Here is a 115343-nt window from a genome sequence, read left to right as displayed (position 1 = left end):
GTGCCGTGGGCCGTCTATCCGCTGATCGTCGGCGGTCTCGCCCTCATGGTGCTGTTCCCGAGGATCACCAAGGTCGTACCCGCTCCCCTGGTCTCCATCGTGGTCCTCACCGCTGTCACCGTCGCCGCCGCGATCGCGGTGCCCACGGTCGGCGACAAGGGCGAGCTGCCGTCCTCGCTGCCGACCCCCGGCCTGCCCGACGTGCCGATCACACTCGACACGCTGACCACGATCGCCCCGTACGCACTCGCCATGGCCCTGGTGGGTCTGATGGAGTCGCTGATGACCGCGAAACTCGTCGACGACATCACCGACACCCCTTCCAACAAGACCCGCGAGTCCATCGGCCAGGGCATCGCCAACATCGTCACCGGGTTCTTCGGCGGCATGGGCGGCTGCGCCATGATCGGCCAGACGATGATCAACGTGCGGGTGTCCGGCGCGCGTACGCGGCTTTCCACCTTCCTCGCGGGCGTGTTCCTGATGGTGCTGTGCGTCGTCTTCGGGCCGGTCGTCTCTGACATCCCGATGGCCGCTCTGGTCGCGGTGATGGTGATGGTGTCGTTCGCGACGTTCGACTGGCACTCCATCGCCCCCGAGACGCTTCGGCGGATGCCGGCCGGGGAGATCGCCGTCATGGTGCTCACGGTCGTGGTCGTCGTCGCCACGCACAACCTGGCGATCGGCGTGGTGGCCGGCACCGTGACCGCGATGGTGATCTTCACCAGGCGCGTGGCCCGTCTCGCGGACATCACCGCCGTCGTCGACCCCGACGGCACTCAGGTCGTCTACCGCGTCACCGGCGAACTCTTCTTCGCCTCCTGCGACGACCTGGTCGGCCGCTTCCAGTACGCCACCGACCCGGACCAGGTCGTCATCGACCTCGCCGACACCCACATCTGGGACGCGTCGTCCGTGGCCGCGCTCGACGCCATCGAGACGAAGTACGCCCAGCGCGGCAAGACCGTGGAGATCGTCGGCCTCAACCGGCCGAGCGCCCGCATCCACGAGACCCTGAGTGGCGAACTGACCGGCGGCAACTGAGAGTTGGGGGCGTCGGTTCGGGGACGCCGGGATCCGGGGTGCCTGGTTCGGGGACGCCGGGTTCGGACGGCCCCCAGCCCTCGTCGCCCGCGTGGCCGCCTGTGCGCCCGTTACCGTCTCCTCAGCCCCGCCTCGATCGAGGGGGGCGCCGGCCGGCGCTTGGTGCTCATTCAAACGCGGGGACCGAGTGGGACCAAGACGCGATTCGCCATGTGGTTGATCAAGAATCGTGATGAATGGAGGCGGGGACCTGTGGAGTTGCGGCAGGCGCACTACGGTCCGGCCTCGGCGAGCGGGCGCCTGTCCGTGGAGTCGCACGGCGCCCCGGCCGCCCGGCGCCTGCGACGGGTAAGCGAGGGCGCGTGGGCCGCCGCGTTCATCCGTGGCGCGGACCGCAGCCCCGACCTGGTGCATCTGCCCCTGCGGAGCGACTAACTCCTCGCGGCGCCGGGACCGGCCGGCCGGGCTGGGCGAGGTTCTACGCGGCGCAGGTCGGCGTCGACCCCGGCGACCGGGTCGCCTTCCGCCCCTTCATCGCTCCCGCGCCGTTCGTCCGGACTACCTCGCCGCCCCGTCCGGGGCCTGCGTCGCGCCGCCTCAGCGCCCTTCTGGACGCCTGCCGACGCTCCGTCGCAGCGGACGCCTCTTGCCTCAACACCCCCGATACGGCTACTTGTTGGGGTCCCGGAAGCGGCCGAACGCCTTGGTGAGCGCGGTCAGCGGAGAGGCGTCCGCCTTCAACGGCCGTGGCACCGGCGCCCGCAGGAGCCCGTCGCCGCCGCTCGTCTCGGCCAGCGCGGCCTGCGCCGCCTCCGCCGCTTCCCGGTACAGGTCGCGCGACGTCGTCATCGCGTCCAGCGCTTCGGCGTACTTGGTGACCATGGCCTGCGCGTGCACCAGTTCCTCGTCCGGCGTCAGCAGGTGCCAGCCCTGGCGCAGGCGCGTCAGGGCCCGCTCGGCGTCGGCCGGCATCGGACGGGGCAGAACGGAGAACTCCTTGATGCGGTCGAGGAGTTCGGTGGGCCGGGAGCCGTCGAGGAAGACCGTGCGCACGGTGTAGCGCTCCGCGTCGTACTCGGGCCCCTGCCCCGCCGACGGCAGGACGACGGCGCCGCCGCGCGGCATCCGCACGCTCAGCTCCCGCTTCATCGCGAAGTCGGCGATCTGCGCCTGCTCCGGCGTGCCCCGGTGCTCGATCACACGATGGCGCAGGCTCGGCGGCAGGAACGTCGAGATGGGCTGCTGCCCCTTCACGTCCGGGGTCATCGCCTCGTGCACCACGACATGGATGTACCAGCTCTGACGGGTGCAGTCCCGCAGCAGGTGGCGCAGCTCGTCGTCGTCCTTGGGCAGATGGTTGGTCGTCCGCAGACGCAGGTCCGCCACCGTGTCGTGGTCCCAGGCGACGCGGTCGCTGTCCGGCCAGAACATGGTGGCGGGCGAGAGCCAGTTCATGTCCCACGCGCACTCGGCCTCGGCGGCGAGCACCCAGGTGACACCTTCACCCTCCTTGCGCCGGGACTCGGGGTCGTACGTGGTGAGCTGCGCGCGCACCGGCACGTCACCGGCCGCCCGCCAGCGCGCCTCGAAGACGCGCCGAGCCAGCGGGCCGGGGTCGGCGGACTCGTCCCTGGGGTGCAGGACGGTGGAGCGGGCCGCCTCGGCGGGGTCGAGATCCAGGAACGCGTCCAGCACCCCGGCCGCCTGGAGGGCGATCAGGTTGCGGCGCACGTCGAGCTCGGGCTCGGGCCCGAAGTGGCGCCCGCGCCCCAGCCACGCGGTGTCGGGGACGGTGGTTGCGGAGCTGCTGTTTTTGGCCATGGATTCGTTCTCTGGGTGATCGGGGCCCGACCAGTATGGTCGCTCGGCCCCGTGTTGCAACGCGGTACCCCGCACACGGCCACGTCACGCCTGCCCTTGCTCCCCCGAAGTCCGAAATGACCCCCGCGTCCCGCCCGGCCCGGCGTCCGGCCGGGGCAGGGACGCCGAGGTCACGGGGCCAAAGAGGTCAAGGTCACAGCCGATGCCTCTGCTGCTCCTTTGTGGAACTGCCCTAGCATCCGAGCATGACGGTCCTGCCTGACGACGGGCTCTCTCTGGCCGCCGAGTTCCCTGACGCGACCCTTGAGCAGTGGCACAGCCTCGTGGCTGGTGTCCTGCGCAAGTCGGGCAAGGAAGCCTCCGGCGAGGCAGCGGAGGACGCCCTGTCCACCGCGCTGGAGGACGGGTTGCGCACCCGTCCCCTGTACACCGCGCACACCACCGCGCCCGACGCTGTCTCCCCCGGCCTCTCCGGTCTCCCCGGGTCTCCCGGCTTTCCCGGGTTCGCTCCCTTCGTACGAGGGAGCAGGCCCGAGGGCAACACGGCGAGCGGCTGGGACGTACGCCAGCAGCACACGGTCGGCGACGGCCCCACCGTGCTCGCGGATCTGGAGAACGGCGTCACCTCGCTGTGGCTGGTGCTCGGCGAGGGCGGCTTCCCCGTGTCCTCGCTCGGCCGGGTCCTCGACGGCGTCCATCTCGACCTGGCGCCCGTCGTGCTCGACGCGGGCCGCGATGTCGAGGCCGCCGCAGGGGAGTTGCTGCGACTGTACGAGGAGCGGGGCCTCGCCAAGGACGCGGCGCGCGGCAACCTCGGCGCCGACCCACTGGGCCACCAGGCGCGTACGGGCGAGGAGTTGGACTTCGCGCCCACCGCGTCGCTCGCCCTGCGCTGCGCCGAGCGGTACCCGGGCCTGCGGGCGCTGACCGTGGACGCGCTGCCCCACCACGAGGCCGGCGGTTCGGCCGCGCAGGAACTGGGCGCCTCCCTTTCGGCCGGCGTCGCCTATCTGCGCGAGCTGACCGACGCCGGACTGAGCGTCCAACAGGCGTGCGGGCAGCTGGAGTTCCGGTACGCCGCGAGCGCCGACCAGTTCCTGACGATCGCCAAGCTGAGGGCGGCGCGCCGGCTGTGGGCGCGGGTCGCCGAGGTCTGCGGGGCGCCGGGGGCGGGGGCGCAGCGGCAGCACGCCGTGACCTCTCCCGTGATGATGACGCGCCGCGACCCGTGGGTGAACATGCTGCGCACCACGCTCGCCACCCTCGCGGCCGGAGTGGGCGGCGCCGACGCCGTCACGGTGCTGCCCTTCGACCACGCGCTCGGCCTTCCGGACGCCTTCGCCCGGCGCATCGCCCGCAACACCTCGACGATCCTGATCGAGGAGTCGCATCTGTCCCGGGTGATCGACCCGGCGGGCGGCTCCTGGTACGTGGAGCGCCTGACCGATGAACTCGCCCACGCGGGCTGGGAGTTCTTCCGCCGCCTCGAAGGGCTCGGCGGCCTCGGGGCGGCACTGCGCTCGGGCGAGCTCGGCGCGGACCTGGCCGCCACCTGGCGCGAGCGCGGCACGCGCCTGGCCGAGCGCCGCGAACCGATCACCGGGGTCAGCGAGTTCCCGCACCTGGACGAGCGCCCGGTGGAGCGCGAGCCTCAGCCCGCGCGCCCGTCCGGCGGACTGCCCCGGGTGCGGCGCGACGAGGCGTACGAGGCGCTGCGCGCCCGCTCGGACGCCCACCTCGCGGCGACCGGGTCCCGGCCCCGGATCTTCCTGGCCACGCTCGGCCCCGCCGCCGCCCACACCGGGCGCGCCACGTTCGCGGCCAACCTGTTCCAGGCGGGCGGCATCGAGGCCGTCACCGAGGGCACCTTCGAGGACAGCGGCGCCACGGAGGCCTGTCTGTGCTCCAGCGACGCGGTGTACGAGGAGCAGGCCGAGGACGCCGCCCGCTCGCTCGCCGACGCCGGCGCGCGCCACGTCTTCCTCGCCGGGCGCCCCGGGCAGCTGACCGGTGTGGACTCCTACGTCTTCGCTGGCTGCGACGCCGTCGCCGTACTCACCGCCACCCTCGACCGCATGGGAGTGTCCTGATGGGAATCCCCGACTTCTCCGGAATCGAGCTGGGGAGCCCGTCGGCCGACGGTGGCGCCGAAGCGTGGCACGACGCCGCCCGGGCGGCGGCCGGCGGCGCCGCGCCGCTGTGGGAGACCCCGGAGGGCATCGCGGTCAAGTCGCTGTACACCGGCCATGACCTGGAAGGCCTCGACTTCCTCGACACCTACCCGGGCATCGCCCCGTATCTGCGCGGCCCGTACCCGACGATGTACGTCAACCAGCCCTGGACGATCCGTCAGTACGCGGGTTTCTCCACGGCCGAGGAGTCCAACGCCTTCTACCGCCGCAACCTCGCGGCCGGCCAGAAGGGCCTGTCGGTCGCGTTCGACCTGCCCACCCACCGCGGGTACGACAGCGACCACCCCCGGGTGACCGGTGACGTCGGCATGGCGGGCGTGGCGATCGACTCCATCTATGACATGCGCCAGCTCTTCGACGGCATTCCGCTGGACAGGATGACCGTGTCGATGACGATGAACGGCGCCGTACTGCCGGTGCTCGCGCTGTACATCGTGGCGGCGGAGGAGCAGGGTGTGCCGGCCGAGAAGCTGGCGGGGACCATCCAGAACGACATCCTCAAGGAGTTCATGGTCCGCAACACCTACATCTATCCGCCGAAGCCGTCGATGCGGATCATCTCCGACATCTTCGCCTACACCTCGCAGCGGATGCCGCGCTACAACTCGATCTCCATCTCGGGTTACCACATCCAAGAGGCCGGTGCCACAGCCGACCTGGAGCTCGCGTACACCCTCGCCGACGGCGTGGAGTACATTCGCGCCGGGCGCGAGGCCGGCCTGGACGTGGACGCGTTCGCGCCCCGGCTCTCCTTCTTCTGGGCGATCGGCATGAACTTCTTCATGGAGATCGCCAAGCTGCGCGCGGCCAGGCTCCTGTGGGCGAAACTGGTCAAGCAGTTCGACCCGCAGAACACCAAGTCGCTTTCCCTGCGCACCCATTCACAGACCTCGGGCTGGTCGCTGACCGCGCAGGACGTGTTCAACAACGTGACGCGTACGTGTGTGGAGGCGATGGCGGCGACGCAGGGCCACACCCAGTCGCTGCACACCAACGCCCTCGACGAAGCGCTCGCGCTGCCCACCGACTTCTCGGCGCGCATCGCCCGCAACACCCAGCTGCTGCTCCAGCAGGAGTCGGGCACGACGCGGGTCATCGATCCCTGGGGCGGCAGTGCCTACGTCGAGAAGCTGACCCACGACCTCGCGCGCCGTGCCTGGCAGCACATCCAGGAGGTCGAGCGGGCCGGCGGCATGGCCAAGGCCATCGACGCCGGGATCCCCAAGCTGCGTATCGAGGAGGCGGCGGCGCGCACCCAGGCCCGTATCGACTCCGGTCGTCAGCCGGTCATCGGCGTCAACAAGTACCGCGTGGAGAGCGACGAGCAGATCGACGTGCGGGCCGTCGACAACTCCTCCGTGCGCGCCCAGCAGATCGACAAGCTGCGCCGCCTGCGCGCCGAACGCGACGGGCGGGCCTGCCAGGACGCGCTGGACGCGCTGACCCGCGCGGCCGGCGGCGAGGGCAACCTCCTGGAGCTGGCCGTGAACGCGGCCCGCGCCAAGGCGACCGTCGGTGAGATCTCCGACGCACTGGAGAAGGTGTACGGCCGGCACGCGAGCCAGATCCGTACGATTTCCGGTGTGTACCGCAACGAAGCAGGACAGTCCCCCTCCGTGGAGCGCACCCGCGTTCTGGTGTCCGCGTTCGAGGAGGCCGAGGGGCGCCGCCCGCGCATCCTGGTCGCCAAGATGGGCCAGGACGGTCACGACCGGGGTCAGAAGGTGATCGCCACCGCCTTCGCCGACCTCGGATTCGACGTGGACGTCGGCCCGCTGTTCCAGACGCCCGCCGAGGTCGCCCGCCAGGCCGTCGAGGCGGACGTGCACATCGTCGGTGTCTCCTCGCTGGCCGCCGGGCACCTCACCCTCGTACCGGCCCTGCGCGAGCAGCTTGCCGAGGAGGGCCGCGAGGACATCATGATCGTGGTGGGCGGTGTGATCCCGCCGCAGGACGTGCCGACGCTGCTGGACATGGGCGCCGCCGCCGTGTTCCCGCCCGGGACGGTGATCCCCGACGCGGCGCACGACCTGGTGCGTCGCCTGGCCGCCGACCTCGGGCACGAGCTGTGATCGATGTCGACGCCTATGTGAAAGGGGTCCTCGACGGGAAGCGCGCGATCGTCGCGCGCGCCATCACGCTCGTCGAGTCCACCCACCCCCGTCACCGGGCGCCGGCCCAGGAGTTGCTGACCACGCTCCTGCCGCACAGCGGCAAGGCGCGTCGGATCGGTGTGAGCGGCGTGCCCGGTGTCGGCAAGTCGACGTTCATCGACGCGTTCGGCACCCGGCTGACCTCGGCCGGTCACCGGGTGGCGGTGCTCGCGGTGGACCCCTCCTCCAGCCGTACGGGGGGTTCGATCCTGGGTGACAAGACCCGGATGGAGCGCCTGGCCGTCGACCCGGCGGCGTTCGTACGCCCCTCCCCCACCGCCGGCACGCTCGGCGGGGTCGCCAAGGCGACGCGCGAGTCGATCGTGGTGATGGAGGCGGCGGGTTACGACGTCGTCCTGGTGGAGACGGTCGGCGTCGGCCAGTCGGAGACGGCGGTCGCCAACATGGTCGACTCCTTCCTGCTTCTGACGCTTGCCCGCACCGGTGATCAGCTCCAGGGCATCAAGAAGGGCGTCCTCGAACTCGCCGACGTGATCGCCGTCAACAAGGCGGACGGGCCGCACGAGCAGGACGCGCGGTCCGCCGCGCGGGAGCTGGCGGGCGCGCTGCGTCTGATGCACGGCAAGGACGCGTTCTGGACGCCGCCCGTCCTGAGTTGCAGCGCCCGGGAGTCGAAAGGACTCGACGCGGTCTGGGAACGCCTTGAACACCACCGGGGCCTGCTCGAATCCACCGGCCGGCTCGCCGCGAAGCGGCGCGACCAGCAGGTCGACTGGACGTGGACGATGGTGCGCGAAGAACTCCTCGCCCGGCTGCGCTCCGACCCCGGTGTCCGCGCCCTGACGCCGACGCTCGAACAGCGGGTCAGGGAGGGGGAGTTGACGGCCACGCTCGCCGCAGAGCAGATCCTGGAGACGTTCGGCGGGACCGGGAGCTGAGGGCCGGGAGCCACCGGGTCCGGTCCCGCTCGCCGCTCGCGCGGGCCGGGGCGACAATGGGAGGCGGAGCGCGTCCGCGGACCCTAGACCGGGAGGCACCCGTGGCACACACTGACACCGCCGACGTGCTGATCGTGGGCGCGGGGCCGGTCGGTCTGAGCGCGGCCGCCGAACTCGCCCGGCACGGGGTGCGTGGCCGCGTCATCGACCGGCTGCCGGCCCGGCTGCCCTACGCCAAGGCCGTGGGCATCCAGCCACGCACCCTGGAGCTGTGGGACCGGATGGGCCTGGTCCGCGACATCCTGGAGACAGCGGTTCCGTTGCGGGGGCAGCTGGCGTACGTCAATGGTGTCGCGCAGCCGCGCCTCGACCTCGTCCTGCCGCCCGAAGTGCCGTACGGGTTCGCCGCGTTGCCCCAGTACGAGACCGAACGCCTCCTTGAGGAGTATCTGGCGGGCCTTGGCGTAGCCGTCGAACGGGGCACCGAACTCACGTCCTTCTGTCAGGACCCGGACGGAGTGACTGCGTGCCTGACCACCGCATCCGGGGACGAGGAGGAGGTCAGGGTGGGACACCTCGTCGGCTGCGACGGCGCGCACAGCACCGTCCGCAAGGGGCTCGGGCTCTCTTTCGAGGGGGCGGCCCTCCCCCAGGAGTACATGCTGGCCGACGTCGAGGTGGACTGGGAGATGCCGCCCGGCTTCAGTGTCCGCTCCACGCACCGCGCCGAGGGCGGCTCCATCGACGACGCGTTGGTGTGCGTGCCGTTGCCCGGCGCGAACCGCTACCGCCTGTCGATGCTGGCTCCTCCCGGCCGCACCACCGGGCCGGCCGGCCGCCCCCGGCCGGACCAGGACCCGCCGGGGGCGGCTCGGGGCGCGGCCGGGACGGACGACGCCGGCCAAGTGGCGCACGGGCTGGGCGGAAGCAGGGTCCCTGCGCTGTCCGACATCCAGGCCGTGGTCGACCGCCTCGTGCCGACCGGGGCGGCTCTTTCCGCCCTGCGATGGTCCTCGGTCTTCCGCATCAGCCACCGGATCGTCGACCGCTATGGCGAGGGGCGGGTCTTCGTGGCGGGGGACGCGGCGCACATCCATCCGCCCACCGGCGCCCAGGGCATGAACACCGGCATCCAGGACGCCTGCAACCTGGCCTGGAAGCTCGCGCTGGTCGTCCACCGCGCGGCGGCCCCGGCCCTGCTCGCGACCTACGACGCCGAGCGCCGCCCGGTCGGCGAGGAGGTCGTGGGGCGGACCACCGTCCGGCACTCCTCGGACGGCTCACAACTGGGCACGGGCGACGATCCGCACACCCTGATCCTGCGCGAGGCCCAGCTGCTCGTCGGCTACCGCCAGGGGCCGCTGGCCACGCGTCCCTACGGACCGGCCGACGCGCCCCAGCCCGGCGACCGCGCCCCGGACTGCGCCGGGCTCACCGCGCCGCCCCTGGCCGCCTACGAGATGCGCTTGCTCGACGTCCTGCGCGGGTGCCCGGGCCACGTGGTGCTGCTCTACTTGAGCGACCCGGACGACGCGGCCGCCGCGGCCGCGGCGGCCGGAGCGGTCGCGGCCTCGGGTCTCCTGCCGGCCGCCCCGGCATCCCCCGCGGCGCGGCCGACGCGGACCGTCGCCATCGTCACCCGGGAGGCGGACCCGTCCGTGTCCGGCGCCGTTTCGGCCCTGTCCGAGCTCTCCCGCCTGCCGGTCCCCGGCTACCTGGACACCGCCGGTGAGTTCGCACGGCTGTACCGTCCCGGGGGGCCGACCGGATTCGTCATCCGTCCGGACGGTCAGCTGGGCGCCCGGTTCCCGCTGTCCGGGGCCGGGGCAGCATTGCGCGACTACCTCACGGCCCTTTCGATGGCCGCCTGAGCGCGCGGCCGTCCCTCACGGGTGGCTGAGCACGTTGATCACGCGGCCGTTCGGGTCGCGCACGAAGAAGCGGCGCACGCCCCACTCCTCGTCCGTCAGGGGGTGGACGATCTCGGCGCCGCGCTCCACCATCGCCCGGTGGACCGCGTCCACGTCCTCGACCTCGATGCTCACATCGGGCGCGACCGGAGCCGTGAGGTCCTTGCTCATCAGGCTCAGCTGCACGGCGGGGTTGTCCCGGGAGGCGAGCGTGACGATCCAGCCGTGATTCATGACCTCCTCGAAGCCGAGCGCACCGTAGAAGTCCGAGCTCTCGGCCAGAGCCTCACCCTCGGACTGGAAGTTGGGGACGATCCGGCGGACGTACATGGGCCACTCCCTGCGCCGGGGGAACATGCGGACGCCCCACGCTATCCGGCGCGCCCCCTGGGCCCAGCGTGAAATTGCGGACGACATTGGTGACGTTGTTCCCATGTTCATACGTTCGGGTTGCAGGGGGGCGCCGATTCGAGGACCGGCTCGCGCATGCCCCCGGTCTCGCCGCCGCTCAACTCACTCCGCCCTGAACGGTCATGCCCGCTCCTGACCGCTCCGGTCGCTCCTTGTCCGGCGATGACAACTGTGTGGCGCCGCAGCGCGGTGGGACAGAGCGGGCAGCGGAATTCCCGTCCGCTTTCAGGGATTTCCCGGGGTTTGCGGGGCGCGCACCGTGCTGATTGTGTTCGGGCCCCGGACATGAGTAAGGGCTCCGAAAGGCTGTCGGGGACAGCCCGCCCGAATCGAAGCCCTGACGCGTCCGGTCCCCACGCATCCATCTCCAGGAGGACACCGTGCTCGAACGCGTCTACCGGAAGCTCGCCATACTGCTTCCGGAGCGGCCCGGCCTCAGCATTCCGCTGCATGTGATCGCCCAGAGTGCCGTGGTCGCCATCCTCGCCGTCACCGCCCGGTGGGCCTCGGTGCTCGTGACCGCGACCGTGGCGGGCGTGGTGTGGAGAGGGCTGCCGCCCGAGGCCCTGATGATGGCCGCGCCGATGGCGTGGGCGGACCGGACGATGGTCACCTACCTGCGCGTCACCCGCCTTTAAGGCGGCCGCAGTTGGCGCGGTTTCACCCCCACGGTTTTCGGTCATTGTGCGCGGACCGTCCGCCCGCTTTCCGGCGGACGCGGTGTGCGCCCCCGCCGCGAGGAGTCCCGGTGCCATCGGGCCACTTACCCCACCCTGCCCCGCGCCGCGCCCTCCCGCGCCGCGCTCCCGGCACGACCGCTTTCCGTCCGGCCCGCAGGAGTGCGACGCCCCTGGCGGCGAGCGCCCCCGAGATCGTCTTCGAGGCGTTCCGCACGCGTTACGGCGAGGTCTATGTCCGCTACGCACGGGTGCGCCTGGACAGCGTGGAGGCGGCGGAGCTCACCGTCCGGTCCGCCCTGGAGAGCGTCGCCTCCCAATGGCATCTCGTCCTGCGGGAGGCGTCACCCGCCGCCGCGTGCTGGTCGCTGGTCACCGCACGCATAGCCGCCCGATCCCAAAGACCGTACCTGCTGGGGCTGTTGCGACCGCGCGAGGCCGACATGTTCGTGCTGCGCTACCGTCTCGGCCTGCCCGTGGCCGAGGCGGCGGCGGTCATGGGGATGGGCGTAGCGGAGTTCACCGTCCGCCTCGGCGGCGCGATCCGCCTCCTCGCCTCTCCGACCGGGATCCTCATACCGGATGAGTGAGGCGCTGGGAAGCGCGCGTCAGGGACTGACCGCTGCCGGCCGGTCGGCCACCGGCCGCGTCCGCGTCGTGACGTACGGCGTCCGGAATACTTCCCCGCGCGGCCCGTCACCCCTGAGCGGACTGGTCGGCGTCCGGCGCCGCTCCTAGCATCTCTCCCGTCAACCAGCGGTCTTCGCAACCCCGTTGGCCGTGGCCGCGCCTGCATTGGGAGAGCATCATTTCCATCGACGTCAGCACGCCCAGCGTGGCGCGCATGTACGACTTCCTCATCAACGGGACCGACAACTACGCCTCGGACCGGGCCGCATGCCGGACCCTGTTGGAACTGGCGCCGAGCACCCGGGAACTCGCCCTGATCAACCGGGCGTTCCTGGCCCGCTCGGTGCGCTACCTCGCCCAGGAGTGCGGCATCCGTCGCTTCCTCGACCACGGCTCGGGCCTGCCGACCCGGCCCAACGTCCATCAGGTCGCCCAGGAGTCCCAGCCCGGCGCCCAGGTCGTCTACCTCGACAACGACCCCTTGGTGCATGCCCATGGCCGGCTCATGCTCGCCGAGGACATGAAGACCACCGCCGCGATCGAAGCCGACATGCGAGACGTGGAGGGCAACTTCGCGCGCCCCGAGGTGCGCCGGCTGCTGGATGACGGCGAACCGGTCGCGGCCCTGTTCGTGTCGGTCCTTCACTGCGTACCCGACGGCGACGATCCCTGGCAGCTCGTGAAGGACGTGGCCGACCGCCTGCCCGACGGCAGCTTTCTGGTCATCTCCCAGCTCACCAGCGACGACGCCCAACTGCGCGAAAGTATCACGGAGTTCATGCGCGAGACGACCGGTGGCACCTGGGGGCGCGTGCGTTCTTCGGCGGAGGTCAGGCGCTACTTCGACGGTCTCGTCCTGCACAAGGCCGACGGACCCGTCGAGGTCTCCACCTGGTATCCGGACACCGACATCGCACCGCGTCAGGCCACGCAGGAGTGGATCGAGTACGGCGGCGTCGGCAAGGTGGTCCGGGGCGCGAAACTCTAGTCCTCGTCCGCGAACGCGGTGATGAGCCGGTCCAGCAGGGCCAGCGTCTCCTCCTTGCCGAGACTGTGCTGGATCAGCTCCAGCATGGACGCGGCATGCAGATCGACATCGGCGGTGTCGCTCAGCCAGGCCCCGCCACTGTTCATGCCTTCCCGGTACACCATGTCCGCCTCGCCGGGCGCGGCGAACTTGAAGACGGTCATCGAGGTGGTCAGCGGGCACGCCTTCTCCCACGCCCGGTCCGTGAAGATCCGGATGTGCACGCGGTCGCGGTTCTCGGCGAGGTTGAACAAGTGCCGCAGCTGGCCGCGCATCACCTTGCGGCCGCCCACCCACGTACGCAGCGCCGCCTCGGCGATCACCGCCGAGTAGTCCGGCGCGTCGGGCGCCTCCAACACCTGCTGGCGCCTGCGGCGCACCTCCCAGCGGCGCTTGATCGCCGGGTTGTCGGGCTTGCCCATGTAGGGGACCTGCATGATGGCGTGCGCGTAGTCGGAGGTCTGCAACAGGCCGGGCACCAGCGAGCCGGAGTACGTACGGATCTCCTTGGCGGCGCTCTCGACGGTCATGAGCTCGTCCAGGGACGTGTCCACCACGTCGCTGTAGTCGGTCCACCACCGGCGCTTGTTCGCGTCGTCGAAGAGGCGGGTCAGCGTCCGCAGCGACTCCTCGTCGCCTCGGCCGTAGAACTCCGCGAGCCGCACCACCGTCCGCAGATCGGGCCGCGCGGCCCGGTTGCCCGTCTCGTACCGGCTGAGCATCGACGTGGAGCTGATCACCCCTGCGGCCACCACGTCCTTGCCGCGCTGGTTGGCCGCGATCCGCATCGCCCGCAGCTTCAGACCCAGTACGCGCGCGGGCGGCGCCGCGCCGAAGTCCTGGCTGTCCGGTTCCTCGTCCGGGACCGGAGAAAGAACGCGTGCGGCCACCCTGATTCCTCCCACGCACGGCGACCGTCGCCGGTGCGTGCCCATCCTGAGGAACCGGGGTGGCCATCACAACCCTCAGCCAGGTCTTTCAGCCAACCATCTGGTCGAACTCGCCCTTGCGCGCGCCGTCGAGGAAGGCCGCCAGCTCGGAGGAGGTGAAGATCAACGCCGGCCCCGCAGGGAAGCGGGAGTTGCGCAGCGCCACCTCGCCCTCGGGTAACCGCGCAATTTCGACGCAATCGTTGTAGGCGTCGCTCGCGGTCGCCTTCATCCACACCGCGTTCTCGATCGCGTCCGCCCGTACACCGTTGTCGTAGTCCGCCATCAGCTGTCACCTTCCGTCGCTTGAACTGCGCGGAGCCCGGATCGGCGCCGCGCCCGGAAAAGCCCCCCGGAGCCGGCGGCGAAAGCGAGCCTTGGCCGCTGAAATTTCACGGCCTCCAGGAGTGCCGCCGATGGTAGCGAGCCCGCGCCGGACCACGCTGTCCCTCGAAAGTGGGCAATTCCCGTCCCTCGCAAAGGTTTCAGCGTCCCTCGACGCCGCGGTGCGCGTTCAGTGGACGCAGAGGCAGAACGGGTGGCCCGCCGGGTCGGCGTAGACCCGCCAGTTGGCCTCGGGGCGGGACTGATCCGTCCGTTCCAGCAGGGTCGCGCCGAGGGCAAGCGCCCGCTTCTCCTCGACGTCGAGGTCGTCCACGTCGAAGTCGAGGTGCATCTGCTGCGGTCGCTGCTGACCGGGCCACGCGGGCGCCCGGTATCCGTCGACGCGCTGGCAGGCGAGCGGCGTGCCCTCGAACCCGCGCACCTCGACCCAGCCGGGGTCCGTGGGGTCCTCGACCACGTGGCCGCCCAGCAACTCCGCGTAGAACTCCGCCAGCCGTACCGGATCGGCGCAGTCCAACGCGACGGCCTGGAGCTTGCGAATCATGTCCGACACCCTTCACTCATGGCCCGCTTCCGCGCGGCCCCGTACGGGAGGGGTCGTACCCGTCACCGCCGGGGGAATGCGCGCGCCCCCCAGACGGCGGGCGACGGCAGGCAGGGCGACTCACCCGGTGGGCAGGCCGACCTGGTCGCGTTCGAGTGCGGAGCGCAGGTGCGCGACGGCCCGCGCGGCGGCCTGACCGTCGGGGCCGTCCAGCGCGCCGGCGGTCAGCTCGGCCAGCGTCCGGTCGAAGGTGGCCTGCGCCGCCTCGACCAGTCGCAGGCCGTCGTCCGTCAGGTCCAGGAGGGAGGAGCGGCGGTCCGACGGGTGCGGGCGCCGCACGACCCACCCCTGTTTCGCCAGGCGGTCGGCGCCCTTGCTCGTGGCGCCGATCCCGATGGCGAACTCGGCGGCGAGTTCCGCCACCCGCGACCCGGGGTGGGCGCGCAGGAAGCTGAGGAACTCGTACTGCGAGGTGACGATCCCGTGCCGGTCCCGCAGGCGGTCGTTGAGCGCGTTGTAGAGGCGCGTCTCGCAGCGGACGAGGTCGGCGAAGAAACCCGGGAGGTCGACCCGGCCGTCACGTGACTTGGTTGCCATGGCATATATCTTAGCTTACATTCCTAGGCAGATACTTCCTCGGCATGCGAATGGCATGCGAGTGGCATGTGGATACTCCGGAGGCGATCATGAGCAGACAACAACGCGCGCGAATCGACGAGTTGGTCCGACACCCCGGGGGCGAGCAGCCCCGTTCGATCGAGGACCTTCGCGCCTCCTTCAGGGCGCTGATGGCCCGGATGACCGTCCCGGACGGGATCCGCACCCGGCCCACGAGGCTCGGCGAGCGGCCCGCGCTGCTCGTCGAGCCGGACCGCGCGGCGCGGCCCGGAACGATCCTCTACTTCCACGGCGGCTCCTTCGTGGCCGGCTCCCCCCAAACGGCGATGTCGCTGACAGGGAACCTGGTGGTCAGAACCGGGGTCAGGGCACTCTCACTCGACTACCGGCTCGCCCCCGAGCACCCCTTCCCGGCCGCGATCGAGGACGGGGTGAGCGCCTACCGCGCGCTCCTGGACAGCGGCGAGGACCCTTCGGCGATCGCGTTCGCCGGGGACTCCGCGGGCGGCGGACTGACCATCACCACCTGCCTCGCCGCGCGTGACGCGGGCCTGCCCCTGCCCGCCGCGATCGCGGCGTTCTCGGCCGGGCTCGACATGACTCGTACGGGGGCGAGCATGGACACCAAGGCGGATCTCGACCCGTTCCTCACCCGCGCGGGTCTCGACCGCACCGGGTCCCTGTACCTCGCGGGGCAGGACCCCCGCCAGCCGTTGCTCAGCCCCGCCGTCCTCGGCGACCTGACCGGGCTCCCCGCGATGCTCCTGCAAGCGGGCACCCATGAAATGCTCCTGGACGACTCCACCCGCATGGCCACCCGCGCACGGGACGCGGGTGTGGACGTCATCCTGGACATCACCGCCGACGTACCCCATGTGTTCCAGGCGTTCACCGGCGCCCTGGAGGAGGCCGACGAGGCACTGGACCGCGCCGCGCTCTTCCTCGGCCAGCGCCTACGCGTGGCAGGGGACGGTTCACGGGGCGTGGCGCTACCGTCGTCGCCATGACCGACAACGCACTGCGCTCCGTCACCATCGAACGTGCCGGACCCGGCCGGTTCACCGCGACCAATGCCCGTGGGGGCACACTGACCTTCGCCACCGGCACCGGCTCGGGCCCGGACACCGACTTCACGCCGGTCGAGCTCTTCCTCGCGGCGATCGGCGGCTGCACGGCGGCCGACGTGGAGGTCGCCACGAGCCGCCATACGGATCCCACGGTGTTCACCATCGCGGTGACCGCGACCAAGATCGAGGACGAGAGCGGCAACCGGCTGTCGGACCTCGCGGTCGCCTTCACCGCCGCGTTCCCGGACGGAGCCCTGGGAGACCGCGCCCGGGCGATCCTGCCCCGGGCCGTGAAGACCTCGCACGACCGGCTCTGCACGGTCAGCCGCACCATCGAGGCGGGCACACCGGTCAGCGTGGCCGTGACCGACCCCGCGCGGGAGACCTGACGCGGACTTTTCGAAGTCATGGGCAGAGCACGGAAGTTGGGGCCAGGTCGCCGGTCAGTTGTGGGGCCTCGGCTCGCCCAGGCGGCGGCCGGCGCGGTCGCCGAGGGTGGTGACCCAGCGCGGCAGCCTCGACTGCGCGGCCGCTTCGGCTCCCCGCACGTCACGGCGCGGCCGCTCCCCCGGGCCGGGCAGCGCGCGGTCCGAGAGCGACAGGAGCCGGGCCATGGAGGCGGGCGCCAGACCCTGAAGGCGTACGCCGATCTTGGCGGCCGGGGTGAGGACGAGTTCGGGCCGGCCGCGCTCGGCGGCGCGCACCACGGCCCTGGCCGCGCGCCCGGCGTCCATCGACAACAGCGGCATGGTGGCGGCCGCGCCGAACCAGCCGTACTCCGCGCCCGGGCGGCCGTGGAAGCGGGCGGCGGTGTGCGAGCCGGTCCGCATCAGACCCGGGAACACCGTGGTCACGCTGACGCCCGAGCCCGTGAGCTCGGCCCGCAGCCCCTGGGAGAAGCCGGCGGCGGCGAACTTGGCGGTGACGTACGGCAGCAGGTGCGGCGCCGGGATGCGGCCGCCGACCGAGGAGATGGTCACCAGCGTGCCCTGCGCGCTCGCGCGCAGATCGGGCAGGGCCGCCAGGGTGAGCCGCAGAGGGGAGAAGAGCATCGTCTCCATCGCCTCGCGGAAGTCCGCCTCCTCGAAGGTCTCCATCGGACCCACCTGGATGATGCCGGCGCTGTTCACCAGGATGTCCAGCGGACCGAACCGTTCGTGGACGGCGTCGAGCAGCTGTTGAGGCGCGTCCTCGTCGGTGATGTCGCAGGCAACCGAGGCCACATCGGCGCCCACGGCCCGCAGCTTGCGTTCCGCCAGGGCCAGGCCCTCGGCTCCCCGGGCGCAGAGCATCACGCGGCAGCCGCGCGCGGCCAGCTCACGGGCGATGAGGAGCCCGAGGCCGCGCGAGGAACCGGTGACGAGTGCGGTGCGGCCTTCGAAACGATCACGTCGAGGGTTCATGGTGCTGCTCCCGGGGGTGTGGGCGTGGGGTACCGCCGCCCTCCCGGTTCCCGCCCTGGGCGTTCCTACACGAGGCGTCGCGGATCATTCGGGTCGGCGTCGCCGGCGTTCTCCTGTACGGGGCGAGGCGGCACGGGGGCCGTGGTGGCCGCGCGGGTGCGCCGCGACGCGGCGGTGGAGACGAGCCCGAGGACCGCGCCCACCGCCAGCAGGGCCAGGCCGCGCAGCCACACCGCGCCGTCCACCTGGGTGGCCAGCAGGACGCAGGACAGCGCGCCGAGCACCGGTATGACCGCCGGGGCGCGGAAGTGGTCCGGATTGCCGCTGTCGGCACGCCGTCGCAGCACCAGGACGGCCGTGTTGACCGTGAAGAACACGACGAGCAGGAGCAGGACCAGGGTCGCCGCCAGCGTCTCGATGTCGCCGGTGAGCGCGAGCAGCAGGGACAGCGCCGTGGTGGTGGCGATGGCGGCCCAGGGCGTGCGGCGCCGGGGCAGCACACGGGTCAGGAACGCCGGCAGCAAGCGCTCGCGCGCCATGCCGAACGCGAGGCGTGAGCACATGATGCCGGTGAGCAGCGCGCCGTTCGCGACCGCGACCAGGGCGATCGCCGAGAACAGCCACTCGGGCACCGCGCCCGCCGCGCGGACGACTTCCAGGAGGGGGCCGTCGGAGCGGGCCAGGACGCCGGTGGGCACGGCGGCGGAGGCGGCCGCGCCCACCGCCGCGTAGACGAGCCCGGCCGTGCCGAGGGCGCCGAACAGGGCTCGCGGGTAGGCGCGGCGGGGATTGCGCGTCTCCTCCGCCACGTTGACGGACGTCTCGAACCCCACGAAGGAGTAGTAGGCCAGCACCGCGCCGCTGAGCGCGGCGGCCACCGGACCGTGCTCGGGGGTACCGAGCCGCAGCAGCCGGCCCGGGTCGCCGTCGCCGCGTACGACGAGCCAGACACCGAGTCCGATGATCAGGAGCAGCCCACTCGTCTCGATGACCGTGGCCACCACGTTGGCGCGGGTGGACTCGCTGATGCCCCGCGCGTTGAGCAGGGCGAGGGCCGCGAGGAAGAGGACCGCGACCAGGGCTACGGGCAGGTGCACGAAGGCGGTGAGGTAGGTGCCGCCGAACCCCCGCGCGAGGGCCGCGACGGAGACGATGCCGGCCGCCAGCATGCAGAACCCGGTGAAGAACCCCACGAACGGCCCATAGGCGAGGGTCGCGTAGTACGAGGCTCCGCCGGCCCGGGCGTATTTCGTGGCGAGCTCGGCGTACGAGGCCGCGGTCAGCAGCGCCAGGCCGAGGGCCACGGCGAGCGGCACCCACACGGCGCCGCCGGACTTGGCCGCCACCTGCCCGATGAGGACGTAGACACCGGCGCCCAGGACGTCGCCCAGGATGAAGAAGTACAGCAGGGGTGTGCCGAGGGCTCGCTTGAGCGTGCCGGGGGCGTCGGGCGCGGCTGGCACCGTCTGGGTTCTCTGCGTGCTCATGGGGGACTCGGCTTCCTTCGTGCGGTGTCCGGTGACGGTAGGCGGCAGGGGACGCGCGCCTGCGGACGCGGCCCATCCGCCACGGACCGGGCGCGTCGCCCTCCCCGTGTGACCGCGATGGCCGCGCGCCAAACCGGGGCACACCACGCCAACGTCCCCCGAGCGTGTGGCTGCACTTGCGCCAGTTGTCGCCCAGGGCGCGTGCAGATGAGGTCGCGGCTGGACAACCAGTGGTGTGGATGGCTTCCGGGGACGTAGGGCAAGCCGCCCTCCTGCCGGCCATCCGCACAACCCGTCTTTGCGGTCACGACAACCATCGGTTGGGCGTCCCTACGATGGCCCGATGGACACGGAGGCATTGCGATCGTTCGTCCGGGCGGCCGAGCTCGGGCAGTTCCGGCACGCGGCGGACGAGCTGGGCGTGACGCAGCAGGCGGTCTCCAAGCGCATCGCCGCCCTGGAGCGTTCGCTCGACGTACGCCTCTTCTCGCGGACCACGCGCGGCGTCGAGCTGACGCTGGACGGCCAGGCGTTCCTGCCCCATGCCCGGAGCATCGTGGCGAGTGTCGAGCGCGCCGTCAACGCGGTCAGGCCGGGCTCGCGGGCGCTCCGGATCGACGTACTCGGCCTGCGCAGCGCCCAGGCCGTGACGCTGCACGACTACTGGCGGTCCCACCCCGGAGTCGATCTCGATGTGGTGACCCTCAGGGTCGACGACCCGCGCGTGGCGGTCGCCGCCGTCGAGTCGGGCGACGTCGACGCCTCGTTCCGTACCGTCACCGACCCGGCGACGCTGCCGCCCGGCGTGCGGATGGTCCCCGCCTTCGACGCCCCCTTGGAACTCCTGGTCGGCCCGGCCCACCCGCTCGCCTCGGCGCGCGCAGTGACACCACGACACCTGCGTGGGCACCGGATCTGGGTGCCCGGCATCGCACCGGGCAGCGAGTGGTCGGAGTTCTACGACGAGCTCGCCACCGCCTTCGACCTGCGCATCGACGCGGCCGGCCCGCACTTCGGAGACGAAGTGCTCCTGGACACCCTCGCGGACTCCGGCGACGTGGCCACCCTGATCGGCGCGCGCGACCGCTACATCTGGCCGACCCACTACGACCTGCGCCGGATCCCCGTCGTCAATCCCACCCTCGCCTACCCGCTCTCACTCCTCCTCCCCAGCACGAATCCCCACCCCGGGCTCCGGGGCGTCATCACGCACCTCAGGAGCCTGCCGGCCCTCCCCGATCCGGTCTGGCTACCGTCCTGGGCCGCCGCGCGCCACCACGAAGGTGGCGTCGGCCGGGGCGACGGCTCCCAGAGGCCGCATCGAGGACTCTGAAGGACTCCAACGCGCGGCGCCCCGCGCCCAGTTGCCCCTCCACCGAAAGGTTCACCGCATGTCGAGCGACCGGCTCATGCGCATCCACAGCGACGAGTTCAAGGCCATGGCCGACCGGGTGCTCCGGGTGACCGAGCTGACCTCCCGCCTCAATGTCCTGCCCTTCGAGGACGAAGCGGGCAAGGCGGAGCTCTTCGCGCGGATCCTCGGTAAGCCGCTGCCGCCCCGGGTGACGATCTATCCCCCCTTCTTCACCGACCACGGTCTGCGCCTGGACATCGCCGAGCGGGTGTTCATCAACCAGAACTGCACGTTCCTGGACTACGCCGGGATCCGGCTCGGCGAGCGCGTGATGATCGGGCCGAAGGTCACGTTCATCACCAGCGGTCATCCCGTCGACCCCGAGGAGCGCCGCCACTACCTCACCGGCGCGCCCATCGACGTGGCGGAGAACGTGTGGATCGGCGCCGGTGCCACGATCCTGCCGGGCGTCAGCATCGGCCGCGACGCCGTGATCGCCGCCGGCGCGGTGGTGGCCGATGACGTCCCCGCGGCCAGTCTGGTCAGCGGCCCCAAGGCCGACGTGCGCCGCCGGTGGTGAGGGCCCGGCCCCCGGTAGCCTGCGACCATGATCACTGACCCCAAGTCGCGCCCCGGTACGGCCGGTTACGCCGAAGCGGCCGATCTGCTCGCCGCCCAGTACGAGAGCGTGTCGTTCGACGAGGTTCACCGCGAGGTGCTGCACCTGCTCCCCGGCCGTCCCGGCGCGGTCCTGGACATCGGGGCGGGCAGCGGCCGGGACGCCGCGGCGCTCGCCGCTCTGGGGCACCGCGCCGTCGCCGTCGAACCGACGGCCGAGCTCCGCTCCCTGGGGCAGCGCATCCATGCCGGCCAAGCCATCGAGTGGGTGGACGACGCCCTGCCGGAGCTAGGGGTGTTGCGCGGCCGGCGCGAGCGCTTCGAGGTCGTACTCCTCACCGCCGTCTGGATGCATCTGGACGAGCGGGAACGCGGGCAGGCGATGAGAAGCGTGGCTGAACTCAGCGCGCCCGAAAGCCAGTTGTTCCTGACCCTGCGCCACGGCCCGGTCCCGGCGGGGCGGCGGATGTTCGACGTGTCGCCGGACGAGACCGTGCGGCTCGCCCGCCGCCACGGCCTGACCCCCGTGCACCTCGGCGAACGGGAAGATCTCCATGGCCGGTCAGGAGTCCGGTGGAGTCATCTGGTGCTGCGCAAGGACGCGGACTCCACCTCCCTGTAGCGGACCCGGCTTCCATCCGGGCGGCCACTCAACTGCCGCTCGTCCTCGTAGAGTTCGAGACGCGCGGCACAGGTCAATGGCGCCACGATTTCGGCCATCGCATGAGAGACTTCGCCGCACGGTTATGTCATGCACCGGACAGGAGCAGGACCAGGCGCGCACTCTCGCGGTGCGCTCGACGATGGGGGACCACGCCATGGACAGAACCGTCTCCAAGAGCTTGGGACGGGTGGGCCTCGCACTGTGCGCCGCCCTCGCGTCGACGGTGCTCTGCGCTCCGGCCGACGCGGCGGCGCCGGCGGGCCCTGGCGGCGCGCCGGGACCCGTCGCGCGCACGGCAACCCAACGGGCCTGCCCCATCGTCTACTTCGACCTGGGTGAGACCCTGGTGCACACCGGGGACGACGGCAGCACCGGCTATGTGCCCGGCGCCGCCGCCTATCTGCGCGCCCTGCGCCGCCACCACGTCAAGGTGGGACTGATCACCAACGTGCCGCCCTCCTGGGGCGCCACCGACGCCGAGCGCGCCGCCCGCCTCAAGAAGGAGGTCGACGCCACGTGGCGGGATTCCACGCCGTTCGCGTGGCAGGACTTCGGCGACCGGATCCTGACCCCGCGCACCGAGGCGGAGCGCAAACCCGCACCCGTCCTGTGGCAGCGCGCCATGGCCGCGTCCGGGCGCTGCTCCCTGGTCTACCAGGCCGAGACGGCCGAAGAGGTCGACGTGGCGGGGTCGCTCGGCTATGTCCCGTACCAGATCGGGCGCCCCCACCGGCCCGCGTTCCTGCCCGTCGGTCTTGTCGAACTCATCGGCCGCCTGCCTCGCTGAGGGGCGTCCGCGCGTCCCGCGCCGTGCCGTCCGCCGCCGCCATGCCCGCGTCGGGGTGGTTCTGCCGCACCACCCCGGCGCGCAGCAGCAGTTGGACGCCGCCCAGGAGCACCGCCGTGGCCAGCGCGCTGTGCAGCAGCAGGGCGTCAAGACGGCCCGCCGAGATGTACACCCCGACCGCGATCGCCGCCAGGGCGCACACCGCGCGGTCCACGATGCTCTCGACCGAAAGCAGCGTGGCGCGCGGGGCGTTCGCGGGCACCGCGTCGTTGACGAGCTTGCGCTGGACCGGATACACGAACCCGGTCGCCAAAGCAAACAGGCAGAGCAGCGCGACCACCGTCCAGGGGCCGCCGACCGCCATCGCCGCCAGGGTGCCCGCGAGCGCGAGGCTGAGGACCGACACCCAGGCGACCGGAGACAGGCGGCGACTCAGCCACTGGGGGCGGGCCGAGCCCACCGCCTCCGCCACCGTCATCGCCGCCAGCACCCCGCCGCTCGACGCCTCCCCGATGCCGTGGTCGAGCAGGATCGGCTGGAAGAGGTTGACCTGACAGATCCGGGACAGCGTGAAGACGGCCACGCCCTGCACCATCACCAGGGCGAGCCACCGCGAGGAGGCCACGCACCGCAACGCTTCGCCCGCGTCCCGCAGGAAGGCCCCGCCTGCGCGCCCGGCCCCGGCCCTCCCCGCCGCACCGGCGCCGTCCGCCTTGGCGAGCCGGGGCAGCGCGACGGCGCAGGCCAACGAGCCCGCGGCGCTTGCGGCACTGAGCACGTACGGCGCCGTGTGGGCGAGCGCCATGAGAGGACCGACCAGCGGCCAGCACACGACCTTCGCCGCGAGCCCGAGGGCTCGTGCGGTGCCCTCGGCCCTCAGGTAGTGCTCGTCGCACTTCTCGGCGCGCAGCCCGTCGTACAGATAGGCGCTCGCCGCCCCCGAGGTCAGGGACCGGCCCAAGGCGATGGCGAGGAAGTGCAGGAGGAAGCCGGTGTAGGAGGCGTTGATGACCGGAGCCAGGTTGGCCGCCGTCATCACCACAGCGCCGGCCCGCAGACAGTTGCGGGCGCCGATCCGGTCGGCGATGAGTCCGGTCGGGATCTCGAACAGGCAGAAGGCGACGTAGTAGATGCTCTGGATGCCGAAGATCTGTCCGTCGGAGAGCCCGGCCTGCTTCTGGTAGGCGTAGAACACCGGCATCCACCACAGCAGGTTGAACAGCAGCTGGAAACCGTAGTTGAGCCGGATGATCCGGTGCGCGACGGGCGTGAGGCAGCCCGCGCCCGCGCTCAGGCGCCGCGCTCGCCAAGGACGCGCCCTCACAGCGCGTAGGGGCGGATCTGGACGAGCCGGAAGTCGCCGTCCTCGGTCATCAGCCACTCGATGTCCAGCGGCTTGTCCACATCGGCCGCGCTGAAGTGGGACTGCAACAGCCGCCCGGTCAAGGACAGGTCCGCCAGCCGGCCCCGGGTCCCCGCGGGCAGTCCGTCGCCCCAGGAGCCGAGCGCGACGGTGCGGCCGCCGCCCTCCACCACGTTGTACAGGTACTGCTGGGGCAGGACCGAGCCCTCGACGACCTGTTCCGGTGAGCCGGGGGAACAGTTGAGGTAGACGTTGCGGAAGTCCGCGCGGCGCGTCGGGTCGCAGGTGACGAGGACGCCGCCGAGGGAAGCGGGAACGTACTTCTGGATGATCACGCCCATGTAGGTGTCGTCGAGGGAGATCCCGACCTGGTGGCGCAACCGCACGCTGCGGGGAGACACCAGGGAGGCCCACACCTGCCGTACGGCGTCCAGGAGTTGACCGGTGCCGTGGACGGTGGTGACGGAGTCGTAGACGCCGGCCGCGGAGAAGCCGGGAAGGTCCTCGGCGTTGGAGGAGGAGCGCACCACCAGGCGCCCGTGCTCGGCCGGCGGCGCCGTGAAGGCCTGGCCGATCTGCCGGGTGACGGACTCGGGCACGGGCGTGTGCCGGATCAGCTGCTGAAGTCGCAGACAGAGCGAGTCAAGGACGTCGGTGGCGTCGAGTTCGAGGGCCATCTTCAGCTTGCCGATGCCCTGCTGGATGGCGGGCGAGGAGGCGAGGAAGTGCTGCTGGAGCGCGAAGGGGAGCGCGATCCCTTCGGGGGCGCCGACGGTGGCGGCCACGAAGTCGGCTGCCCGGGCGCGCAGTTCGTCGGCCGAGGGAGCGGTGAGGCCGAGCCGGGCGGCGAGGTGTCCGTAGAGGTCCCCGCGCGGCGGCCGGGGCCGTCCGTAGAACGCGGTCAGGTCGGCGCTGCGGCTGTCGAGCACGTGGTGCAGCTCGCCGAGGTTGGCCGCCTTGGTGCCGTAGCGGTCGCGGTCGGCCGCGCGCAGCCGGTGCAGGGACAGGACGGGGGCGTCTTCGAGCAGGGGCGGCTCCAGGCGGATGCGCTGCTGGTGCCACGCCGGCGCCCGCAGCTCCGGCTCCCGCTCAAGGCGCTCCAGCACGATCTCTTCCTCGTGCACCCGGTAGCGCACCCACGCGCCGGCCAGGCCGTCCCGCGCGACGATCTCCTCCAGATCCAGCACGATCGCGTTGGGTATCCCCCAGCCCGACGCCAGGACGTTGGTGTGCGAGAGCGGGGTGATGGGCGCGGTGTTGAGGAATCCGGCCACGCGCGGCACGTCGTCGGGCAGGCAGGGCATGGCGACGATGTCGGCCCAGCCGAGTCCGGCCTCCGCTGCGGCGTACTCCTCGTGCGTGCGGAAGTACCGCAGCCGTCCGGTGGCTTCGCCCGGGTTGAGCGGGGTGCGGACCCGGGAGCCGAAGAGCTCGTGGCTGAGGATGCGCGGCACGAGCTGTTCGCTGATCGCGGCCAGCTCCTCCTCCTGCCCGTGGTTGGCCGGCTTCAGCAGCACCGGCAAACGCCCGTCGACCCGTACGCGGACGAACTCGTAGAAGAAGGTGAGGAGTTCGCCGTTCATGGTGTCGGCCTCGGTCGTCTCGAGGACGAGGAAGGTCCGCTCGCGGCCCTCGGTGTCCTCGTCGGTGTGCAAGGACAGCACACCGAGCAGGAAGCGGCGTTCTGGATCCATGTAGACGGAGGCGTTGAACGCGTCGAGATCCGCGTCGAGTTCGGCGAGTTCCATGCCGAGGACGCGGGTGGCTATGTAGTTGACGTGGAAGGGGTGGGCCGCGGTGTCGAGCAGGTGCCAGGTGTTCTCGGCGCGGTCGACGACGACTTTGAGGTAGGGGTGGCCCGCGAGGACCCCGGAAAGGGTGCGAAAGAGCGGCAGGGAAAGGTTCTCGCCGACGACCGTGCGGTCGGTGACCGGGTCTGCGGCGCCGGCGAACAGCTGGGCGGTCACGCGGAGACCTCCTCGGACGTGGCGGCGGGCAGGATGCGGGGCAGGGCGTCCACCACCGTCTCGAAGTCGCGCAGCACCGTACGGGCGTCGGTGGCCGAGAGCAGGCACAGGGCCGCCATGGTGTTGGCGCCCGCCGCCGGGTCGTAGACCGGTATGAGGCCGCCGTCGGGCAGCGAGCTCTCCGTGACCACCGACAGGTCGCTGCCCGGGCTGAGGACCACGTCCTTGGTGACGGCCGAGAAGTCCCAGATCTTGCGCTCCCGCCAGGCCTCGCCCGCGCCGTCGACCGCGAGGACGACGAGGGAGCCGGCCGCGCCGCGCGCCTGGGCCGGGGTGAGGGCCCGCTCGGGCCACGCGACCGGCCGGCCCGTGAGGTGGTCGACGAGCATGCCGACGAGGTCGAGCCCGAAGACCTCCTCGATCTGCGGCACCGTCATCGCGCCGCCGAACCGGGCGGCCGTCTCGATGAGCCACATGCCGCCGTCCGAGCCGAGCTTGATCTCGGTGTGCGTCCCGCAGTCCCGCAGCCCGAGGGCGTCGACGGCCTCGCGCGCGAGCGCCACCACCCGGTCCTGGGCGTCCTGGGACAGCAAGGCGGGGGTGATGCCGGCGCGCTCGGTGAACGGCTCGACCGTCGGCATCCGGCCGCTGACGCAGACCGGGTGGAAGGTGCCGCCCGCCACCACGCCCTCGACGCTGACGTAGTCGCCCCAGCCGGGCTCGTCGAACCAGTGCGACGCGGTGCCCGTCACGATCTCCTCGACCACGAAGTGGCCCTGCGCCCCCGCCACATGGAGTTCGGCGTACCCCAACTCCGCCGATTCGGCCATCACTTCACGGGAGCGGCGCCAGGCGGCGGACAGTTGGTGCGGGGCGCGGATGATCTGGTGCGCCGTGGAGCCCGCGCTCCAGGCCGCCTTGAGGAGCAGCGGGAAGGACAGGGCGCGGGCCGCCTCGTGCAGGTCGGCCTCGGTGTCAACGGCACGGAACGCGGGCTGCGACAGGCCGTGCTCCTGCCAGGTGCTGCGCATCAGACGCTTGTCGCGGGCCAGCGAGGCGGCTTTCCCGGCGCCCGCGAGTCCCAGCACTTCGCACGCCTCGGCCACGGCGACGACGGCGTACTCGGAGAAGGTGAGCACCGCGTCCGCGCCCACGGCCTCGGCCCGCGAGACGATCAGGGACACCAGGTCCAGATGCCGCGCGTCGCCCGGCGTCACGACCGAGGCGCACAGGTCCCGGGCGGCGCCCGCGACCGAGGGAGGAAGAGCGCTGAGCGCCAGCAGGTGCACCTCTGCCCTCGCGGCCGTCCGGGACAGGACGTGACCGAGCGGCGGACCACCCTTGGCATGCACTAACAGCACCTTGCTCACTGAAGTTCGTCTCCATTCGTCTCGTGTGTCATGCGTCCGCGCCGGACGCGCCTCGCGCGCCGTGGCCGCGGCGCCGTACGCGTCCCGCGTGTCGTCGTACCGATCGGTGATGCGCGTCGGGCGCGGGGCATCTCCCGGTGTACGTGTCGGGGCGTAACCACCCGCACACTCAAGGAGACCACGCGGCAGGCGTCCTTATCCTCACCCGGGACGCAGGCCGTTCAGGCAAATGCCTGAGTCGCAGGCCGTGTTGGGGTCCATGGACGCTCCCGCGCGTGCTCACGCGCGGCCCGCACATGGGCCGAGAAACGAGCATGCGCGGGACCGGGACGGGATACCCATCGCGAGGTGACTGTGTGTCAGCCGAGCACATACGGGCTGTATACGGACGGAGAGACCGCTGTGGACGATTCCAGTCTCAAGGCACTGCTTGAGCACCTGCCGGTGTTCTGGTGGGAGGTCGACGAGCCGTGGCAGGTCGGAGAGCAGGGGGGCGGCGCGTTCGCCGACGCGGACACGGCGCGGCGCTTCCTGGAGCGGATGCGTCAAGAACTCACGGCCCCGGGAGGTCCGGCGCGTGCGGGCAGCCGACGGGCCCACTTCGACGGCCGCACCTTCGACGTGAGCTGGCCCCTGGACGAGAGCCGGGTCCCGGGCCGCACGCGCGGCCTGGCCGTGGAGGTCGACGCGCGGCCCGATGTGCCGCGGCAGTACGCCGCGTTCGCGGGCCTGGTCAACCTCGCCCCGGCCGCCGCGTTCATCCGGGACAGCGAGGGCCGCTATGTGTGGGCCAACCACGCCTACGCGCACCTGTACGGCACCGTCCCGCAGGCACTGGTCGGCAAGCGCATCGAGGACTTCGACGCTCCAGCCGAGGCCGCCCAGTTCCGCGCCCTCGACCAGGACATCCTCACGCGGGGCACGCCGGTGCGCCACACCCTGGACTACCGGCGGCCCGACGGCAGCGCGGGCCAGGCGGTGGGCCACCGCTTCCCCGTACGGGAGAACGCGCGGACGTGCGTCGCAGGGATCTACGTGGACATCACCGATCATCTGCGTGCGATGGTCCAGCGCCAGGAGGCCGAGGACGACCTGCGGGCGCTGCGTGACCACAGCGGCCTGCCCTGCGCGCTGCTGTCGGCGAACGGACGGGTGGTCAGGGCGAGCGCCGCGGCGGCCGAGCTGTTCGACCTCAGCCTGCCCGACCTGGTGGGCCGCCGCGCGCACACCCTGCTGGCGCCCGAGCCCGGTCTCGACCGGCTGCACCGCAGGTGGAACGGGCTCATAGCGCGCCGCACCAGACGGGTGGAGACCTCGGCGGTGCTGGTGGACGCCCAGGGCCGGCAGCGCCGCGCACAGCTCCATCTGACGACGGTCGGCCAGTCCCTGGGGCGGGCCCGGCACGTCTGGGCCGTCGTCACCCACCAGAGCCTGGCGCACGAGGCGCACCCGTCCCTGACCGCCGCGCAGATCCGCATCCTGTCCCTGCTGGCGGCGGGCAGCAGCAACGGCGACATCGCCACGTCCCTGAACCTGTCCCGGCAGACGGTCGACTACCACCTCAGCCGTCTGCGCGATTTACTGGACGCCTCGACCCGGCCCGCTCTGGTGGCCAGGGCCTATGTCCTCGGCATCCTGGCCCCGCGCGCCTGGCCCCCGCGCTCCGCCACCGCGGCCCACCCGCTCAGCGCCGTCTGAGGCCGCCCGGACCCGCCCGGCCGCCCTCGCGTGCCTCGGGCGGGTCCGTTACAGCCCCGCGTGTACGCGGTCGGGCGTGAGCGGCAGTTCCCGCACGCGGACGCCGGTGGCGTGGTGGACGGCGTTGCCGATGGCGGCGGCCGTCCCGACGATGCCGATCTCCCCGATGCCCTTGCTTCCCATGGGGTTGAGGTGGTCGTCCCGCTCGTCGATCCAGTGGGCCTCGATGTCGGGCACGTCGGCGTGCGCGGGCACGTGGTAGCCGGCGAGGTCGTTGCCGATGAAGGCGCCGGAGGCGGGGTCCACCGTGCCGCGTTCGGTGAGCGCCATCCCGAGCCCCATCACCATGCCGCCGATGAACTGGGACCTGGCGGTCCGTGCGTTGAGGATGCGGCCGGCCGCGTACACGCCGAGCAGCCTGCGCACCCGTACCTCACCGGTGTCGGTGTCGACCTCCACGTCGGCGAAGTGGGCGCCGAAGGCGTGCCGCGCGTAGGCGGACTCCTCATCGGCCGTGCCCTTGGTGTCGGCGGTCGCCGTCAGACCCTCGGGGGGCAACGGGCCCGTGTGCTCCTGGAGTTGACGCACCAGCAGGCGGCAGGCCTCGTGCACCGCCCAGCCCCAGGAGGCGGTGCCGGAGGACCCGCCGGCGAGCGGCGCCTTCGGCAGGCCGGTGGTGCCGATCTCCGTACGGACCGACTCCACACCGACCCCGAGCGCCTGCGCCGCGACCTGGGTGAGGACGGTACGGGCGCCGGTCCCGATGTCGGTGGCGTTCACCCGCACCACGTGCAGCCCGTCGGGGTGGACGGTGACGGTGGCGCGGCAGGGCGAGACGAGCACGGGGTAGGTGGCGGCGGCCACGCCCGTACCGCTGAGCCGGCGGCCCGCGCGCCGCGCCCCGGGCCGGGGGTCGCGGCCGGCCCAGCCGAAGCGCTCGGCGCCCTCACGCAGGCACTCCACGAGGTGGCGGCTGCTGAACGGCCGTTGGCTGTCGGGCTCTTGGGCGGGCTCGTTGCGCACCCGCAGCTCGATGGGGTCCATGCCGAGCGCGTCGGCCAGTTCGTCGACGGCGGACTCGAGGGCGTACATCCCGGACGCCTCGCCGGGCGCGCGCATCCAGGACGGGGTGGGTACGTCCAGGGCGGCGACGCGGTGGCTGGTGAGACTGCTCGGGCTGCCGTACATCACGCGCGCGGGCACGGCCGCCTGCTCGACGAACTCCTTGACGCGGGAGGTGTGGGTGGTGACTTCGTGGATTACCGAGAGCAGCGTGCCGTCCGGCCGCGAGCCGAGGCGCAGCCGGTGGTCGGTCGGCGCGCGATGGCCGACGAGTTCCGGCAGGAGCCGCCTGGCCAGGGCGAGTTTGACGGGCCGGCCGGTGTGCAGGGACGCCATCGCCGCGAGCACGATGTGCGGCCGGGGCGTCCCCTTGGAGCCGAACCCGCCGCCGACGTGCTCGCACACGACCGTCACCCGTTCCTCGGGGAGCTCGAACAGCTCCGCGAGCACGGCGCGCACCGTGTCCCCGCCCTGGCTCGTGTCGTACGCCGTGAGGCGGCCGTCGTGCCAGTGCGCGGTCGCCCCGTGCGGCTCCATCGGATGGTTGTGCAGGGGCGGGATCCGGTAGCGGACGTCGACGGTCACCGGGGCCTCGGCGAACGCGTCCAGTGGATCGCCCCGGCGGCGCTCCGCCGGATGGCCGCCGTTGGCCTCGTCGGGGCGGTAGGCGTCCGCCAGGTTCTCGGCCAGGACCGACGCGTGCGGCTCCGGCTCGTAGGTGACCCGCACGCTCTGGGCCGCGGCGCGGGCCTCTTCGAGGGTGTCGGCGACCGCGAGGGCGATGGGCCATCCGTGGTGTGGGACCCGGAAGTCCTGGAGGATCGCGAGGGTCGGATCGTCGCTCTCGGCGAGCCGGGGCGCGGTGTCGGGGGTGAGGACCGCGAGCACTCCGGGCAGGGCGAGCGCGGCCGCCGTCTCGAGAGCGGCGACCCGGCCGCGCGCCACGGTGGCCGTGACCGGCCACGCGTAGGCACATCCGGGGGGCGCGTACTCGGTGGCGTACAGGGCCTCCCCCGTCACCTTCGCACGGCCCTCGCGGCGTTCGATGGGCGCGCCGAGCGCGTTCGCTTGCGAAGCCATGGCGGATCTCCTCGACGGTGGTTGGGGGCGCGGTGGCTGGGGGGCGGGGCCTCGACGGCGGCGGTCAGGCCGTGGGGGTCAGCGAGCCGAGCACCTGCGTGGCCAGGTCGCGGGCGAGTGGCACCTTGTAGGCGTTGTCCCGCAGCGGCCGGGCCGCTTCGAGTTCGGTCTCGACCGCCCGCGCGAAGACGTCGGGACCGGGGCGGGCGCCGAGCAGGGCGGCCTCGGCGCGCCGGGCGCGCCAGGGCCGGTGGGCGAGCCCGCCGAAGGCGAGGGCGGCGTGCCGGATCTCGCCGTCCTCCACGTGCAGCACTGCGGCCACCGACGCGAGCGCGAAGGCGTACGAGGCCCGCTCGCGCGCCTTGCGGTAGCGCGAGAGCGCGCCGCTCGGCAGGGGCGGCAGCACCACGGCGGTGATCAGTTCACCCGGGCGGATCACGGTGTCCAGTTCGGGCCGCTCGCCGGGCAGGCGGTGGAACTCGGTCACCGGCACGCTCCGGTGGCCTCCGGGACCGGTCAGCTCCACGACGGCGTCGAGGGCCGCGAGCGCCACGGACAGGTCGGACGGGTTCGTCGCCACGCAATGCGGCGAGTGCCCGAGGACGGCGTGGTCGTGGTGGACGCCGTCGATCGCCGCGCAACCGCTCCCCGGCACGCGCTTGTTGCATGGTTTCGACAGGTCCTGGAAGTAGGCGCAGCGGGTGCGCTGGAGGAGGTTGCCGCCGGTGGTCGCCATGTTGCGCAGCTGACCCGAGGCGCCGCTGAGAACGGCCTGCGACAGCAGGGGATGGCGCTCGCGGATCAGGGGGTGCGCGGCGAGGTCGCTGTTGCGTACGGTCGCGCCGACCACCACCGTGCCGTCGGGCCGCTCCTCGACGGTGTCGAGCGGGAGGCGGGTGACGTCGATCAGCACCTCGGGGCGCTCAACGCCCAGCTTCATGAGGTCGACGAGGTTGGTGCCGCCGCCCAGATAGCGGGCCTCGGCACGACCGCCGTGGGCGGCCGCGGCCTCTTGCACGCTGCGGGCACGCAGATAGGACACCGGCTTCACGTGATCACGTCCCGTACCGCGTCCACGATGTGCGGGTACGCCCCGCAGCGGCACAGGTTGCCGCTCAGGCGTTCCCGGATCTCCTCGTCGCTCAGCACCACCGGCCGCCGCGGCGGCTGGGCCGCGCCGGTGACGGCCGATGGCTGGCCGGCCCGCGCCTCGGAGAGCATGCCGACGGCCGAGCACAGCTGGCCCGGGGTGCAGTAGCCGCACTGGAAGGCGTCGCGTTCCAGGAAAGCGCGCTGGAGGGGATGGAGATCGCCGTCGGCGCCTTCGGTGTCCGCAAGGCCCTCCACGGTCACGACATCGCAGCCGTCCAGCGCGACGGCGAGCAGCAGACAGCTGTTGGCGCGCCGGCCGTCCACGAGCACCGTGCACGCCCCGCACTGGCCGTGGTCGCAGCCCTTCTTGGAGCCCGTCAGGGCTAGGCGTTCACGCAACAGGTCCAGCAGGGTGGTGCGGTGGTCGACCTCGACGGCGTGGTCCGCGCCGTTCACGCGCAGGGTCACCTGTGATCCGGTGGCGCCGGGTGGAGCGTCATCGGGGCGCGGCCAGGGCGCGTAGCGCACCGCCGTCCCAGGGCCGCTGCGGGGCCCCTCGCTGCTTTCCATCGTTTCTCTGTCCCTCGCTCGGGACGGCCGGCCGCCGCCCGCGTCACCAGCGTCGTACAGCTCGTCGCCTGCGGCATCCCGACAGCCGCCGGACCGGAACGGGAGGGGCCCGCCGAGGCCGCCCCCGCCCCCGGGCCCGCTTACCGCGCCGGCATCGTGCCGGGCCTCGCGGACCTCAGCTGTTCTCGGCCCGGAACATCCAGGCGTGCTTCTCCAGGTCGGCGGTGAGCGCGATGAGCAGGTCCTGGCTCACCGGGTCCGGCTCGTCGGTGGCCGCGATGCGCTCACGCATCCGCTCCACCACCCGGCCGAGCGCCACGACCAGGACCTCCACCGCCTCGGAGTCCTTGATCCATCCTTCGGGCACCGTGCCGATCACGCTGGATCCCGCCACGGTCGCCGCGCGCCCGTCCGGATTGACGCCGAGAGCCGAGGCCCGCTCGGCCACCGTGTCCGAGTACTGGCGCGCCGTGGTGACCACGTCGTCCAGTTGGAGGTGTACGGAGCGAAAGCGCGGGCCGACCACGTTCCAGTGCACCTGCTTGGCCGCGAGCGACAGGTCGACCAGATCGACCAGCGCGCCCTGGAGGGCCGGGCCGACCACCTTCAGCTGGGCGTCGGACAACGAGCTCTTCACCACAGTCACCGCTTCACTCCATCTCGCGTCGCTTCGGCGCGCGGACCGACGTTCGGTCCGATATGTCGCCTTCCACTGTCCGCCTTCCTCGGAAAGGCGATTCCAAACACAGGCGCGTCCAGGCCCGCCTCGCCCGCAACCTGGGGGTCGTAAGCGGATGTAAACAATCCGTAAAGGCGCCGACCTGCGGCAAGCCGGTGAGCGCGGCGACGCGGACGGCCATTGCGCGTCCTTCGATACCTACATTTTCGGCCATTCGCCAACACCAACAGATGAACACCAGCCGACGCCGGATGTGCCCCCTTACCAGCAGAATTCAGTTTTTATAAATTGATCAAGACGTCTCCTTTTGATCGAATCTGCTTGCTATGTTTACAGCCCTGGGAGAGACGCGATCGCCGCACTGGGGGGCAGGATGGAAGCTCAGCCGATGTTTCAACTCGTCGACAGAGAAGCCGAGTTGACCGCACTCAACACGCTACTCGCCGAGGCGGCGACGGGGCGGGGCGGCATCGCGCTGGTCAGCGGGCCCACGGGCAGTGGGAAGACGCGACTGCTGCAAACATTCTGTAAACAAGCGGAGAACTCCGGGGCTGTTATGTTGACCGCGGTGGCGTCCCGCGCCGAATGCGAGCTCCCCCTGGGAGTGATGGACCAGCTCTTCAGAAGCGAGACCCTTCCCGCCGAGTTCCGGGACCAAGTCAACGAACTGCTGGCGGAAGAGTTCCCCACCAGCCACGCCAAGGGCGCCGACCCAGCGCCGATGAATCAGCCGAGCATCGCGGTGGCCCACGGGCTGCGGTCGCTGCTCCTGGAGCTCGGTGAGCGCGGGCCCGTCGTGGTGAGCATCGACGACCTCCAGTACGCCGACGAGCCCTCCCTGCAAATGCTGTTGTTCCTGCAACGCCGGATGAAGGCGTCACGAACACTGCTGCTGCTCGCCGAACTGTCCACGATCCGCTCCCCCCATCCGGTCTTCCACGCCGAGCTGTTCCGCCAGCCCAACTGCCGCAAGGTACGGCTGGAAATGCTGTCCCCCTCCGGCGCGCACGCCATGATCGCGGCCAGACTCGGACCGGCCAAGGCGCTGGAACTCACCGAGGCCTACCAGGAGGCCTCGGGCGGCAGCCCGCTGTTCCTGTCCGCGCTCCTCGACGACTACGAGGCGGTCCACCGCCTCCAGGCCGCGAGCCACGAGAGCGAGCCCGCCGTCCCGCAGGAGGCGTTCCGCAACGCGCTGACGGGCTGCCTCTACCTCGCCGATCCGGCGGACCTCAAGGTGGCCCGGGCGGTGGCGGCGATGGGCAAGGGCATGTCGCCGGTCTCGATCGGCCACATGCTCGGCCTGAACACCGCCACCGTGGAGCACGCCATCGCCTCGCTGACGGCGACCGGCGTACTGAACGCGGGGCACTTCCGCCATCCCGCCGCGCGGACGGTCATCCTGGAGCAGGTGGCGCCCGAGGACCGGCACGAACTGCATCTGCGCGTCGCCTCCGCGCTCCACAACGAGGGCGTCCCGCCCGTCCTGGTGGCCGAACAGCTCGTCGCCGCGAGCCGGGCACCCGAAGAGTGGATGATCAACGTCCTGCGGGACGCCGCCCACGCCGAACTCGCCGCCGGCCGAACGGGGATGGCCGGCGAATACCTCAAGCTCGCCCTCACCGACTGCACCGACAGCCGTCAGCTCGCCGCCCTCACGGCGGACCGGATGCGCCTCGACTGGCAGAAGTCACCCCTGAAGGCCATGCGTCACGCCGTCCGATTAAAGATCGCGCTGCGCGAGGGCCACTTGAGCGGCCAGGACACCGGCGTGCTGATGCGCAGTCTGCTGTGGCACGGCCGCTACGACGAAGCACGCGAGACGCTGGCCCTGTGGGAGGCGATGGACGCCACGTCCGACCGGCCGCCCTCGGAGGAACTGGCCGCCTTCACCAACTGGATGACGTACTCCCATCCCTCGTTACTTACCCGCCTCTCGCCTTCGTCCATCGAGGCCGACGGTCCTGGCAGGGGTTCCGGGTCCGCCGGAGCGTGGGCGGGGGCCGAGGCGAGGACGGGCCAGGACGTGGTGCGTCCCATCGGGCCGCAGGCGGTGGCCGTTCTCTCCGACCTGCTCGACCAGGGCGCGAGCGACGAGGCCGTGACCAGCGCCGAGGGCGTCCTGCACAGCGTCGGCCTCGGGGTCGCGACGCTGGAGTCGCTGCACGCCGCACTGCTGACCCTGATCTGCGCCGACCGCCCCGACAAAGCCGCCTCCTGGTGCGAGGAACTGCTGAAGGAGGCCACGGAGCAGGGCGCCCCGACCTGGCAGGCGGTGTTCGCCGCCGTCCGGGCGGAGGCGGCCTTCCGCCAGGGTGACATGGCCGCCGCCGTGCAGTACGGCGAGGAAGCCCTCACCCGGATACCCATGGCGGCCTGGGGGGTCGCCATCGGCGGTCCGCTGGCCAATCTGATTCTCGCCACGACCGTGCTCGGACAGCACGAGAAGGCGGTGAAGTACATCAGGCTCCCGGTGCCTGACACCCTCTTCGACGCCCGGTACGGACTGCACTATCTCAACGCGCGCGGCCACTTCCATCTCTCCACCGACCGCCCGGCGGCGGCCCTCGCGGACTTCGAGAGCTGCGGGCGCCTGATGAGCGCCTGGGGACTCGACCTGCCGTCCCTCATCTCCTGGCGTGGCGGAGCGGCGGAGGCCGCACTGGCCCTGGGTGAAAGGCAGCGGGCCCGCTCGCTCATGGAGGAGCAGCTGACCCGCCCGGGCACGCACCAGCCACGTACCCGCGGCGCCTCCCTGCGTCTGCTGGCCGCCGCCGCCGACCTCAAGGACCGCGCGGCGCTCCTCCAGGACGCCGTACGCCTCCTCAAGCCGGACACCGGGCGCTTCGAGCTCGCCCGCGCGCTGGCCGATCTCAGCGACACCTACTGGCAGTTGGGCGACCCCGCCAGGGCACGCGGCACTGCGGACCAGGCGGCCGAAATGCTCCAGGCGTGCCGGACCCGTGCGCGCCCGCAGTCCGAACAGCCCTCCCAGCTCGCGCGGCCGACGGGCCTGCCGTGGCCGCAGCCACCGACCGGGCCGTCACCGTCGGCCACCCCGCGTGAGCCGGCCAAGCCGGCGGAAGGCGACGAGCGGAAGCCGGCCGGCGCCGATGTGCTGACCGAGGCGGAGCGGCGCGTCGCCGAGCTGGCCGCGATGGGCGCCACCAACCGCGCGATCGGGCGCAAGCTCTACATCACGATCAGCACCGTCGAGCAGCACCTCACCCGGGTCTACCGCAAACTCGGCATCAGCCGGCGAAGCGCGCTGGCCGCGCGGCTCAACGTGGAGCCGCCTCAGGGCGCCGCGGAGGCCGAGTCCGCCTGAGCGGGCCCCGGGCTCGCACGCCGGACGGCCCCGCGCGGTCACGGCTGGTAGATCCATTCCAGATAGCGCTCGATCTCGTCCGCCGCGCGCCGTGTGCCCCCCGCACGGCGCGCCCGGCGCTGGAACTCTCTGACCCGGCGACCGGTCTCCCGGTCCTCCACGAGCGCGGCCGCCGCGTCCACCAGCGCCCGGGGTTCGGCGGCCCCGGGCGTCAGCCGCACGCCGAGCCCGAGCTCCACCATCCGGTCGGCCACGGCCCGTTCGCGCTCGCCCGTGGGGACCGCGACAAGTGGCGTATTGAAATAGAGGGATTCCATGACGCTGTTCAGATCGGCGTGACAGATGAAGGCCGAAGCACACCGCAACACGACCGAACGCGGGGCATGTTCATGGACTTCCACATTCGACAACGGGGCGGCTGCCTCGCGTACGGTATCCGCGTGACCGCCCGCCGACATCACCACATGCAGGGGCTTCCCCGCAAAAGCATCCACACAACGACGCAGGAACTCCGGCCCTGATTCCAGGAGTAGTTCGGGGTCGAGAGCGAAGAACACCACGGGCAGTCCGCTTTCGGGGGGAAGCCAGCGCTCATCCATCCGGCGTTCCGGTATGCAGGGGCCGACGAATGCCACGCGCCCGTCGAAGGAGTATCCGTCGGTCTGGAACTCCTTGGGAAGCAGGGCTATCGAAAGGGGCTCGGGCCGCGTACAGAAATCGTCCGGCGACAGACCCGCGTTCGCCGCGGTGGCGACGAAGGAGAACAGTCTCTCGCGCACTCCCGCGGGCAGGCCGCTGACACAATCGCCGGCGGGGGCAGGGGAGTCGGAGCCGGGGGCGCCGTCGGCCGCGGGGAAGTCGCCGGGGAACGACGGGAAGACCTCGGCGGCCGGACGCTTCCAGCGGCAGGTCAGCAGGCGCGCGGTGATCCGGGCGGAATCCTCGTACAGGACCAGGTCGGGCACGTCGTCGGCGAAGGCGGCATGGATCGACTCGGCGCAGTCGAGGGTGTCTTCGACCAGCACGGGATCCTGCGGCCCGGCACAGCGGCCGGGGCCGCCCGAGGGCACAGCGGCGGCACACGAGGCGTGTACCAGGACATCGACGCCGCAGGTGACATCGCGCCCGGCGAACTCCTGAGTGGTGACGTAGGTGACCCGGTGATCCCGGCGGTTCAGCTCCTGCGCTATCGGCAGCATCGAACGGGTCCCCGCGTCGGCCGGACCACTGAGAAAGACAATGCTGTATCGCGGCAGTGGGGGCACTTCGGCCATGCGTACGTTCTCCCCTTGCGTCCGGGGTACGGTTCCTCGCCTCCCGTGGCAGCCGGGGGCACGACAGGGAACTTGATTCGCCAACAACGCGCTCACGACGAGATCCCACCTGCGTTCAGGCGCCGGAGCGTACCACGCGTGGCGGCCTCCGCGATTGGAGTCGGCCACCGTCATCCGAACCGCTCCAAAAATGCCCGGTCCACCCGGGAATTAACCGAATGCACTACAAATATCCACACTTCCGGAATAAATATACTCGGCAAGTAAAAGTTTCACAGCGGGCACTTGAGGCGCAGCGCACAGAGATGGGCCCGCCATCTCCATTGACGTTAATTAACTGTAAGCGTTTTCCCCGGACTCGACATATCCCCTAACCCCCCTAAGGGGTGTTTATTGCTGAATTCACGCCAAGCGCGGACGCATCTTGGCCGAGTCGCGCCAGTCGAGTTGGGGGGCAGCGCAAAGCCCCGGTGCGCTGTAGGCGTCACCGGGGCCGGTCGCTCTCGGGGCCGGGGCCCCTAATCCGGTTGGTCAGTTTTTTTCTAGCGAGCCGAGCCACCTTTCGACGGCCTGAGCCGTGTCAGGTGCCGCGTTCTCCAGCAGAGTGAAGTGGTTCGCCTCGATTTCACGCAGTGTGTGCGGAGCCGGCCAGGAGGAGCGCCAGCTTTCGTCGTTCTCGACCCGCACGCTCACGCCGGCCCCCTTCTCTGCCGCATCTGTCGCACCGTCCGTCTCCACGCGTGCGCTCTGCTCCATGAACGACCGCGTCGGGCGCACAAAAAGAACGGGCGCGGCGACCGGCTGGGGATCGCATCGGGTGATGAGCGAGCTGTAGCGGCCCATGGCGGACAGCCTCGCCGCGGTGAAAGTGCCGAAGGCGTCCTCGCGCTCCATCATCCCGCCCAGCATGTGCGCCCAGAGACCGTCGGACGCCCCCTCCCCCGCATCCGGTTCTCCTCCCGTCGCACTACCACCTTCGTCGTCGTTTGCGTCCGTGGGCAGATAGGTGTCGAGGAGCACGATCGCGGAGGGCGCCACCCCCTCGCTCTCGAGGCGGGACGCCGTGGCGTGCGCGAACTGGCCGCCGGAGGAGTAGCCGACCAGCACGAACGGCTCGTCACCAGCCAGCCGCCGCACGCTCGCGGCGAAGTGGTCCACGACCGCGTCCACCGACACCGGCAGCGGCTCCCCGTCCACGAACCCGGGCGGTGTCACGACGTGGACGTCACGGACCTCCCTGAAGTTCGCGGCGAGCCGCGCGTACTGCTGGGCTCCGGCGAGCGCCATGGGCGAAGGGAAGCAGATCAGCATGGGCCCGCGCGGCCCACGGGCCAGCCGCACCGGTGCGCCCACGCGGTGCGAGGTCTCCAGTTCGGCGGCGGTCCTGAAGGCGGGGCGCAGATCGGCCACCGCGTTCAGGACGGCCGTGCCCTCGGCCATCTTGCCCGCCTTCACAGCGGCCCGGAACAGCTCACTGAGCGTTTCGGGCAAGGACGATGCCCCGGCGGACGACGCCCCGGTCACGGAAGCGACGGAGGAACGGACCGGCGCCACCGAAGGCGCGGAGCCCAACGCGGTACGCAGGTACGCGGCGAACCGGACCGGGTCGCCGAGATCGAACACCGCCGAGGCCGGGATCTCCACGCCGGTGGCGCGCTGGAGCCCCTTCCGCAACTCCATGGCGGAGAGGGAGTCGATGCCGGACTCGAGGAAACCCCGCTCGGGATCGACCTCTTGCACCGAGTCATGGCCCAGGACCGCTGCCACGTGTTCCAGCACGAGCTCCGTCAGGAGCTTGTCCTGTTCGGCGTCCGGGAGTTCGGCCAGACGCACGCGCAGCCGGTGCGCCTCCTGGGCCTCGGCAGCGGCATCCTCGTGCCGAAGGGACACGGGAGCGATCCCGTCGGTGACGGTCCCGCCGAAGAGCGCCGGCGAGTCGATCCAGTAGCGGCGGTGCTGGAAGGGGTAGGTGGGCAGATCCACCGCCCGCGCTCCACTGTCCTCGTACAGTGCCGGCCAGTCCACCGGGGCCCCACAGGCGTGCAGCAGTCCCACCCCCGCCAGTACCGTCCGGACCTCGTCACGCCGCTTGCGCACCAGCGGAACGACGGTCGTCCGCTGGGCGGCGGCGGGTTCCAGGCAGGCCTGCACGAGCCCCGACAACACCGCGTCCGGCCCGACCTCCACGAACCGCGTCACGCCCCGCGCGACAGCGGCGCGCACCCCATCGGCGAAGCGGACGGCTTCGCGGACGTGGGTGACCCAGTACTCGGGGGAGGTCAGCCGGCCTGGGGTGGCGATGTGGCCGGTGACCTTGGAGACGATGGGAATGCGGGGCTCGTGGTAGGTGAGTCCCGTGAGTACGTCCCTGAAGCCCTCCAGCATGGGGTCCATGAGGGGTGAGTGGAAGGCGTGGGAGACCTTGAGCCGGGTCGTCTTCCCGCCCTGCTTGCGTACCGATGACACCACCTTGTCCACGGAGGTGGCGGCGCCTGAAATGACCACGGCTCGGGGGCCGTTGACGGCGGCGATGGCCACGTCCTCGATACCTTCGAGGAGTACGAGGACATCCTCCTCGGTGGCCTGGAGGGCGGCCATCACGCCGCCCTCGGGCAGCGCCTGCATCAACCGTCCGCGCGCCGCTACCAGGGTGCACGCGTCCTCCAGGGAGAACACACCGGCGGCGTGGGCGGCGCTGATCTCGCCGATGGAGTGCCCGGCCAGCAAATCGGGGCGTATGCCCAGGGATTCGGTCAGCCGGAACAACGCGGTCTCGATCGCGAACAGTGCGGGCTGCGCGTACGCCGTCTGGTCAAGCAGCGCCGCCTCAGCCGAGCCCTCCCCCGCGAACAGCACATCCTTCAACGGACGGTCCAGGAGCGGGTCCAGGTGCCCGCACACCTCATCAAGAGCGGTCGCGAACACCGGGAAGGCGGCGACGAGTTCGCGGCCCATGCCGAGGCGTTGCGCACCCTGACCAGTGAAGAGGAAGGCGGTCTTTCCTGTGGTGCGGGCGGTGGCTCGGGTGGTGTGGGGATTGGGGGTGTCGGTGGTGAGGGCGGTGAGGGCGGTGCGGAGTCCGGCGGAGTCGATGGTGGTGATGACCGCGCGGTGGTCGTGGTGGGCGCGGGTGGTGGCCAGGGCGTACCCGATGTCGGTGGGGGTGGGGCCCGTGGCGTCGTCGAGGAGGGGCAGGAGGCGGACGGCCTGGTCGCGCAGGGCAGCGGGGCTTGCCCCGGAGAGCGGCCAGAGGATCGGGGTGGTGGTGGCCGGCCCGGGGCTCTCACTGTCCGAGGGTGCGGTGGCCGGGGCCTGCTCCAGGATGACGTGCGCGTTCGTCCCGCTGATCCCGAACGACGAGACGGCGGCACGTCGGGGCCTGTCCGCCGTCCATGGCCGGGATCGCGTCAGAAGTTCCACGCCGCCGGCGGTCCAGTCCACCTTCGACGACGGCTGATCCACGTGCAGGGTCTTGGGCAGCACGCCGTGACGCATCGCCATCACCATCTTGATGATCCCGGCGACACCGGCGGCGGCCTGGGTGTGACCCAGGTTCGACTTCACCGAACCCAGCCACAACGGGCGCTCCTCCGGTCGATTCTGACCATAGGTGGCGAGGAGGGCCTGGGCCTCGATCGGGTCGCCGAGGACCGTGCCGGTACCGTGCGCCTCCACGGCGTCCACTTGGTCCGACGACAGCCTCGCGTTCGCCAACGCGGCCCGGATCACGCGCTGTTGGGCCGGGCCGTTTGGTGCGGTGAGGCCGTTGCTCGCGCCGTCCTGGTTCACCGCGCTGCCCCGTACGAGGGCGAGCACCCGATGACCATTGCGCCGCGCGTCCGACAGGCGCTCCACCACGAGTACGCCGACGCCCTCGGAGAAGCCCGTGCCGTCGGCCGCGTCGGCGAACGACTTGCACCGGCCGTCCGCGGACAGACCCCGTTGCCTGCTGAAGTCGACGAAGGTTCCCGGCGTCGACATCACGGTGACGCCTGCCGCGAGCGCGAGCGAGCACTCACCATTGCGCAGGGCCTGCGCGGCCAGGTGCAGCGCGACCAGGGACGACGAGCATGCCGTGTCCACCGTCACCGCGGGCCCCTCGAATCCGAAGGTGTAGGAGACCCGGCCCGAGACGACGCTGCCGCTGCCGTAGCTGTTGATGTAGTCGTGGTACATCACACCGGCGAACACACCTGTTCTGCTGCCGCGCAGGGTGCCCGGGTCCATCCGCGCGTGCTCGAGCGCCTCCCATGACGCCTCGAGGAGCAGCCGTTGCTGCGGGTCTATGGCGGGGGCCTCGCGCGGCGCCACGCCGAAGAAGGAGGGGTCGAAGTCGCCCGCGTCGTGCAGGAACCCGCCGTGGCGGGAGTAGGAGGTCCCGTCGTGCTCCGGATCGGGGTCGTACAGGGCGTCCAGGTCCCAGCCCCGGTCGTCGGGGAACCCGGAGATGGCGTCGGTCTCCTCGCTGACGAGGCGCCACAGGTCTTCGGGCGAGCGGACCCCGCCCGGGTACCGGCAGGACATGCCGACGATGGCCAGCGGTTCGCGCGCCATCGCGGTCAGTTTTCGGTTCTGCTCGCGCAGGCGCTCGGTCTCCTTGACGGAGGTACGCAGCGCGTCGACGAGCTTCGCCTCGGGCGTCGCTTGGGACGCTACGTGGGAGGTCCCTCGGGACGTCACGTGGGATGTCGGTTGAGGCGCAACGTGGGATGTCGGTTGAGGCGTCGCTCGGGGATTCACTTCGGCCTTCGCTCGTGACTTCGCCTTGGAATCGGCGGCGGGCCGATCGGGCCGCGCGGGCTGTGGAGGCCGACTGGGACGACTGGGCTCAGTCATGGCAGTGTCACTTCTCCCGCGTCGTGTCGTCGACGTCGACGTCGAATGTGTCGTAGTCGTAGTCGTTCTCGGAGCCGGATGCGTAGGACGTCTCATAGGCGCTGCCGTCGCCGATGGTGGAGCCGTCGGCATCGCCGTACGGGGAGGTGTCACCCGAGCCTGAGCCCGGACCGGTATCCGCGAGGGCCATGCTGATCAGGGCCTCGGCGTCCATCGCGTCGATGGAGTCCGCCGCCTCGTCCGCGTCACTCGTCGCGAGGCCGGCCTCGACCCCGGCGAGTTCCAGCAGGCTGTCCATCAGGCCCGCCTCCCGCAGCCGGGACAGCGGAATCGCGGCGAGCGCCGTACGGATGCGGTCCTCGGCGGAGCCGGCACCCGGTTCTCCCCTGTCGTCCTCCACCTGGGGAGCGAGCTCCGCCCACAGGTGATCCGCGACCGCGCGGGTGCTCGGGTAGTCGAAGATCAGCGCGGCCGGAAGGCGCAGCCCCGTCGCGGCGTTCAGGCCGTTACGGAACTCCACGGCTGTCAGCGAGTCGAATCCCAGGGCGTTGAACGACTGGTCGGGGTCCACCGTCTGTGCGTCGGCGTGTCCGAGCACCACCGCGGCCTGTGTCCGCACCACCTCGATCAGGAGATCCTTCCGCTCCGACGCCGGAGTCTGTGCGAGGCGTGCGCGCAGACTCTGCGCGTCCACCGGCGATTGCGTCTGCGCCTGCGCCTGCGCGGTCCTGCGGGCCGGCGGCCGCACCAGGCCCCGGAAGAGCGGAGGCAGTTGCCCGTCCCCGCCCTGCGCCATGGCGCGTACGTCCAGGAGGGCCGGTACGAGGAGCGCGTCGGCCGGTGAGTTTGCGGGGTCCTGGCCGAGCACGGCCGCGTCGAACAGCGCGAGGCCCTGTTCGGCGGTGAGTGCCCCGGCGCCCGACCGCGCCATCCGGTGCGTGTCCGCGCCGCTCAGGCCGCTTGCCATGCCGCCGTCGTCCGCCCACATGCCCCAGGCCAGCGAGCTTGCCACCAACCCCTGGGCCCGGCGGTGCTGGGCCAAGGCGTCGAGGAAGGAGTTGGCCGCCGCGTAGTTGCCCTGCCCCGGCACGCCGAGAGCGCCGGCGATGGAGGAGAAGAGCACGAACGCGGACAGGTCGAGGTCACGGGTCAGCTCGTGCAGGTTCCAGGCCGCGTCGGTCTTAGGCCGCAGCACCGTGTTCATGCGCTCCGGTGTGAGCGAGCCGATGACACCGTCGTCAAGAGTGCCCGCGACATGCACCACGCCGGTCAGCGGGTGGTCCGCCGGGACGGCCGCCAATACGCCGGCGAGCTGGTCGCGGTCGGCGACGTCACACGCGGCGAACGTCACGGCGGCGCCCAGTCCGGACAGCTCGGCCTCGAGCTCGGCGGCGCGGGGCGCCTGCGCGCCGCGCCGGCTGACCAGCAGGACGTGGCCCACTCCGTGCTCGGCGACCAGGTGCCGGGCGACCAGGGCGCCCAGGGCTCCGGTGGCGCCGGTCACCAGAACCGTGCCTTGGGTGTCCCAGACCTTCGACTCCTCGGCGCTCCGAGCGGCAACCGCCGCCCGCGCCAGCCTCGGAACGAACAACACGCTCTCACGGACGGCGAGTTGTGGCTCACCCGTCTGCACGGCCCGGGGCAACGCGGCGAGGGACGCCTCGTGGCCGTCCACGTCGACCAGCACGATCCGGCCCGGATTCTCCATCTGCGCCGACCGTACGAGACCGCCCACGGCCGCACCCGCGAGATCGCTGACGTCCCCGGCCGCCGTGGGCACCGCGCCCCGCGTCACCACCACGAGGGTCGCGTCGGCGAACCGCTCCTCGTCCAGCCACAGTTGGAGGTCGGCGAGGGCCCGATGCGTGCGCTCGCGTACGGCTTCCGCCATGGCGCTGCCGTCTCCGGTGCCGCTTCCGTCTTCCGTACGTACGTCCGCGAGGACGGGCAGCACGATCACACCCGCGTCCCCGGCGTCCCGCAGCTCGGGTACCAGCGCGCTGCTGGGCACGGCGGTGGCCAGAGTCTCGGACCACTCGGAGGCGGCGCCGGTGCCGATGACCACCCACTTGCCGAGCTCGGCCGGAGCAGCCGGAGCGGTGGCGGAAGGCACCGGCGTCCAGTCGACGCGGAACAGCGAGTCGTGGAACTCGGCGCGCGCTTGGGCCAGTTGCTCTTCCGTGATCGGCCGGACGTCCAGCCGTTCCACGGAGGCGACGGCGCGACCGGCGGCGTCCGCCACCTCGATGGACACCGCGCCCACACCCGCGCCCGCACCCAGGCCCGAGGTCGGGGACACCGGGCGAACCCGCACCCGCAACGCCGACGCACCCGTCGCGAACAGCTCCACACCCGACCACGCGAACGGCAGACCCGCCCGTTCCTCCCCCACGCCCATCAAACCCACCGCGTGCAACGCCGCGTCCAGCACCGCCGGATGCAACCCGAACCCCTCCACACTCACACCCTCCGGCAACACCACCTCCGCGAACACATCCCCGTCCAACCGCCACGCCGCACGCAGGCCCCGGAACACCGGGCCATACACCAACCCACCCTCCGCATACCGCTCATACACACCCTCCACCTCAACCGGCACCGCCCCCACCGGAGGCCAGACGCCGAACTCGGTCTCCTGCGAACCGTGCTGCGCACTCGTGCCGAGCACACCGGTGGCGTGTCGCGTCCACGACGCGTCACCGGACGCGTCCTCGACGCGCGAATGGATGCTGAAGGCACGGTGACCGGCGTCGTCGGGCGCGTTGACCACGAGCTGCGTGTGAACCACGCCGTGCTCCGGGAGCACCAGCGGAGTCTCCAGGGTCATCTCGGAAAGCACCCCCGCCCCCGCCTGGTCACCGGCTCCGATCGCCATCTCGACGAAGCCCGTGCCGGGGAAGATGACGGTGTCACCCATGGCGTGGTCGGCGAGCCAGGGCTGCGTGCGGGTGGAGAGCCGGCCGCTGAAGAGCAGCCCGTCGGACTCGGCGAGTACGACGGCCGCGCCCAGCAGGGGGTGATCGCCGGTGCCGGAGGCCGCCCCGAAGGGCGAGTAGCCGTCGATCCAGTAGCGGCGGCGCTGGAAGGGGTACGTGGGCAGGTCGACCGGCCGGGTCGGGGCACTGGTGAGCAGGACGGGCCAGTCGATCGTGTGGCCGGTGGTCCAGAAACGGGCCAGCGCGGTGAGGGTTTCGGCTTCCTCGGGGCGGTTGCGGCGCAGGAGCGGAATGAACACGGCGGCCGTGTCGTCGTCCAGGGCGCTCGGGGCCATGGCGGTCAGGACCGCGTCGGGGCCGATCTCCAGGAACGTGCCCGCACCTTCGGCAGCCAGCGCCTGGATGCCGTCGGCGAAACGGACGGCTTCGCGGACGTGGGTGACCCAGTACTCGGACGTGGTGAGTTCACCCGGTGTGGCGGTGCGGCCGGTGACGTTGGAGACGAGGGGGATGCGGGGCTCGTGGTAGGTGAGTCCGGTGAGTACGTCCCTGAAGTCCTCCAGCATGGGGTCCATCAGGGGTGAGTGGAAGCCGTGGGAGACCTTGAGGAGGGTGGTCTTGCCCCCCTGGGCCCGTACCGCTTCCACGACCTTGTCCACGGAGGCGGCGGCGCCCGAAACCACCACCGCACGCGGCCCGTTGACGGCGGCGATCGCCACGTCCTCGACGCCTTCGAGGAGTACGAGGACATCCTCCTCGGTGGCCTGGAGGGCGGCCATCACACCGCCCTCGGGCAGCGCCTGCATCAGCCGCCCGCGCGCCGCGACCAGGGTGCACGCGTCCTCCAGCGAGAACACACCGGCGGCATGGGCGGCGCTGATCTCGCCGATGGAGTGCCCGGCCAGCAGCTCGGGGCGTACGCCGAGGGCTTCGGTCAGCCGGAACAGCGCGGTCTCCACCGCGAACAGCGCGGGCTGGGCGTACGCCGTCTGGTCGAGCAGCGCCGCGTCAGCCGAGCCCTCCTGCGCGAACAGCACATCCTTCAACGGCCGTTCCAGGAGCAGGTCCAGGTGCCCGCACACCTCATCAAGCGCGGACGCGAACACCGGGAAGGCGGCGGCCAGTTCACGGCCCATGCCGATCCGTTGCGCGCCCTGCCCGGTGAAGAGGAACGCCAGCCGTCCCTCAGCCCGAACCCCCCGCACAACGTCAGGGTGCGTCGTCTCGCCGGACGCCAACGTTCGCAAGGCCGCGAGCAGTTCGTCGCGCCCGGAGCCAATCACTACCGCACGGTGCTCCAACTGCGCCCGCTTCGTCGCCAGCGCCACGCCGACGTCGACCGGGTCCGGGGCACCGGCACCCTCCAGCAGGTCCAGCAGACCTGCGGCCTGAGCTCCGAGTGCCGCCGCGTTGGCCGCCGAGACGGGGAGGGCCAACCTCCGTACTGCGGGCGGGAGTTCTGGTGACGGGATCGGCTCCGGCATGGTCGGTTCGGGGGCCTGCTCGATGATGACGTGAGCGTTCGTGCCACTGATACCGAAGGACGAGATCGCCGCGCGCCGCACTCTTTCGGCGTCCCAGGGGCGGGACTCCGTCAACAGCTCCACCCGGCCGGCCGACCAGTCCACCTTCGACGACGGCTGGTCGACATGCAGGGTCTTGGGCAGGACGCCGCTGCGCATCGCCATGACCATCTTGATGATGCCGGCCACACCGGCAGCGGCCTGCGTGTGACCCAGGTTCGATTTGATGGACCCGAGCCACAGCGGTTGCTCGGCGGCACGGTCACGCCCGTACGTGGCAAGCAGGGCCTGCGCCTCGATCGGGTCACCCAGAACCGTGCCCGTACCGTGCGCCTCCACGGCGTCGATCTGGTCGGGCGACAGCCGCGCGTTCGCCAACGCCGCCCGGATGACGCGTTGTTGGGAGGGACCGTTGGGCGCCGTCAGACCATTGCTCGCGCCGTCCTGGTTGACCGCGCTGCCGCGTACCACCGCGAGCACCTGGTGGCCGTTGCGGCGCGCGTCCGACAGACGCTCCACCACCAGGACGCCCACACCCTCGGACCATCCGGTGCCGTCAGCCGCCTCCGCGAAGGACTTGCACCGGCCGTCACCCGCAAGGCCGCGCTGCCGGCTGAACTCGATGAAGGTGGCGGGCGTCGACATCACCGTGACGCCGCCGACGAGCGCCAGCGAGCACTCGCCGCCCCTCAGGGCCTGGACCGCGAGGTGGAGTGCCACCAGGGACGACGAGCACGCCGTGTCGACCGTGACCGCCGGGCCCTCGAGGCCGAAGGTGTAGGCGATGCGCCCGGAGACGATGCTGCCGGCGCTGTGGCTGGTCGGGTAGTCGTGGTACATCAAGCCGGCGAAGACACCGGTCGAGCTGCCCTTGACGGTCGCGGGGTCGATGCCCGCCCGCTCGAACGCCTCCCAGGAGGCCTCGAGCAGCAGTCGCTGCTGCGGGTCCGTGCTCAACGCCTCGTTCGGGCTGATGCGGAAGAAGGCGGCGTCGAAGTCGGCGGCGTCGTGCAGGAAACCGCCCTTGTTCACATAGGTGGTGTCCGGGCGCTCGCCACTCGGGTCGAAGATCGCGCCGGTCTCCCAGCCACGGTCCTCCGGGAATTCGGACACCGTGTCGAGTCCGTCGGAGACCAGTTTCCACAGGTCCTCGGGGGACTCGACGCCGCCGGGGTAGCGGCAGGACATGCCCACGATGACGATCGGGTCGTCGGTGACGGGCCCGGCGCTCTCCACCGGCGCGACGCCTGAGGTGTCGAGCGTACCCAGGAGTTCGTCGTGCAGATGGGCGGCGAGGTCTCCGGCGGTCGGGTAGTCGAAGACGAGTGTGGCCGGCAGGCGCAGACCGGTCGCCGCGTTGAGTCCGTTGCGCAGTTCGACCGAGGTCAGCGAGTCGAAGCCCAGGTCGTTGAACGCGCGGTCGGGCGCGATGGCTGCGGGCGTCGCGTGGCCCAGTACATCGGCGACCTGTCCACGCACCAGGGTGAGCAGCGCGCGCTCCCGCTCGGCCGGGGCGAGGGCGGAGAGTTGGTGGTGCAGGTTGTCGGCGGTGGCGCCGTCTCCTACGGCAGCGGTACGCCGCACGGTGGGTACGAGCTGGTGGTAGAGGGGCGGAAGGGCCGGGCCCTGTGCTCGCAGTGCGTCGACGTCCAGACGTACCGGCACCAACGCCGCGTCCGCCCGCGCCCCCACACCGAACAAACGCAACCCGTCATCCTCCGTCAGAGGCAACACACCACCCCGCGCCATCCGCGCCACATCACCCTCCGACAAACCACCACCCATACCACCCACACCACCCCACAAACCCCACGCCAACGCCGCACCCCGCAACCCCGAACCAACCCGCCACTCCACCAACCCATCCAAAAACGCGTTCGCCGCCGCATAACCGGCCTGCCCCGGAGCACCCAACACCCCAGCCGCAGACGAAAACACCACAAACGCATCCAACTCCAACCCACACGTCAACTCATGCAAATTCCACCCACCCAACACCTTCGGCCGCAACACCGACTCCAACCGATCCACCGACAACGACCCCACCACACCGTCATCCAACACACCCGCCGCATGCACCACCCCACACAACGGAAACTCCTCCGGAATCCCCGCCAACACACCAGCCAACTCACCCCGATCCGCCACATCACACGCCACCAACTCCACCGACACCGCACCCAACCCCAACAACGACTCCACCAACTCACCCGCACCCTCAACACCCCCACCACGCCGCGACGTCAACACCAAACGCCGCACCCCACACACCGCCACCAAATACCGAGCCACCACCACACCCAAACCACCCAAACCACCCGTCAACAACACCGTCCCATCCTCGCTCCAACCACCCACACCACCCGCACCAGCACCCGCACCCGCACCCGCATCAACACCCTCAGCCGGCACCGGCACCGGCACCGACGCCCGCACCAACCTCGGCACAAACACCCCACCACCCCGCAACGCCACCTGCGGCTCACCCACACCCAACACACCCACCACATCACCCACCACGAAGCCAGACTCCTCCACATCCACCAGCACAATCCGCCCCGGATGCTCCGCCTGCGCCGACCGCACCAAACCACCCACCGCACAACCCGCCAAATCCACCACACCCACACCACCAGCAGACACCCCACCCCGCGTCACCACCACCAACCGCGACGACACAAACCGCTCATCCACCAACCACGCCTGCAACCCACCCAACACCCGACCCAACACACCACTCACACCCACCGGAACACCAGACACCTGACCCCCCGACACATCCCCCAACACACCAACCTCATCAAACCCCCGCAACACCACCACACCAGGCGACCCCACCACACCCGCCACACCCTCAGCATCCCCCACAACCACAACACCACCATCAACCACACCACCCGAACCCAACCCACCAGCCGACACCCCCGACACCGAACCCACCGACACCCACTCCACCCGATACAACGACTCAGGGAACTCGGCCCGGGCCTGCGCCAGTTGCTCCTCGGAGATGGGACGGACATCCAGTCGGCCAACGGTGGCCACGGGGCGCCCAACCGCGTCCGCCACCTCGACGGACACCGCGCCCACACCCGCACCCGCACCCAGGCCCGAGGTCGGGGACACCGGGCGAACCCGCACCCGCAACGCCGACGCACCCGTCGCGAACAACTCCACACCCGACCACGCGAACGGCAGACCCGCCCGCTCCTCCCCCACACCCATCAAACCAACCGCGTGCAACGCCGCGTCCAGCACCGCCGGATGCAACCCGAACCCCTCCACACTCACACCCTCCGGCAACACCACCTCCGCGAACACATCCCCGTCCAACCGCCACGCCGCACGCAGACCCCGGAACACCGGGCCATACACCAACCCACCCTCCGCATACCGCTCATACACACCCTCCACCTCAACCGGCACCGCCCCCACCGGAGGCCAGACGCTCAGATCCGACCCGCCGGCACCGCCGCGCGCGCCGGCGGCCAGTACGCCGGTGGCGTGCCGGACCCAGGACGCCTCCGTCCCCGCGTCCTCGCCGCGCGAGAACACACGTACCGCGCGCGCACCCGAACCACCCTCGGGCGCACCCACCACCACCTGCACCTGCACACCACCACGCGACGGAAGCACCAACGGCGCCTCCAGCGTCAACTCCTCCAACACCCCACACCCGACCTGATCCCCCGCCCGAATCGCCAACTCCACAAACCCCGTGCCGGGGAAGAAGACCGAGCCACCCACCACGTGGTCGGCCAGCCAGGGCTGGGTCCCCGCGGAGAGCCGGCCAGTGAAGAGGAACCCTTCCGAGTCGGCGAGCGCGACGGCCGCGCCGAGGAGCGGGTGGTCGGTCGCGCCGAGACCGATGGCCATCGGGTCGCCGTGATCGGTCGGGGTCTGGGACCAGAACCGGCGGCGCTGGAAGGCGTAGGTCGGCAGCTCGACCTCGCGGGCACCGCTGCCCTCGAACACGGCGGGCCAGGCCACATCGCCGCCCGCGGCGTACAGTCGGCCGAGGCCGGCCAGCAGGGATCGCGCCTCGGGGCGGCCCTTGCGCAGCAGCGGCACGCATATGGTCTGCTCGGCGCGGTCCATACCGTCGGGCGCCTCGGCCTCGGCGAGGCACGTCTGCGCGAGCCCCGTCAGTATGCCGTCCGGACCCACCTCCACGAAGCGTGTCACTCCGCGGTTCGCCGCGCCGCGCACCCCGTCGGCGAAGCGCACCGCTTCGCCGACGTGCCGCAGCCAGTAGTCCACGGAGTCCAGCTCCCCTTCCGTGGCCACGTCGCCCGTCACGTTGGACACCACGGGCAGCCTCGGCGCGGTGAACGTCAGGCCTTGGAGGACCTGGCGGAAGTCGGCCAGCATCGGCTCCATCAGCGTGGAGTGGAACGCGTGCGACACCTTCAGGCGGGATGTCTTGCGGCCCTGGGAGCGCAGGCGTTCCGCGACCTCCTCCACAGCCGCTTCGGGGCCGGACAGGACGACGGAGCGCGGGCCGTTGACCGCGGCGAGGCAGGCTCCCGCCGACGTGTCGAGCAGCGGAAGGACCTCGTCCTCGGTGGCCTCGACCGCGATCATCGCGCCGCCGTCCGGCAGGGCCTGCATGAGCCGGCCGCGCGCGGCGACCAGCGTGCAGGCGTCGGCCAGGCCGAGGACTCCGGCGACGTGTGCGGCCGCGATCTCGCCGATCGAGTGGCCCATCACGAAGTCGGGACGTACGCCCCAGGAGCTGATCAGCCGGTACAGGCTCACTTCGATCGTGAAGAGGGCGGGCTGGGCGAACGCGGTGCGGTCGAGGAGCACGGCGTCCGCAGACCCGTCGTCCGCGAACAGCACGTCCTTGAGCGGTCGTTCGAGCTGTCCGTCGAAGTGCCGGCAGATCTCGTCCCACGCCTGCCGGAAGACGGGGTACGCCTCGTACAGTTCGCGGCCCATGCCGGTCCGCTGTGCTCCCTGGCCGGTGAACAGGAACGCGGTCTTGCCGTTGACGCGCGCCGTGTCCTGCGGCGTCGTCACCTCGGCCAGCGAGCGCAGGCCGGCCACCAACTCAGCGGTGTCCGCGCCGAGCACGGTCGCCCGGTGCTCCAGCGCGCCGCGCTTCGTCGCGAGCGACCAGCCCACGTCCACCGGGCGGAGCGCTCCGTGGTCCTCGACGTAGGACGCGAGTCGTGCCGCCTGGGCGCGCAGGCCGTCCTCGCCCCGGGCCGAGACGACCCACGGCACCACGGTGTCACCGGGCAGCGCGACATCGCGCGTCGGCTCGTCCTCGCGGTCGGGGGCCGCCTGCTCGATGATGACGTGGGCGTTCGTGCCGCTGATGCCGAACGACGAGATGCCCGCGCGGCGCGGCCGGTCGACGTTCCATTCGACGTCCTCGGTCAGCAGCCGCATCGCGCCCGCCGTCCAGTCGACGTGGGTGGACGGCTCGTCCACGTGCAGGGTCCTGGGCAGGACGCCGTTGCGCATCGCCATGACCATCTTGATGATCCCGGCCACGCCTGCCGCGCCCTGGGTGTGCCCGATGTTGGACTTGACCGAGCCCAGCCAGAGCGGCTGGTCGGCGGCGCGCTCCTGTCCGTACGTCGCCATCAACGCCTGCGCCTCGATCGGGTCGCCCAGTACCGTACCCGTGCCGTGCGCCTCGACGACGTCCACATCGGCGGGGCTCAGGCGCGCGTTGGCCAGGGCCTGGCGGATGACGCGCTGCTGGGAGGGGCCGTTCGGCGCGGTCAGGCCGTTGCTCGCGCCGTCCTGGTTCACGGCGGAGCCCCGTACGTGTGCGAGCACGCGGTGGCCCTTGCGCCGCGCGTCCGAAAGACGCTCCACCACGAGCAGGCCCACGCCCTCGCCCCAGGCCGTACCGTCGGCACCGGCGGCGAACGCCTTGCAGAGGCCGTCGCGGGAGAGGCCGCGCTGGCGGCTGAACTCCACGAAGGCGGCGGGCGAAGCCATGATCGTCACGCCGCCCGCGAGGGCGAGATCGCACTCGCCGCCCCGCAGTGCCTGGATCGCGAGGTGCAGCGCCACCAGGGACGACGAGCACGCCGTGTCCACGGTGACCGCCGGACCCTCGAGGCCGTAGGTGTAGGCGATGCGTCCGGACACGATGCTGCCGGAGCTGTTGCTTCCGGTGTAGTCGTGGTAGACGAGGCCGGCGAAGACACCGGTGTTGCTGCCCTTCAGCGTCGCCGGGTCGATGCCCGCCCGCTCGAACGCCTCCCACGAGGTCTGCAACAGCAGCCGCTGCTGCGGGTCGGTGATGAGGGCTTCGTTCGGGCTGATGCCGAAGAAGTCCGCGTCGAAGTCCGCCGCGTCGTGCAGGAATCCGCCCTTGCGTACGTACGTGGTGTCCGGGCGGGTCTCGGTGGGATCGTAGAGGCGGTCGACGTTCCAGCCCCGGTTGTCGGGGAAGTCGGTGATGGCGTCGTCTCCGTCGGCGACCAGTTTCCACAGGTCCTCGGGCGACTCGATGCCGCCGGGGAAGCGGCAGGACATGCCCACGATGACGATCGGGTCGTCGGCGCGCACACCGGCCGTCGGCAGGACGGCGGCGGCGGCCACGTGTCCCGAGACCTCCGACAACAGGTGGGCGGCGAGGTCTCCGGCGGTCGGGTAGTCGAAGACGAGCGTGGCCGGCAGGCGCAGACCGGTCGCCGCGTTGAGGCCGTTGCGCAGTTCGACCGAGGTCAGCGAGTCGAAGCCCAGGTCGTTGAACGCGCGGTCGGGCGCGATGGCTGCGGGCGTCGCGTGGCCGAGCACCGCGGCGACCTGCCCGCGCACGAGGTCGAGCACCACTTCGTGACGTTCGGACTCTGCCAGCGGCGCGAGACGTTCACCGAGCGAGCCGGCGGCCGCGATCGCGGTGCGCGCGCCGGCCTGCCGACGCGCGGGCCGTCCGGTGAGGCGGTGGTAGAGGGGCGGAAGGGCCGGGCCCTGTGCTCGCAATGCGTCGACGTCCAGACGGACCGGCACCAACGCCGCGTCCGCCCGCGCCCCCACACCGAACAAACGCAACCCGTCATCCTCCGTCAGAGGCAACACACCACCCCGCGCCATCCGCGCCACATCACCCTCCGACAAACCACCACCCATACCACCCACACCACCCCACAAACCCCACGCCAACGCCGCACCCCGCAACCCCGAACCAACCCGCCACTCCACCAACCCATCCAAAAACGCGTTCGCCGCCGCATACCCCCCCTGCCCCGGAGCACCCAACACCCCAGCCGCAGACGAAAACACCACAAACGCATCCAACTCCAACCCACACGTCAACTCATGCAAATTCCACCCACCCAACACCTTCGGCCGCAACACCGACTCCAACCGATCCACCGACAACGACCCCACCACACCGTCATCCAACACACCCGCCGCATGCACCACCCCACACAACGGAAACTCCTCCGGAATCCCCGCCAACACACCAGCCAACTCACCCCGATCCGCCACATCACACGCCACCAACTCCACCGACACCGCACCCAACCCCAACAACGACTCCACCAACTCACCCGCACCCTCAACACCCCCACCACGCCGCGACGTCAACACCAAACGCCGCACCCCACACACCGCCACCAAATACCGAGCCACCACCGCACCCAAACCACCCAAACCACCCGTCAACAACACCGTCCCATCCTCACTCCAACCACCCACACCACCCGCACCAGCACCCGCACCCGCACCACCATCAACACCCTCAGCCGGCACCGGCACCGACACCGACGCCCGCACCAACCTCGGCACAAACACCCCACCACCCCGCAACGCCACCTGCGGCTCACCCACACCCAACACACCCACCACATCACCCACAACAAACCCAGACTCCTCCACATCCACCAGCACAATCCGCCCCGGATGCTCCGCCTGCGCCGACCGCACCAAACCACCCACCGCACAACCCGCCAAATCCACCACACCCACACCACCAGCAGACACCCCACCCCGCGTCACCACCACCAACCGCGACGACACAAACCGCTCATCCACCAACCACGCCTGCAACCCACCCAACACCCGACCCAACACACCACTCACACCCACCGGAACACCAGACACCTGGCCCCCCGACACATCCCCCAACACACCCACCTCATCAAACCCCCGCAACACCACCACACCAGGCGACCCCACCACACCCATTACACCCTCAGCATCCCCCACAACCACAACACCACCATCAACCACACCACCCGAACCCAACCCACCAGCCGACACCCCCGACACCGAACCCACCGACACCCACTCCACCCGATACAACGACTCAGGGAACTCGGTGTCGCTGCCACTGGCGAGCTCGGACGCCTGGGTGGGCCGGACGGTCAGGGACGCGATGGAGGCGACCGGCGCGCCGAGCGAGTCGGCGATGGCGACCTCGAAGCTGTCCGCGCCCAGCGGGGAAAGCCGGACGCGCAGCGCGGACGCACCGGTGGCGTGCAGCGTGACGCCGCGCCACTCCGCGTTCAGGCGCAGACCGGTCGCGGCACCCTCTCCGGGCGCGGCGTCCAGGAGTGCCAGCCCCTGGAGGGCCGCGTCGAGGGCGGCCGGGTGCAGACCACACCGTTCGGCGTCCTTCGCGGACCCCTCGTCCAGGGCGACCTCGACGTACAGGACTTGGTCCTCGCGCCAGGCGGCCTTCAGGCCCTGGAAAGCCGGACCGTAGGTCATGCCGGCCTCTGCGTACCGGCCGTACAGGCCGTCGACCGGAACCGGTACCGCCCCTGCCGGGGGCCACACGGTGAAGTCCGCGTCGGCCGCGTCAGCGCGTGTCCCGGCGACGAGCAGACCGGTGGCGTGTCGCGTCCAGGACGCGTCGCCCACCGCGTCCTCGCCGCGCGAGAACACACGTACCGCGCGCGCACCCGAACCACCCTCGGGCGCACCCACCACCACCTGCACCTGCACACCACCACGCGACGGAAGCACCAACGGCGCCTCCAGCGTCAACTCCTCCAACGCCCCACACCCGACCTGATCCCCCGCCCGAATCGCCAACTCCACAAACCCGGTCTCGGGGAAGACGACCGAACCCGCGGCGGCGCGGTCGGCGAGCCAGGCGTGGGTCGCCAGGGAGAGACGCCCCGTGAACAGCGCGCCGTCCGAGTCCGCCAGCATCATCGAGGCGCCGAGCAGGGGGTGATCGGCGGAGTCGAGCCCGATCGAGGCGATGTTGCCGACGTCCGCCACGTTCTTGATCCAGTAGTGCTGCCGCTGGAAGGGGTACGTGGGCAGACTGACCGGCTGATTCGGCGTACTGGCGTGCAGGGCAGCCCAGTTGACGGCGTGACCGGCCGTCCAGAGCCGGGCCAACGCGGTAAGCGCCTCCGTCTCCTCCGGGCGGTTGCGGCGCAGGAGCGGGACGAAGGCGGCGGTGGTGTCGTCGTCCAGGGCGCCCTGGGCCATGGCGGTCAGGACCGCGTCGGGGCCGATCTCCAGGAACGTGGTCGCGCCTTCGGCGGCAAGCGTGCGGATGCCGTCGGCGAACCGTACGGCTTCGCGGACGTGGGTGACCCAGTACTCGGGGGAAGTCAGCTGGCCGGGTGTGGCGATACGGCCGGTGACGTTCGACACCACCTGCATGCTCGGCTCATTGAACGTCAGACCCGACAGGGCCCCCCGGAACTCCTCCAGCATGGGGTCCATCAGGGGTGAGTGGAAGGCGTGGGAGACGTTGAGGAGAGAGGTCTTGCCACCCTGGGCCCGTACCGCTGACACCACCTTGTCCACGGAGGCGGTCGCGCCCGAAACCACCACCGCACGGGGCCCGTTGACGGCGGCGATCGCTACATCCTCGACACCCTCCAGCAGGGCGAGAACGTCCTCCTCGGTGGCCTGGACGGCAACCATCACACCACCCTCGGGCAGCGCCTGCATCAGCCGCCCGCGCGCCGCTACCAGAGTGCACGCGTCCGCGAGGGAGAACACACCGGCGGCGTGGGCGGCGCTGATCTCACCGATGGAATGCCCGGCCACCACATCCGGTCGCACACCCAACGACTCCGCCAGCCGGAACAACGCCGTCTCCACCGCGAACAGCGCGGGCTGCGCGTACGCCGTCTGGTCGAGCAGCGCCGCCTCAGCCGACCCCTCCTGCGCGAACAGCACATCCTTCAGCGGGCGGTCCAGGAGCGGGTCCAGGTGCGCGCATACCTCATCCAGCGCGGACGCGAACACCGGGAAGGCGGCGGCCAGTTCACGCCCCATGCCGACCCGTTGCGCGCCCTGGCCCGTGAAGAGGAACGCCAGCCGCCCCTCAGCCCGGACGCCACGCACGACACCCGGGGCCGTCTCTCCGGACGCCAACGACCGCAACCGCACCAGGAGTTCATCGAGTCCGGTGCCCACGACCACCGCGCGGTGTTCCAGCTGGGCCCGGGTCGTGGCGAGCGCCACGGCCACGTCCGCCGGCTCCGGAGCGTCCGCGCCCTCCAGCACACCCAGCAGACCCGAGGCCTGCGCGGCCAGCGCAGCCGCGTCGGCCGCCGACACCGGAAGCGCCAACGCGCCCACAGCAGAGGGCCGTTCGGACGTGTCCGATCCGGCGGGCTCGGGGGCCGGGGCCTCCTCCAGGATGATGTGGGCGTTCGTGCCGCTGATCCCGAACGAGGACACACCTGCACGACGGGGCGAGGCCGTACCGTCCCACCGCACTTCCTCGGTCAGCAGACGCACCTGGCCGGCCGTCCAGTCCACCTTCGTCGACGGCTCATCCACGTACAGGGTCCTCGGCAGGACACCGTGACGCATCGCCATGACCATCTTGATGATCCCGGCCACACCGGCAGCGGCCTGCGTGTGGCCGAGGTTCGACTTCACCGAGCCCAGCCACAGCGGGTGTTCGGCGGCGCGGTCGCGTCCGTATGTGGCCAGCAGGGCTTGCGCCTCGATGGGGTCGCCCAGAACCGTGCCCGTGCCGTGCGCCTCGACCACGTCCACCTGGTCCGCCGACAGCTGCGCGTTCGCCAGGGCGTCCCAGATGACGCGCTGCTGGGATGGGCCGTTGGGGGCGGTGAGGCCGTTGCTGGCGCCGTCCTGGTTGACGGCGGAGCCCCGTACGACCGCGAGGACGGGGTGGCCGTTGCGCCGCGCGTCCGACAGACGCTCCACGAGGAGCATGCCCGCGCCTTCGGACCAGCCGGTGCCGTCCGCGGCTTCCGAGAACGCCTTGCAGCGGCCGTCGCTCGCCAGGCCGCGCTGCTTGCTGAACGCGATGTAGGGGCCGGGGGTCGCCATCACGGTGGCGCCGCCCGCGAGCGCGAGGGTGCACTCGCCCTTGCGCAGCGCCTGGATCGCGAGGTGCAGCGCCACCAGGGACGACGAGCACGCCGTGTCCACGGTGACGGCCGGGCCCTCGAGGCCGAGCACATACGAAATGCGGCCGGACAGGACGGCGGCGTTGCTGCCGGTGGCCATGTAGGCCTCGGCCTCTTCCGGCAGCTTCAGGTCGAAATAGGTCTGGCCGTTGGTGCCGACGAACACGCCGACACGGCCGCCGCGCAGCGCGTCCGGTGCGATGGCACCGCGCTCGAAGGCCTCCCAGGACGCTTCGAGCAGCAGCCGCTGCTGCGGGTCCATCGCCAGTGCCTCGCGGGGCGAGATTCCGAAGAAGGCGGGGTCGAACTCGGCGGCGTCGTAGAGGAAGCCGCCCTTGCGCGCGTAGTCGGTGCCGTCGTCCGCTCCCGTGCCGGCCTCGATGTCCCAGCCCCGGTCCTCGGGGAAGTCCCCAATGGCGTCGGCCCCTTCGGCGAGCAGCTGCCACAGCTGCTCGGGCGAGTGCACGCCGCCGGGCAGCCGGCAGCTCATCGCGACGATGGCGATGGGCTCCTGCCCGGCGTTCTCGATCTCTCGCAGCTGCTGCTTGGTGGCATGCAGGTCCGCGGTCGTCCGCTTGAGGTAGTCGAGGAGCTTCGCTTCGTTCACGTTCGCCATCAGGGCCTCGCCGTGTGTCGTTTCCCGGGAACTGCGCATGCGGGAGGTTCGGGAAGTGGAGTGGTAAGAGAAGGGGAGCGGGGGCGGATCAGCGGCTCAGGAGAGCCCGAGTTCCTTGTCGAGGAAGTCGAAGACGTCCTCGGCCGACGCGGTGTCGAGTCGGTCGGCGACCGTGGGGCCGCCCGTTGGGCCCGTGCTGCCCGCCTCACTGTCGTCGTGGGTGCGCGCGTTGAGCCGGGTGATCAGTTCCTGGAGCCGGTGGCTGATCCGGCTGCGTTCGATCTCCTCGACGGAGAGGGCCGCCGCGACGGATTCGATGCGCTCCAGCTCGGCGAGGACCGGTACGGCGGGGGCTGTCTCGCTCGCGCACAGCTCGCCGTGCAGGTGCCTGGCCAGGACGTCGGGGTTGGCATAGTCGAAGAGCAGGGTGGCGGGGAGCTTCAGGCCTGTGACGGCGCCCAGGCGGTTGCGGAACTCGACGGCGGTGAGCGAGTCGAAGCCGAGCTCGTTGAAGGCGCGGCTCGACTGCACGGTGTTCGCGCTGTCGTAGGCGAGGACGAGGGCGACCTGGCCGCGCACCAACTCCAGTACTTCGCGGCGCTGTTCGCTCTCCGGCAGGGCGGAGAGCCGGGCGATCAGGTCGCCGGCCGCCTCGGCCGGGGTCGTCGGGCCGGTGGCGCCGGCGGCCGAGGTGGCTCCGGCGCGCACTTCGGGGAGGTCCGCGATCAGCGGGCTCGGCCGGGTCGCGGTGAATCCGGCCGCGAGCTGGGGCCAGTCGGCGTCCAGTACGCCGACGACGGTCGTTGTCCGGTCCAGGGCGCGCTGAAGTGCCGTGAGGCAGATACCGGCGTCCATCGGCGCCAGGCCGCGCCACCAGGAGCGGTCCTGCGAGGCGTCCTCACCGGCCATGCCGGCGCCGTCCCAGGGGCCCCAGGCCACGGAGGTGGCCGCGAGGCCGAGAGCGCGGCGGTGCTGGGCGAGGGCGTCCAGGTAGGCGTTGGCCGCGGCGTAGCTGCCCTGTCCGGCGCTGCCGAGCAGTCCGGCGATCGAGGAGAAGGTGACGAACGCGGTCAGTGCGTGGTGCTGGGTGAGCTCGTGCAGGTGCCGGGCGGCTTCGGCCTTCGGGCGCAGGACACCGGCGAGGCGCCCGGGGGTGATGGACTCCAGTACGCCGTCGTCGAGGACGCCCGCGGTGTGCATGACGGCGGTCAGCGGTTGGTCCTCGGGGACCTGCTGGAGCAGCGCTTCCACTGCGGCGCGGTCGGCGACGTCGCAGGCCGCGATGGTCACCCCGGCGCCGAGCGCGGTGAGTTCGGCGGTGAGTTCGGTGGCGCCGGGCGCCTGCGGGCCGCGCCGGCTGGTCAGCAGAAGGTGGGCGGCGCCGCGACGGGCGAGCCAGCGCGCGACGTGCGCGCCGAGCGCGCCGGTGCCGCCGGTGATCAGGACCGTGCCCTGAGGCTTCCAGTTGGCGTGGCCGTCCCGGACCGTGGTTCCCGCGATGGTCGTGTCGGCGGGGATGTGGACGAGCCGGCGGCCGAAGGTTCCCGACGCGCGTATGGCGATCTGGTCCTCCGGCGCGCTCTCCTGGCCGGTCTCGGCGCGGGTGAGCGCGGAGACGAGGCGGGCAGCGGCGGACTCGTCGGCGCGGGGCGGCAGGTCGATGAGTCCGCCCCAGCGCTGCGGCTGCTCCAGGGCGACGACCCGGCCCAGACCCCAGACCGGGGCCTGCTCGGGGTGGGGCAGTTCCTCCGCCTCACCCACCGCCACGGCGCCGCTGGTCAGGCACCACAGGGGGGCTTCAATCGCGGCGTCGCCCAGGGTCTGGGCGAGTGCGACGGTGGCGGGCAGGCCGTGCGGGCCCGTGGTGAGGGCGAGCAGGGAGACGACGGCGCGCACGGGCGCCTCCGCCTCGCACGCGGTCCGCAGGTGGTCCGTGAGCGCGCTCCTTGCGGCGTCGTCCGTTTGGTCCGCCGTGTCGGCCAGGGAGGTCAGGGTGGCGTCGTCCACCGTGATGAGACGCGGTTGCGCGCCGTGGGTCCGCAGGGCGTCGGAGAGCCGGTCCGTCCAGACCCGCACCTGCGGCCCTTCGGGGGCCACGATCAGCCAACTGCCCGCTGTGGACGTGGAGTTCGGGGCGTTTTCGGTGAGGGGTCGCCAGTCGATCCGATAGCTCCAGGCGTCGGCGCTCGCCTCCTTCACCCGGCGTGAGCGCCACGACGCGAGCAGCGGGAGCACGGTGTCCAGGGAGTCGCGCTGGGGACCGGGTTCAGCGCCCAGCGCGTCGGCGAGCGTCCCGGTGTCGGTGCGTTCCACGGCGTCCCAGAAGGCCGCGTCTCCCGCGCTGCCGGGTACGGTACGGGACGCGTCGGCGGCCGCGCCGGAACCTTCGGCGGCCTCGCCCTCCCACCAGTAGCGCTGGCGCTGGAAGGGGTAGGTGGGCAGCTGGACCCGGTGTCCGCCCCAGGTCCCGGCGACCGCGTGCCAGTCGACCGCCGTGCCGTGGACGTGCAGTTCGGCGAGGGCGCCGATCAGGGCGACCGGTTCGGGCCGGTCGGCGCGCAGTACCGGTACGAAGGTGAGGTCCTGGCGGTCGGCGTCATCGGCCAGACACTGCTGGGCGAGCGCGGTGAGGGTGGCGCTGGGGCCCAGTTCCACGAAGGTGGTGACGCCGTTCTCGCGCAGGGTGGCCACGCCGTCGCTGAAGCGGACGGTCTCACGCACGTGCCGCACCCAGTAGTCCGCCGACGTCAACTCGCCCTCGGCGCACAGCCTTCCGGTGAGGTTGGAGACGACGGGCAGGCGGGGCTCGCTCATCGGCAGGTCTGTGACGATCTTGCGGAAGTCCGCGAGCATCGGGTCCATGCGGGGTGAGTGGAAGGCGTGGCTGACGCGCAGGCGCGATGTCTTGCGGCCCTGCTCCTTGAGCTGCCGCGCGGCACTCAGCACGGCGTCCTCGTCGCCGGAGAGCACCACGGAACGCGGGCCGTTGACGACGGCCACACCGAGCCGTTCCCCGAGCAGTGTCCGCACGTCCTGCTCGGACGCCTCGACGGCGACCATGGCGCCACCGGCGGGCAGTTCCTGCATGAGCCGGCCCCTGGCGGCCACCAGGGCACAGGCGTCCGCGAGGGTGAACACACCCGCGACGTGCGCGGCCGCGAGCTCTCCGATGGAGTGGCCGATCAGCAGGTCGGGACGTACGCCCCAGCTCTCCAGGAGCCGGAAGAGCGCCACCTCGACCGCGAAGAGGGCGGTCTCGGGTGTATCCCGTGCGATCCAGCTCGTCCGCGCTGCGCCCCTCATCCGGCTGCTTCCCACCGGGCCACATGACGTCGCGTGACGGCCGGTCGAGGTGGGGGTCGAGGGCGTCGCAGACCGCGTCGAGTGCGGCCGCGAACACCGGCTCGTGAGCGTACAACTCCTGCGCCATACCGAGGCGTTGGGCGCCCTGGCCGGTGAACATGAAGGCGGTGCGCGCGCCGGGCCCGCGTGGGGTGCCCAGGATCAGACCCGCGCTGTCCTCGGCCGTGGCCAGCGCGTCGAGTCGGCGCAGCAGTCCCTCGCGGTCGCCGGCGACGACGACGGCCCGGCGGTCGAAGGTGGCGCGTGAGGTGGCCAGTGAGAACGCGATGTCGGCCGGGGTGTCCTGCCCGGCGGCGACCTGGGTACGCAGCCGGGCGGCCGCCTCGCTCAGCGCGTGGTCATCGCGTGCCGACAGCAGGAAGGGCAGCGTCCGGGCGGCGGACGCGTCCGTCGCGACGTCCGCCGAGAAGTCGGTGGGCCGCTCGGGGTCCTCCGCGGTGGCGGGCGCGGGGGCTTCCTCGATGATGACGTGCGCGTTGGTGCCGCTGAGCCCGAACGAGGAGATGCCGGCCCTGCGCGGCTGTTCGCTCCCCCACGCCACCGGCTCGGTCAGGAGCCGCACGCTCGCGGCGCTCCAGTCGACCTGCGGCGTCGGTTCGTCGACGTGCAAGGTGCGGGGCAGCACCTGGTGCTGGATCGCCTGCACCATTTTGATGATGCCGCTGACTCCGGCGGCGGCCTGCGCGTGTCCCATGTTGGACTTCACCGACCCCAGCCACAGGGGTCTTTCGGCCGGGCGGTCCTGGCCGTAGGTGGCGATGAGCGCCTGCGCCTCGATGGGGTCACCCAGCACGGTGCCGGTGCCGTGCGCCTCCACCGCGTCGACATCCCGCGCGGTGAGCCCGGCATCGCGCAGGGCCTGGCGGATGACGCGCTGCTGGGCAGGTCCGTTGGGGGCGGTAAGGCCGTTGCTGGCGCCGTCCTGGTTGACGGCGGAGCCGCGTACGACCGCGAGGACGGGGTGGCCGTTGCGCCGCGCGTCCGACAGGCGCTCCACGAGCAGCACGCCCACGCCCTCGGACCAGCCCGCGCCGTCCGCCGCTCCCGCGAAGGACTTGCAGCGTCCGTCCGACGCGAGTCCGCGCTGCCGGCTGAACTCGATGAACATCTCGGGCCCCGCCATCACGGTGACCCCGCCGGCCAGCGCGAGGGAGCACTCGCCGTTGCGCAGGGCCTGCGCGGCCAGGTGCAGCGCCACCAGTGAGGACGAGCAGGCGGTGTCGACCGTCACGGCGGGGCCCTCGAAGCCGAAGGTGTAGGCGACCCGGCCGGACACCAGGCTGCCGGCCGTGCTGCCCCCGGCGTAGTCGTGGTACATCAGACCCGCGAACACACCGGTCCTGCTGCCCCTGAGGGTGGCCGGGTCGATGCCCGCCCGCTCGAACGCCTCCCAGCTGGTCTCCAGGAGCAGCCGCTGCTGGGGGTCCGTCTCCGGAGCCTCCCTGGGGCTGAGACCGAAGAACACCGGGTCGAAGTCCCCGGCGTCGTACAGGAAACCGCCCTCGCGCACATAGCTGCGGCCGGGCCTGCCGGGCGCGGGATCGTACAGCGCGTCCATGTCCCAGCCCCGGTCGGTGGGGAACTGGCCGACCACGTCGGTGCCTTCGTCCACCACCCGCCACAGGTCCTCGGGGGAGGTGACACCGCCCGGATAGCGGCAGCCCATGGCGACGATCGCGATCGGCTCGTGCTTGCCGTCCTCGACCTCACGCAGGCGGCGCCGGGTCTCCTGGAGGTCGGCCGTCGCACGCCGCAGGTAATCACGCAGCTTCTGGTCGTTCGCCATCGGTGTCTGAGCCAATCTGAGGTCTGTCGAGCGATACGGGGGCAGGAATGCGGGGGTACGGATACGCGGATGTACGGATGCGTCGCGTGCGCGCGGGACCGGTCGCGGGCCGGGGATCCCGGGCGTGGCCCCGGCCGTCGCGGCCGGGGCCACGCCCGGCTAGGGCAGTCCGATCTCGTCGTCCAGAGCCGCGAACAACTCCTCGTCCGTCGCCGACTCGTAGTCCCTGCGGACGTCGGCGTCCGGCGCCGCGCCACGCCGCGCCCGCCAGGTCCGCGCCAGCGTCTCCAGCCGCGCGGCGACCTCGGTGAACTCGGCGTCGTGCTCGTCCTCCCCCGGGGGCGAGGCGAGCAGCGCCGATTCCAGGCGGTCGATCTCGGACAGCAGCGACGCTCCCGGCGACGCCTCCGGCACGAGTTCGGCCGCCAGGTGTGCGGCGAGCACCGTGGGCGCCGGGAAGTCGAAGACGAGGGTCGCCGGCAGCCGCAGGCCCGTGGCCGCGTTGAGCAGGTTGCGCAGATCGACGGCGGCCAGCGAGTCGAAGCCGATGTCCTTGAACGCCCGCTCCGGGTCGATGAGTTTGCCGCTGCCGTGGCCGAGTACGGCGGCCGCGTTGTCCCGGACCAGATCGAGCAGAAGAAGCTGACGATCGGCGTCCGACAGACCGGACAGCCGCAGCGGGAGAGCGTCGGCGACAGCGGGCGCCGGGCCCGTGCGACGCGCCGGAGTGCGAACGAGCGTACGCAGCAGCGCGGGCACCTGGCCGCCCGGCGAGCTCAGCGCCGCCGTCTCCAGGCCGACCGGGACGAGCACCGGGGCGTCGCCCGACTCAAGGGCCGAGTCGAGCAACGCGAGCGCGCGGTCGGTGGGCAGCGGGCGCATGCCCATCCTCCGCAGGCGCTCCAGGTCGGCGTCGGCCAGCTCACCCGCCATGCCCTGGGTCTCCGACCACAGCCCCCAAGCGAGCGAGAGTCCCGGCAGACCCTGGCTCCCGCGGTGACGGGCCAGCGCGTCCAGGAAGACGTTCGACGCGGCGTAAGTGGCCTGCCCCGCCCCGACGAAGAGACCGGCGGTCGAGGAGAACAGCACGAAGGCCGACAGGGCTTGACGCTTCGTCAGCTCGTGCAAATGCCAGGCAGCATCGGCCTTGGGCCGCAGCACCCCGTCCAGGCGGGGCGCGCTCTGCGTCTCGATGAGGCCGTTGTCGGCGATCCCGGCCGTATGGATCACTGCGGTGAGGGGGCGACCCGCCGGAATGTCGGCGAGCAGCTTCTCCAACGCGGTACGGTCCGCCACGTCACAGGCCGTGATCATCGCCTCGGCCCCCAACTCCGCGAGCTCCTGACGGAGTTCGGCGGCACCCGGCGCGTCCTCGCCTCTGCGGCTCACGAGCAGGAGACGGCGCGCGCCGTGCCGGGTGACCACGTGCCGGGCCACGGCCGCGCCGAGGCCGCCCGTTCCGCCGGTGATCAGCACGGTGCCCTCAGAGTCCCAGCACCGGGCGGCCGCTGTCGGCCCATCGGCGAGGGCGCCTCGCTGTTCACGTATGAGCCGTGGCTCCGACAACAGCCCGTCACGCAGGGCGAGTTCGGGACCCTCTGCGGAGGCTGCGGCCCGCAGGAGACGGCCGGTGGAAACAGTGGGATCGGCGCTGGACCGTCCGTCCCAGTCGAGAAGCAGCAGCCTCGCACCGGGGTGCTCGGCCTGCGCCGAGCGCACCAGCCCCCATATCGGTGCCCGCGCCAGATCGACGGTGGTCCCCGCCCCGCCATCTGGACCCTCGGCGCCACTGGTGAGGATCACAAGCCGGGAGTCGGTGAGCCTCTGGTCCGACAGCCACTCCTGCACGGTGGCGAGCGCCCGGGCCGTCGCCTCACGCATCCGGTCCAGGAGGCCGTCCCCGTCAGCCGCGCCGTCCCCGTCCGTGACCGCGTCATCGTCCACGCAGCTGAGAACCACGAAGTCCGGTACGGGACCGGAAGCCGCCCTGAGCTCCGCGAGGTCGGGGAAGACGGCGGCTTCGCTACCGAATGCCTGCGCGAGCCGACCGCCGTCGCCACCGCTGATGACCGCCCAGTTGCCCACCGGCGCCTCGGCCGGCGACCACTCGGTCCGCTCGGTCCAGGTCGGCCGCAACAGCGCGTCGTCACTCCCGGCCGCCGCAAGCTGGCCGGCACTCACGGCACGCGCGGCGAGCGAGCGGATCGAGATGACCGGCGCGCCGCTCGCGTCCGTGGCCGTGACCGTCGCCTCGTCCGCACTGCGCGAGGTCACTCTCACCCGCAGCGATGTGGCGCCCGTCGCGTGCACGGTGACACCGCTCCACGCGAAGGGCAGCCGGGGCCCCGCGGCACCGTCCTGGCTGTCCCTCTCGTCAAAGAGGTTGGCGTGGAGTGCGGCGTCGAGGAGGGCGGGGTGGAGGGCGAAAGTGGTGGCGTCGTGGTGTGCGGTTTCGGGGAGGGTTACTTCGGCGAGGATGTCGCCGTTGTGTTCCCATGCGGCTTTGAGGCCTTGGAAGGTGGGGCCGTAGTGGTAGCCCTGGGTGGCGAGGTGTTGGTAGGTGTTGTGGAGGGGGAGGGGTTGGGCGCCGGGGGGTGGCCAGGCGGCGGGAATGGAGTCGGCTGGTGTGGAGGGGGGTTGGGTGGTGAGGGTGCCGGTGGCGTGGAGTGTCCAGGGGGTTTGGTCTGGTGCTTGGTGGGGGCGGGAGTGGATGGTGAGGGTGTGGTCGGGGGTGGTGGTGTGGTCCGGGGTGGTGGTCTGGACGCGGAGGTCGGTGTATTGGTCGGGGTGGAGTGTGAGGGGTGCGTGGAGGGTGAGTTCTTCGAGGTGGGGCGCGCCGGTGTGGTGGCCGGCGTGGAGGGCGAGTTCGACGAAGGCGGTGCCGGGGAGGAGCACCGTGCCCAAAATCGCGTGGTCGGCCAGCCAGGCGTGGCTTTGTGTGCTGATGCGTCCGGTGAGGACGGTGGTGTTGGTGCCGGGGGCGGTGACGAGGGCGCCGAGCAGGGGGTGGTGTGCGGGGCTCTGGCCCAGGGTGGTGATGTCGCTGGTGGCGGGGGCGGACTCCAGCCAGTAGCGCCGGCGTTGGAAGGGGTAGGTGGGAAGGTCCACGTGCCGGGTGGGGCCGCCGGTGTGCAGCGCGGGCCAGTTCACGGTGTGGCCGGTGGTCCAGAGGCGGGCCAGGGCGGTGAGTGTTTCGGTTTCCTCGGGGCGGTTGCGGCGCAGGAGGGGGATGAAGGCGGTGGTGGTGTCGTCGTCCAGGGTGCCTTGGGCCATGGCGGTGAGGACGGCGTCGGGGCCGATCTCCAGGAAGGTGGTGGCGCCTTCGGCGGCCAGGGTGCGGATGCCGTCGGCGAACCGTACGGCTTCGCGGACGTGGGTGACCCAGTACTCGGGGGAAGTCAGCCGGCCTGGGGTGGCGGTGCGGCCGGTGACGTTGGAGACCACGGGGATGCGGGGCTCGTGGTAGGTGAGTCCCGTGAGTATGTCCCGGAAGTCGTCCAGGATGGGGTCCATGAGGGGTGAGTGGAAGGCGTGGGAGACCTTGAGGAGGGTGGTCTTACCGCCCTGGTCCCGTACCGCTTCCACGACCTTGTCCACCGACGCGGCCGCGCCCGAGACCACCACCGCACGCGACCCGTTGACGGCGGCGATCGTCGCGTCCTGGACGCCCTCCAGCAGGGCGAGGACATCCTCCTCGGTCGCCTGTACGGCCGCCATCACACCGCCCTCGGGCAGTGCCTGCATCAGCCGTCCGCGCGCCGCTACCAGAGTGCACGCGTCCGCGAGGGAGAACACACCGGCGGCGTGGGCGGCGCTGATCTCGCCGATGGAGTGACCGGCCACCATATCCGGCCGCACACCCAACGACTCCGCCAGCCGGAACAGCGCGGCCTCCACCGCGAACAGCGCGGGCTGCGCATACGCGGTCTGGTCGAGCAGCGCCGCGTCAGCCGATCCCTCCTCCGCGAACAGCACATCCTTCAACGGCCGTTCCAGGAGCGGATCCAGGTGCCCGCACACCTCATCAAGCGCGGACGCGAACACCGGGAATGCGGCTGCTAGTTCACGCCCCATGCCGACCCGTTGCGCGCCCTGACCGGTGAAGAGGAACGCCAGCCGGCCCTCAGCCCGGACACCGCGCACGACACCCGGGTCCGTCTCGCCCGACGCCAACGACCGCAATCCCGCCAGGAGTTCATCGCGATCCGGCCCCAGCACCACCGCGCGGTGTTCCAGCTGGGCCCGTGCCGTGGCCAGTGCCAGCCCGACAGCTGCCGGGTCCGGCGCATCGGCACCCTCCAGCAGGCCCACCAGACTCGCGGCCTGCGCGCCGAGGGCCGTGCCGGTACGGGCGCTGAGCGGCAGTGCCAGCACCGCCGTGTCCCGCCGGGGCACACCGGAGGACGCGCCTTCGGGTTCGGCGGCCGGGTCCGGGGCCTCCTCCAGGATGACGTGGGCGTTCGTGCCGCTGATCCCGAACGAGGACACACCCGCACGACGGGGTTCGTCGTTCGGCCAATCCACCGCCTCGGTGAGCAGTTCCACCCGGCCCGCCGTCCAGTCCACCTTCGATGACGGCGCGTCCACGTGCAGGGTCCTGGGCAGGACACCGTGACGCATCGCCATGACCATCTTGATGATCCCGGCGACGCCGGCGGCTGCCTGGGTGTGGCCGAGGTTGGACTTCACCGAACCCAGCCACAGCGGGTCCTTGTCCGCGCGGTTCTGGCCGTAGGTGGCGAGCAGGGCCTGCGCCTCGATGGGGTCGCCGAGCCGCGTACCCGTGCCGTGCGCCTCCACCGCGTCGACGTCGGTCGGGCGCAGGCCGGCGTTGGCGAGAGCCTGAAGGATCACGCGCTGCTGCGACGGACCGTTCGGCGCCGTCAGACTGCTGCTCGCACCGTCCTGGTTCACGGCGGAGCCGCGTACGACCGCGAGGACGCGGTGCCCGTTGCGCTGGGCGTCGGAGAGGCGTTCCACCAGCAGGACGCCGACCCCCTCGCCCCAGCCGGTACCGTCGGCGGCGTCGGCGAACGGCTTGCACCGGCCGTCGCCCGCCAGACCGCGCTGCCGGCTGAACTCGGTGAAGGTGTCGGGTGTGGACATGACCGTGACGCCGCCGGCCAGCGCGAGTGAGCACTCGCCGCCCCGCAGCGCCTGGATGGCCCAGTGCAGGGCGACCAGCGAGGACGAGCAGGCGGTGTCGACCGTGACGGCGGGGCCTTCGAGACCCAGGGCGTAGGAGACGCGTCCCGAGACGACGCTGCCCGAGTTGCCGTTGCCGATGTACCCGTCCACCTCGTCCGGAACGCTGGACAGGCGCGAGGCGTAGTCGTGGTACATCACTCCGGCGAAGACGCCGGTGCGGCTGCCGCGCAGCGCGTGCGGGTCCAGCCCGGCGCGCTCCAGCGCCTCCCAGGAGACTTCGAGAAGAAGTCGCTGCTGGGGGTCCATCGCCAGGGCCTCACGCGGGCCGATGCCGAAGAAGCCGGCGTCGAAGTCGGCCGCGTCGTGCAGAAATCCGCCCTCGCGGGCATATGTCGTGCCGGGCTTGTCGGGATCGGGGTCGTACAGCGCGTCGATGTCCCAGCCGCGTCCGGTGGGGAATCCGGAGATTCCGTCCCGGCCGGCCGCCAGCAGCTGCCACAGCTCCTCGGGGGAGGTGACACCGCCGGGATAGCGGCAGCTCATGCCGACGATCGCGATGGGCTCGTGTTCCCTGCGCTCGGCTTCGCGCAACTGGCGGCGTGCCTCCCGAAGGTCGGCCGTCGCTCGCTTGAGGTAGTCGAGAAGCTTCTTCTCGCTTTCCACCCAAGAACCCCCTGAACCCGTTCGGATTGTCCATCCGAACGCTACGGGCGCCCCTTGTCGGCCTACCACCCATCACCCCCCCTAGCCACCCCTACTAGCGGCACCCGGAAGGACCCCTACATATATATCGAAGGGGCAGGGAAACAATTTTTGTTCACTTGCCCCACCACTGTATCCAGGGGTGAGCAAAGAACTCATCGGACTAAGGGCTCGTAGGGGCCCCTAGGGGTCTGGCGGACTACTCCGCTGCTATAGCGTTCACCCCGTTGAAGGCTGCGAAACATTGACCTGGGGTGGGAGATGCCCGCGACACCGACCGCACCGACCACCAAAGGGTCCGCCCCTTTCGGCGCGTACAAGACCTGGTACCGCGTCACCGGCGATCTGCGCTGCGGGCTGCCGCCCGTCGTCGTCCTGCACGGCGGCCCGGGCAGCACGCACGACTACCTGCTGGGCATGACGGCCCTGGCGGAGGCCGGCTGGCCCGTCGTCCACTACGACCAGTTGGGCAACGGCGGCTCCACGCGGCTGCCGGACAGCCCGGTGGACTTCTGGACCGTCCAGCTCTTCCGGGACGAGCTGGACAACCTGCTCCGGCATCTCGGGGTGGCCGACAACTATGTGCTGTTCGGCCAGTCCTGGGGCGGGATGCTGTCGGCGGCCCACGCCGCCGACCGGCCGGCCGGGCTGCGCGGCCTCGTCATCGCCAATTCGCCGGCGTCGATGCCCCTGTGGCTCCAGGAGATGAAGGTGCTCAGGGAGCAACTGCCGCCCGAGGTGCAGGCGACGCTGCTGCGCCACGAGGCGGCGGGCACCACGGACACCGACGAGTACTTCGCGGCGATGCGGGTGTTCTACGACCGGCATGTCTGCCGTGTGCTGCCGTGGCCCAAGGAGTATCTGGCCACCTTCATGGAGATCAATGACGATCCGACCGTTTATCACGCGATGAACGGGCCCAATGAATTCCATGTCATCGGCTCTCTGCGTGACTGGTCGGTGGAGGATCTGCTGCCCCGTATCGAGGTGCCTACGTTGTTGATCAGCGGGCGTTACGACGAGGCGACGCCGGCCACCGTACAACCCTATTTCGACCGCATTCCGAATGTCCGCTGGGAAATCTTCGAGGATTCGAGCCACATGCCGCACATCGAAGAACCCGAGCGATTCACCTCGGTTCTGGTCGGTTTTCTCGACGAGCTCAAAAAGCTCGGCACCATCCAAGAACTCAATGACTTGCAGGAAGGGGCGCGCGGGTGACCACTGTTCAGGAGGTTCGCGCATATCCGTTCAGCGAACCGGACCGGCTCACACTCGACCCGATGTACGCCAAGCTGCGTGCGGAGGAACCGCTGAGCCGTGTGCAGTTCCCGATCGGCGAGCCCGCCTGGCTGGCCACGCGCTACCAGGACGTACGCACCGTCCTGGCCGATCCCCGCTTCAGCCGGGCGATGGCAAGGACGCGTGACCAGCCGCGCACCCACCCCGGTGAGCACCTGGACGACGGCCTGGTCGGCATGGACGCGCCGGACCACGCCCGGCTGCGCAAGCTGGTCGCCAAGGCGTTCACGGGGCGTCGTGTGGAGATGATGCGCGCGGACACCCAGCGGATCGTGGACGGACTCGCGGACACGATGGTGGCGCGGGGCGGGCCCTTCGAGATGGTGGAGAACTTCGCCATCCCCGTGCCGGTGACGGTCATCTCCGAGATGCTGGGCGTGCCCGAGGCGGACCGGCCCAAGCTGCGCGTCTGGTCGGAGGCGATGGTCTCCACCACCGCGCTGCCGTGGGAGGAGATGGAGCGCAACGCCAAGGAGCTGTTCGCCTACATCGGTGAACTGGTCGCCGAGCGCCGGCGCAACCCCACCGAGGACCTGCTCGGCGCGCTGGTCAAGACGCGCGACGAGGACGGCGACCGGCTGAGCGAGGAGGAGCTGGTCATGCATGTGACCGGTGGCCTGCTCATCACCGGGACCGAGACCACCGCCTCGCAGATCCCCAACTTCCTCTACGCTCTGCTCAGCCACCGCGACCAGTGGGAACTGCTGTGCGCCAACCCGGAGTTGGTGCCGAGGGCGGTCGAGGAGCTGGTGCGCTGGATCCCGCTCAACTACTCCGCGATGTTCGCCCGGTACGCCCTGGAGGACATACAGTTCGGCGACATCACGGTGAAGGCCGGTGAGCCGGTGCTCGGTTCGGTTGCCTCGGCCAACCGCGACCCCGAGTACTTCACGGACCCCGACCGGCTGGATGTGACCCGCGAGAACAACCCGCACATCGGCTTCGGTCACGGTCCGCACCACTGTCTCGGCGCCCAGCTGGCCCGGATGGAGCTCCAGACGGTACTGAGCACGCTCATCGCGCGCTTCCCCTCACTCGACTTCGCCGAGTCCGAGGACACCAGCGTCGTGTGGAAGCAGGGCATGCTGGTGCGCGGTCCCAAGCAGCTGCGAGTGACGTGGTGACCAGCTGGACCATCGCCGTCGACCAGGCGGCCTGCATCGGCGCCTCGGTGTGCGCCAACTACGCGCCGGACCACTTCGAGTTGAGGTCGGGCAAGTCCTTCCCCCGGACGGCGACGACCGATCCGGACGAGGCGGCGCTCGACGCGGCGGAGACCTGCCCGGTGTCCGCGATCACGGTGCGCGAGTCCGCCACCGGCGCGCTGCTCGCTCCCGAGGAGTAGGACCGGTCCCGCCGGTACCCGCGCGGACCCGCGCGCGGTGCCGGCGCCGGTCCGTCCCCTCCGCCGCACCATCCCCGCCAACGCCCGCCCGTATGTCTTCATGTCTTCACGGCTGTACGTCTCGAAGGGACCGTGCACATGACCGCCGCTTCCCGTACCGGCACCGCGATGATCTTCCCCGGCATGGGGCCCACTCCCTTCGCGGATGTCGGCAAGTTCATGGTCATCAATCCCTTCGCCCGCAAGCTCATCGCCACCGCCGACCGGGTGCTGGGGTACTCGCTGCTCGAGCGCTACCGCACGACCGAGGGCGACTACAGTGAGTACGCCCAGGTCGCCTTCATGGTCAACTCGCTGGCCCTGGCCGAGTGGGCCGGGCACGCCCTGGGGATCGAGGCCGATGTGTGCACGGGGCCGAGTTTCGGTGAGAAGCCGGCCGCCGCGTTCAGCGGCGCCCTGGACTTCGCCGACGCCGTCCGTGCGACCGCCGGCTTCGCGCGTCTGCTGGAGGACTACTTCAGCGCGGAGTTCAAGGATCTGGTCACCCACTCCTTCGTCCGGGTGCCCGAGGACAAGCTGCGCGAGGTACTGGCCGAGCTGGATGAGCGTGGCGAGACGTATGAGATCTCCTGCTACATCGACGACGACTTCCACATGCTCACCCTGCGCGAGCACAACCTGGACTGGCTCAAGCCCCGGCTGCGGTCGCTTGGCGGCATGTCGCTGTACTCGATGCGGCCACCCATGCACTGCTCGGCGTTCGAGGGGCTGCGCGAGCGCGCCGAGGAGAAGGTCTTCGGCCCGCTGGAGTTCGCCGACCCCCGGCTTCCCGTCATCGCGGACCAGGACGGCGCGCTGATCACCACCGGCGAGGGAGTGCGCACCATGCTCCTGGACAGCTGTGTGCGCCCGATGCGCTGGCCCGCGGTCGTGGACGCGCTGCTCGGCGCCGGTGTCTCCACCGTGTGCGTGGCCGGTCAGGACAGTCTCTTCGGCCGGGTGCGGCGCACCACGGCCAACTTCGAGGTCGTGCCGGTCACGCCACGGACCGCCCTGCTTCCCAGGCCCGCCCGAACCTGACGTCCGCCGGCCCCTCCCCCGCACTCTTTCTCAACTCACCTGCTACGAAAGGCGATTCACCATGTGGGACCAGACGTTCGAGGACCTGCTGCGCGGGTTCCTGCCGTTCCTCGGCGCCGACGAAGCGCTCGCCGAGGACACCAACCTGCGTGACCTGGGCCTCGACTCGCTCGGCATCGTCGAGCTGTTGGCGGCCCTTGAGCAGACGTACGACGTGCGCTTCCAGGACGACGCCCTGGGCCAGGAGACGTTCCAGAGCCCCGGCGTGCTGTGGAAGGTCCTGTCCGGCCTCGTCCAGGAGCAGGCCGCCTGAGTCCCCGGCATCCGGGACCCGCAGCGGTGAGCATCGAAGGAGGAGCAGTGGACGCAGCCGTCGAAGCGGCGCTGCACGGGCGTTTTCTGCGCGGGCTCGACCTGGCGCCGCGCAATGACGCGGTCCGGGTCGGGGACGGCTCGATCACCTATGAGCAGGCACACGAGCGGGCGCTGGTGTGGGCGGGCGGGCTGCTGCGCGCGGCGCGCAAGCCGCCCGGCACCGTGGCGGTGCTCGCGGCCAAGGGCATCGACGCGTACGTCGGCATCCTCGCCGCGCTGTACGCGGGTGCCACCGTCGTGCCGCTGCAACCCGGCTTCCCCACGGCGCGCACCCGGCGCATGGTGCGGGCCGCGCGGGTGGGCGCCGTCATCGCCGACGGCGCGGGGTGGGCGCAACTGCCGGAGCTGATGGCGCCCGGCCCGGACGGCGAGCTGCCCTTCGAGGCGGCGGGGCCGGCGGGGACGCTGCCCGTGCTCGCCCCGGCGTCGGGTTCCCGCACGCACCCCGGTGTCGAACGGATCGTGCCGGATGCGGCCGGCGCCCTCAGCGCGCCGCGGGCGGTCCGTGCGGCCGACGCGGCATATGTGCTGTTCACTTCCGGTTCCACGGGCCGCCCCAAGGGCGTGCCCATCAGCCACGGGAGCGCCGCGCACTACTTCGGGCTCCAGGACGAGCGCTACGACTTCACACCGCACGACGTCTTCTCGCAGACCTTCGACCTCAACTTCGACTGTGCGATGTTCGACCTGTTCTGTGCCTGGGGCGCGGGGGCGACCGCGCTCTGGGCGCCGCCCGGCGCGTACCGCGCGATGCCTGCGTTCGTGGCGGAGAACCGGATGACGGTGTGGTTCTCCACGCCGAGCGCGATCCCACTGGTGCGCAGGCTCGGCGGTCTGGCTCCCGGCGCGCTGCGCGGACTTCGCTGGAGCTTCTTCGCCGGTGAGGCGCTTACCTGCCAGGACGCCGCCGACTGGCAGGCGGCCGCGCCGCACTCGACGCTGGAGAACCTGTACGGCCCGACCGAGCTGACCATCACGATCGCCGCACACCGCTGGGAGCCGGAGCGTTCGGCGAGGATCGCGGTCAACGGCGTGGTACCGATCGGCCAGGTCAACGGCGGCCACGATCATCTGCTGCTCGGCTCTGGCGGTGAAGTCGCAGCCACCGAGGGTGAGTTGTGCGTGTCCGGGCCACAGATGACGCGCGGCTATCTGGACCGCGCCGACGACGCCGGGCGCTTCCTCGAACACGAGGGCCGCACCTGGTACCGCACCGGCGACCGCGTGCGGCGCATCGGCGACGGTGTCACCCCGGGCGGTGAACTGGCGTACCTGGGGCGGCTCGACTCCCAGGTGCAGATCGCCGGCTGGCGCGTGGAGCTCCCCGAGATCGACCACGCGCTGCGCGGCTGCGAAGGCGTCACTGAAGCCGTGACCCTGGATGTGGCCGGCCCCTCGGGCACCGAACTGGCCGTCTTCTACACCGGCCGCGACGTGCCGGCCGCCACCTTCGCCCGGCAGCTGCGGGAGGTCCTGCCGCAGGGCATGACGCCCAGGCACTACTGGCGGCTCGACGAATTCCCCCTCAACTCCAACCGCAAGACCGACCGCGGGGCGCTGCGGGCCCGCGCCGAGGAACGGCTGGCGACGGCGCCCGCCCCTCGGACCCGTACGCATGACGCGCCGGCCCGCCCGGCCCGCACCACCAGCACGCCGACGACCTGACAGGAGAACAGCGTTGGACAGCTCTTCCGGCGCGGCACACGGGGACACCGTGCCCGGCCACAGTCATGGCAGTCTTGTCCACACCCTGCTGGACGAGGCCGTGGCGTCCACGCCCTCGTCGGCGGCGGTCAGCGACGCCGAGGGCCAGTGGAGCTATGCCCGCCTCGACGAGTACAGCCGCGCCTTCGCCGACTGGCTCGAGGCGCGGGGCATCGCTCCCGGCGACCGGCTGGTCGTACAACTGCCCACCAACCGGGAGCTGGTCGCGCTGTTCTACGGCGCGTCCCGGCGCGGAGTCGTCTTCGTGCCGCTCAACCCGAACATGAAGGCCTTCCACCTGCGTTCGGTACTGGAGAACGCCGAGCCCGCGCTCGTCATCAGCACCGAGTCGCAGTACGAGACGCTGCGGGACGTGACCACCGCCCCCGTGCACGCGTTCGGCGGCGTGTGGAGCGAGGTGGAGAAGACCGCCGACCGCGGGCCGCGCCCGCAGGCCCTGGTCGACGTGGCCCCCGACCAGCCCGCGGTCCTCGTCTACACCTCGGGCAGCACGGCCGCCCCCAAGGCGGTCATCTGCCCGCACGCGCAGATGACGTTCGCCACCCGCTCCATGGTGGAGGTCCTGGGCTACCGCGCGGACGACGTGGTCTTCTGCCGCTTCCCGATGTCCTGGGACTACGGCCTGTACAAGGTGTTGATGTGCGCGGTGGGGCGCAGCGAGATCGTGCTGGCCGACGGCGAGTCGGATCTGCGGCTGCTGAGCGCCATCCGGGACTGCGGCGCGACCGTCGTCCCGATCGTGCCCTCGCTCGCCACCATGATCGCCACCCTGGCGCAGCGGTCCGACAACCCCGCGCCCCGGGTGCGGATGTTCACCAACACCGGCGCCGCGCTGCCCCAGCCGACCATCGAGACGCTGCGCGCGGCCTTCCCCGGGGTGCGTGTGGTGCGGCAGTTCGGCCAGACCGAGTGCAAGCGCGTCTCCATCATGCCGCCCGGCCAGGACCGAGAGCGGCCCGACTCCGTCGGTCTGCCGCTGCCCGGCACGCGGGTCCTCATCCTCGGTGAGGACGGCGAGCCCGTACCCACCGGTGAGTCCGGTGAGATCGTCGTGGCGGGCCCGCACGTGATGCCCGGCTACTGGCGCAACCCCGAGGTGAGCGCCCGCACCTTCCGCCGCCACGAGGCGACCGGTGAGCTGCACCTGCACACGGGGGACTACGGCTTCCTGGACGAGGACGGTTATCTGTACTTCCAGGGCCGGCGCGACGACATGTTCAAGCGCAAGGGCATCCGGATGAGCAGCATCGAGATCGAGGCCGCCGCCCTGGACATCCCCGGGGTGCGCCAGGCCGCGGTGCTGCCGCCGTCGGAGCGGCACGACCTGGCGCTGTTCGTCGAGTCCGATCTGGCGCCGCACGCGATCCTGCGCGAACTGTCGCGCCGGCTCGAACAGCAGAAGGTCCCCGCGACCTGTCGGGTGCTCAGCGACTTCCCCCTCACCCTGCACGGCAAGAACGAGAAGAAGCAGCTCGCCGAGCTGCTCGACGGGAGCGACCAGTGACGCGCTACACCGAACTGGCCGAGCGGTACGGCACTCCGCTGTACGTGTACGACCTGGACCGGGTCGCCGCGGCGCGCAAGGACCTGCTCGACGCACTGCCCGAGCCGTTCACCCTGTTCAGCGCGGTCAAGGCCAACCCGCACCCGGAGGTGCTGCGCGCCCTGGGCGCCGGCGACGGCCGGGTGTGCCGGGCGGAGATCAGTTCGCTGGGCGAGTTGGCGGCCGCCGTGGAGGCCGGGTTCGACCCCGCACAGATCCTGTACACCGGTCCCGGCAAGACCGACGGTGAGCTGGTCGACGCCATCGGCGCGGGGGTGCGGCTGTTCTCCGTGGAGTCCCTGAGCGACCTGGAGCACGTGGGCGCCGCCGCCGCCCTCCACGGCGTGGTGGCCGACTGTCTGCTGCGTATCAACAGCGCGTCGGCCAGTGCCACCACCAGCATCCGCATGACCGGCACGCCCTCGCAGTTCGGCATCGACGCCGAGACCCTTGGTGAAGTGCTGCCCCGGCTGCGCGCGGTGCCCTCCACGCGGATCGCGGGGGCGCACTTCTTCCCGCTCAGCAACGCCAAGGACGAGGACAGCCTGGTCGGCGAGTTCCGGCACACCCTGTCGGTCGCGGCCGATCTGGAGCGGGAACACGGCCTGCCGCTGCGCTTCATCGACATCGGCGGCGGGTTCGCCGCGCCGTACGCCGTGCCCGGTGAGCGCCCGGTGTACGAGAAGCTGCGCGAGCGCCTTGAGACCACCCTTGACGAGCTGTTCCCCGAGTGGCGCCAGGGCACCCCGCACTTCGCGTGCGAGTCCGGCCGCTATCTGGTGGGCGACAGCGGGGTGCTCCTGACCCGGGTGGTCAACATCAAGGAGAGCCGGGGCCGTACGTTCGTCATCCTGGACGCCGGCATCAACACCTTCGGCGGGATGTCGGGCCTCGGCCGCCTGCTGCCGGTCGCCGTCCAGCCCGAGGGGTCCGAACAGGCGGCGCAGATCGCGGACGGGACGGGGCTTCGCGCCAGTCTGGTGGGGCCGCTGTGCACGCCGGGCGATGTGCTCGGCCGGCAGGTGGATCTGCCGGACCTCAGTGTCGGCGACATCCTGACCATCCCCAACGCCGGGGCGTACGGCCCGACCGCGAGCCTGCTGATGTTCCTCGGCCGGCCCGCGCCCGCCGAGGTGCTGGTGCGCGGCGGCGAAGTGGTCTGCGCGTCCCGCATCGAGCACAGCCGGACCCCGCTGAGCGCCGAAACCCCGCGCGCCGGCTCGGCGACGGCCGGTGGAGGGCAGGCATGACGGGACCCGCGCGGGAGCTGACGGAGCACGCCGACGCGGACGGCGCGCGCCCGGTCGCCCTGGACACGACCGGGCCCCGCCCGACGGTCCTGGTCAGCGGGGTGGCCTCCGACTCGCACACCTGGAACCTGGTGTTCCTCCAGCTCCTGATCGAGGAGCTGGGGTACGACGTGGTGAACCTCGGCCCGTGCGTCCCCGACGATCTGCTGGTACGGGAGTGCCTGGAGCGCGCGCCCGCGATGCTCGTCCTGAGCAGCGTCAACGGCCACGGCCACCAGGACGGACTGCGCGTCATCAAGAAGGTGCGCGGCGAAAGCGCGCTCGCGGACCTGCCGGCCGTGATCGGCGGCAAGCTCGGCATCACGGGCGGCGAGGGCGGAGGCCACGCGGCGGAACTGGTCGCCGCGGGCTTCAACAGCGTCTTCGAGGACGACGCCCGCGAAATCGCCTCCTTCAAGCACTTCGTTCAAGGCATACCGCAGAGAGCGCTGTCGTGAGCGACGGCTTCACCGGGGCGCCGGGGCACAAGATGGCCGATGGGCCCGTGCCCGGCCCGGGCGCGCCCGAAGCTTTGACGCCCGAAGCTTCGGCGGCCGGCCGCGCGGGCGCCGGCGCCCCGGCGGGCGGCCGGCTCGTGCACGTGTCCGCACCGGCCGCGCCCGCCACCGCCGCACCGGATGCCCCGGTCGGCGACTTCGGCGCGTTCGTCCGTCGCGCGCACCGGGCCGGCCGGCTCGTCGTGCAGCCCCGGATGGGCTTCGGTGATCCCGGAGCCATGCGCGAGGGCCTGCTGGCCACCCGCAGCGCCGACGCCACCACCGTCGGGACGCTCACCCTGGACAGTTACACCCGTATCGGGGATCTCGCGGCGATCGACACCGCGCTGAGCGAGGGCATCGGCCTCAACGGCTTCCCCATCGTCAGCTACGACGTCGAGACCACCCGCGCGGTGCTGCGGGGCCTGCACGACGACGATTTTCCCGTGCAGGTCCGGCACGGCTCCGCCGTCCCCTTCGACATTTTCGCCGCTCTGATGCGGGCCGGGCTCAGCGCCACCGAGGGCGGCCCCGTCTCCTACTGCCTGCCGTACGGGCGTACCCCGCTGGACGAGTCGATGCGCAACTGGGAACGCAGCACCGCCCTGTTCGCACGGCTCGCCGAATGGGGCGCGAGCCCCCACATCGAGACCTTCGGCGGCTGCATGCTGGGCCAGCTGTGCCCGCCGAGCATGCTGGTCGCGGTGAGCGTCCTGGAGGCGCTGTTCTTCCACCGGCTCGGGATCGGCGACGTGTCGGTGAGCTACGCCCAGCAGACCAGCGGTGCCCAGGACGTCGAGGCGGTGCGCGCGCTGCGCAGGCTGTGCGCCGAGCTGCTGCCCGACGCCGACTGGCACGTGGTCATCTACGCCTACATGGGCGTCTACCCCACGACCCCCGAAGGCTGCTACCGGCTGCTCGGGGAGGCCGCCGAACTCGCGGTCACGACCGGCTCGGAGCGTCTGATCGTCAAGACCGTCGCCGAATCCCGCCGCATCCCCACCATCGAGGAGAACGTCACCGCGCTGGAGCACGCCGACCGGGTGGCGCGGGCGGCCCGGCGCGCGGCGCCCGGCCGGATCACGGGGTCCACGGCGCACCCGGCGCCACAGGACGACGCGCGCGATTCGCAGACGTACGCCGAAGCGCGTTCGCTCGTCGACGCGGTGCTCAACAGCCACCCGGACCTCGGCCAGGCCCTGCTGCTCGCGTTCAAGTGCGGCTACCTCGACATTCCCTACTGTCTCCACCCGGACAACGCCGGTCGCAGCCGCAGTTACATCGACGGCGACGGCTGGCTGCGCTGGGCCGACACCGGGTCGCTGCCCATCGCCCATCTCGTGGGCGGCCGCCGTTCCCGTCCCGTCACCTCCTCCGACCTGATTCAGGCGCTTTCGCATGTGCAGCGCAGCTATGACCAGCCGTTCCTGTACGGAAGCCGGCCGCTGTCCTGACCGCTCGCAGGTCCGCCCGTCCCTCCTTGGCCCTCTCTTGTTCTTCCTCGCCCGCGGAATTCTTTTTGGAGTGCACCGACATGACCGAGTCTGAGAACGTTCTTTCCGAGTCCGGTGGCAGGCCGAGGAGCAATGACGAGGCGCCACAGTCCTTGCTGGTGGCGCGGCTCACCGGCCTGACGGCGGCCGAGCAGGAACGCGCCGTCCTTGACATCGTGCACGAGCAGACCGTGGCCGCGCTGCGCCGGGCCCGCCCGGACACCAAGGACGTGGTGGACACCGCGCGGCCGTTCCTGGAGCTGGGTTTCGACTCACTCGCGGCGGTCGACCTGCATCGCAGGCTGTCCGAGGCCACCGGCCTCGAACTGCCCATCACGGCGGTGTACGACTACCCCACGCCCGTGGAACTGAGCCGCTTCGTCCGCACCAGGGCGCTGGGCCTGGCCCCCGAGCCCGTCGCGGCGGCCGTCCGGCAGACCTCGGGGGACGACGACGATCCCGTCGCGATCATCGGCATCGGCTGCCACTACCCCGGCGGCGTCAACTCGCCTGAAGACTTCTGGGCGTTGATGGCCGAGGGCCGCGAAGTGCTCTCCGACTTCCCCACCGACCGGGGCTGGGACGTCCCCGGCATGTTCGACCCGGACCCGGAGAGCCCCGGCAAGTCCTACGTCGACAAGGGCGGCTTCCTGGAGGGCGCGGCCGACTTCGACGCCGACTTCTTCAAGATCAGCCCGCGTGAGGCGCTGGCGATGGACCCCCAGCAGCGTCTGATCCTGGAGACCTCCTGGGAGGCGCTGGAGCGCGCCGGGATCAACCCGGCCTCGCTGCGCGGCAGTCGGACCGGCGTGTTCTTCGGCGCCGAGGTGCACGAGTACGGCACCCGCGTCCATGAGGCGCCCCTGGGCCTTGACGGCTATCTGATGACCGGCAACGCGCCCAGCGTCGCCTCCGGCCGCGTCTCCTACACCCTGGGGCTCGAAGGTCCCGCCGTGACGGTGGACACGGCGTGCTCCGGTTCGCTGGTCTCCCTGCATCTGGCGGCCCAGTCCCTGCGCAACGGCGAGTGCTCGCTGGCCCTGGTCGGCGGCGTCGCGGTGATGGGCAGCCCCGGCATGTTCACGGCGTTCAGCCGCCAGCGGGGGCTCGCCGCCGACGGACGCTGCAAGGCGTTCGCGGACGCGGCGGACGGCACCGGCTTCGCCGAGGGCGCCGGAGTGTTCGTGGTCGAGCGGCTTTCGGACGCACGGCGCAACGGCCACCAGGTCCTCGCGGTACTGCGCGGCAGCGCGGTCAACCAGGACGGCGCGAGCAACGGCCTCACCGCTCCCAACGGCCCCTCCCAGCAGCGGCTCATCCTCCAGGCCCTGGCCAACGCCGGACTGCGCCCCGCCGACGTGGACGCGGTCGACGCGCACGGTACGGGCACCAAGCTCGGCGACCCGATCGAGGCCCAGGCGATCCTGGCCACCTATGGCCAGGAGCGTTCACCTGAGCGGCCGTTGCGGCTGGGCTCGGCCAAGTCCAACCTGGGTCACACGCAGGCCGCGGGCGGCGCGGCCAGTGTCATCAAGATGGTCCTCGCGATGCGGCACGGCGTACTGCCCAAGACGCTGCACGTGGACGCGCCGAGCCGCCACGTCGACTGGTCGGCGGGCGAGGTCGAGCTGCTGACCGATGCCCTGCCGTGGGAGACCGAGGACGGAAGACCGCGCCGCGCCGGCATCTCCGCGTTCGGCATCAGCGGCACGAACGCGCACGTGATCATCGAGGAGGCGCCGCAGGAGGACGGGCTCCCGGCGCGCCAGGACTCCACGGGCCCCGCGCTGCCGCTGATCATCAGCGGCCGCACGCCCGACGCGCTCAGCGCGCAGGCCTCGGGCCTGCTCGACGTCCTTACGGGCGCCGACGCTCCGGACCCGGTGGATGTGGGGATGGCGCTGGCGACGACGCGGGCCCAGCTCGACCACCGGGCGGTGGTCGCCGGCGCGGACCTCGACGAACTGGTCACGGGGCTACGGGCGTTGGCGGACGGACGCGAGGACGGGCCGGGAGTCGTACGGGGACGCACGCTTGCCGGCCGGCTTGCGTTCCTGTTCACCGGTCAGGGTGCGCAGCGTGTCGGCATGGGCCGCGAACTCGCCGCCGCCTTCCCGGTGTTCGCCGCCGCTCTCGACGAGGCGTGCGGCCACCTCAACCTCCAGCTCCACCGCCCGTTGAGGGATGTGCTGTTCGCGGAGGAGGGATCGGCTGAGGCGGTGCTGCTTGACCAGACGGCGTACGCGCAGCCCGCGCTGTTCGCGGTCGAGACCGCGCTGTTCCGGCTGGCGGAGTCGTTGGGTGTGCGGCCGGATGTGGTGGCCGGTCACTCCATCGGTGAGATTGCCGCGGCTCATGCCGCTGGTGTGTTCTCGTTGGAGGACGCGTGCGCGTTGGTCGCGGCGCGTGGGCGGCTGATGCAGGCGCTGCCCGAGGGCGGTGTGATGGCCGCCCTCCAGGCCACCGAGGAGGATGTTCTCACACTCCTCGAAGGCGTCGTGGACGTGGCGATCGCTGCCGTCAACGGGCCGCGTGCGGTGGTGGTTTCGGGCGCGGCCGCGTCGGTGGACAAGGTGGTGTCAGCGGTACGTAAGCAGGGCGGGAAGACCACCCTCCTCAAGGTCTCCCACGCCTTCCACTCACCCCTGATGGACCCCATGCTTGAGGAGTTCCGTCAGATCGCCCACGTCATCGACTACCACGAGCCCCGCATCCCCGTGGTCTCCAACGTCACCGGCCGCACTGCCACCCCAGGCCAGCTGACTTCCCCCGAGTACTGGGTCACCCACGTCCGCGAAGGCGTACGGTTCGCCGACGGCATCCGCACCCTGGCCGCCGAAGGCGTCACCACCTTCCTGGAGATCGGCCCCGACGCCGTCCTCACCGCCATGGCCCAAGGCACCCTGGACGACGACACCACCACCGCCTTCATCCCCCTCCTGCGCCGCAACCGCCCCGAGGAAACCGAAACACTCACCGCCCTGGCGCGCCTCTGGACCACCGGCCACACCGTGAACTGGCCCGCGCTGCACACCGGCGGCCCCACCCGGCACGTGGACCTTCCCACCTACCCCTTCCAGCGCCGGCGCTACTGGCTGGAGTCCGCCCCCGCCACCGGCGACATCACCACCCTGGGCCAGAGCCCCGCACACCACCCCCTGCTCGGCGCCCTCGTCGCCGCCCCCGGCACCAACACCACGGTGCTGACCGGACGCATCAGCGCGCAGAGCCACGCCTGGCTGGCCGACCACGCGATTTTGGGCACGGTGCTCCTCCCCGGCACCGCCTTCGTCGAACTCGCCCTCCACGCCGGCCACCACACCGGCGCGCCCCACCTCGAAGAGCTCACCCTCCACGCACCCCTCGCACTCCACCCCGACCAATACACCGACCTCCGCGTCCAGACCACCGCCCCCGATCACACCCTCACCATCCACTCCCGTCCCCAGGGAGCACCGGACGCCACGCCCTGGACGCTCCATGCCACGGGCGCCCTGTCCGCCGAACTCCCCGCGGCGGCAAACGACTTCACCCCTGCCTCCTGGCCACCGCCGGGTGCCCGGTCCATCCCGCTGCGTGACATCTACGAGCAGCTGGCCGCCCAGGGCTACCGCTACGGCCCCGCCTTCCAGGGCCTCAAGGCGGCGTGGCAGCAGGACGGCGACATCTTCGCCGAAGTGGCGCTCCCCGAATCGGCGCACGGCGACGCGGGCGCGTTCGGCCTGCACCCGGCCCTTCTCGACGCCGCCCTGCACGCCACGGACCTCGGCCGCGACGAGGACCCGGGCCAGACCGCGCTGCCCTTCGCATGGAGTGGGGTCTCCCTCCACGCGACCGGCGCGACCTCCCTGCGCGTACGCATCACGCACACGGACAACGGCGGCGTACGGCTCCACCTCGCGGACCCGGCGGGTCAACTCGTCGCGACAGTGGAGCAGTTGGTCATGCGGCCCGTCTCCGCCGACCAGATCGCGGCGGCCGGCGACGGCGGCGACACACCTCTGTACGTCGTGGAGTGGAACGCGCTGCCCACCACCGCCACCGACCGGACGACACCGGACGTCACGACGTGGGCGGCGGTCGGCGGACAGGCGGCGCGGTGGCAGTGGACCGGAGCCACCACGCACCCGGACCTGGCCGGCCTCGTCCCGACCGGCCCGGTTCCCGATGTCGTCGTCCTGACCTGCCCGGACGGGCCGGAGGACGCCGACATGCCGCAGCGGCTGCGGGTGGCCACCGAGGGTGTGCTCGCCTGCCTCCAGGAGTGGCTTGCGGACGACCGGTTCGCGGCGTCGCGGCTCGTGGTCGCGACCCAGGGAGCGGTGGGTCCCCGGGACGGGCTCGACCTGCCGGTGGACCTCGCGGGCGCCGCGGTGTGGGGCCTGGTGCGCTCCGCCCAGGCCGAACACCCGGACCGTTTCACCCTGGTGGACTGGGACGGCGCGGAGCTGACGCCGTCGCGAATGGCGGTGGCGCTGTCGAGTGGTGAGCCGGAGTTGGCGCTGCGTGACGGCCAGATCCACGTACCCCGCCTCACCCGCGCCACCACCCCCACCCAGCCCGCACTCACCGGCTTCGAGGAGTGGGGACCCGAGGACACCCTCCTCATCACCGGCGGCACCGGAGGACTCGCCACCCTCCTCGCCGAACACCTCATCACCCACCACCACATCAAAAACCTCGCCCTCGCCAGCCGCCAAGGACCAAGCGCACCTAACGCCACCCAACTCACAGACCACCTCACCCAACTCGGCGCCCACATCACCCTCCACACCTGCGACGTCAGCAACCCCACCCAACTCACCCACCTCATCAACAACACCCCCCACCTCAAAGGCATCATCCACACCGCAGGCACCCTCCACGACGCCACCCTCACCAACCAAACCCCCCACCACCTCAACACCACCCTCACCCCCAAAGCAGACGCCGCCTGGCACCTCCACCACACCACCCAACACCTCAACCTCACCCACTTCATCCTCTACTCCAGCGCCGCCGCCACCCTCGACGGCGCAGGCCAAGCCAACTACGCCGCCGCCAACGCCTTCCTCGACGCCCTCGCCACCCACCGCACCCACCACAACCAACCCGCACACTCCCTCGCCTGGGGCCTCTGGAACACCAACCACGGCATGGCCACCCACCTCACCCAAAACGACATCAACCGCATGAACAACGGCCCCCTCCTCCCCCTCACCACCACCCAAAACCTCACCCACTTCGACACCGCCCTCACCACCAACCACCCCGCCCTCCTCCCCATCAAACTCAACCCCCACCACCCCACCACCCCCCTCCTCCACCACCTCCACCCCACCACCCCCACCCGACCCACCGCCCACACCGCCACACCCACCGCCACGGGCCCCGCGGTCACGGCCGAGCTGGGCGGTCTGGACGCGGCGGAACGCGAGCGCACGATGCTGGACCTGGTGCGTACGCACGTCGCCGAGGTGCTGCACCACGAGAATGCCGGCGCCGTGGACGCCCGGCGCGCGTTCACCGAGATCGGCTTCGACTCCCTCTCGGCGGTGGAGCTGCGCAACCGGCTGAACAAGGCGACCGGACTGCGGCTGCCCGCGACACTCGTCTTCGACTATCCGACGCCGCACGCGCTCGCCGAGTACCTGGCGGACAAGCTCTTCGGCGCGGCCCCGGCCACGGCCGCACCCCGGGCCGTCACGTCCGGGGCGGCCCCCGATGAGCCGATCGCGATCGTCGGCATGAGCTGCCGCTTCCCGGGCGACGTCAACTCGCCTGAAGAACTTTGGGAGTTGTTGGCCGAGGGCCGGGACGGCATCTCCCTGTTCCCCGAGGATCGCGGCTGGAACGTCGAGGACATCTACGACCCGGAACCCGGAAAGTCCGGCAAGACGTACGCGCGCGAGGGCGGTTTCCTGCACGACGCGGCCGACTTCGACGCCGAGTTCTTCGGCATCTCCCCCCGCGAAGCACTCGCCACCGACCCCCAGCAGCGTCTGCTCCTGGAAACGTCCTGGGAAGCACTCGAACGCGCCGGGATCGACCCCCACACGCTCCGGGGCAGCCGAACCGGCGTCTTCGCGGGCATCATGTACCACGACTACGCCACCCGGCTCGGCAACTCGCCCCTGCCCGAGGGCGTCGACACCTACCTCGGCAACGGCAGCCTCGGCAGCGTCGCCTCCGGACGCGTCTCCTACACCCTCGGCCTCGAAGGCCCCGCCGTCACCGTCGACACCGCCTGCTCCTCCTCCCTGGTCGCCCTGCACTGGGCCATCCAGGCGCTGCGGGCCGGCGAGTGCTCACTCGCACTCGCGGGCGGCGTCACCGTGATGTCGACACCCGACACCTTCATCGACTTCAGCCGGCAGCGCGGTCTTGCGAGCGACGGCCGCATCCGTTCCTTCGCCGACGCAGCCGACGGCACCGGTTGGGGCGAGGGCGCGGGCATGCTCCTCGTCGAGCGCCTGTCGGACGCCCAGCGCAACGGGCACCGTGTCCTCGCGGTCGTACGCGGCTCCGCCGTCAACCAGGACGGCGCGAGCAACGGCCTGACGGCGCCGAACGGCCCCTCCCAACAACGCGTCATCAACCAAGCCCTCACCAACGCCGGACTCAACCCCACCGACATCCACGCCGTCGAAGCACACGGCACCGGCACCGTCCTCGGCGACCCCATCGAAGCCCAAGCCCTCCTCGCCACCTACGGCCAAAACCGCACGGACAAGGACCCGCTGTGGCTCGGCTCGGTGAAATCCAACCTCGGCCACACCCAGGCAGCCGCAGGCGTCGCCGGGATCATCAAGATGGTCATGGCCATGCGCAACGGCGTCCTGCCCAAGACCCTGCACGTGGACGCGCCGTCATCGAAGGTCGACTGGACGGCGGGCCGGGTGGAACTGCTCACCGAGGCCGTGGCCTGGGAGGCCCAGGGGCCTCGTCGTGCGGGTGTGTCCTCGTTCGGGATCAGCGGCACGAACGCCCACGTCATCCTGGAGGAGGCCCCTGCCGCGGAGCCCGCCGGCCCGCATGCCACCGAACGTCCCACGGTGGTAGGCGCGTTGGCGCTTCCGGTGTCGGCGGCCAACGCGGCTGCGCTGGCCGCGCAGGCCTCGGGTCTGCTGGGCGTGCTGGAGGACGCGGACGCTCCGGAGCCGGCGGACGTGGCCGTGGCGCTCGCCACGACCCGGGCCCAGCTGGAACACCGCGCGGTGGTCGTGGGCACCGGACTCGATGAACTCCTGGTGCGGCTGCGGTCGTTGGCGTCCGGAGAGACGGCCCCGGGTGTCGTGCGTGGCGTCCGGGCTGAGGGGCGGCTGGCGTTCCTCTTCACCGGTCAGGGCGCGCAACGGATCGGCATGGGCAGCGAACTGGCCGCCGCCTTCCCGGAGTTCGCGTCCGCGCTTGATGAAGTGTGCGGACACCTGGACCCGCTCCTGGACCGCCCGCTGAAGGATGTGCTGTTCGCGGAGGAGGGGTCGGCTGAGGCGGCGCTGCTCGACCAGACGGCGTACGCCCAGCCTGCGCTGTTCGCGATCGAGACCGCGCTGTTCCGGCTGACCGAAGCCCTCGGCGTACGCCCCGACCTGCTGGCCGGGCACTCCATCGGCGAGATCAGCGCCGCCCACGCCGCCGGTGTGTTCTCCCTCGCGGACGCGTGCACCCTGGTCGCGGCGCGCGGACGGCTGATGCAGGCGCTGCCCGAGGGCGGCGTGATGGCCGCCCTCCAGGCCACCGAGGAGGATGTCCTCGTACTCCTCGAAGGTATCGAGGACGTGGCCATCGCCGCCGTCAACGGGCCACGCGCGGTGGTTGTTTCGGGCGCGGCCGCCTCCGTGGACAAGGTCGTGGAAGCGGTATCGGCCCAGGGCGGCAAGACCTCCCGGCTCAAGGTCTCGCACGCCTTCCACTCACCCCTGATGGACCCCATGCTGGACGACTTCCGAGACGTACTCACGGGACTCACCTACCACGAGCCCCGCACCCCCATCGTCTCCAATGTCACCGGCCGCACGGCCACACCGGGTGAACTCACCACCTTCGAGTACTGGGTCACCCACGCCCGCGAAGCCGTCCGTTTCGCGGACGGCATCCGCACCCTGGCCGCCGAAGGCGCCAACACCTTCCTGGAGATCGGCCCCGACGCCGTCCTCACCGCCATGGCGTCCGAAGCCCTACCGGACCAGGAATCCACCGCCTTCATCCCCCTCCTCCGTCGCAACCGCCCCGAGGACACCGAAACTCTCACCGCCCTGGCCCGCCTGTGGACCACCGGCCACCCCGTCAACTGGGCCGCCGCGCACGCCAACACGCCGACCCGGCCCGTGGATCTCCCCACGTACCCCTTCCAGCGGCAGCACTACTGGATCAATGCGGTGGCCGATCAGGCCGACGTAACCTCCGCCGGTCTCGCGTCCGCGCGGCATCCGTTGCTCGGGGCCGCGATCACGCTGCCGGAGTCGAGTGCCGTGGTCCTGACGGGACGTATCGGACTGCCGTCCCATCCGTGGCTGGCCGACCACGCCGTGATGGGCACGACCATCCTGCCCGGCACCGCCTGCGTCGAGCTCGCGCTGCGAGCCGGCGACCAGGTGGGGTGTGGTCTGCTGGAAGAGCTCACGCTCGAAGTACCGCTCGCCCTGCCGTCGCAGGGTTCCCGCGACCTCCGCGTCTCCGTGGGTGAGGCCGACGCATCGGCCCGGCGCACGGTCGGCGTGTACTCGCGCGGCCAGGACGCGGCCCCCGACGACGCGTGGACCCGCCACGCCAGCGGTCTTCTGGCCGTGGGCACGGGCGCGAGCGGCCACGGAGCCGATCTGAGCGTGTGGCCGCCTGCGGGCGCCGCCGCGATCGACGTGAGCCGGCTCTACGCGTCACTGGCGGCGGACGGTCTGGAGTACGGTCCGGTCTTCCGGGGTCTGCGGGCCGCCTGGCGTCGCGGTGGCGATGTGTTCGCCGAGGTGGTCCTGCCGGAGGAGGCACATGGCGACGCGCGTGCGTTCGGCCTGCACCCGGCCCTTCTCGACGCCGCCCTGCACGCGACGGAGCTGCTGGGCGACGGAAGCCGGGAGCCGGGGCGTGGCGCGGCCCTCCCGTTCGCGTGGAGCGATGTGTCGCTGCATGCCTCGGGGGCGACCGCGCTGCGGATCCGGGTCGCCGCGGTCGAGGGCAGCGCGGACGCGACGACGCTGGACCTGGCCGACGCGGCCGGAGCTCCGGTGGCGACCGTGCGTGCGATGGTCGCCCGCCCGGTGTCGGCCGAGCAGATCGCCTCGGCGCGGGCCGACTCGCTGCCCCTGTACCACGTGGAGTGGAGCCCGATTTCGGTCCGGGACGCGGGCGCGCACGAGGCCACGGGTGCGCCCGAGAACTGGGCGGTGCTCGGCGACGGGGCGGACCGCTGGGCGTGGGCCGGCCCGCGTACGTACCCGGACCTGGCGGCGCTCGGCGACGCGGTGGCGCCGGTGGTCCTGCTGCCGTGCCCGGCCGTGGAGTTCGACGCCTCGGACCCGGACGGCAGGACGACGATGCCGCAGCGACTCCGCGAGGTCCTTGGCACCGTACTGAGCACGCTGCAACAGTGGCTGGCCGAGGAGCGCCCGCCCTCGTCCCGTCTCGTCGTGGTGACCGAGGACACGGACGGCCCGGGCAGCATGATCGCCGCGGCGGTCGGCGGTCTTGTGCGCTCCGCGCAGGAGGAGAACCCGGGCTGCTTCGTCCTGGCGCGCTGGGACGGCGACGAGGCCTCGGCCCGGCACTTCCCCGCGGCGCTGGCCAGCGGTGAGCCGCAGGTGTCGATTCAGGCGGACGGCGTGTACGCGGCCCGGCTCGAACGGGTCGCGGTGGAAGCGGCGAGCGACGACGCACCCGCGTTGACCGGTTTCGAGGAGTGGGGACCCGAGGACACCCTCCTCATCACCGGCGGCACCGGAGGACTCGCCACCCTCCTCGCCGAACACCTCATCACCCACCACCACATCAAAAACCTCACCCTCGCCAGCCGCCAAGGACCGGGCGCACCTAACGCCACCCAACTCACAGACCACCTCACCCAACTCGGCGCCCACATCACCCTCCACACCTGCGACGTCAGCAACCCCACCCAACTCACCCACCTCATCAACAACACCCCCCACCTCAAAGGCATCATCCACACCGCAGGCACCCTCCACGACGCCACCCTCACCAACCAAACCCCCCACCACCTCAACACCACCCTCACCCCCAAAGCAGACGCCGCCTGGCACCTCCACCACACCACCCAACACCTCAACCTCACCCACTTCATCCTCTACTCCAGCGCCGCCGCCACCCTCGACGGCGCAGGCCAAGCCAACTACGCCGCCGCCAACGCCTTCCTCGACGCCCTCGCCACCCACCGCACCCACCACAACCAACCCGCACACTCCCTCGCCTGGGGCCTCTGGAACACCAACCACGGCATGGCCACCCACCTCACCCAAAACGACATCAACCGCATGAACAACGGCCCCCTCCTCCCCCTCACCACCACCCAAAACCTCACCCACTTCGACACCGCCCTCACCACCAACCACCCCGCCCTCCTCCCCATCAAACTCAACCCCCACCACCCCACCACCCCCCTCCTCCACCACCTCCACCCCACCACCCCCACCCGACCCACCGCCCACACCGCCACACCCACCGAAGCCCTCGACCCCTCCACCGTGGAGCAGCGACTCGCGCCGCTGGCCGATGACGAGCGTCTGCACCTTCTCGAGGACCTGATCTGTGTCGAGGTGGCGGCGGTGCTCGGCCACGCCGACGCCTCGTCACTCACCGCGACCCGGTCGTTCCAGGACTCCGGCTTCGACTCGCTCACCGCGGTGGAACTGCGCAACAGGCTGCGCAAGGTTACGGGCCAGCGCCTTTCGGCCACCCTGATCTTCGACTATCCGACCCCCCAGACGCTCGCGAAGTACCTGCTGGAGGAGATGCTTCCGGAGATCGAGGAGATCCGGGCGCGGCAGCAGGAGTCCGCTGGGGGCGAGGCGGACGAGGACGCGCTGCGTCAGGTGCTCGGTTCGGTGCCGCTGGCCCGGATCAGGGAAGCCGGCCTGCTGGACGCGTTGTTGGCGCTGGCTCCGGCCACAGGCGAGGCGGCCGACGTCTCGACGCGGCCCACCGATGACGGTCCGGCCGGCCAGGACGGCCTGTCCGGCCAGGCTGAGCAGAGCGACCAGAACGACCAGAGCGACGCGATCCTGGCGATGGACATCGACGATCTCGTCCGCGAGGCGTTCGAGCGCAGCGGTTCCGAACAGCCTGAGTGACCGCGCGGGCCCCGGCCCCGCCCGCCTTCGTCCCCGTCGGTCCCGCTCTTCGGAACCGACGGGGGCGGGGCACTGCCCGGACGAAGCGTCTCAAGTCATACGAGCGACCGAGGAATGCGAGTGACGACCGTGGATACACCTGTCCAGAAGATCGCCGAGGCACTGCGCAAGTCGCTGCTGGAGAACGAGCGGCTGCGTCGGCGCTACGACGAGGCGACCTCGCCCGAGCCGGTGGCCATCGTGGGCATGAGCTGCCGTTTCCCGGGCGGTGTCGAGTCCCCCGAGGATCTGTGGTCGCTCGTGGACTCGGGCACCGACGCGATCACCGGCTTCCCCGACAACCGGGGCTGGGATCTCGACGGGGTGTACGACCCGGAGGGCGTACGGCCGCACACCAGTTACACCGGGCAGGGCGGGTTCCTGCACGGGGCGCCGGAGTTCGACCCGGCGTTCTTCGGGATGAGCCCGCACGAGGCGACCGCGACCGATCCCCAGCAACGGCTGCTCCTCGAGGTGGCCTGGGAGGCGTTCGAGCGGGCCGGGATCGACCCTCATGACCTGACGGGCACTCAGACGGGGGTGTACGCAGGGGTCATGGCCACCGACTACCCGGTGCGCGTGGGCACGGTGCCCGAGGGCGCCGAGGGGTTCATGGTCACCGGCACGGACGGCAGCATCGTCTCCGGGCGCATCTCCTACACCCTCGGCCTTGAGGGACCCGCCGTCTCCATCGACACGGCCTGCTCTTCGTCCCTGGTGGCGCTGCACCTGGCCGTGCAGGCGCTGCGTCAGGGCACCTGCTCGCTGGCGCTGGCCGGTGGCGTCACCGTGATGTCCACGGCCCGTACGTTCGTGGAGTTCAGCCGGCAGCGCGGTCTCGCCCTCGACGGACGCTGCCGGTCCTTCGCCGACGCCGCCGCCGGTACGGGCTGGGGCGAGGGCGCGGGCATGCTGGTCCTGGAGAAGCTGTCCGACGCGCGCCGCAACAACCGGCGCGTCCTAGCCGTGGTGCGGGGCTCCGCCCTGAACCAGGACGGCGCGAGCAACGGCCTCACCGCGCCCAACGGCCCCTCGCAGCAGCGCGTGATCCGCCAGGCCCTGGCCGACGCGGGCCTGAGCGCGGGGGAGGTCGACGCCGTGGAGGCACACGGCACCGGCACGGTCCTCGGCGACCCGATCGAGGCACAGGCGCTGCTCGCCACCTACGGCAAGGGCCGTCCGGCCGACGACCCGCTGTGGCTCGGCTCGGTCAAGTCCAACATCGGGCACACCCAGGCCGCCGCCGGTGTCGCGGGCGTCATCAAGATGGTCATGGCGATACGCAACGGCGTCCTGCCCAAGACCCTGCACGTGGACGAACCCTCCACGAAGGTGGACTGGGAGGACGGGACGGTGGAACTGCTCACCGAACCGGTGCCGTGGCAGCGCGACCGCCCGCGCCGCGCCGGCGTCTCCTCCTTCGGCCTCAGCGGCACCAACGCCCACGTCATCATCGAGCAGGCACCCGAGGCAGCACCGGCCCCGGCCGACGAGGCGACACCCGATCCCGTCGCCGAGCCGGCGACCGCGCTGCCCTATCTCATCACCGCGAAGAGCGCTGCGGCGCTGCGCGCCCAGGCAGGACGCCTCGCCGAGCAGGTCGCGACCGGCCTCGGGGTGCGCCCCGCCGACCTCGGGTACTCCCTGGCGACCACCCGCGCCGCGATGGAACACCGGGCCGTGCTCGTCGCGGACGGCACGGACGCGCTGCTCGCGGGGCTGAGAGCCACCGCCAAAGGAGACACCCCCGAGGGCCTGGTGACCGGCACCGCCGCCGGCCGCGCCAAGGTGGCCTTCGTCTTTCCCGGTCAGGGCTCGCAGTGGGCCGGCATGGCGCTTGAACTTCTGGACACCGCCCCGGTGTTCGCCGACCGCGTCCGCGCGTGCGCGGAAGCCTTCCGCCCCCACGTCGACTGGGACCTGCTCGCCGTGCTGCGGGGGGAGCCGGACGCGCCCACCCTGGAACGCGTCGACGTGGTCCAGCCGGTCCTGTTCGCCGTCATGGTCTCGCTTGCCGAACTGTGGCGTGCGCACGGCGTGAAGCCCGCCGCCGTGGTGGGCCACTCGCAGGGCGAGATCGCCGCGGCGTGCGTCGCGGGCGCGCTCTCCCTGGAGGACGCCGCGCGCGTGGTGACGCTGCGCAGCCAGGCCATCGCGCGTCGGCTGACCGGCCCCGGCGGCATGATGTCGGTGTCCCTGCCCGCCGAGCAGGTCGCCGAACGGCTGCGCCGCTGGGACGGGCGGCTCTCGGTGGCCGCCGTCAACGGCGCGGGTTCGGTCGCCGTGTCCGGTGACTCCGACGCCCTGGACGAACTGCTCACCGAGCTCACGGCCGAGGACATCTGGGCCCGCCGGATCCCGGTCGACTACGCCTCGCACTCCGCCCATGTGGAGTCCATCGAGCAGGAACTCCTCGACCTCCTGCGCGACATCACGCCCCGCGCCTCGCGCACCCCGTTCTACTCGACGGTGACCGCGTCACTCATCGACACCAGTGAGCTCGACGCCACCTACTGGTACCGCAATCTGCGCCAGACCGTGCGCTTCGAGGAGACGACCCGGGCGCTGCTCGCCGACGGCCACAGCGTCTTCGTCGAGGCGAGCCCGCACCCGGTGCTTTCCATGGGCATCCAGGAGACCGGTGAGGCGGCCGGGCGGCCCGCCACCGCCGTGGGTTCGCTGCGCAGGCACGAGGGCGGCATGGACCGCTTCCTGCTCTCGCTCGGCGAGGCCTGGGTGCAGGGCGTCTCCGTGGACTGGGAGGCGCCGTTCGCACCGTACGCCCCTTCCTGGGTCGACCTGCCCACCTATCCGTTCCAGCGCACCTCATTCTGGCCGCGCCCCGACACCGGGGGTACGGACGTGGCCTCGGCAGGGCTCGACGCCGCCGACCACCCCCTGCTGGGCGCGGTCATGAAACTTGCCGACGCCGACGGCGCTCTTCTCACCGGCCGGATCGGCCTGGACACCCACCCCTGGCTCGCGGACCACGCGGCAGGCGGCACTGTGCTGCTGCCAGGCACAGCGCTGGTGGAGCTGGCCGTGCGCGCGGGCGACCAGGTCGGCTGCGGACGCGTCGACGAACTCACCCTGACCGCACCGCTGTTGCTGCCCCCCAAGGGCGGCATCCAGATCCAGGTCTTCGTGGGCGTACCGGACGCGACGGGCCGGCGCCCTGTCTCCGTGCACGGGCGTCCGGCGACGGGATCCGGCGAGACGCGCGACAACTCCCCTGATGGCGAGGCGATTTGGGCGAGCCATGCGACGGGATACCTCGTACCCGAGCCGTCGCGGATTGCCGCCCCGGACGCCACGACGGTCTGGCCGCCCGAAGGCGCCACCGCGCTCGATGTGACGGACCTGTACGAGCGGCTTGTCGAGCAGGGCTACGGCTACGGGCCCGTCTTCCAGGGACTGCGCGCCGCGTGGCAGCGAGGGGACGAGGTGTTCGCGGAGGTCGCCCTGCCCGAGGGCGCCCGCGAGGAGGCCGCCAGATTCGGACTGCACCCGGCGCTCCTCGACGCGGCTCTGCACGCGGCGGGCCTCGGCCCGTTCGACACCCACTCCGAGACCGCCGGGACCAACGAGAGCGCTGACGCCGTCGGAGTCCGGCTTCCCTTCAGCTGGAGCGGCGTGAGCCTGCGGGCGGTGGGCGCGGCCGCGCTGCGGGTACGGGTCTCACCGGCCGGTGAAGACGCGGTGCGCCTGCACCTGTCGGACGCGAAGGGCGCGCAGGTGGCCTCCGTCGACGCGCTGATCCTGCGTCCGGTCCCGCTCGGCGGCCTGTCGGCGGCCCCCGCACCGCACCGCGATTCGCTGTTCCAGGTGGAGTGGCAGGCGGCGGACCGGCCGACGCCCGGGCGGACGGTGACCTGGGCTCCGCTCTCCATGGACGGGGGCGACGCCGAGGCCGTGACGGTGGCCCGGTCCGGTGTGTCCGCCGCTCACGCCGCGCTGCTCCCGGCCGGTGAGCCCGTGCGCGCGGACAGCCCCGCGCACGCCGACGGGCCCGTGCACACCGACAGCGCAGCCGGGGCGGGACCGCTCGCACCCGAGGTGTTCGTCCTGCCCTGCCCGCCGGTCGACCTCAGCGACGCGGAGCAGGTGCCCCAGCGGCTGCGTGACGTGCTCGCCACCGTGCTCAGCGCGTTGCAGAAGTGGTCGGCCGAGGACCGGCCGGTCTCGTCCCGGCTGGCCGTGGTCACCCAGGGAGCGGCGGGCCCCGGGGATCTGCCGATGGACGTGGTCGGGGCTTCGGTGTGGGGTCTGGTGCGCGCCGCGCAGGCCGAGACGCCGGACTGCTTCGTCCTGGTCGACTCGGACGGCACGCCGGAGTCGGCACGGCGGCTCGCCGCCGCCGTCGTGTCGAGTGGTGAGCCGGAGTTGGCGCTGCGTGACGGCCGGATCCACGTACCCCGCCTCACCCGCGCCACCACCCCCACCCAGCCCGCACTCACCGGCTTCGAGGAGTGGGGACCCGAGGACACCCTCCTCATCACCGGCGGCACCGGAGGACTCGCCACCCTCCTCGCCGAACACCTCATCACCCACCACCACATCAAAAACCTCACCCTCGCCAGCCGCCAAGGACCGGGCGCACCTAACGCCACCCAACTCACAGACCACCTCACCCAACTCGGCGCCCACATCACCCTCCACACCTGCGACGTCAGCAACCCCACCCAACTCACCCACCTCATCAACAACACCCCCCACCTCAAAGGCATCATCCACACCGCAGGCACCCTCCACGACGCCACCCTCACCAACCAAACCCCCCACCACCTCAACACCACCCTCACCCCCAAAGCCGACGCCGCCTGGCACCTCCACCACACCACCCAACACCTCAACCTCACCCACTTCATCCTCTACTCCAGCGCCGCCGCCACCCTCGACGGCGCAGGCCAAGCCAACTACGCCGCCGCCAACGCCTTCCTCGACGCCCTCGCCACCCACCGCACCACCCACAACCAACCCGCACACTCCCTCGCCTGGGGCCTGTGGACCCAGCACACCAGCATGACCGGCCATCTGAGCGCGGCGGACATCGAGCAGATGGCCAGGTCCGGTGTGCGCGGCCTCTCCGGGGAGGAAGGCCTCGCGCTCTTCGACGCCGCTGTATCCGGCTCGGCCCCCGTCCTGCTGCCGATCCGGCTCGACCTCAAGGCGCTGCGCGACCGTCCCGGCGACTTGCCGCCGCTGTTGAGCGGGCTCGTACGTCCGGTGACCCGGCGTGCCATCGCGGCGGCGGCGGACGGCGGTGACACGCTTGCCGACCAGCTGCTCCGGATGCCCGCCCCCGAGCGCAACCGGCTGCTTCTCGACCTGGTCCGCACGCACGTCGCCGGCATCCTCGGCCACGAGAGCGGCGACGCCGTCGCCCCCGACCGCGCGTTCAAGGAGCTGGGCTTCGACTCCCTCGCCGCCGTGGCACTGCGCAACCGCCTCGGCACAGCGACTGGCATCCGGCTGCCGGTCACCCTGGTCTTCGACCATCCGACGCCGACCGCGCTGGCCGAGTACCTTCGCGCCGAACTCATCGGCTCGGACGCGTCCCAGGCGCCGGGAGCCGCCACGGCGGCCTCGTCCCTCGACGAGCCCATCGCCATCGTCGGCATGAGCTGCCGCTTCCCCGGCGGCATCAACTCTCCCGAGGAACTGTGGCAGTTGCTCGCCGAAGGACGGGACGGGATCTCGCCCTTCCCCGAGGACCGCGGCTGGAACATCGCGGAGATCTGCGACACCAGCGGCCTGCGGGCGAACACCAGCCACGCCGCCGAGGGCGGTTTCCTGCACGACGCGGCCGACTTCGACGCCGAGTTCTTCGGCATCTCCCCGCGCGAAGCACTCGCCACCGACCCCCAGCAGCGTCTGCTCCTGGAAACGTCCTGGGAAGCACTCGAACGCGCCGGTATAGACCCACACACCTTGCGTGGCAGCCGGCACCGGCGTCTTCGCCGGAGTCATGTACCACGACTACGCCACCCGGCTCGGCAACTCGCCCCTGCCCGACGGCGTCGACACTTACCTCGGCAACGGCAGCCTCGGCAGCGTCGCCTCCGGACGCGTCTCCTACACCCTCGGCCTCGAAGGCCCCGCCGTCACCGTCGACACCGCCTGCTCCTCCTCGCTCGTCGCCCTGCATCTCGCGGTGCAGGCGCTGCGGGGCGGCGAGTGCTCACTCGCACTCGCGGGCGGCGTCTCGGTGATGTTCACGCCGGAGACGTTCATCGACTTCAGCCGGGCCCGGAATCTGGCTCCGGACGGCAGGACGAAGGCGTTCGCAGGCGCGGCGGACGGCACGAGTCTGTCCGAGGGAGCCGGCGTCCTGCTGGTGGAACGCCTCTCCGACGCCCAGCGCAACGGCCATCGCGTCCTCGCGGTCGTACGCGGCTCCGCCGTCAACCAGGACGGCGCGAGCAACGGCCTCACGGCGCCGAACGGCCCCTCCCAACAACGCGTCATCAACCAAGCCCTCACGAACGCCGGACTCAACCCCACCGACATCCACGCCGTCGAAGCACACGGCACCGGCACCGTCCTCGGCGACCCCATCGAAGCCCAAGCCCTCCTCGCCACCTACGGCCAAAACCGCACGGACAAGGACCCGCTGTGGCTCGGCTCGGTGAAATCCAACCTCGGCCACACCCAGGCAGCCGCAGGCGTCGCCGGCGTCATCAAGATGGTCATGGCCATGCGCAACGGCGTCCTGCCCAGGACCCTCAACGTGGACGAGCCGACCCCGCACGTGGACTGGACGGCCGGACAGGTCGAACTGCTCACCGAGGCGGTGGACTGGCCGAACGACGAACCCCGTCGCGCGGGTGTGTCCTCGTTCGGGATCAGCGGCACGAACGCCCACGTCATCCTGGAGGAGGCCCCGGACCCGGCCCCCGAACCCAACAGTGCGGCCTCCGAAGTGCCCCGGCGGGACACGGCGGTGCTGGCACTGCCGCTCAGCGCCCGTACCGGCACGGCCCTCGGCGCGCAGGCCGCGAGTCTGGTGAGCCTGCTGGAGGGTGCCGATGCGCCGGACCCGGCAGCTGTCGGGCTGGCACTGGCCACGACACGGGCCCAGCTGGAACACCGCGCGGTGGTGCTGGGGCCGGATCGCGATGAACTCCTGGCGGGATTGCGGTCGTTGGCGTCGGGCGAGACGGACCCGGGTGTCGTGCGCGGTGTCCGGGCTGAGGGCCGGCTGGCGTTCCTCTTCACCGGGCAGGGCGCGCAACGGATCGGCATGGGCCGTGAACTGGCCGCCGCCTTCCCGGTGTTCGCGTCCGCGCTTGATGAGGTGTGCGGACACCTGGACCCGCTCCTCAGCCGCCCGCTGAAGGATGTGCTGTTCGCGGAGGAGGGGTCGGCTGAGGCGGCGCTGCTCGACCAGACGGCGTACGCCCAGCCCGCGCTGTTCGCGATCGAGACCGCGCTGTTCCGGCTGACCGAAGCCCTCGGCGTACGCCCCGACCTGCTGGCCGGTCACTCCATCGGCGAGATCAGCGCCGCCCACGCCGCCGGTGTGTTCTCGCTGGAGGACGCCTGCACCCTGGTCGCGGCGCGCGGACGGCTCATGCAGGCGCTGCCCGAGGGCGGGGTGATGGCCGCCCTCCAGGCCACCGAGGAGGATGTCCTCGTACTCCTCGAAGGCGTCGAGGACGTGGCGATCGCCGCCGTCAACGGGCCGCGTGCGGTGGTGGTTTCGGGCGCCGCCGCCTCCGTGGACAAGGTCGTGGAAGCGGTACGGGACCAGGGCGGCAAGACCACCCTCCTCAAGGTCTCCCACGCCTTCCACTCACCCCTGATGGACCCCATGCTGGAGGACTTCAGGGACGTACTCACCGGACTCACCTACCACGAGCCCCGCATCCCCCTCGTCTCCAACGTCACCGGCCGCACCGCCACACCGGGTGAACTCACCACCTCCGAGTACTGGGCGACCCACGTCCGGCATGCAGTCCGTTTCGCCGACGGCATCCAGGCGCTGGCCGCCGAAGGCGCCACCACCTTCCTGGAGATCGGCCCCGACGCCGTCCTCACCGCCATGGCCCCTAGCGCCCTGGACGACGACACCACCACCGCCTTCATCCCCCTCCTGCGCCGCAACCGCCCCGAGGAAACCGAAACACTCACCGCCCTGGCCCGCCTCTGGACCACCGGCCACACCATCAACTGGCCCACGCTCCACACCAACTCCCCCACCCACCCCATCGACCTGCCCACCTACCCCTTCCAGCGCCAGCGCTACTGGCTCGACCCCGCCCCCACCGCCGGCGACATCACCACCCTCGGCCAAACCCCCACACACCACCCCCTCCTCAGCGCCATCCTCCACCGCGCCGGCACCGACGAAGCCATCCTCACCGGGCGCATCAGCACCCACACCCATCCCTGGCTCGCCGACCACACCATCATGGGCACCACCCTCCTGCCCGGCACCGCACTCGTCGAACTCGCCCTGCACTCCGGCCACCACACCGGCACACCTCACCTCGAAGAACTCACCCTCCACTCCCCCCTCGTCCTCGCCCCCCACCAACCCCTCCACCTCCAAGTCACCGTCGGGCCCCCCGACCCCCGCCAGCACCGCACCCTCACCATCCACACCCGCCCCGACACCCCCCACGCCACCGCCGACACACCCTGGACCCAACACGCCCAAGGCACCCTTGCCCCCCAACCCACCACCACTCCCACACCCGACCCCGCCCCTTGGCCGCCCACCAACGCCCACCCCATCCCCCTCCACCACGCCTACCAACACCTCGCCGACCACGGCTACGACTACGGCCCCACCTTCCAAGGCCTCCACACCGCCTGGCGCGACCACGACACCACCTACGCCGAGATCACCCTCCCCCCGCACGCCCACCAAGACGCCACCACCTTCGTCCTCCACCCCGCCCTCCTCGACGCCGCACTCCACGCCGCCGATCTGGGCGGCGACGACACCGAGGACGACCCGTCGGGCATGTTGCTCCCGTTCGCCTGGGAAGGCGTGACCCTTCACGCGACCGGCGCGACCAAGCTGCGCGTACGCATCACCCGTCCGGCCGAGAACACGTTGTCGGTCGAGATGGCCGACCCGCACGGCGTGCCGGTGGCCTCCGTACGCTCCCTCGTGCTGCGTCCCCTCAGCCCTGAGCAGCTGCTCGGCGCCGTACGCTCCCAGGGCGGCGGCCAGCCGTTGTTCGGCATCGATTGGGCTCCGCTATCGCTTCCGGCCGCCAGGGACGGTGACGGCAGCGGATCCTTGACGCACCGACAACTCACGGGTGCTGACGGCGGGTTGACAGAGCAGGAAGTGGCTCCGGACGTCGTGGTGATCCACTGCACCGAGGAGTCCGAAGCGGCCTCGCCCGTAACCCCTGACGTGGTGCGCGACACCGCCTGGCGCGTGCTCGCGCTCCTGCGGCGGTGGCTGGTGGACGAGCGGTTCGCGGCGTCCCGGTTCGTGGTCGTGACCCGGCACGGCGTCGCCGTGTCCCGCCCCGGTGAGGACGTCGAGGACGTACTCGACCTCGCGGGGGCGGCGGTATGGGGTCTGGTGCGCGCGGTGCGTGAGGAGCACCCCGGCCGGGTGACCCTGGTGGACGTGGACGGTACGCCGGAGTCGCAGGAGGCGCTGACGGCTGCCTCGCTGGCGGCGGGCACCGACCGCGAGCCGGAGATCGCCCTGCGCGACGGCGCCGCGTTCGCCCCCCGGCTCGTGCGCGTCACATCCGCGCCCGCACCCGCCGATACCGGCGGCCTCTCCGAGGCTGCGGGCGACCAACTCGACCCCGATGGAACGGTGTTGGTGGCCGGCGGCACGGGCGGCCTTGGCCGGGTGCTGGCCCGTCATCTGGTCACCGAGCACGGCGTGCGCCACCTGCTGCTCCTGAGCCGTCGCGGTCCCGCCGCCGAGGGCGCCGACAAGCTCGCCGCGCAGCTGGCGGAACTCGGCGCGCGCGTCGACATCGTGGCCTGTGACGCCTCTGACGAGGACCAGTTGGCCGCCGCGCTCGCCAACATTCCGGCCGATCGGCCGCTGACCGGCGTCGTGCATGCCGCCGGAGTGCTGGGTGACGCGACGCTGGCGTCGATGACGTCCGACGGGTTCGCCACCGTCCTGCGTCCCAAGGTGGACGCCGCGCTCAACCTCCACCGTCTGACGGCCGACGCGCGGTTGGAGATGTTCGTCCTGTTCTCCTCGGCGGCGGGCACGCTGGGGGCTGCCGGGCAGTCCAACTACGCTGCCGCCAACACCTTCTTGGACGCGCTGGCCCAGCACCGTCGTGCCCGGGGACTCGCGGGCCTCTCCTTGGCGTGGGGGCTGTGGGACGCGGAGACGGGCATGGGTGACCAGCTCGCCGACGCCGATGTCCGGCGGATGGCACGCTCGGGCATGCGGGCACTGTCGGTGGAGGAGGGCCTGGCGCAGTTCGACGCCGCGCTCGCCCTGGGCGACATCGGCCGCGCCGGTTCCGGGCAGGGCGCGCCCGGTCGCGCGGTCCTGCTCCCGATGGCGCTCGAACCCGCGGCGACGCGGGCCGCCGGTGGCGCCGGTGACGTACCCGCGCTGCTGCGCGCTCTGGTGCGCACCACGGCCCGCCGCGCCGTGGACAGCGGCTCCGCTACGGAGGCTGACTCCCTGGGTGACGAGCTGGCCGGCCGGTTGGCTTCGCTCTCCGCCGAGGAGCAGGAACGTACGCTGTTGGGGTTGGTGCGCCGTCACACGGCCGAGGTTCTTGGCCACGCCGGAGGCCATGCGGTCGATCCGCTGCGTGGTTTCGTGGAACTGGGCTTCGACTCGTTGACGGCGCTCGAACTGCGCAACCGGCTGGGCGCCGCGAGCGGGCTCCGGCTGCCGTCCACGCTGATCTACGACCACCCCACTCCGCTGGCCGCCGCTCGTCATCTGCGTACGGAGCTGGTGGACGACGAGGCCGCCGCCGGGCCGTCCCTGGAGGCCGAACTCGCCGGCCTTGAGGCGGCCATGAGTGGCGCCGCGCCGGACGAAACCGAGCACGCGAGGATCACGGCGCGGCTGCGGGCCCTGACCGTGCGGTGGAGCGAGATCTCGCGGCCCGCCGACGACGGGACACGGACGCTGGCCGACGACCGGGCGGCACTCGAGTCGGTCTCGGCCGACGAGCTGTTCGATCTGCTCGACAGCGAGCTCGACGCCGACTGACGGCGCCCCCTGGGGACAGCGCCCGCTGTCCGCAGGGATCTCGGGCGGGAACCGCCTGAGTCGGGGCACACACGGAAGGCCGGCCACCGGGGGTACTCGGTGGCCGGCCTTCCGCGTGTCGTCTCTGTCAGCCGCTGCCTGTCGTTGCGACGCTGTCCGTCCCGGCGGGCGTCTCGGCGGCGCGGGCCACCGTCTCCGGAGTGGCCGAGCGCGCGTTGCGCAGCAGCACGAGCGAGGTCACGGCCATCGCGAGCAGCAGTCCGGCCGCCGTCCAGGAGGCGACGCGCAGCCCGTGCGCGAAGGCCTCGCGCGCGGCGTCGAGCAGTTCGGCGCCGGTGCGCGGCGGCAACTGCCGGGCGGTCTCCAGTGCGCCGCCCAGGGTGTCCTTCGCGGCCCCGACCGCCGCGTGCGAGAGTCCGGAAGGAACCTGGTGTGCCACGTCGTAGCGGTAGACGGCGGTGCCGATGCTGCCCAGGATGGCGATGCCGAACGCGCCGCCGAACTCCGTGGCGGTCTGCGACAGACCGGAGACCGATCCCGCGCGGTCGGCCGGGGCGGCGGCGATGACCAGGTCGGACGTGGTGGTCATGACGGCCGTGATGCCGGCGGCCATGACCACGGTGCCGGTCGCGAGCACCCCGACACCGGAGTCGGCATGGAGCTGGGAGAGCACACCGTATCCGGCGGCCGCGACCACCAGGCCGCCCGTCACAACCGCCCCGGGCCGTACGAACCGGGCGAGCAGCGGGGCCGTCGCCGAGCTGACCAGGGCGGCGCCGGCGGCGGGCAGCGCCCACAGGCCGGCCTCCAACGGCCCGAATCCGAGCACCATTTGGAGGTACTGGGAGGTGAAGAGGCCGGACCCGACGAGTGAGAAGATCGCGAGCACGCTGGTCGCGACGGCGGCGCTGAACACCCGGTCCCGGAACAGCCGTACGTCCAGGAGGGGTTCGGCCAGGCCGCGCTGGCGGCGCAGGAAGTACCAGGCGATGACGAGCCCCGCGAGGAACAGGGCAAGGGGCAGCGCGCTCAGGCCGTCCTCGGCGATCCGCTGGATGCCGTAGACGGCGGGCAGGACCGCGGCCAGCGACAGCGCGGCGCTGAACAGGTCGAACCTGCCGGGCTTTTCGGCCCTCGACTCCGGCAGGAGCGGCGGCGCGAGCACGAGCAGCAGCGCCATGACGGGCAGATTGACCAGGAAGACCGATCCCCACCAGAAGTGTTCGAGGAGTACGCCACCGAGGAGCGGGCCGAGAATGGCTCCGGCGGCGAACGCGCCGGTCCACACGGCGATGGCGATCCTGCGCTGCCCGTCGTCGCTGAACATGTTGCGGATCAGGGACAGGGTGGAGGGCATCAGGGTGGCGCCGCCGAGCCCGAGCAGGGCCCGGGTGGCGATGAGCATGGCCGGCCCGGTGGCCGAGCAGGCGAGCAGCGAGGCCGCTCCGAAGACGACGGCGCCCAGCATCAGGAGCCGTCTGCGGCCGATGCGGTCGCCGAGCGAGCCCATGGTCAGGAGCAGCCCGGCCAGGACGAACGGGTAGATGTTGACGATCCAGAGGAGTTGCGCGCTGCTCGGCCGTAACTCACCGCTGATGAACGGCAGCGCGTAGGACAGTACTTGCATGTCGAGGGAGACCAGCAGGACGGGGAGGATGAGGACGGCGAGGCCCGTCCACTGTTTCCGCCCGGCCCTCGTGGCCGGTCGTATCGGCGCTGGGTCGGCGTTGCTCATGGCGTGTTCCGCTCCTGCTCGGCTGCCTGGTTTCGCGCCTACGCGTTGAGGTAGGCGAGTACTGCGAGTACGCGCCGGTTGTCGTCGCCTGACGCGGCGAGTCCCAGCTTCGTGAAAATGCTGTTGGTGTGTTTGCTGACCGCTTTCTCCGAGACGAACATCTTGGCGGCGACCGCCGCGTTGGAACGCCCTTCGGCCATGAGGCCGAGCACTTCGCGTTCGCGTTCGGTCAGGGTGTGCACGGGGCTCGTCTCGGTGTCGTGCTTGATCATCAGCTCGGACACCACCTTGGGGTCCATGACGGTTCCGCCTGCGGCGACCTGGCGGACCATGTCGATGAAGCGGCGCACGTCGAAGACGCGGTCCTTGAGCAGATAGCCGACGCCGCCGTTCTGGTCGGACAGCAGCTCGCGCGCGTACATCTGCTCGACGTGCTGGGAGAGCACCAGAATGGGCAGTCCCGGCACCTGCGCGCGGGCCTGGACGGCGGCCTGGAGTCCTTCGTCGGTGAAGGTCGGTGGCAGGCGTACGTCGACGATGGCCACGTCGGGGCGGTGTTCGAGCAGGGCGCGCAGCATGGCGGGGCCGTTGTCCACCGCTTCGATCACTTCGAAGTCGTGGGCGGTGAGCAGCTGCACGAGCCCTTCCCGCAGCAGGGCAAGGTCCTCGGCGATCACAACGCGCACGGAAGCTCCATCGTCACTAGGGTCGGTCCGCCCACGGGGCTGCTGATGTCGAGTTCGCCGTCGAACGCCGCCAGGCGGCGCTGGAGTCCGCGCAGGCCACTGCCGCCCTCGGGGTCGGCGCCGCCGCGTCCGTCGTCGCCGATCCGGGCCCGCAGTCTGCCCTGGGCGTACCACAGGCGCACGCTCGCACGGCGCGCGCCGCTGTGCTTGGTGATGTTGGCCAGGGCTTCCGCGATGACGAAGTACACGGCCGACTCGACCGGCAGATGGGGCCGGGACGGCAGGTCGATGTCCACCTCGACCGGTACGGCCAGACCCACCGCCAACGCCCGTACGGCGCCGTCGAGTCCGCGTTCGGCCAGGACGGGCGGGTGGATGCCGCGCACGAGGTCGCGCAGTTCGGTCAGCGCCTGGCTGCTGGACTCCATGGCGTCGGCCAGGAGTTTGCGCACCATGGCGGGGTTGCTCTCCAGGAGGGTGTCGGCGAGCCCGAGGCTCATGCCGAGCGACACCAGTCGCGCCTGGGCGCCGTCGTGCAAGTCCCGTTCGATGCGCCGCAGTTCGGCCGCCTGGGACTCCACGGTCTCCGAGCGTGTCTCGGTCAGCCGCTCCACCCGCAGGGCGAGCCGCGCGTTGCGGGTGGGGGCCAGAAGCAGCCGGTTGAAGCGGACGTGCAGCCGGCCGAGCGAGGGAGCGATCAGCAGGCCGAGCGCCACGCACACCAGGCCTTGCGGGATGGCGAGGTTGGCCAAGGTCTGGTCGGTGATGAACCAGGTGACGCCGAAACCCCAGTGCGGGCCCATACTCTGCCACAACAGGGGCGTGACGAACATGCCGTTGAGGCCGTAGGCGACGAACGCGGCGGGCAGCAGGCCCAGGATGAGACCCACGGGTCCGTCGAGCATGGTCCACAGCAGATCGCGCCAGGTGGCGGGGTCGGAGAGCAGCTGGCGGCAGTGTTTGAAGGACCCGGCGGTGTCGTAGGGGTCGTCCAGCTCGGTGGGCCGGTAGGGCGCCTCGATGGTGACGCCCGCCCATTGGCCGGCCGTGCGCCGGTGGAAGTTGGCGAGTCCGCGTACGGCGATCATGACGACGGGGAGGATGAGGAAACCCACGCCCACGATCAGCGCGGCCAGCGTGATCACGGCGACGGTGAACAGGGCGACGCTGGCGACCTGGGAGAGCACGGCGACCACCAGGCCCCGTGCGCACCAGCGCAGCCGCTCCGCCAGGCCGCGTCGTGACGACGCCGGTAACCGATCGGCCCAAACCTTGGACAACTTGCTCCAACCTCCTGTGGTCCGGATGGTCCCGGAAGCGCACTCCTCCCGCGAGCCTCATGATGCAGCACGCGCGGGCGGTGACCGACCGGACTCCCGTGACCGTGCCCAGTGTCACGGTACTCACAGGGTCGCGTGTGAACCGTGCGCGAAGCAGTGGAGAAGAACCCAGGTCAGGGGTGGAGTTTTCTCCACCCCCCTTGTGGACACAGACCCATCGGCCCTGCCGCTCCCCGTCCGTAGCGTGGTTGTCGTGATCGCGTCCACCACGCGACAGTGACAGGGAGCTTCGAATGGACACCACCGCAGTCGACGACACGGTACGACTGAACGCGGTTCGCAAGGTCTATGGCGAGGGCGCCAACGCGGTGACCGCGCTCGACGGCGTGAGCCTGAGTTTTCAGCGCGGCAGCTTCACCGCCGTGATGGGCCCGTCCGGTTCGGGCAAGAGCACCTTCCTGCACTGCGCGGCGGGGCTGGACCGGCCGACGTCCGGCACGGTCCTGCTGGACGGCGAGGATCTGAGCGGCTACGACGAGACCACGCTGACCAAGATGCGGCGCGAGCGCATCGGCTTCATCTTCCAGTCCTTCAACCTGCTGCCGGCCCTCACGGTGCTTCAGAACGTCACGCTGCCGCTGAAGCTCGCCGGCCGCAGGCCGGACCGGGCCCGGGTGAACGACGTGATCAAGCGGGTGGGTCTGGGCGACCGGACGGGGCGCCGTCCCGCCGAGCTCTCCGGCGGCCAGCAGCAGCGCGTGGCGATCGCCCGCGCCCTGGTCACCAGTCCCGCCGTGGTCTTCGCCGACGAGCCGACCGGCGCGCTCGACACCCGCACCGCACGCGAGGTGCTGCGTCTGATGCAGGAGTCGGTACGGGCGCTGGGCCAGACGATCGTGATGGTGACGCACGACCCGGTGGCCGCCTCGTACGCGGACCGGGTGGTCTTCCTCGCCGACGGCAGGTTCGTGGGTGACCTGTACAACCCGACGGCCGAGGTGGTCGCCGAGCGGATGACCCGTCTTGGCGCCTGGGCCGACGAGGAGCCGGTGGCCTACGGCCAGCAGGTGCGCAACACGGCCGGAGGCACGTACTGATGTGGTCCTTGGCTCTGCGTACGCTGCGGTTCCGCAAGGGCGGATTCGTGGCCACCTTCATCGCCATCTTCTTCGGCGCAGCCCTCATCATGGCGTGCGGCGGTCTCATGGAGAGCGGCGTCCGCGACGCGGTGCCGGCTCAGCGCCTGGCCGCGGCCCCCCTTGTGGTGACCGGCGACCAGACGTACGACGGCTCCCAACTGGCCGAGCGGGTACGGCTCGACGCGGCCCAGGTACGCGCCGTGGCGGCGGTGCCCGGGGTGGAGAAGGCCATCTCGGACGTGTCCTTCCCGGTCGCGGTCGTCCGTGACGGCCGTCCGGTGACGGACCTCTCCGACAACGCGACCGCCACCGAGCACCGTCCGCTCGGCCACGGCTGGGACTCGGCGCGGCTGACCCCCTACACCCTCGCCTCGGGCTCCCAGCCGCAGGCGGCCGGTGACGTGGTGCTCGACACCGCACTGGCGACGCGTGCCGGCGCCTCCGTCGGCGACCGGGTCAGTGTCGTGGCCGGGGGCCGGACGCAGGAGTTCCGGCTGAGCGGAATCGTCAAACAGGCCGGTGGCCGTACGGCGTCACAGCCCGCGGTGTTCTTCACCGACAAGCGGGCCGGCGAGCTGAGCGGCCGGCCCGGCACGGCGGACGCGATCGGTGTGCTGCCCAAGCCGGGCACCGACGTGGCCGACCTGGCCACCCTGGTCAAGAACGCCGCCAAGGGCTCGGCGGTCGTCACGCTGACCGGCGACAACCGGGGGCTCGCGGAGTTCCCGCAGGCCGCCGCCAGCCAGAAGAGCCTGATCACCCTGTCCGCGATCTTCGGCGGCTGGGCGATCCTGGTCGCCATGTTCGGGGCGTCCTCGACGCTGGGTCTGACCATCCAGCAGCGCCACCGCGAAATGGCCCTGATGAAGGCGATCGGCACCACCCCGCGACAGCTGCGCCGCATGATCCTGGGCGAGACGCTGTTCGTCGCGATCGTGGCGTCGGTGCTGGGCTGCCTGCCCGGCGCGCTGCTCAGCGAGCTCCTTTTCGACAAGCTGGTGTCCGCCGGGATGGTCTCGGGGGCCGTCGAGTTCCGGCTGAGCGTGGTGCCGGCCGTGGTGGCCGTGCTCGCCTCGCTGCTCGCCGGGGTCGGCGCCGCGTACATCACCGCACGGAAGATCGCCAAGACGCGGGCCACCGAGGCGCTTGCCGAGTCGTCGATGGAGGGCCGCTGGCTGACCCGCACCCGGATCATCCTCTCGGTGCTCTTCCTGGTCGGCGGCGCGGGCATGGCCGTGATGACGATGACGATGATGAAGGGCGATCTGACGGCCAGCACGGCGGGACCGGCCTGCATCATGTGGGCGATCGGTCTCGCGCTGCTCGCCCCCGGCTTCACCAAGATCATCGTGGCGCTGCTCCAGGGCCCGCTGCGCGCCCTCGGCGGTCTGTCGGGACAGATGGCGGTGCTCAACTCCCGGGCGCACACGATCCGGATGGCCGCCACCATCACGCCGATCATCCTCCTGACCGGCATCGCCACCGGCACGCTGTACATGCAGCAGATCGAGGACGCCTCCAACCGCTCCGCGCACACCGGGATCCTGCGGGCCGACGACGTCCTGACGTCCAAGACCGGCCCCATCGCCCCCGGCACGCTGAGCCGGGTGCGCCAGGTGCCGGGTGTCGAGGCCGCGTCGGACTACGTGACGAGCACCGGGTTCATGCAGAACCCCGAGGACGCCGCGCAGACCAGTGACGGCCGGCCGCTCCAGGCCGTCGGTGACATCAGGAACCTCTCGGTGCGGGCCGCCGCCGGATCGCTCGAGGACCTGCGCGGTGACAGCGTCGCGCTGCCCGTCGACTACGCGTCCACCCTGGGCAGCGGGGTGGGAACGTCCGTCACGCTGCGGCTGGGAGACGGCACGCAGGCCAAGGTGAAGGTCGTGGCCACCTACCGCGCTGAGGGCGAGACGACGGCGCTGCTGCTGCCCTCCTCGCTGCTCGCGGCCCACACCACCGACGGCGCGGCGAGCCAGATCCTGGTGCGCCACGCCCCGGGCGCCGACGCCGCACAGGTCACCGACGCGGTGACCGCGCTGGTCAAGGACCAGCCGGGCGTCGAGGTCACCGACAGCGCCGCGCTCGTCGCCGGGCGCACCGAGGGCCAGCAGCAACTGGCCACCATCAACTACCTGGTGGTCGGCATGATCGTCGGATACACCGCGATCTCCGTGGTGAACACCCTGATCGCGGCCACCGGCCGGCGCCGCAGGGAGTTCGGTCTCCAGCAGCTGACGGGCTTCACGCGGCGCCAGGTCATGGCGATGATGAGCCTGGAAAGTGTGCTGACGGCCGTCGTCGGTGTGCTGCTCGGCACCGTCGCCGCCACCATCACGCTCTTCCCGTACAGCGTGGCCAAGCTCGACCGGGTGGTCCCCTCCGTACCGGCGTGGATCTACCTCGCGGTGGTGGCCGGGGCGGTGGCGATCACCTTCGCGGCGACCCTGCTGCCGGCCTGGCGGGCCACCAAGCTGCGCCCGGTGGAAGCCGCCACCGCCGCCGCCTAGCACCCACGCGGGCAGGTACGCGAACCCCGCACAAGCCAACCCGAAGGGCCGGGAGTCCATCCCCCGTACGACTGTCCGGCCAGGTCCCACCGCCTCCTGAGGCGGTGGGACCTCATTTTCGTGCCGCACAACCCCTAGGTGGGGCCGGTTAGGGGTTGGCCCGGTCAGGCCCGGATGAAAGCCTTCGCCGGGTAGGCCACACACACGAGGGGCAGTTGAGTGACGAGCAGCGTGCAGCACAAGAGCGACTGGATCCAGCGCTACCACCCGGCTCCGGACGCCAAGAACCGGCTCGTCTGCTTTCCGTACGCGGGCGGCGCCGCCAGCTACTTCCACCCCGTCTCCCGGATGCTGTCGCCGGAGATCGACGTGCTCGCGGTCCAGTACCCCGGCCGCCAGGACCGCAGGACCGAGCCCCCGTCGGCCTCCATCGAGGAGCTGGCGCGGCACGTCACGACGGCGCTGCGACCCTGGGCCGACCGCCCGCTGACGCTGCTCGGGCACAGCATGGGCGCCATGGTCGCCTACGAGGTGGCGCGGCTGCTCACCCAGGACGGAGCGGCCCCGCTGTCCCTCGTCGTCTCCGGCCGCCGCTCGCCCACCAGCGTGCGGCAGGAGTCGGTGCACCAGCGCGACGACGAGGGAATCGTGGCCGAGATGGAGCGGCTGGGCGGCAGCGATCTTCGGGCCTTCCAGGACCCCGAACTGCGCGCGTTGTTCCTGCCGGTGATCCGCGCCGACTACAAGGCGGTGGAGACCTACCGCCATCAGGCCGGTCCCGCGCTGTCCTGCCCGGTCCTCGCGCTGCTCGGCGACAGCGACCCGATGGCGAGCCTCGAGGAGACCCGCGCCTGGGCCCAGCACACGAGCGGCCCGTTCGAGCTGCGGACGTTTCCCGGCGGGCACTTCTACCTCAACTCCCACGCCGTCGCCGTGACCGAGGCCGTACGGGATCACATCACCGCCCTGAACGGATGATGCCCGCGCGCCCCGCCGCCGCCCCCAGGACCGGCCGCCCGACCGTCGGGCGGGTCGACGCGTGATCGGTTCTCTGCTCCCGGCCCCCGTGGTCACCGCCGAGGCGTTCGGAGACTCGGAGACCGGTCAACTGTTTCCCGAGGAAGCCGAGTTGATCCAGCGGGCGGTGCCGGAGCGCCAACGGGAGTTCACCACCGTACGCGGACTGGCCCGTACCGCGCTCGGCCGCCTCGGGTATCCGCCCGCGCCGATCCTGCCCGGAGTGCGCGGCGCCCCGAAGCTGCCGCGCGGCGTGGTCGGCAGCATGACGCACTGCCGGGGGTACCGGGCGGCGGCGATGGCGCACGCGAGGGACGTGGTGACGGTCGGGATCGACGCCGAACCGAACCTTCCGCTGCCGAGCGCGGGCGTCGTCGAGATGGTCCTGTCGGTCGGTGAGCGGGCGCACGCGCGCCACCTGACGGCGCTGCGCCCCGCCGTGCACTGGGACCGGCTGATCTTCAGCGCCAAGGAGAGCGTCTTCAAGGCGTGGTTCCCGCTCACCGGCCGCGAGCTGGACTTCCCGCAGGCGTCGCTTCGGATCGACCCGGAGTCGGGCACCTTCCACGCCCGCCTCCTGGTGCCAGGACCCGAGGTCGGCCGGGCCCCGCTCACGGGCTTCGACGGGCGCTGGCAGGTCGACCGAGGACTCGTCGTGACGGCCATCGCGCTGCACCGCGAAGATCCGGACGGCTGAACACGTTCTGCCGGGGGGCCGGACCCCCGTTTTTGTCGTAGCGCGGCGGGCTCGGCGGCACGAAGAGGACGAGCAGCGCACTGGACGGACGTGTGGCCCAAGGGCCGGGTGGACGCGATATGTGCGGCGGCCGATGCCCGGGCCGCCCGGCCGAGTGATCTCCGGGACCGTCGCTTCCGCAGCAGTACCCCCGCCGCGCACGTCCGGCCACGAACCGGGCGGCAAGGACGCCGGACCCGGGTGCGACGACGCCAGGGGTGCCGGCCGCCTGGGACGCCAGCGATCCCCGCAATCATTCGAATGGTCTCATCATCCTGATGTTCACGGTATCGTATCGTCGGCGTGAACGGCGGTGAGTGCACAAGGAGGTGGCGCGGATGGCACGGCTGACCCGGGCCCAGCAGCAGGAGCGCACGCGCGCGGCCGTACTGGCCGCCGCGCGGACGGAGTTCACCGAGCGGGGCTACGCGGCGGCGAAGGTGGACGACATCGCCGAGCGAGCCGAACTGACGCGTGGCGCCGTGTACTCGAACTTCCCGAGCAAGCGCGCGCTCTACCTCGCGGTCCTGGTCGACATGGTCGAGCGGGGTGCGTACGGCCCTCCAACTGCCATCTCCAGCAGCCCAGTTAAGTCCGCCGCAGCGCACGCGGCCGGTGGTGCGCGCCGCCGGAAGAACGCGGGCGGGAAGCCCGGCGCCGCTGAAACAACCCCATCCATCTCCGACGCGCTGGGCACCTTCGCCCGGGTCCGCCTCGAAGGCATGCCCCTGGCCGACGGCAGCCCCTCATTCGCCCAGGGACAACTGCGCGAGACCGCCGGCGTCCTCGACGACGAGCCGTTTCGTGACGCGTTCGGACAGATGACGCACCTGGAGGCGCTGCTCCTGGCGCTCGCCCTTGAGGCGCACGCGCCCGGCGGCGCCCCGACCTCGCGTCAAGTCCGGCGCGCCCAGCTGGTCTTGCGCCTGCTCGACGGTCCCGGCACATCGGCCGACGCGGCTCTCGGCGACCCGTTCGACGTCGTGCAGGCCTGCGCGCATCTGGGCGCCCTCCCCCTCGGCGACACCTGGGACCCGCCGCACCTCCCCTACGTACCGTCCGCCCAGATGTGCCAGGACCCCTGGGCCCCACCGCAGGAAGCGCGGGACCTCATCACGCACCTGCCCGTCGGCTTCGCCGAGGACGGCGTTGTCGCCCTGCTGGGCACCAACCGACTGAAGGCCGCGGAGGAGGCCGTCCGCGCCGCCCGGGCCGGCGACCGCGTGACCGTGGTCGTCGCGACGGCGGACCCGGCCGAGACGGGCCGGCTCGTACGGCTCCGGGCCGGTGACGTAGCCCGCTGTCTGCGGCGCGTGTTCGCACCCGGCGCCCTGCCGCGTCTGCGCCTCGTCCTGGACGAGCACGGCCTGCTCGCCTCGGCCCTCGGCGTCCCGGACGCCGACGACACCACCGAGTACGCGGTACGCGTGCGGCAGGGCGCGATCGTCGCCCGGGCCCAGGGGCCCGGCGCCGCCCACGCGGCGGCGAGTTCCGACCTAACGACCTCAGATGTCTCCCACACCACACCCGATGGGGCCGCGCCATGACCCAGCCTGTTTCGTCCCACGCGACCAGCACCGACCTGCTGGTGCTGCACACGCTCCGCTGTATCGGCTTCTCCGGCCTGTCCGCGGTGGCCAAGGCGTCGGGGCTCTCCGAGTCCGATGTCGAATCGGAACTGATCGACCTCGCGGTGGCCAGGCTCGTCACCCACACCGCGGGCGCCTTCGGCGGCTGGGGCCTGTCGGACGAGGGCCGCGCCGCCGACGCCGAGCGGATCGCCCAAGAGCTCGACGAAGCGGGCGTCCGATCCGCGTTGACCTCGGCGTTCGACCGCTTCCTCGTGCTCAACCCCGAGCTGCTCGACCTGTGCACGGCCTGGCAGACCCGCACCATCGACGGCACCATGACCATGAACGACCACAGCGACTCCGCCTACGACGCCCGGGTGCTCGACCGGTTCACGGAGTTCCACCAGCGTGCCGAGCCCCTGTGCGCCGAACTCTCCTCGGCGCTGCTCCGCTTCCAGCGCTATCCCGTGCGGCTCGCCGACGCCCTGACCCGGGCGCGGGCCGGCTCCCTTGAGTACGTCACCGACAGCACCTCCTCGTACCACACCGTCTGGTTCCAGCTGCACGAGGACCTGCTGGCCACGCTCGGGCGCACGCGCCACTGAACGCCGCTCGCCGTCCCGGAGTGCACCGCTCGGGACGCCCGGGGCGCCCGGGACCCATCAGCCAAGGCGACGCAGAGGTGACACCGCGATGACCTGGATCCACCCGCTTTCGGCCGAGGTCGAGGAGACGGCGGACGTGCTCGGCGGGAAGGCGCACGGGCTGGTCGTGCTCCACCGCCTCGGGCTTCCGGTGCCACCCGGCTTCGTCATCACCACGCGGGCGTGCCGCGACTATCTCCGTACCGGGCAGCCGCCCGCCGGACTCGACGCCGAACTCGCGGCCGCCGTGGCCGGTCTCGAAGCGGCCACGCACCGCAAACTCGGCGGCCCCGGGCGGCCGCTCGCGGTGTCGGTCCGCTCCGGCGGCAGTGTGTCCATGCCCGGCATGATGAGCACCGTGCTCAACCTCGGACTCACCACCGGAGCGACCGCCGCGCTGGCCGAGGAGACGGGCGACCTGCGTTTCGCGCTCGACTCACGGCTGCGGTTCCTGACCAGTTTCGCCTCCGAGGTCGTCGGTGTGGGCCCGGAGCGCCTTGCGGGCGTCGAGGGCACGCTCAGCGGCCAGGACGCGGGCACGGACCGTCTCGCCGAGGCGGTACGGAGTGTGGAACGGCT

Annotated in this window: 57 protein-coding genes and 2 pseudogenes (2 of these 59 only partly in view); 36 read left to right on the top strand and 23 right to left on the bottom strand. The window is 71.5% G+C overall.

Annotation, left to right across the window (positions count from 1 at the left end; all coding sequences use genetic code 11):
- Together ABR738_RS35225 and ABR738_RS35220 are read left to right on the top strand one after the other, a co-directional pair.
- Positions 1 to 1044, top strand: the 3' portion of a protein-coding gene (locus ABR738_RS35225; protein WP_350234025.1) for a SulP family inorganic anion transporter. Its footprint begins 462 nt before the window's first position; only the last 1044 of its 1506 coding nucleotides appear in the window; the start codon falls outside the window, past its left edge; it ends in the stop codon at positions 1042 to 1044.
- 252 nt (positions 1045 to 1296) lie between these two features.
- The gene (locus tag ABR738_RS35220) at positions 1297 to 1479 is read left to right on the top strand and encodes a hypothetical protein (protein ID WP_350234024.1); all 183 of its coding nucleotides are present in this window, start codon (positions 1297 to 1299) and stop codon (positions 1477 to 1479) included.
- A gap of 234 nt (positions 1480 to 1713) precedes the next feature.
- On the opposite strand, the gene ABR738_RS35215 is transcribed toward ABR738_RS35220, so the two are convergent.
- On the bottom strand, positions 1714 to 2865 hold the full coding sequence (locus ABR738_RS35215) for a hypothetical protein (protein WP_350234023.1): 1152 nt from the start codon (positions 2863 to 2865) through the stop codon (positions 1714 to 1716).
- 245 nt (positions 2866 to 3110) lie between these two features.
- On the opposite strand from ABR738_RS35215, the gene ABR738_RS35210 reads away from it, so the two are divergent.
- From ABR738_RS35210 to ABR738_RS35195, 4 genes are all read left to right on the top strand, one after another.
- The gene (locus ABR738_RS35210; RefSeq protein WP_350234022.1) at positions 3111 to 4955 is read left to right on the top strand and encodes a methylmalonyl-CoA mutase family protein; all 1845 of its coding nucleotides are present in this window, start codon (positions 3111 to 3113) and stop codon (positions 4953 to 4955) included.
- Positions 4955 to 7129 carry a methylmalonyl-CoA mutase gene (gene scpA, locus ABR738_RS35205; RefSeq protein ID WP_350234021.1) on the top strand — a complete coding sequence of 725 codons (2175 nt, stop codon included), beginning with the start codon at positions 4955 to 4957 and terminating at the stop codon, positions 7127 to 7129. The genes ABR738_RS35210 and scpA overlap by 1 nt, the downstream gene beginning before the upstream one ends.
- Positions 7126 to 8109, top strand: a complete 984-nt coding sequence (gene meaB / locus ABR738_RS35200; RefSeq protein ID WP_350234020.1) for a methylmalonyl Co-A mutase-associated GTPase MeaB — start codon at positions 7126 to 7128, stop codon at positions 8107 to 8109. The genes scpA and meaB overlap by 4 nt, the downstream gene beginning before the upstream one ends.
- Before the next feature lie 101 nt (positions 8110 to 8210).
- Positions 8211 to 9980 (top strand): FAD-dependent monooxygenase, encoded by a 1770-nt coding sequence (locus ABR738_RS35195; RefSeq protein ID WP_350234019.1) that lies wholly within the window; start codon positions 8211 to 8213, stop codon positions 9978 to 9980.
- Positions 9981 to 9995: 15 nt separating this feature from the next.
- Here the strand turns inward: ABR738_RS35195 and ABR738_RS35190 are convergent, their stop codons facing one another.
- Positions 9996 to 10349, bottom strand: coding sequence for a VOC family protein (locus ABR738_RS35190; protein ID WP_350234018.1), 354 nt, complete (start codon positions 10347 to 10349; stop codon positions 9996 to 9998).
- A gap of 461 nt (positions 10350 to 10810) precedes the next feature.
- Between ABR738_RS35190 and ABR738_RS35185 the strand changes: the two genes are divergently transcribed.
- The 3 genes from ABR738_RS35185 to ABR738_RS35175 all read left to right on the top strand — a co-directional run bounded on the left by ABR738_RS35185 (position 10811) and on the right by ABR738_RS35175 (position 12725).
- Entirely contained in the window at positions 10811 to 11068 is a 258-nt protein-coding gene (locus ABR738_RS35185) for a hypothetical protein (RefSeq protein WP_350234017.1), read from the top strand.
- A 110-nt stretch (positions 11069 to 11178) separates the two neighbouring features.
- Positions 11179 to 11697 (top strand): hypothetical protein, encoded by a 519-nt coding sequence (locus tag ABR738_RS35180; RefSeq protein WP_350234015.1) that lies wholly within the window; start codon positions 11179 to 11181, stop codon positions 11695 to 11697.
- Between the two features lie 200 nt (positions 11698 to 11897).
- Positions 11898 to 12725 carry an SAM-dependent methyltransferase gene (locus tag ABR738_RS35175; RefSeq protein ID WP_350234879.1) on the top strand — a complete coding sequence of 276 codons (828 nt, stop codon included), beginning with the start codon at positions 11898 to 11900 and terminating at the stop codon, positions 12723 to 12725.
- On the opposite strand, the gene ABR738_RS35170 is transcribed toward ABR738_RS35175, so the two are convergent.
- The 4 genes from ABR738_RS35170 to ABR738_RS35155 form a co-directional block, all read right to left on the bottom strand.
- Positions 12722 to 13654 (bottom strand): helix-turn-helix domain-containing protein, encoded by a 933-nt coding sequence (locus ABR738_RS35170; protein WP_350234014.1) that lies wholly within the window; start codon positions 13652 to 13654, stop codon positions 12722 to 12724. The two genes, ABR738_RS35175 and ABR738_RS35170, sit on opposite strands and share 4 nt — an antisense overlap.
- Before the next feature lie 88 nt (positions 13655 to 13742).
- Positions 13743 to 13979 carry a DUF397 domain-containing protein gene (locus ABR738_RS35165; protein WP_350234013.1) on the bottom strand — a complete coding sequence of 79 codons (237 nt, stop codon included), beginning with the start codon at positions 13977 to 13979 and terminating at the stop codon, positions 13743 to 13745.
- Positions 13980 to 14207: 228 nt separating this feature from the next.
- Positions 14208 to 14582: a VOC family protein gene (locus ABR738_RS35160; protein ID WP_350234012.1), complete on the bottom strand. Its 375-nt coding sequence runs from the start codon at positions 14580 to 14582 to the stop codon at positions 14208 to 14210.
- A 120-nt stretch (positions 14583 to 14702) separates the two neighbouring features.
- Positions 14703 to 15179, bottom strand: a complete 477-nt coding sequence (locus ABR738_RS35155; protein WP_350234011.1) for a MarR family winged helix-turn-helix transcriptional regulator — start codon at positions 15177 to 15179, stop codon at positions 14703 to 14705.
- Between the two features lie 89 nt (positions 15180 to 15268).
- Between ABR738_RS35155 and ABR738_RS35150 the strand changes: the two genes are divergently transcribed.
- Both ABR738_RS35150 and ABR738_RS35145 read left to right on the top strand, forming a co-directional pair.
- Positions 15269 to 16207 carry an alpha/beta hydrolase gene (locus ABR738_RS35150; RefSeq protein ID WP_350234009.1) on the top strand — a complete coding sequence of 313 codons (939 nt, stop codon included), beginning with the start codon at positions 15269 to 15271 and terminating at the stop codon, positions 16205 to 16207.
- Positions 16204 to 16656: an OsmC family protein gene (locus ABR738_RS35145; RefSeq protein WP_350234008.1), complete on the top strand. Its 453-nt coding sequence runs from the start codon at positions 16204 to 16206 to the stop codon at positions 16654 to 16656. Before ABR738_RS35150 ends, ABR738_RS35145 begins: the two co-directional genes overlap by 4 nt.
- A 54-nt stretch (positions 16657 to 16710) precedes the next feature.
- Here the strand turns inward: ABR738_RS35145 and ABR738_RS35140 are convergent, their stop codons facing one another.
- Together ABR738_RS35140 and ABR738_RS35135 are read right to left on the bottom strand one after the other, a co-directional pair.
- Positions 16711 to 17670, bottom strand: coding sequence for an SDR family NAD(P)-dependent oxidoreductase (locus ABR738_RS35140; protein ID WP_350234007.1), 960 nt, complete (start codon positions 17668 to 17670; stop codon positions 16711 to 16713).
- Positions 17671 to 17735: 65 nt separating this feature from the next.
- Positions 17736 to 19157 carry an APC family permease gene (locus tag ABR738_RS35135; protein WP_350234006.1) on the bottom strand — a complete coding sequence of 474 codons (1422 nt, stop codon included), beginning with the start codon at positions 19155 to 19157 and terminating at the stop codon, positions 17736 to 17738.
- Positions 19158 to 19500: 343 nt separating this feature from the next.
- Between ABR738_RS35135 and ABR738_RS35130 the strand changes: the two genes are divergently transcribed.
- From ABR738_RS35130 to ABR738_RS35115, 4 genes are all read left to right on the top strand, one after another.
- Positions 19501 to 20490, top strand: coding sequence for a LysR family transcriptional regulator (locus ABR738_RS35130; protein WP_350234005.1), 990 nt, complete (start codon positions 19501 to 19503; stop codon positions 20488 to 20490).
- 58 nt (positions 20491 to 20548) lie between these two features.
- Complete coding sequence (locus ABR738_RS35125) at positions 20549 to 21091, top strand: DapH/DapD/GlmU-related protein (RefSeq protein WP_350234004.1); 543 nt, start codon at positions 20549 to 20551, stop codon at positions 21089 to 21091.
- A 27-nt stretch (positions 21092 to 21118) separates the two neighbouring features.
- The gene (locus tag ABR738_RS35120) at positions 21119 to 21751 is read left to right on the top strand and encodes a class I SAM-dependent methyltransferase (RefSeq protein WP_350234003.1); all 633 of its coding nucleotides are present in this window, start codon (positions 21119 to 21121) and stop codon (positions 21749 to 21751) included.
- A 124-nt stretch (positions 21752 to 21875) separates the two neighbouring features.
- Positions 21876 to 22580: an HAD family hydrolase gene (locus ABR738_RS35115; RefSeq protein ID WP_350234002.1), complete on the top strand. Its 705-nt coding sequence runs from the start codon at positions 21876 to 21878 to the stop codon at positions 22578 to 22580.
- Here ABR738_RS35115 and ABR738_RS35110 read toward each other — a convergent pair.
- The 3 genes from ABR738_RS35110 to ABR738_RS35100 are packed head-to-tail and all read right to left on the bottom strand — an operon-like array spanning position 22558 to position 27271.
- Entirely contained in the window at positions 22558 to 23904 is a 1347-nt protein-coding gene (locus tag ABR738_RS35110; RefSeq protein ID WP_350234001.1) for an MFS transporter, read from the bottom strand. The genes ABR738_RS35115 and ABR738_RS35110 overlap by 23 nt on opposite strands.
- A complete protein-coding gene (locus ABR738_RS35105) occupies positions 23901 to 25910 on the bottom strand; it encodes a PEP/pyruvate-binding domain-containing protein (RefSeq protein WP_350234000.1) in 2010 nt (669 codons plus the stop codon). Before ABR738_RS35105 ends, ABR738_RS35110 begins: the two co-directional genes overlap by 4 nt.
- On the bottom strand, positions 25907 to 27271 hold the full coding sequence (locus tag ABR738_RS35100; protein WP_502964195.1) for an ATP-grasp domain-containing protein: 1365 nt from the start codon (positions 27269 to 27271) through the stop codon (positions 25907 to 25909). Before ABR738_RS35100 ends, ABR738_RS35105 begins: the two co-directional genes overlap by 4 nt.
- A gap of 411 nt (positions 27272 to 27682) precedes the next feature.
- Between ABR738_RS35100 and ABR738_RS35095 the strand changes: the two genes are divergently transcribed.
- The gene (locus ABR738_RS35095) at positions 27683 to 28978 is read left to right on the top strand and encodes a PAS domain S-box protein (protein WP_350233998.1); all 1296 of its coding nucleotides are present in this window, start codon (positions 27683 to 27685) and stop codon (positions 28976 to 28978) included.
- 48 nt (positions 28979 to 29026) lie between these two features.
- Here the strand turns inward: ABR738_RS35095 and ABR738_RS35090 are convergent, their stop codons facing one another.
- The 4 genes from ABR738_RS35090 to ABR738_RS35075 all read right to left on the bottom strand — a co-directional run bounded on the left by ABR738_RS35090 (position 29027) and on the right by ABR738_RS35075 (position 33428).
- Positions 29027 to 31120, bottom strand: coding sequence for a xanthine dehydrogenase family protein molybdopterin-binding subunit (locus tag ABR738_RS35090; protein WP_350233997.1), 2094 nt, complete (start codon positions 31118 to 31120; stop codon positions 29027 to 29029).
- 64 nt (positions 31121 to 31184) lie between these two features.
- The gene (locus ABR738_RS35085) at positions 31185 to 32171 is read right to left on the bottom strand and encodes an FAD binding domain-containing protein (protein WP_350233996.1); all 987 of its coding nucleotides are present in this window, start codon (positions 32169 to 32171) and stop codon (positions 31185 to 31187) included.
- Positions 32168 to 32782, bottom strand: a complete 615-nt coding sequence (locus tag ABR738_RS35080) for a (2Fe-2S)-binding protein (protein WP_350233995.1) — start codon at positions 32780 to 32782, stop codon at positions 32168 to 32170. Before ABR738_RS35080 ends, ABR738_RS35085 begins: the two co-directional genes overlap by 4 nt.
- A gap of 175 nt (positions 32783 to 32957) precedes the next feature.
- On the bottom strand, positions 32958 to 33428 hold the full coding sequence (locus ABR738_RS35075) for a Dps family protein (RefSeq protein WP_350233994.1): 471 nt from the start codon (positions 33426 to 33428) through the stop codon (positions 32958 to 32960).
- Positions 33429 to 33834: 406 nt separating this feature from the next.
- Here ABR738_RS35075 and ABR738_RS35070 point away from each other — a divergent pair, with 406 nt between their 5' ends.
- Complete coding sequence (locus tag ABR738_RS35070) at positions 33835 to 36789, top strand: helix-turn-helix transcriptional regulator (protein ID WP_350233993.1); 2955 nt, start codon at positions 33835 to 33837, stop codon at positions 36787 to 36789.
- Positions 36790 to 36827: 38 nt separating this feature from the next.
- Here ABR738_RS35070 and ABR738_RS35065 read toward each other — a convergent pair whose 3' ends face one another.
- From ABR738_RS35065 to ABR738_RS35045, 5 genes and pseudogenes are all read right to left on the bottom strand, one after another.
- Positions 36828 to 38063: a glycosyltransferase gene (locus tag ABR738_RS35065; protein ID WP_350233992.1), complete on the bottom strand. Its 1236-nt coding sequence runs from the start codon at positions 38061 to 38063 to the stop codon at positions 36828 to 36830.
- A gap of 531 nt (positions 38064 to 38594) precedes the next feature.
- Positions 38595 to 42743: a type I polyketide synthase gene (locus tag ABR738_RS35060; RefSeq protein WP_350233991.1), complete on the bottom strand. Its 4149-nt coding sequence runs from the start codon at positions 42741 to 42743 to the stop codon at positions 38595 to 38597.
- 163 nt (positions 42744 to 42906) lie between these two features.
- Positions 42907 to 59343, bottom strand: coding sequence for a type I polyketide synthase (locus ABR738_RS35055; protein WP_350233990.1), 16437 nt, complete (start codon positions 59341 to 59343; stop codon positions 42907 to 42909).
- Positions 59344 to 59400: 57 nt separating this feature from the next.
- Positions 59401 to 64468: pseudogene (locus ABR738_RS35050) on the bottom strand (type I polyketide synthase).
- 144 nt (positions 64469 to 64612) lie between these two features.
- On the bottom strand, positions 64613 to 70264 hold the full coding sequence (locus tag ABR738_RS35045) for a type I polyketide synthase (protein ID WP_350233989.1): 5652 nt from the start codon (positions 70262 to 70264) through the stop codon (positions 64613 to 64615).
- Between the two features lie 300 nt (positions 70265 to 70564).
- Here ABR738_RS35045 and ABR738_RS35040 point away from each other — a divergent pair, with 300 nt between their 5' ends.
- The 12 genes and pseudogenes from ABR738_RS35040 (at position 70565) to ABR738_RS37825 (ending at position 103446) form a co-directional block, all read left to right on the top strand.
- On the top strand, positions 70565 to 71524 hold the full coding sequence (locus ABR738_RS35040) for a proline iminopeptidase-family hydrolase (protein ID WP_350233988.1): 960 nt from the start codon (positions 70565 to 70567) through the stop codon (positions 71522 to 71524).
- The gene (locus ABR738_RS35035; protein WP_350233987.1) at positions 71521 to 72729 is read left to right on the top strand and encodes a cytochrome P450; all 1209 of its coding nucleotides are present in this window, start codon (positions 71521 to 71523) and stop codon (positions 72727 to 72729) included. The genes ABR738_RS35040 and ABR738_RS35035 overlap by 4 nt, the downstream gene beginning before the upstream one ends.
- The gene (locus tag ABR738_RS35030) at positions 72723 to 72950 is read left to right on the top strand and encodes a ferredoxin (RefSeq protein WP_350233986.1); all 228 of its coding nucleotides are present in this window, start codon (positions 72723 to 72725) and stop codon (positions 72948 to 72950) included. Before ABR738_RS35035 ends, ABR738_RS35030 begins: the two co-directional genes overlap by 7 nt.
- A gap of 138 nt (positions 72951 to 73088) precedes the next feature.
- Positions 73089 to 74030, top strand: coding sequence for an ACP S-malonyltransferase (locus ABR738_RS35025; RefSeq protein WP_350233985.1), 942 nt, complete (start codon positions 73089 to 73091; stop codon positions 74028 to 74030).
- A 61-nt stretch (positions 74031 to 74091) separates the two neighbouring features.
- Entirely contained in the window at positions 74092 to 74343 is a 252-nt protein-coding gene (locus ABR738_RS35020) for a phosphopantetheine-binding protein (RefSeq protein WP_350233984.1), read from the top strand.
- Positions 74344 to 74390: 47 nt separating this feature from the next.
- Entirely contained in the window at positions 74391 to 76070 is a 1680-nt protein-coding gene (locus tag ABR738_RS35015) for an AMP-binding protein (protein WP_350233983.1), read from the top strand.
- A 49-nt stretch (positions 76071 to 76119) separates the two neighbouring features.
- A complete protein-coding gene (locus tag ABR738_RS35010) occupies positions 76120 to 77634 on the top strand; it encodes an AMP-binding protein (protein ID WP_350234878.1) in 1515 nt (504 codons plus the stop codon).
- Positions 77631 to 78923 (top strand): type III PLP-dependent enzyme domain-containing protein, encoded by a 1293-nt coding sequence (locus ABR738_RS35005; RefSeq protein WP_350233982.1) that lies wholly within the window; start codon positions 77631 to 77633, stop codon positions 78921 to 78923. The genes ABR738_RS35010 and ABR738_RS35005 overlap by 4 nt, the downstream gene beginning before the upstream one ends.
- Positions 78920 to 79420 carry a cobalamin B12-binding domain-containing protein gene (locus ABR738_RS35000; RefSeq protein WP_350233981.1) on the top strand — a complete coding sequence of 167 codons (501 nt, stop codon included), beginning with the start codon at positions 78920 to 78922 and terminating at the stop codon, positions 79418 to 79420. Before ABR738_RS35005 ends, ABR738_RS35000 begins: the two co-directional genes overlap by 4 nt.
- Before the next feature lie 32 nt (positions 79421 to 79452).
- The gene (locus ABR738_RS34995) at positions 79453 to 80913 is read left to right on the top strand and encodes a methylaspartate mutase (RefSeq protein WP_350234877.1); all 1461 of its coding nucleotides are present in this window, start codon (positions 79453 to 79455) and stop codon (positions 80911 to 80913) included.
- Between the two features lie 158 nt (positions 80914 to 81071).
- Positions 81072 to 92231: a type I polyketide synthase gene (locus tag ABR738_RS34990; protein ID WP_502964260.1), complete on the top strand. Its 11160-nt coding sequence runs from the start codon at positions 81072 to 81074 to the stop codon at positions 92229 to 92231.
- Positions 92232 to 92360: 129 nt separating this feature from the next.
- Positions 92361 to 103446, top strand: a pseudogene (locus ABR738_RS37825) (type I polyketide synthase).
- Positions 103447 to 103573: 127 nt separating this feature from the next.
- Here the strand turns inward: ABR738_RS37825 and ABR738_RS34970 are convergent.
- From ABR738_RS34970 to ABR738_RS34960, 3 genes are read right to left on the bottom strand one after another with little or no spacing between them, the layout of a single operon-like run.
- Positions 103574 to 105181, bottom strand: a complete 1608-nt coding sequence (locus tag ABR738_RS34970; RefSeq protein WP_350233979.1) for an MFS transporter — start codon at positions 105179 to 105181, stop codon at positions 103574 to 103576.
- A 38-nt stretch (positions 105182 to 105219) separates the two neighbouring features.
- Positions 105220 to 105867 carry a response regulator transcription factor gene (locus ABR738_RS34965; protein WP_350233978.1) on the bottom strand — a complete coding sequence of 216 codons (648 nt, stop codon included), beginning with the start codon at positions 105865 to 105867 and terminating at the stop codon, positions 105220 to 105222.
- A complete protein-coding gene (locus ABR738_RS34960; RefSeq protein WP_350233976.1) occupies positions 105855 to 107147 on the bottom strand; it encodes a sensor histidine kinase in 1293 nt (430 codons plus the stop codon). The genes ABR738_RS34965 and ABR738_RS34960 overlap by 13 nt, the downstream gene beginning before the upstream one ends.
- A gap of 293 nt (positions 107148 to 107440) precedes the next feature.
- Between ABR738_RS34960 and ABR738_RS34955 the strand changes: the two genes are divergently transcribed.
- From ABR738_RS34955 to ABR738_RS34925, 7 genes are all read left to right on the top strand, one after another.
- Positions 107441 to 108244 carry an ABC transporter ATP-binding protein gene (locus ABR738_RS34955; protein ID WP_350233975.1) on the top strand — a complete coding sequence of 268 codons (804 nt, stop codon included), beginning with the start codon at positions 107441 to 107443 and terminating at the stop codon, positions 108242 to 108244.
- Positions 108245 to 108252: 8 nt separating this feature from the next.
- The gene (locus ABR738_RS34950; RefSeq protein WP_350233974.1) at positions 108253 to 110796 is read left to right on the top strand and encodes an FtsX-like permease family protein; all 2544 of its coding nucleotides are present in this window, start codon (positions 108253 to 108255) and stop codon (positions 110794 to 110796) included.
- Between the two features lie 219 nt (positions 110797 to 111015).
- Positions 111016 to 111774: a thioesterase II family protein gene (locus ABR738_RS34945; RefSeq protein WP_350233972.1), complete on the top strand. Its 759-nt coding sequence runs from the start codon at positions 111016 to 111018 to the stop codon at positions 111772 to 111774.
- Positions 111775 to 111835: 61 nt separating this feature from the next.
- A complete protein-coding gene (locus tag ABR738_RS34940; RefSeq protein WP_350233971.1) occupies positions 111836 to 112510 on the top strand; it encodes a 4'-phosphopantetheinyl transferase family protein in 675 nt (224 codons plus the stop codon).
- A gap of 377 nt (positions 112511 to 112887) precedes the next feature.
- The gene (locus ABR738_RS34935; RefSeq protein ID WP_350233970.1) at positions 112888 to 114096 is read left to right on the top strand and encodes a TetR/AcrR family transcriptional regulator; all 1209 of its coding nucleotides are present in this window, start codon (positions 112888 to 112890) and stop codon (positions 114094 to 114096) included.
- On the top strand, positions 114093 to 114725 hold the full coding sequence (locus ABR738_RS34930; protein WP_350233969.1) for a transcriptional regulator: 633 nt from the start codon (positions 114093 to 114095) through the stop codon (positions 114723 to 114725). Before ABR738_RS34935 ends, ABR738_RS34930 begins: the two co-directional genes overlap by 4 nt.
- Positions 114726 to 114813: 88 nt before the next feature.
- Positions 114814 to 115343, top strand: the 5' end (the start) of a protein-coding gene (locus ABR738_RS34925) for a pyruvate, phosphate dikinase (RefSeq protein ID WP_350233968.1). Its footprint extends 1114 nt past the window's final position; 530 of the gene's 1644 nt are visible here — the first part of the coding sequence; it begins with the start codon at positions 114814 to 114816; its stop codon lies off the right edge, out of view.

Origin of the sequence: Streptomyces sp. Edi4, assembly GCF_040253615.1 — a bacterium.
Lineage (GTDB): Bacteria > Actinomycetota > Actinomycetes > Streptomycetales > Streptomycetaceae > Streptomyces.
The sequence above is the reverse complement of the archived record's forward strand: the minus strand, read 5'-3'. Positions and strand labels throughout refer to the sequence as shown.

What these genes read in the sequence shown, in the direction of transcription:
- ABR738_RS35135 (WP_350234006.1), bottom strand. Translation starts at nt 19,157, where the DNA reads ATGAGCACGCAGAGAACCCAGACGGTGCCAGCCGCGCCCGACGCCCCC.
- ABR738_RS34970 (WP_350233979.1), bottom strand. Translation starts at nt 105,181, where the DNA reads ATGAGCAACGCCGACCCAGCGCCGATACGACCGGCCACGAGGGCCGGG.
- ABR738_RS35140 (WP_350234007.1), bottom strand. Translation starts at nt 17,670, where the DNA reads ATGAACCCTCGACGTGATCGTTTCGAAGGCCGCACCGCACTCGTCACC.
- ABR738_RS35000 (WP_350233981.1), top strand. Translation starts at nt 78,920, where the DNA reads ATGACGGGACCCGCGCGGGAGCTGACGGAGCACGCCGACGCGGACGGC.
- ABR738_RS35040 (WP_350233988.1), top strand. Translation starts at nt 70,565, where the DNA reads ATGCCCGCGACACCGACCGCACCGACCACCAAAGGGTCCGCCCCTTTC.
- ABR738_RS35055 (WP_350233990.1), bottom strand. Translation starts at nt 59,343, where the DNA reads ATGCGCAGTTCCCGGGAAACGACACACGGCGAGGCCCTGATGGCGAAC.
- ABR738_RS35210 (WP_350234022.1), top strand. Translation starts at nt 3,111, where the DNA reads ATGACGGTCCTGCCTGACGACGGGCTCTCTCTGGCCGCCGAGTTCCCT.
- ABR738_RS35190 (WP_350234018.1), bottom strand. Translation starts at nt 10,349, where the DNA reads ATGTACGTCCGCCGGATCGTCCCCAACTTCCAGTCCGAGGGTGAGGCT.
- ABR738_RS35065 (WP_350233992.1), bottom strand. Translation starts at nt 38,063, where the DNA reads ATGGCCGAAGTGCCCCCACTGCCGCGATACAGCATTGTCTTTCTCAGT.
- ABR738_RS35115 (WP_350234002.1), top strand. Translation starts at nt 21,876, where the DNA reads ATGTCATGCACCGGACAGGAGCAGGACCAGGCGCGCACTCTCGCGGTG.
- ABR738_RS35120 (WP_350234003.1), top strand. Translation starts at nt 21,119, where the DNA reads ATGATCACTGACCCCAAGTCGCGCCCCGGTACGGCCGGTTACGCCGAA.
- ABR738_RS34935 (WP_350233970.1), top strand. Translation starts at nt 112,888, where the DNA reads ATGGCACGGCTGACCCGGGCCCAGCAGCAGGAGCGCACGCGCGCGGCC.
- ABR738_RS35020 (WP_350233984.1), top strand. Translation starts at nt 74,092, where the DNA reads ATGTGGGACCAGACGTTCGAGGACCTGCTGCGCGGGTTCCTGCCGTTC.
- ABR738_RS34995 (WP_350234877.1), top strand. Translation starts at nt 79,453, where the DNA reads ATGGCCGATGGGCCCGTGCCCGGCCCGGGCGCGCCCGAAGCTTTGACG.
- ABR738_RS35025 (WP_350233985.1), top strand. Translation starts at nt 73,089, where the DNA reads ATGACCGCCGCTTCCCGTACCGGCACCGCGATGATCTTCCCCGGCATG.
- ABR738_RS35165 (WP_350234013.1), bottom strand. Translation starts at nt 13,979, where the DNA reads ATGGCGGACTACGACAACGGTGTACGGGCGGACGCGATCGAGAACGCG.
- ABR738_RS35090 (WP_350233997.1), bottom strand. Translation starts at nt 31,120, where the DNA reads ATGGCTTCGCAAGCGAACGCGCTCGGCGCGCCCATCGAACGCCGCGAG.
- ABR738_RS35125 (WP_350234004.1), top strand. Translation starts at nt 20,549, where the DNA reads ATGTCGAGCGACCGGCTCATGCGCATCCACAGCGACGAGTTCAAGGCC.
- ABR738_RS35130 (WP_350234005.1), top strand. Translation starts at nt 19,501, where the DNA reads ATGGACACGGAGGCATTGCGATCGTTCGTCCGGGCGGCCGAGCTCGGG.
- ABR738_RS35080 (WP_350233995.1), bottom strand. Translation starts at nt 32,782, where the DNA reads ATGGAAAGCAGCGAGGGGCCCCGCAGCGGCCCTGGGACGGCGGTGCGC.
- ABR738_RS35150 (WP_350234009.1), top strand. Translation starts at nt 15,269, where the DNA reads ATGAGCAGACAACAACGCGCGCGAATCGACGAGTTGGTCCGACACCCC.
- ABR738_RS34930 (WP_350233969.1), top strand. Translation starts at nt 114,093, where the DNA reads ATGACCCAGCCTGTTTCGTCCCACGCGACCAGCACCGACCTGCTGGTG.
- scpA (WP_350234021.1), top strand. Translation starts at nt 4,955, where the DNA reads ATGGGAATCCCCGACTTCTCCGGAATCGAGCTGGGGAGCCCGTCGGCC.
- ABR738_RS34955 (WP_350233975.1), top strand. Translation starts at nt 107,441, where the DNA reads ATGGACACCACCGCAGTCGACGACACGGTACGACTGAACGCGGTTCGC.
- ABR738_RS35155 (WP_350234011.1), bottom strand. Translation starts at nt 15,179, where the DNA reads ATGGCAACCAAGTCACGTGACGGCCGGGTCGACCTCCCGGGTTTCTTC.
- ABR738_RS35160 (WP_350234012.1), bottom strand. Translation starts at nt 14,582, where the DNA reads ATGATTCGCAAGCTCCAGGCCGTCGCGTTGGACTGCGCCGATCCGGTA.
- ABR738_RS35070 (WP_350233993.1), top strand. Translation starts at nt 33,835, where the DNA reads ATGGAAGCTCAGCCGATGTTTCAACTCGTCGACAGAGAAGCCGAGTTG.
- ABR738_RS35145 (WP_350234008.1), top strand. Translation starts at nt 16,204, where the DNA reads ATGACCGACAACGCACTGCGCTCCGTCACCATCGAACGTGCCGGACCC.
- ABR738_RS35215 (WP_350234023.1), bottom strand. Translation starts at nt 2,865, where the DNA reads ATGGCCAAAAACAGCAGCTCCGCAACCACCGTCCCCGACACCGCGTGG.